This window comes from Agromyces sp. CCNWLW213, assembly GCF_037199545.1.
In the GTDB taxonomy this organism is placed as follows: domain Bacteria; phylum Actinomycetota; class Actinomycetes; order Actinomycetales; family Microbacteriaceae; genus Agromyces.
On sequence record NZ_JBBBDX010000010.1, the window covers coordinates 1 to 110,263 of the forward strand.

At 72.9% G+C, this 110,263-nt stretch carries 115 protein-coding genes, 3 tRNA genes and 1 riboswitch (1 of these 119 cut by a window edge); of the genes, 67 read left to right on the forward strand and 51 right to left on the reverse strand.

The annotated features are described in order from the left end of the window. The first annotated feature begins 163 nt into the window (after positions 1–163). From WBQ80_RS15390 to WBQ80_RS15410, 5 genes are read left to right on the forward strand one after another with little or no spacing between them, the layout of a single operon-like run. On the forward strand, positions 164–1,159 hold the full coding sequence (locus WBQ80_RS15390) for a carbohydrate ABC transporter permease (RefSeq protein ID WP_336572218.1): 996 nt from the start codon (positions 164–166) through the stop codon (positions 1,157–1,159). Next, positions 1,156–2,076, forward strand: a complete 921-nt coding sequence (locus tag WBQ80_RS15395; RefSeq protein WP_442892702.1) for a carbohydrate ABC transporter permease — start codon at positions 1,156–1,158, stop codon at positions 2,074–2,076. The genes WBQ80_RS15390 and WBQ80_RS15395 overlap by 4 nt, the downstream gene beginning before the upstream one ends. Beyond that, positions 2,073–3,602: a glycoside hydrolase family 3 protein gene (locus WBQ80_RS15400; protein WP_336572217.1), complete on the forward strand. Its 1,530-nt coding sequence runs from the start codon at positions 2,073–2,075 to the stop codon at positions 3,600–3,602. The genes WBQ80_RS15395 and WBQ80_RS15400 overlap by 4 nt, the downstream gene beginning before the upstream one ends. Beyond that, complete coding sequence (locus tag WBQ80_RS15405) at positions 3,599–4,609, forward strand: ROK family protein (RefSeq protein ID WP_336572216.1); 1,011 nt, start codon at positions 3,599–3,601, stop codon at positions 4,607–4,609. Before WBQ80_RS15400 ends, WBQ80_RS15405 begins: the two co-directional genes overlap by 4 nt. Continuing rightward, on the forward strand, positions 4,594–5,379 hold the full coding sequence (locus WBQ80_RS15410; RefSeq protein WP_336572215.1) for a glucosamine-6-phosphate deaminase: 786 nt from the start codon (positions 4,594–4,596) through the stop codon (positions 5,377–5,379). The genes WBQ80_RS15405 and WBQ80_RS15410 overlap by 16 nt, the downstream gene beginning before the upstream one ends. Positions 5,380–5,461: 82 nt before the next feature. Here WBQ80_RS15410 and WBQ80_RS15415 read toward each other — a convergent pair whose 3' ends face one another. After that, a complete protein-coding gene (locus WBQ80_RS15415) occupies positions 5,462–6,055 on the reverse strand; it encodes a TetR/AcrR family transcriptional regulator (protein ID WP_336572214.1) in 594 nt (197 codons plus the stop codon). Between the two features lie 83 nt (positions 6,056–6,138). Here WBQ80_RS15415 and WBQ80_RS15420 point away from each other — a divergent pair, with 83 nt between their 5' ends. Then, positions 6,139–7,350: a hypothetical protein gene (locus WBQ80_RS15420; protein ID WP_336572213.1), complete on the forward strand. Its 1,212-nt coding sequence runs from the start codon at positions 6,139–6,141 to the stop codon at positions 7,348–7,350. Positions 7,351–7,455: 105 nt separating this feature from the next. Next, positions 7,456–7,818, forward strand: a complete 363-nt coding sequence (locus tag WBQ80_RS15425; RefSeq protein WP_336572212.1) for a YrdB family protein — start codon at positions 7,456–7,458, stop codon at positions 7,816–7,818. Positions 7,819–7,826: 8 nt separating this feature from the next. On the opposite strand, the gene purU is transcribed toward WBQ80_RS15425, so the two are convergent. Further along, entirely contained in the window at positions 7,827–8,717 is an 891-nt protein-coding gene (purU, locus tag WBQ80_RS15430; protein ID WP_336572211.1) for a formyltetrahydrofolate deformylase, read from the reverse strand. Positions 8,718–8,894: 177 nt separating this feature from the next. On the opposite strand from purU, the gene WBQ80_RS15435 reads away from it, so the two are divergent. Beyond that, complete coding sequence (locus WBQ80_RS15435) at positions 8,895–10,157, forward strand: MFS transporter (RefSeq protein WP_336572210.1); 1,263 nt, start codon at positions 8,895–8,897, stop codon at positions 10,155–10,157. A gap of 250 nt (positions 10,158–10,407) precedes the next feature. Here WBQ80_RS15435 and nagA read toward each other — a convergent pair whose 3' ends face one another. After that, entirely contained in the window at positions 10,408–11,586 is a 1,179-nt protein-coding gene (gene nagA / locus WBQ80_RS15440) for an N-acetylglucosamine-6-phosphate deacetylase (RefSeq protein WP_336572209.1), read from the reverse strand. A 340-nt stretch (positions 11,587–11,926) separates the two neighbouring features. After that, positions 11,927–12,009, forward strand: a riboswitch (ZMP/ZTP riboswitch). 73 nt (positions 12,010–12,082) lie between these two features. Between nagA and glyA the strand changes: the two genes are divergently transcribed. Beyond that, on the forward strand, positions 12,083–13,399 hold the full coding sequence (gene glyA, locus WBQ80_RS15445; RefSeq protein WP_336572208.1) for a serine hydroxymethyltransferase: 1,317 nt from the start codon (positions 12,083–12,085) through the stop codon (positions 13,397–13,399). Positions 13,400–13,574: 175 nt separating this feature from the next. Further along, on the forward strand, positions 13,575–14,462 hold the full coding sequence (locus WBQ80_RS15450; protein WP_336572207.1) for a bifunctional methylenetetrahydrofolate dehydrogenase/methenyltetrahydrofolate cyclohydrolase: 888 nt from the start codon (positions 13,575–13,577) through the stop codon (positions 14,460–14,462). A 117-nt stretch (positions 14,463–14,579) separates the two neighbouring features. On the opposite strand, the gene WBQ80_RS15455 is transcribed toward WBQ80_RS15450, so the two are convergent. The 4 genes from WBQ80_RS15455 to WBQ80_RS15470 all read right to left on the reverse strand — a co-directional run bounded on the left by WBQ80_RS15455 (position 14,580) and on the right by WBQ80_RS15470 (position 17,474). After that, positions 14,580–15,284 (reverse strand): hypothetical protein, encoded by a 705-nt coding sequence (locus WBQ80_RS15455; protein ID WP_336572206.1) that lies wholly within the window; start codon positions 15,282–15,284, stop codon positions 14,580–14,582. Positions 15,285–15,397: 113 nt separating this feature from the next. After that, positions 15,398–16,018 (reverse strand): hypothetical protein, encoded by a 621-nt coding sequence (locus tag WBQ80_RS15460; RefSeq protein ID WP_337282601.1) that lies wholly within the window; start codon positions 16,016–16,018, stop codon positions 15,398–15,400. A gap of 53 nt (positions 16,019–16,071) precedes the next feature. Continuing rightward, positions 16,072–17,277: a type II toxin-antitoxin system HipA family toxin gene (locus tag WBQ80_RS15465; protein ID WP_337282602.1), complete on the reverse strand. Its 1,206-nt coding sequence runs from the start codon at positions 17,275–17,277 to the stop codon at positions 16,072–16,074. Next, positions 17,274–17,474, reverse strand: coding sequence for a helix-turn-helix transcriptional regulator (locus WBQ80_RS15470; protein ID WP_336572526.1), 201 nt, complete (start codon positions 17,472–17,474; stop codon positions 17,274–17,276). The genes WBQ80_RS15465 and WBQ80_RS15470 overlap by 4 nt, the downstream gene beginning before the upstream one ends. Before the next feature lie 272 nt (positions 17,475–17,746). On the opposite strand from WBQ80_RS15470, the gene WBQ80_RS15475 reads away from it, so the two are divergent. The 3 genes from WBQ80_RS15475 to WBQ80_RS15485 are packed head-to-tail and all read left to right on the forward strand — an operon-like array spanning position 17,747 to position 21,536. Then, positions 17,747–19,252 carry an acylneuraminate cytidylyltransferase gene (locus WBQ80_RS15475; protein ID WP_336572525.1) on the forward strand — a complete coding sequence of 502 codons (1,506 nt, stop codon included), beginning with the start codon at positions 17,747–17,749 and terminating at the stop codon, positions 19,250–19,252. A 17-nt stretch (positions 19,253–19,269) separates the two neighbouring features. Beyond that, positions 19,270–20,142, forward strand: coding sequence for an N-acetylneuraminate synthase family protein (locus WBQ80_RS15480; protein WP_336572524.1), 873 nt, complete (start codon positions 19,270–19,272; stop codon positions 20,140–20,142). Further along, positions 20,139–21,536 (forward strand): DUF6716 putative glycosyltransferase, encoded by a 1,398-nt coding sequence (locus WBQ80_RS15485; RefSeq protein WP_336572523.1) that lies wholly within the window; start codon positions 20,139–20,141, stop codon positions 21,534–21,536. The genes WBQ80_RS15480 and WBQ80_RS15485 overlap by 4 nt, the downstream gene beginning before the upstream one ends. On the opposite strand, the gene WBQ80_RS15490 is transcribed toward WBQ80_RS15485, so the two are convergent. Both WBQ80_RS15490 and WBQ80_RS15495 read right to left on the reverse strand, forming a co-directional pair. Next, positions 21,537–22,073, reverse strand: coding sequence for a gamma carbonic anhydrase family protein (locus WBQ80_RS15490; RefSeq protein ID WP_336572522.1), 537 nt, complete (start codon positions 22,071–22,073; stop codon positions 21,537–21,539). 62 nt (positions 22,074–22,135) lie between these two features. Continuing rightward, complete coding sequence (locus tag WBQ80_RS15495) at positions 22,136–23,479, reverse strand: APC family permease (protein ID WP_336572521.1); 1,344 nt, start codon at positions 23,477–23,479, stop codon at positions 22,136–22,138. An 80-nt stretch (positions 23,480–23,559) separates the two neighbouring features. Here WBQ80_RS15495 and WBQ80_RS15500 point away from each other — a divergent pair, with 80 nt between their 5' ends. Next, on the forward strand, positions 23,560–24,081 hold the full coding sequence (locus WBQ80_RS15500) for a YbaK/EbsC family protein (RefSeq protein WP_336572520.1): 522 nt from the start codon (positions 23,560–23,562) through the stop codon (positions 24,079–24,081). Next, entirely contained in the window at positions 24,078–24,650 is a 573-nt protein-coding gene (locus WBQ80_RS15505) for a GNAT family N-acetyltransferase (RefSeq protein ID WP_336572519.1), read from the forward strand. Before WBQ80_RS15500 ends, WBQ80_RS15505 begins: the two co-directional genes overlap by 4 nt. Before the next feature lie 24 nt (positions 24,651–24,674). Here the strand turns inward: WBQ80_RS15505 and galK are convergent, their stop codons facing one another. Both galK and galT read right to left on the reverse strand, forming a co-directional pair. Next, on the reverse strand, positions 24,675–25,835 hold the full coding sequence (gene galK / locus WBQ80_RS15510; protein WP_336572518.1) for a galactokinase: 1,161 nt from the start codon (positions 25,833–25,835) through the stop codon (positions 24,675–24,677). Beyond that, complete coding sequence (gene galT, locus WBQ80_RS15515) at positions 25,832–26,983, reverse strand: galactose-1-phosphate uridylyltransferase (RefSeq protein ID WP_336572517.1); 1,152 nt, start codon at positions 26,981–26,983, stop codon at positions 25,832–25,834. The genes galK and galT overlap by 4 nt, the downstream gene beginning before the upstream one ends. 83 nt (positions 26,984–27,066) lie before the next feature. On the opposite strand from galT, the gene WBQ80_RS15520 reads away from it, so the two are divergent. Together WBQ80_RS15520 and WBQ80_RS15525 are read left to right on the forward strand one after the other, a co-directional pair. Beyond that, positions 27,067–27,897, forward strand: coding sequence for a DeoR/GlpR family DNA-binding transcription regulator (locus tag WBQ80_RS15520; protein ID WP_336572516.1), 831 nt, complete (start codon positions 27,067–27,069; stop codon positions 27,895–27,897). A 10-nt stretch (positions 27,898–27,907) separates the two neighbouring features. Further along, the gene (locus WBQ80_RS15525) at positions 27,908–28,834 is read left to right on the forward strand and encodes an aldose 1-epimerase family protein (RefSeq protein WP_336572515.1); all 927 of its coding nucleotides are present in this window, start codon (positions 27,908–27,910) and stop codon (positions 28,832–28,834) included. A gap of 12 nt (positions 28,835–28,846) precedes the next feature. Here WBQ80_RS15525 and WBQ80_RS15530 read toward each other — a convergent pair whose 3' ends face one another. After that, positions 28,847–30,025: a MarP family serine protease gene (locus tag WBQ80_RS15530; protein ID WP_336572514.1), complete on the reverse strand. Its 1,179-nt coding sequence runs from the start codon at positions 30,023–30,025 to the stop codon at positions 28,847–28,849. A gap of 128 nt (positions 30,026–30,153) precedes the next feature. Continuing rightward, positions 30,154–30,822 (reverse strand): fasciclin domain-containing protein, encoded by a 669-nt coding sequence (locus tag WBQ80_RS15535; RefSeq protein ID WP_336572513.1) that lies wholly within the window; start codon positions 30,820–30,822, stop codon positions 30,154–30,156. Between the two features lie 170 nt (positions 30,823–30,992). Between WBQ80_RS15535 and WBQ80_RS15540 the strand changes: the two genes are divergently transcribed. From WBQ80_RS15540 to WBQ80_RS15580, 9 genes are all read left to right on the forward strand, one after another. After that, on the forward strand, positions 30,993–31,679 hold the full coding sequence (locus tag WBQ80_RS15540) for a DedA family protein (RefSeq protein ID WP_336572512.1): 687 nt from the start codon (positions 30,993–30,995) through the stop codon (positions 31,677–31,679). 116 nt (positions 31,680–31,795) lie between these two features. Further along, on the forward strand, positions 31,796–33,145 hold the full coding sequence (locus WBQ80_RS15545) for an adenylate/guanylate cyclase domain-containing protein (RefSeq protein ID WP_336572511.1): 1,350 nt from the start codon (positions 31,796–31,798) through the stop codon (positions 33,143–33,145). A 143-nt stretch (positions 33,146–33,288) separates the two neighbouring features. Then, the gene (sigK, locus tag WBQ80_RS15550) at positions 33,289–33,879 is read left to right on the forward strand and encodes an ECF RNA polymerase sigma factor SigK (RefSeq protein ID WP_336572529.1); all 591 of its coding nucleotides are present in this window, start codon (positions 33,289–33,291) and stop codon (positions 33,877–33,879) included. Continuing rightward, a complete protein-coding gene (locus WBQ80_RS15555; RefSeq protein WP_336572510.1) occupies positions 33,876–34,832 on the forward strand; it encodes an anti-sigma factor domain-containing protein in 957 nt (318 codons plus the stop codon). The genes sigK and WBQ80_RS15555 overlap by 4 nt, the downstream gene beginning before the upstream one ends. A gap of 132 nt (positions 34,833–34,964) precedes the next feature. Then, entirely contained in the window at positions 34,965–36,014 is a 1,050-nt protein-coding gene (locus tag WBQ80_RS15560; protein ID WP_336572509.1) for an LLM class F420-dependent oxidoreductase, read from the forward strand. Between the two features lie 331 nt (positions 36,015–36,345). Further along, a complete protein-coding gene (locus WBQ80_RS15565; RefSeq protein WP_336572508.1) occupies positions 36,346–36,789 on the forward strand; it encodes an SRPBCC family protein in 444 nt (147 codons plus the stop codon). Next, complete coding sequence (locus WBQ80_RS15570) at positions 36,786–38,237, forward strand: phytoene desaturase family protein (RefSeq protein ID WP_336572507.1); 1,452 nt, start codon at positions 36,786–36,788, stop codon at positions 38,235–38,237. The genes WBQ80_RS15565 and WBQ80_RS15570 overlap by 4 nt, the downstream gene beginning before the upstream one ends. A 570-nt stretch (positions 38,238–38,807) precedes the next feature. Continuing rightward, positions 38,808–39,446: a DNA-directed RNA polymerase subunit beta gene (locus WBQ80_RS15575; RefSeq protein ID WP_336572506.1), complete on the forward strand. Its 639-nt coding sequence runs from the start codon at positions 38,808–38,810 to the stop codon at positions 39,444–39,446. A 248-nt stretch (positions 39,447–39,694) separates the two neighbouring features. Beyond that, complete coding sequence (locus WBQ80_RS15580) at positions 39,695–40,582, forward strand: aminodeoxychorismate lyase (protein WP_336572505.1); 888 nt, start codon at positions 39,695–39,697, stop codon at positions 40,580–40,582. Positions 40,583–40,667: 85 nt separating this feature from the next. On the opposite strand, the gene pstB is transcribed toward WBQ80_RS15580, so the two are convergent. From pstB to WBQ80_RS15620, 8 genes are all read right to left on the reverse strand, one after another. Further along, the gene (gene pstB / locus WBQ80_RS15585) at positions 40,668–41,447 is read right to left on the reverse strand and encodes a phosphate ABC transporter ATP-binding protein PstB (RefSeq protein ID WP_336572504.1); all 780 of its coding nucleotides are present in this window, start codon (positions 41,445–41,447) and stop codon (positions 40,668–40,670) included. Between the two features lie 25 nt (positions 41,448–41,472). After that, on the reverse strand, positions 41,473–42,567 hold the full coding sequence (gene pstA / locus WBQ80_RS15590; protein ID WP_336572503.1) for a phosphate ABC transporter permease PstA: 1,095 nt from the start codon (positions 42,565–42,567) through the stop codon (positions 41,473–41,475). Next, complete coding sequence (pstC, locus tag WBQ80_RS15595) at positions 42,567–43,505, reverse strand: phosphate ABC transporter permease subunit PstC (RefSeq protein ID WP_336572502.1); 939 nt, start codon at positions 43,503–43,505, stop codon at positions 42,567–42,569. Before pstC ends, pstA begins: the two co-directional genes overlap by 1 nt. Before the next feature lie 89 nt (positions 43,506–43,594). Then, positions 43,595–44,692: a phosphate ABC transporter substrate-binding protein PstS gene (locus WBQ80_RS15600; protein WP_336572501.1), complete on the reverse strand. Its 1,098-nt coding sequence runs from the start codon at positions 44,690–44,692 to the stop codon at positions 43,595–43,597. 196 nt (positions 44,693–44,888) lie between these two features. After that, positions 44,889–45,974 carry a phosphate ABC transporter substrate-binding protein PstS gene (locus WBQ80_RS15605; RefSeq protein ID WP_336572500.1) on the reverse strand — a complete coding sequence of 362 codons (1,086 nt, stop codon included), beginning with the start codon at positions 45,972–45,974 and terminating at the stop codon, positions 44,889–44,891. 168 nt (positions 45,975–46,142) lie between these two features. Then, positions 46,143–47,087 carry an NUDIX hydrolase gene (locus tag WBQ80_RS15610; protein WP_336572499.1) on the reverse strand — a complete coding sequence of 315 codons (945 nt, stop codon included), beginning with the start codon at positions 47,085–47,087 and terminating at the stop codon, positions 46,143–46,145. Beyond that, positions 47,084–49,282 carry an RNA degradosome polyphosphate kinase gene (locus WBQ80_RS15615; RefSeq protein ID WP_336572498.1) on the reverse strand — a complete coding sequence of 733 codons (2,199 nt, stop codon included), beginning with the start codon at positions 49,280–49,282 and terminating at the stop codon, positions 47,084–47,086. The genes WBQ80_RS15610 and WBQ80_RS15615 overlap by 4 nt, the downstream gene beginning before the upstream one ends. Positions 49,283–49,327: 45 nt before the next feature. Continuing rightward, positions 49,328–50,017 (reverse strand): response regulator transcription factor, encoded by a 690-nt coding sequence (locus tag WBQ80_RS15620; RefSeq protein WP_336572528.1) that lies wholly within the window; start codon positions 50,015–50,017, stop codon positions 49,328–49,330. 73 nt (positions 50,018–50,090) lie between these two features. Here WBQ80_RS15620 and WBQ80_RS15625 point away from each other — a divergent pair, with 73 nt between their 5' ends. The 3 genes from WBQ80_RS15625 (at position 50,091) to ygfZ (ending at position 52,332) form a co-directional block, all read left to right on the forward strand. Beyond that, the gene (locus WBQ80_RS15625) at positions 50,091–50,438 is read left to right on the forward strand and encodes a hypothetical protein (protein ID WP_336572496.1); all 348 of its coding nucleotides are present in this window, start codon (positions 50,091–50,093) and stop codon (positions 50,436–50,438) included. A 140-nt stretch (positions 50,439–50,578) separates the two neighbouring features. Next, entirely contained in the window at positions 50,579–51,187 is a 609-nt protein-coding gene (locus WBQ80_RS15630) for an FABP family protein (RefSeq protein WP_336572494.1), read from the forward strand. Further along, positions 51,187–52,332, forward strand: a complete 1,146-nt coding sequence (gene ygfZ, locus WBQ80_RS15635; RefSeq protein ID WP_336572493.1) for a CAF17-like 4Fe-4S cluster assembly/insertion protein YgfZ — start codon at positions 51,187–51,189, stop codon at positions 52,330–52,332. The genes WBQ80_RS15630 and ygfZ overlap by 1 nt, the downstream gene beginning before the upstream one ends. A gap of 13 nt (positions 52,333–52,345) precedes the next feature. On the opposite strand, the gene WBQ80_RS15640 is transcribed toward ygfZ, so the two are convergent. Next, entirely contained in the window at positions 52,346–53,173 is an 828-nt protein-coding gene (locus WBQ80_RS15640; protein ID WP_337282603.1) for a class I SAM-dependent methyltransferase, read from the reverse strand. Positions 53,174–53,271: 98 nt separating this feature from the next. On the opposite strand from WBQ80_RS15640, the gene WBQ80_RS15645 reads away from it, so the two are divergent. Continuing rightward, positions 53,272–54,018: a phosphoglyceromutase gene (locus tag WBQ80_RS15645; protein WP_336572490.1), complete on the forward strand. Its 747-nt coding sequence runs from the start codon at positions 53,272–53,274 to the stop codon at positions 54,016–54,018. An 82-nt stretch (positions 54,019–54,100) separates the two neighbouring features. Here WBQ80_RS15645 and phoU read toward each other — a convergent pair whose 3' ends face one another. Further along, positions 54,101–54,754, reverse strand: coding sequence for a phosphate signaling complex protein PhoU (phoU, locus tag WBQ80_RS15650; protein ID WP_336572488.1), 654 nt, complete (start codon positions 54,752–54,754; stop codon positions 54,101–54,103). A 189-nt stretch (positions 54,755–54,943) separates the two neighbouring features. On the opposite strand from phoU, the gene WBQ80_RS15655 reads away from it, so the two are divergent. Beyond that, on the forward strand, positions 54,944–56,242 hold the full coding sequence (locus tag WBQ80_RS15655; protein WP_336572487.1) for a sensor histidine kinase: 1,299 nt from the start codon (positions 54,944–54,946) through the stop codon (positions 56,240–56,242). After that, entirely contained in the window at positions 56,239–56,919 is a 681-nt protein-coding gene (locus tag WBQ80_RS15660; protein WP_336572485.1) for a response regulator transcription factor, read from the forward strand. The genes WBQ80_RS15655 and WBQ80_RS15660 overlap by 4 nt, the downstream gene beginning before the upstream one ends. A gap of 65 nt (positions 56,920–56,984) precedes the next feature. Here the strand turns inward: WBQ80_RS15660 and WBQ80_RS15665 are convergent, their stop codons facing one another. After that, positions 56,985–57,440, reverse strand: a complete 456-nt coding sequence (locus tag WBQ80_RS15665) for a DNA modification methylase (RefSeq protein WP_336572484.1) — start codon at positions 57,438–57,440, stop codon at positions 56,985–56,987. A gap of 161 nt (positions 57,441–57,601) precedes the next feature. Between WBQ80_RS15665 and WBQ80_RS15670 the strand changes: the two genes are divergently transcribed. From WBQ80_RS15670 to rlmB, 4 genes are all read left to right on the forward strand, one after another. Further along, positions 57,602–58,084, forward strand: a complete 483-nt coding sequence (locus tag WBQ80_RS15670) for a CarD family transcriptional regulator (protein WP_067948714.1) — start codon at positions 57,602–57,604, stop codon at positions 58,082–58,084. An 84-nt stretch (positions 58,085–58,168) separates the two neighbouring features. Further along, the gene (gene ispD, locus WBQ80_RS15675; RefSeq protein WP_336572482.1) at positions 58,169–59,401 is read left to right on the forward strand and encodes a 2-C-methyl-D-erythritol 4-phosphate cytidylyltransferase; all 1,233 of its coding nucleotides are present in this window, start codon (positions 58,169–58,171) and stop codon (positions 59,399–59,401) included. Between the two features lie 55 nt (positions 59,402–59,456). Next, complete coding sequence (gene cysS / locus WBQ80_RS15680; protein ID WP_337282604.1) at positions 59,457–60,881, forward strand: cysteine--tRNA ligase; 1,425 nt, start codon at positions 59,457–59,459, stop codon at positions 60,879–60,881. After that, entirely contained in the window at positions 60,878–61,894 is a 1,017-nt protein-coding gene (gene rlmB / locus WBQ80_RS15685; protein ID WP_336572478.1) for a 23S rRNA (guanosine(2251)-2'-O)-methyltransferase RlmB, read from the forward strand. Before cysS ends, rlmB begins: the two co-directional genes overlap by 4 nt. 110 nt (positions 61,895–62,004) lie before the next feature. On the opposite strand, the gene WBQ80_RS15690 is transcribed toward rlmB, so the two are convergent. Next, positions 62,005–63,324, reverse strand: coding sequence for a DUF4032 domain-containing protein (locus WBQ80_RS15690; protein WP_336572477.1), 1,320 nt, complete (start codon positions 63,322–63,324; stop codon positions 62,005–62,007). A gap of 79 nt (positions 63,325–63,403) precedes the next feature. Then, complete coding sequence (locus tag WBQ80_RS15695) at positions 63,404–64,504, reverse strand: ABC transporter ATP-binding protein (RefSeq protein WP_336572476.1); 1,101 nt, start codon at positions 64,502–64,504, stop codon at positions 63,404–63,406. A gap of 262 nt (positions 64,505–64,766) precedes the next feature. Here WBQ80_RS15695 and WBQ80_RS15700 point away from each other — a divergent pair, with 262 nt between their 5' ends. From WBQ80_RS15700 to WBQ80_RS15710, 3 genes are all read left to right on the forward strand, one after another. Further along, the gene (locus tag WBQ80_RS15700) at positions 64,767–65,693 is read left to right on the forward strand and encodes a DsbA family protein (RefSeq protein ID WP_336572475.1); all 927 of its coding nucleotides are present in this window, start codon (positions 64,767–64,769) and stop codon (positions 65,691–65,693) included. Positions 65,694–65,787: 94 nt separating this feature from the next. Further along, a tRNA-Thr gene (locus WBQ80_RS15705) sits at positions 65,788–65,863 on the forward strand. Then, complete coding sequence (locus WBQ80_RS15710; protein ID WP_336572473.1) at positions 65,863–66,954, forward strand: DMT family transporter; 1,092 nt, start codon at positions 65,863–65,865, stop codon at positions 66,952–66,954. Before WBQ80_RS15705 ends, WBQ80_RS15710 begins: the two co-directional genes overlap by 1 nt. Here WBQ80_RS15710 and WBQ80_RS15715 read toward each other — a convergent pair. Then, a complete protein-coding gene (locus tag WBQ80_RS15715; protein ID WP_336572472.1) occupies positions 66,938–67,489 on the reverse strand; it encodes a nitroreductase family protein in 552 nt (183 codons plus the stop codon). The genes WBQ80_RS15710 and WBQ80_RS15715 overlap by 17 nt on opposite strands. Before the next feature lie 2 nt (positions 67,490–67,491). Continuing rightward, entirely contained in the window at positions 67,492–67,893 is a 402-nt protein-coding gene (gene msrB / locus WBQ80_RS15720) for a peptide-methionine (R)-S-oxide reductase MsrB (RefSeq protein ID WP_336572471.1), read from the reverse strand. Between the two features lie 186 nt (positions 67,894–68,079). Between msrB and WBQ80_RS15725 the strand changes: the two genes are divergently transcribed. From WBQ80_RS15725 to groL, 4 genes are all read left to right on the forward strand, one after another. Next, positions 68,080–68,424, forward strand: coding sequence for a DUF3263 domain-containing protein (locus tag WBQ80_RS15725; protein WP_336572470.1), 345 nt, complete (start codon positions 68,080–68,082; stop codon positions 68,422–68,424). Further along, positions 68,421–68,963 carry a LytR C-terminal domain-containing protein gene (locus WBQ80_RS15730; protein WP_336572468.1) on the forward strand — a complete coding sequence of 181 codons (543 nt, stop codon included), beginning with the start codon at positions 68,421–68,423 and terminating at the stop codon, positions 68,961–68,963. The genes WBQ80_RS15725 and WBQ80_RS15730 overlap by 4 nt, the downstream gene beginning before the upstream one ends. 207 nt (positions 68,964–69,170) lie before the next feature. Beyond that, positions 69,171–69,374 carry a cold-shock protein gene (locus WBQ80_RS15735; RefSeq protein WP_067948690.1) on the forward strand — a complete coding sequence of 68 codons (204 nt, stop codon included), beginning with the start codon at positions 69,171–69,173 and terminating at the stop codon, positions 69,372–69,374. A gap of 183 nt (positions 69,375–69,557) precedes the next feature. Next, the gene (gene groL, locus WBQ80_RS15740) at positions 69,558–71,177 is read left to right on the forward strand and encodes a chaperonin GroEL (RefSeq protein WP_336572401.1); all 1,620 of its coding nucleotides are present in this window, start codon (positions 69,558–69,560) and stop codon (positions 71,175–71,177) included. A gap of 80 nt (positions 71,178–71,257) precedes the next feature. Here groL and WBQ80_RS15745 read toward each other — a convergent pair whose 3' ends face one another. From WBQ80_RS15745 to WBQ80_RS15755, 3 genes are all read right to left on the reverse strand, one after another. Beyond that, the gene (locus WBQ80_RS15745; RefSeq protein ID WP_336572403.1) at positions 71,258–71,548 is read right to left on the reverse strand and encodes a WXG100 family type VII secretion target; all 291 of its coding nucleotides are present in this window, start codon (positions 71,546–71,548) and stop codon (positions 71,258–71,260) included. Between the two features lie 161 nt (positions 71,549–71,709). Next, entirely contained in the window at positions 71,710–73,476 is a 1,767-nt protein-coding gene (locus tag WBQ80_RS15750; protein ID WP_336572404.1) for a sensor histidine kinase, read from the reverse strand. Between the two features lie 42 nt (positions 73,477–73,518). Next, positions 73,519–74,211 carry a response regulator transcription factor gene (locus WBQ80_RS15755; protein ID WP_067948682.1) on the reverse strand — a complete coding sequence of 231 codons (693 nt, stop codon included), beginning with the start codon at positions 74,209–74,211 and terminating at the stop codon, positions 73,519–73,521. A gap of 236 nt (positions 74,212–74,447) precedes the next feature. On the opposite strand from WBQ80_RS15755, the gene WBQ80_RS15760 reads away from it, so the two are divergent. The 3 genes from WBQ80_RS15760 to WBQ80_RS15770 are packed head-to-tail and all read left to right on the forward strand — an operon-like array spanning position 74,448 to position 77,316. Continuing rightward, positions 74,448–75,695 carry an NAD(P)/FAD-dependent oxidoreductase gene (locus tag WBQ80_RS15760; RefSeq protein WP_336572406.1) on the forward strand — a complete coding sequence of 416 codons (1,248 nt, stop codon included), beginning with the start codon at positions 74,448–74,450 and terminating at the stop codon, positions 75,693–75,695. Next, entirely contained in the window at positions 75,692–76,588 is an 897-nt protein-coding gene (folP, locus tag WBQ80_RS15765; RefSeq protein ID WP_336572407.1) for a dihydropteroate synthase, read from the forward strand. The genes WBQ80_RS15760 and folP overlap by 4 nt, the downstream gene beginning before the upstream one ends. Next, entirely contained in the window at positions 76,588–77,316 is a 729-nt protein-coding gene (locus tag WBQ80_RS15770) for a pyrimidine reductase family protein (protein WP_336572408.1), read from the forward strand. The genes folP and WBQ80_RS15770 overlap by 1 nt, the downstream gene beginning before the upstream one ends. Here WBQ80_RS15770 and WBQ80_RS15775 read toward each other — a convergent pair. Continuing rightward, entirely contained in the window at positions 77,301–77,474 is a 174-nt protein-coding gene (locus tag WBQ80_RS15775; protein WP_336572410.1) for a hypothetical protein, read from the reverse strand. The genes WBQ80_RS15770 and WBQ80_RS15775 overlap by 16 nt on opposite strands. Positions 77,475–77,648: 174 nt before the next feature. Here WBQ80_RS15775 and WBQ80_RS15780 point away from each other — a divergent pair, with 174 nt between their 5' ends. After that, on the forward strand, positions 77,649–78,374 hold the full coding sequence (locus WBQ80_RS15780; protein WP_336572411.1) for a Pr6Pr family membrane protein: 726 nt from the start codon (positions 77,649–77,651) through the stop codon (positions 78,372–78,374). 31 nt (positions 78,375–78,405) lie between these two features. On the opposite strand, the gene WBQ80_RS15785 is transcribed toward WBQ80_RS15780, so the two are convergent. The 3 genes from WBQ80_RS15785 to WBQ80_RS15795 form a co-directional block, all read right to left on the reverse strand. Continuing rightward, complete coding sequence (locus WBQ80_RS15785; RefSeq protein ID WP_336572412.1) at positions 78,406–80,049, reverse strand: DNA repair helicase XPB; 1,644 nt, start codon at positions 80,047–80,049, stop codon at positions 78,406–78,408. A gap of 70 nt (positions 80,050–80,119) precedes the next feature. After that, positions 80,120–81,985: a helicase-associated domain-containing protein gene (locus tag WBQ80_RS15790; protein WP_337282605.1), complete on the reverse strand. Its 1,866-nt coding sequence runs from the start codon at positions 81,983–81,985 to the stop codon at positions 80,120–80,122. A 3-nt stretch (positions 81,986–81,988) separates the two neighbouring features. After that, positions 81,989–82,264 carry a hypothetical protein gene (locus WBQ80_RS15795; protein WP_336572414.1) on the reverse strand — a complete coding sequence of 92 codons (276 nt, stop codon included), beginning with the start codon at positions 82,262–82,264 and terminating at the stop codon, positions 81,989–81,991. A gap of 105 nt (positions 82,265–82,369) precedes the next feature. Between WBQ80_RS15795 and WBQ80_RS15800 the strand changes: the two genes are divergently transcribed. Together WBQ80_RS15800 and WBQ80_RS15805 are read left to right on the forward strand one after the other, a co-directional pair. Further along, positions 82,370–82,750: a cold-shock protein gene (locus tag WBQ80_RS15800; protein ID WP_336572415.1), complete on the forward strand. Its 381-nt coding sequence runs from the start codon at positions 82,370–82,372 to the stop codon at positions 82,748–82,750. Continuing rightward, on the forward strand, positions 82,743–83,489 hold the full coding sequence (locus tag WBQ80_RS15805; RefSeq protein WP_336572416.1) for a DUF3027 domain-containing protein: 747 nt from the start codon (positions 82,743–82,745) through the stop codon (positions 83,487–83,489). Before WBQ80_RS15800 ends, WBQ80_RS15805 begins: the two co-directional genes overlap by 8 nt. Here the strand turns inward: WBQ80_RS15805 and WBQ80_RS15810 are convergent. Together WBQ80_RS15810 and serC are read right to left on the reverse strand one after the other, a co-directional pair. Further along, positions 83,478–83,729 (reverse strand): DUF2530 domain-containing protein, encoded by a 252-nt coding sequence (locus WBQ80_RS15810; protein WP_336572417.1) that lies wholly within the window; start codon positions 83,727–83,729, stop codon positions 83,478–83,480. The two genes, WBQ80_RS15805 and WBQ80_RS15810, sit on opposite strands and share 12 nt — an antisense overlap. Before the next feature lie 9 nt (positions 83,730–83,738). Further along, positions 83,739–84,854, reverse strand: a complete 1,116-nt coding sequence (gene serC, locus WBQ80_RS15815) for a phosphoserine transaminase (RefSeq protein ID WP_336572418.1) — start codon at positions 84,852–84,854, stop codon at positions 83,739–83,741. Between the two features lie 157 nt (positions 84,855–85,011). On the opposite strand from serC, the gene WBQ80_RS15820 reads away from it, so the two are divergent. From WBQ80_RS15820 to WBQ80_RS15840, 5 genes are all read left to right on the forward strand, one after another. After that, the gene (locus WBQ80_RS15820; RefSeq protein WP_336572419.1) at positions 85,012–85,800 is read left to right on the forward strand and encodes a metal-dependent transcriptional regulator; all 789 of its coding nucleotides are present in this window, start codon (positions 85,012–85,014) and stop codon (positions 85,798–85,800) included. A gap of 404 nt (positions 85,801–86,204) precedes the next feature. Beyond that, positions 86,205–86,888, forward strand: a complete 684-nt coding sequence (locus WBQ80_RS15825) for a C40 family peptidase (RefSeq protein WP_337282606.1) — start codon at positions 86,205–86,207, stop codon at positions 86,886–86,888. 338 nt (positions 86,889–87,226) lie between these two features. Further along, positions 87,227–87,724 (forward strand): HNH endonuclease, encoded by a 498-nt coding sequence (locus WBQ80_RS15830; protein WP_336572420.1) that lies wholly within the window; start codon positions 87,227–87,229, stop codon positions 87,722–87,724. A gap of 261 nt (positions 87,725–87,985) precedes the next feature. Next, entirely contained in the window at positions 87,986–88,756 is a 771-nt protein-coding gene (locus WBQ80_RS15835) for a CHAP domain-containing protein (RefSeq protein ID WP_336572421.1), read from the forward strand. Positions 88,757–89,070: 314 nt separating this feature from the next. Further along, a tRNA-Arg gene (locus WBQ80_RS15840) sits at positions 89,071–89,142 on the forward strand. A gap of 54 nt (positions 89,143–89,196) precedes the next feature. Here the strand turns inward: WBQ80_RS15840 and WBQ80_RS15845 are convergent. Further along, the gene (locus WBQ80_RS15845) at positions 89,197–89,448 is read right to left on the reverse strand and encodes a hypothetical protein (RefSeq protein WP_336572422.1); all 252 of its coding nucleotides are present in this window, start codon (positions 89,446–89,448) and stop codon (positions 89,197–89,199) included. Positions 89,449–89,640: 192 nt separating this feature from the next. On the opposite strand from WBQ80_RS15845, the gene WBQ80_RS15850 reads away from it, so the two are divergent. After that, the gene (locus WBQ80_RS15850; protein WP_336572423.1) at positions 89,641–89,985 is read left to right on the forward strand and encodes a DUF7882 family protein; all 345 of its coding nucleotides are present in this window, start codon (positions 89,641–89,643) and stop codon (positions 89,983–89,985) included. After that, a complete protein-coding gene (locus WBQ80_RS15855) occupies positions 89,982–90,260 on the forward strand; it encodes a hypothetical protein (RefSeq protein WP_336572424.1) in 279 nt (92 codons plus the stop codon). Before WBQ80_RS15850 ends, WBQ80_RS15855 begins: the two co-directional genes overlap by 4 nt. Positions 90,261–90,278: 18 nt before the next feature. Here the strand turns inward: WBQ80_RS15855 and WBQ80_RS15860 are convergent, their stop codons facing one another. The 3 genes from WBQ80_RS15860 to WBQ80_RS15870 form a co-directional block, all read right to left on the reverse strand. Next, on the reverse strand, positions 90,279–90,638 hold the full coding sequence (locus WBQ80_RS15860; RefSeq protein WP_336572425.1) for a hypothetical protein: 360 nt from the start codon (positions 90,636–90,638) through the stop codon (positions 90,279–90,281). Between the two features lie 77 nt (positions 90,639–90,715). After that, positions 90,716–90,982, reverse strand: a complete 267-nt coding sequence (locus tag WBQ80_RS15865) for a hypothetical protein (protein WP_336572426.1) — start codon at positions 90,980–90,982, stop codon at positions 90,716–90,718. Continuing rightward, positions 90,979–91,140, reverse strand: a complete 162-nt coding sequence (locus WBQ80_RS15870) for a hypothetical protein (protein WP_336572427.1) — start codon at positions 91,138–91,140, stop codon at positions 90,979–90,981. Before WBQ80_RS15870 ends, WBQ80_RS15865 begins: the two co-directional genes overlap by 4 nt. 175 nt (positions 91,141–91,315) lie before the next feature. Here WBQ80_RS15870 and WBQ80_RS15875 point away from each other — a divergent pair, with 175 nt between their 5' ends. After that, positions 91,316–92,383 carry an ATP-dependent DNA ligase gene (locus tag WBQ80_RS15875; RefSeq protein ID WP_336572429.1) on the forward strand — a complete coding sequence of 356 codons (1,068 nt, stop codon included), beginning with the start codon at positions 91,316–91,318 and terminating at the stop codon, positions 92,381–92,383. A gap of 27 nt (positions 92,384–92,410) precedes the next feature. Here WBQ80_RS15875 and WBQ80_RS15880 read toward each other — a convergent pair whose 3' ends face one another. Next, positions 92,411–92,914, reverse strand: coding sequence for an Lrp/AsnC family transcriptional regulator (locus tag WBQ80_RS15880; protein WP_336572430.1), 504 nt, complete (start codon positions 92,912–92,914; stop codon positions 92,411–92,413). 129 nt (positions 92,915–93,043) lie between these two features. Here WBQ80_RS15880 and ald point away from each other — a divergent pair, with 129 nt between their 5' ends. After that, positions 93,044–94,144: an alanine dehydrogenase gene (ald, locus tag WBQ80_RS15885; RefSeq protein ID WP_336572431.1), complete on the forward strand. Its 1,101-nt coding sequence runs from the start codon at positions 93,044–93,046 to the stop codon at positions 94,142–94,144. 103 nt (positions 94,145–94,247) lie between these two features. On the opposite strand, the gene WBQ80_RS15890 is transcribed toward ald, so the two are convergent. Continuing rightward, the gene (locus WBQ80_RS15890) at positions 94,248–94,553 is read right to left on the reverse strand and encodes a metal-sensitive transcriptional regulator (protein ID WP_336572432.1); all 306 of its coding nucleotides are present in this window, start codon (positions 94,551–94,553) and stop codon (positions 94,248–94,250) included. Then, entirely contained in the window at positions 94,550–94,864 is a 315-nt protein-coding gene (locus WBQ80_RS15895; protein ID WP_336572433.1) for a rhodanese-like domain-containing protein, read from the reverse strand. Before WBQ80_RS15895 ends, WBQ80_RS15890 begins: the two co-directional genes overlap by 4 nt. A gap of 94 nt (positions 94,865–94,958) precedes the next feature. Between WBQ80_RS15895 and WBQ80_RS15900 the strand changes: the two genes are divergently transcribed. After that, positions 94,959–98,720, forward strand: coding sequence for an AAA family ATPase (locus WBQ80_RS15900; RefSeq protein WP_442892711.1), 3,762 nt, complete (start codon positions 94,959–94,961; stop codon positions 98,718–98,720). Further along, the gene (locus WBQ80_RS15905; RefSeq protein WP_336572434.1) at positions 98,717–98,968 is read left to right on the forward strand and encodes a hypothetical protein; all 252 of its coding nucleotides are present in this window, start codon (positions 98,717–98,719) and stop codon (positions 98,966–98,968) included. The genes WBQ80_RS15900 and WBQ80_RS15905 overlap by 4 nt, the downstream gene beginning before the upstream one ends. Before the next feature lie 23 nt (positions 98,969–98,991). On the opposite strand, the gene mscL is transcribed toward WBQ80_RS15905, so the two are convergent. Genes mscL through WBQ80_RS15920 form a run of 3 tightly spaced genes read right to left on the reverse strand, consistent with a single transcriptional unit; the run spans position 98,992 to position 100,444 of the window. Further along, positions 98,992–99,471, reverse strand: coding sequence for a large conductance mechanosensitive channel protein MscL (mscL, locus tag WBQ80_RS15910; protein ID WP_336572435.1), 480 nt, complete (start codon positions 99,469–99,471; stop codon positions 98,992–98,994). A 24-nt stretch (positions 99,472–99,495) separates the two neighbouring features. Further along, positions 99,496–99,816: an FmdB family zinc ribbon protein gene (locus tag WBQ80_RS15915; RefSeq protein ID WP_336572436.1), complete on the reverse strand. Its 321-nt coding sequence runs from the start codon at positions 99,814–99,816 to the stop codon at positions 99,496–99,498. Between the two features lie 49 nt (positions 99,817–99,865). Continuing rightward, positions 99,866–100,444, reverse strand: a complete 579-nt coding sequence (locus WBQ80_RS15920) for a 5-formyltetrahydrofolate cyclo-ligase (RefSeq protein ID WP_336572437.1) — start codon at positions 100,442–100,444, stop codon at positions 99,866–99,868. 64 nt (positions 100,445–100,508) lie between these two features. Between WBQ80_RS15920 and galU the strand changes: the two genes are divergently transcribed. From galU to WBQ80_RS15950, 6 genes are all read left to right on the forward strand, one after another. After that, positions 100,509–101,408 (forward strand): UTP--glucose-1-phosphate uridylyltransferase GalU, encoded by a 900-nt coding sequence (gene galU / locus WBQ80_RS15925; RefSeq protein WP_336572439.1) that lies wholly within the window; start codon positions 100,509–100,511, stop codon positions 101,406–101,408. A 46-nt stretch (positions 101,409–101,454) separates the two neighbouring features. Continuing rightward, the gene (locus WBQ80_RS15930) at positions 101,455–102,072 is read left to right on the forward strand and encodes a GNAT family N-acetyltransferase (protein ID WP_336572466.1); all 618 of its coding nucleotides are present in this window, start codon (positions 101,455–101,457) and stop codon (positions 102,070–102,072) included. Positions 102,073–102,123: 51 nt separating this feature from the next. Next, entirely contained in the window at positions 102,124–103,170 is a 1,047-nt protein-coding gene (locus WBQ80_RS15935; RefSeq protein ID WP_336572440.1) for a hypothetical protein, read from the forward strand. Between the two features lie 48 nt (positions 103,171–103,218). After that, positions 103,219–103,291 (forward strand) — tRNA-Ala (locus WBQ80_RS15940). Positions 103,292–103,464: 173 nt separating this feature from the next. Beyond that, entirely contained in the window at positions 103,465–104,157 is a 693-nt protein-coding gene (pdxH, locus tag WBQ80_RS15945; RefSeq protein ID WP_336572441.1) for a pyridoxamine 5'-phosphate oxidase, read from the forward strand. A gap of 64 nt (positions 104,158–104,221) precedes the next feature. Continuing rightward, a complete protein-coding gene (locus WBQ80_RS15950) occupies positions 104,222–105,739 on the forward strand; it encodes an MFS transporter (RefSeq protein ID WP_336572442.1) in 1,518 nt (505 codons plus the stop codon). Here the strand turns inward: WBQ80_RS15950 and WBQ80_RS15955 are convergent. After that, positions 105,708–106,364, reverse strand: coding sequence for an NADPH-dependent F420 reductase (locus WBQ80_RS15955; protein ID WP_336572443.1), 657 nt, complete (start codon positions 106,362–106,364; stop codon positions 105,708–105,710). The genes WBQ80_RS15950 and WBQ80_RS15955 overlap by 32 nt on opposite strands. A gap of 176 nt (positions 106,365–106,540) precedes the next feature. Between WBQ80_RS15955 and WBQ80_RS15960 the strand changes: the two genes are divergently transcribed. Continuing rightward, a complete protein-coding gene (locus WBQ80_RS15960; protein WP_336572444.1) occupies positions 106,541–107,647 on the forward strand; it encodes an LLM class flavin-dependent oxidoreductase in 1,107 nt (368 codons plus the stop codon). Between the two features lie 9 nt (positions 107,648–107,656). Here WBQ80_RS15960 and WBQ80_RS15965 read toward each other — a convergent pair whose 3' ends face one another. The 3 genes from WBQ80_RS15965 to WBQ80_RS15975 form a co-directional block, all read right to left on the reverse strand. Continuing rightward, positions 107,657–108,853: a cation:proton antiporter gene (locus WBQ80_RS15965; RefSeq protein WP_336572445.1), complete on the reverse strand. Its 1,197-nt coding sequence runs from the start codon at positions 108,851–108,853 to the stop codon at positions 107,657–107,659. 13 nt (positions 108,854–108,866) lie between these two features. Next, on the reverse strand, positions 108,867–109,361 hold the full coding sequence (locus WBQ80_RS15970; RefSeq protein ID WP_336572446.1) for a cation:proton antiporter regulatory subunit: 495 nt from the start codon (positions 109,359–109,361) through the stop codon (positions 108,867–108,869). A gap of 63 nt (positions 109,362–109,424) precedes the next feature. Continuing rightward, positions 109,425–110,263, reverse strand: the 3' portion of a protein-coding gene (locus WBQ80_RS15975) for a metal-dependent hydrolase (RefSeq protein WP_336572447.1). Its footprint extends 43 nt past the window's final position; 839 of the gene's 882 nt are visible here — the last part of the coding sequence; its start codon lies beyond the right edge, outside the window; it ends in the stop codon at positions 109,425–109,427.

The window sequence follows — 110,263 nt, forward strand, 5'->3', positions numbered from 1 at the left end:
CCCCCCCCCCCCCCCCCCCCCCCCCCCCCCCCCCCCCCCCCCCCCCCCCCCCCCCCCCCCCCCCCCCCTCCCCCCCCTCTCCCCCCCCCCCCCCCCCCCCCCCCCCCCCCCGGAACCATGAGCGGGCATCGTCCCGCGGCATCCGTCGAACGCAGGAGAGACCATGACCACCACCGACAGCGGCCCCGCCCCGGCCGTGAGCTCGGTCGACGGCGAGCGCCTCGTCGCGCCCCAGCCGGAGCCCTCCCGGTCCGCCCGACGTCGTCGGCGCGCCGGAGGACTCACCCCGTACGCCTTACTCGTCCCGGCGTCGATCGTGCTCGCCGCGATCGTGGGCTGGCCGCTCGTCCAGCTGCTCGTCATGTCGATGCAGGAGTTCGGCCGGGCCCAGGTGTTCGGCGCCCCGCCCGAGTGGGTGTGGTTCGACAACTACGTCTCCGTGCTCACCGATCCGACCTTCTACGCGGTCCTCGGCCGCAGCCTGGTCTTCGCCGCCGCGTGCGTCGTCATCACCATGGCGCTCGGGACCCTCGTGGCACTGCTCCTGCAGCGGCTTCCGAAGGCGTTCCGCCTGCTGCTCTCGCTCGGACTGCTCCTCGCCTGGGCGATGCCGCCGCTGTCGGCGACCATCGTGTGGGGCTGGATGTTCGACACCGACTACGGGGTCGTCAACTCGGTGCTCGTCAACACGTTCGGGCTCGAGCAGTACACCCAGCACTCGTGGCTGATCGAGCCGCTGAGCTTCTTCCTCGTCGCGGGCGTGATCATCGTCTGGGGCGCGGTGCCGTTCGTCGCCTTCGCGCTCTACGCGGGCCTGACCCAAGTTCCCGACGAGGTGCTCGAGGCCGCGCAGCTCGACGGCGCGGGCGGCTTCAGCCGGTTCCGGCTCATCGTCTTCCCGTACCTCAAGCCGATCTTCCTGATCACGACGATCCTCCAGATCATCTGGGACCTGAAGGTGTTCACCCAGATCTTCGCGCTGCAGGACATCGGCGGCATCCGGGAGCAGACCAACACGCTCGGCGTGTACATCTACCAGGTGTCGATCGCCGGCGGCGACTTCGGCACGGGCGGCGCGATCGCCGTCATCACCGCGATCATCCTCATGTCCATCTCGCTCTACTACGTGCGCCAGACCGTCAAGGAGGAGGAGCTGTGAGCGCCCTCATCGCGCCCGGCACGCAGCCCGGCGCATCCGGCCGACCCGCCGTCCGCGCCTCCGCCGCGCCCCGCCGCCACCGCGTCCGCCCCGCCACCGTGGGCTGGAGCGCGTTGTCGGTCGTGCTCTTCGCCCTGTTCGCCTTCCCGGTCTACTGGATGGTGAACACGTCGTTCCAGCCGAACAACGAGATCCGCGGATCCGAGCTGCACTTCTGGCCCGACAACTTCACGCTGCGCAACTACGCCACCGTGCTCTTCGACCCGGGTCGCACGCCGTTCGGCCCGGCCGCGGTCAACTCGCTCGTGGTGACGCTCACGACGGTCGCGGTCGCGCTCGTCTTCGCCTTCCTCGCGGCGCTCGCCGTCACCCGATTCCGCTTCGCGTCCCGCCGCACCTTCATCATCGTGATCCTGGTCGTCCAGATGATCCCGGGCGAGGCCATGATCGTGTCGATCTTCCGCGTCATCGACGGCTGGCAGCTGCTCAACACCCTCATCGGCCTCACGATCGTGTACGTCGCGACCGTGCTGCCGTTCACGATCTGGACCCTGCGCGGGTTCGTGAACGGAGTGCCGGCCGAACTCGAGGAGGCGGCGATGATCGACGGGTGCTCGCGCTCCGGGGCGTTCTGGCGGGTCACGTTCCCGCTGCTCGCGCCGGGTCTCGTCGCGACCGGCGTGTTCGGCTTCATCCAGGCCTGGAACGAGTTCGTGATCGCGCTCGTGCTCAACGCGCGTCCCGAGATGATGACCCTCCCGGTGTGGCTGCGCACGTTCCTCGTCGCGAACGGCACCACGAACTGGGCCGCGATCATGGCCGGGTCGACGCTCATGGCGATCCCGGTGATCGTGTTCTTCCTCTTCGTCCAGGGGCGCATGACCAGCGGCCTGGTCAGCGGGGCGGTCAAGGGATGAGCGCAGCGAACGCCGACGGCGCGGCCGAGGGCCTGCGTCGGAACATCCTGACCACCCTGCTTCCGGGCTTCACCGGGCCCGCCGCGCCCGAGTGGCTGCTCGGACTGCTGCGCGAGGGGCTCGGCGGCGTGTGCCTGTTCGGCACGAACGTGCACACGACGGTCCAGCTCGCCGAGCTCACCGCGACGCTTCGCGGCGCGAATCCCCTCGCGGTCGTCGCGATCGACGAGGAGGGCGGCGACGTCACGCGCCTGTTCGCCGACCGGGGCGCGCCCTACCCCGGCAACGCCGTGCTCGGCCGGATCGACGACGAGTCGCTGACGAACGCCGTCGCCCGCGCCGTCGGCGAGGCGCTCGCCGAGGTGGGCTGCACGTTGACCTTCGCGCCCGACGCCGACATCAACTCGAACCCGCTCAACCCGGTGATCGGCGTGCGGAGCTTCGGCGCGGCACCCGATCTCGTCTCGCGACACACGGCCGCGTGGATCCGCGGCGTCCAGTCCACGGGCATCGCCGCGAGCGCGAAGCACTTCCCCGGTCACGGAGACACGGAGACCGACTCGCACCTCGCGCTGCCCGTGGTCGACCTGCCCGTCGAACGGCTCCGCGAGCGCGAGCTCGCGCCGTTCCGTGCCGCGATCGCCGCCGGGACGCGCACGATCATGACCTCGCACATCCTGCTGCCGCGGCTCGACGCCGACCGCCCGGCCACGCTGTCGCCCCGCATCCTGCAGGGACTGCTCCGCGAGGAGCTCGGCTTCGAGGGCGCCGTCGTCTCCGATGCGCTCGACATGGCGGGGGCGAGCGGCGAGCTCGGCATCCCCGAGGCGGCGGTTCGCGCGCTCATCGCCGGCTGCGACCTGCTGTGCATCGGCACGGACAACACGGCGGCCCAGCTCGACGACATCGTCGCGGCGATCGAGGACGCGATCGACTCCGGTCGACTCCCGGCGGACCGGGTCGCGGAGGCTGCCGGGCGCGTGCGCGCGCTGGCGATTCCGGCCCCCGCGATGCCCGCGGCCCGCGGGGCGCTCCCCTCCGACCTGCGCGAACGGATCGCCGCGTCGTTCCACGTCGCCCCCGGCGCGCTCGAGCGCCTCGCCGGCACGGGCCGCATCGGCACGGTCGTGCGCGTCGACACCGCGGCGAACATCGCCGTGGGCGGCGTCCCGTGGGGGCCGTTCGCGCTCCTCGCCGCCCCTGATCCGGCGCGTCCGGCACCGGGCTGGCTCTCGGATGCCGCGATCGTCGCGCTCGACGCGGCGAGCCCGGTCGACGACCCGGCCGGGCTCGCCGGGCCCGTGCTCGTCGTCGGCAAGGACCTGCACCGGCACCCCTTCGCCGTCGCGGCGATCGAACGGCTCCGCGCCGTGCGCCGGGACGTGGTCACCGCGGACCTCGGCTGGCCCGGCGACGATCGAGCGTTCGCCGACATCGCGACCTTCGGTGCGTCGCGTGCCGTGGCCGAGGCGTTCGCCGGACTGGTCGACAGCGCGCTGCGCGCCGCCCCCGCGGGGGTGTCGTGAGGCTCGGCATCGACATCGGCGGCACCAAGACCGCGGCCGTCGCGATCGGCGACGACGGCGCCCTCAGCGACCAGGTGCGCATGCCCACGGGCTTCGGCGCCGATGCGGTCGTCGACACGGCGCTCCGCACGGTCGAGCGGATGTCGCAGCTCGCCGGCGTCGACGCGCGCGCGTTCCGCTCCATCGGCATCGGCATCCCCGGCTCGGTGGACTCCGCCACCGGACGCGTCGCGCACGCCGTCAACCTCGGCCTCGAGGGACTCGACCTCGGGCCGCAGCTCGCCGATCGGCTCGGGGTCGACGTGCGCATCGAGAACGACGTGAACGCCGCTGCGCTCGGCGCCCACCACCTGCTCGGCCTCGCCGACGGCACCCGCGCCCACTCGATGGCCTACCTCAACCTCGGCACCGGGCTCGCGGCGGGCATCGTGCTCGACGGGCACCTGCTCAGGGGGCGCCGGGGCGTCGCGGGCGAGATCGGGCACATCCCGGTCGACCCGGCCGGCGCGGCCTGCCCGTGCGGACAGCGCGGCTGCCTCGAGACCGTCGCCTCGGGGTCGGCGCTCGCCGCGCTGTGGCCCGGCACGGACCGGCACCCGAGCCTCGAGCTCTTCGACCGCGCCGACGCCGGCGATCCGGCCGCCCTCGCCGTCCGCGAGCGGTTCCTCACGGGGGTCGCCTCCGCGGTGCGGCTGCTCGCCCTCACGACCGACGTCGACGACATCGTCATCGGCGGCGGGCTCGCCGCCCTCGGCGAGCGGCTCCTCGCCGGAACGCGGCGCGTGCTGTCCGGCTGGGCCGCCGACTCCGCGTTCCTCGCCTCGCTCGACCTCGCCCCACGCGTGCAGGTCATCCCGCGGGGGTTCCCGGCCGCGGCCGTCGGCGCGGCGCTCGTCGGCGACGAGCCGGGGCGACCCGCCCCCCGGGCGGCCGAGGAGTCCGTCGCGGGGACGCGCGCCGGACGGCTCGCCGACGCAGAGGAGGTGCCCGCATGGCCGAGGTCGTGATCGTCGGATCCGAGGAGGAGGCCGGCGAGCTCGCGGCATCCGCTCTCGTCGACCTCGTTCGCGCGCGGCCCGACGCCGTGCTGGGGCTCGCGACCGGCTCGACGCCCCTGTCGACCTACCGGGCCCTCGCCCGGCGGCTCGGCGACGAGGCGCTCGACGTCTCGCGCCTCCGCGGCTTCGCGCTCGACGAGTACGTCGGGCTGCCCGCGGGCCACCCCGAGTCGTATCGCGCGGTGATCGCCCGGGAGGTGGTCGAGCCGCTCGGGCTCACGCCGTCGCTCGTGCACGTGCCGAACGGCGACCCCGCCACCATCCGCACCGCCGCCGACGACTACGAGCGGGCGATCGAGGCGGCCGGGGGCGTCGACCTGCAGATCCTCGGCATCGGCCGTACGGGGCACATCGGCTTCAACGAGCCGGGGTCCTCGCTCGCGTCGCCGACCCGGGTGAAGACCCTGACCGAGCAGACGCGCGCCGACAACGCGCGCTTCTTCGACGCGCCCGACGACGTGCCGGTGCACTGCATCACGCAGGGGATCGGCACGATCCTGCGCGCACGGCACCTCGTGCTGCTCGCGTTCGGGGCGGCGAAGGCTCGCGCGGTCGCCGACGCGGTCGAGGGTCCCGTGACGGCGAGCCGCCCCGGTTCGGCGATCCAGCTCCATCCGCACGCGACCGTGATCGTCGACGAGGCGGCGGCCGCCGCACTCGAGCACGCCGAGTACTACCGGCACGCGTGGGCGAACAAGCCCGACTGGCAGGGCATCTGACGCTCGACGCGACCGGACGTTCCCGGGACCGCCGTGCACGCGGTCGGCCGGGTTCGCCCATGCGACACGTTCGGGCGTGACGTCAGCGGGGGATGAGCGCACGCACCGTCTCGAGGTAGGCGTCCTCGTCGAAGTCGGGGAGGATCGCGCGCTGCACCATGAAGCCGGGCGCGAGCCCCATGAGGACCGGCACGACACGACGCGCGTACGCCTCGGGATCGTCGCCCGCGTGCTCGGGATGCGATGCCGCCCACTCGGCCACCAGGGTGACCAGCATCCGGCGGACGGGCACGAGGAACCGTGACACCATCTCGCGCACCGAGGGGTCGATCGCCGCCTCCGCCCAGACCTGGAGGAACAGGTTCGGCGTGATGTCCTCGTGTCGCATGCCGTCGATGAGCGTCGCGACGACCTCGCCCGGCGGCAGCGGGCCGTGGTCGGCGCGAACCTCCTCGAGCTCGAGCGACCGTGCCGACAGCACGTGCTGCGCGGCGGCGAGGAAGAGCTCCTCCTTGCTCGCGAAGTGCCCGTAGATCGCCCCCGCCGACAGGCCGGACGCCGCGATGATGTCGCTCATCGACGTGCCGCGGAAGCCCTTCGCGGCGAAGCACCGGAGCGCGGCCTGCGCGATCTCCGAACGCCTCGCCTCGCGATAGGCCTCGGTCACCTTCGGCATCGCTCGCCTCCTCCCGGCTCTTGACGATCCTAGGCTGCGGGTCCATCATAAAGAACGAACATTCGTTTTTGATAGGAGTCGTCATGGAGACCGACACCCGTCGCCGGCCCGCCCTCACGTCGTTCGGCCGCGCCGCCGGCATCGGTGCGGCGCTGTCCGTCCTCGTCGGCCTCATCGTCCTCGCGTTCGCCTGGCCCTCCGTCACGGCCGAGCCGAAGGGGGTCCGGGTCGCCGTCGCCGGTCCCGAGGCCGGCGTCGAGCAGATCGAGGAGCGCGTCGGCGAACAGGCCGGCGGCGCCGTCGAGCTCGACCGCGTCGACGACCGCGACGCGGCGGTGGCGGCGATCGAGCGACGCGAGGCCTACGGCGCCATCGTCCTCGGCGACGCGCCGACCGACGCCCCCGAGGTCCTCGTGGCCTCCGCCGCGAGCCCCGTCGTCGCGCAGACGCTGCGCGCGACGGCGGCGGAACTGCAGCAGGGCATCGACGCGCGGCTGCGCGACGAGCTGCCCTCGCAGCTGCAGGCGGTCCTCCAGGAGGCGATCGGCTCGGCGGTGCAGGCCGCGCTGGCCCAGGCGTCCGGCCAGGCGCCGTCGTCGCCGCCCGCCGCACCCAGCGTCCCCGAACTCCCGACCGTGACGGTCGCCGTCACCGACGTGGTCCCGCTCGCCGACACCGACCCGCGCGGCTCCGGACTCACGGCGGCCATGTTCCCGATCGTGATCGGCGGCATGCTCGGCGGCATCGCCATCTCGCTCGGCGTGATCGGCGCGGTGCGCCGCGTGGTCGCGGTGCTGGTCTACTCCGTCGCGGCCGGCCTGCTGCTCGGGGCCATCCTGCAGGGATGGTTCGGCGCACTGCAGGGGGACTACTGGCTGAACAGCGCCGCACTCGCGCTCGCCCTCGCCGCGATCGCCGCGCCGATCACCGGGTTCGTCGCGCTCATGGGACGCGCGGGAATCGGCCTCGGCGTGGTGACGTTCCTGCTGGTCGCGAACCCCATCTCCGCGGCCGCGGTGCCCGTCGAGTTCCTGCCGGAGCCGTGGGGCGCGATCGGCCAGTGGTTCCCGCCCGGTGCTGCGGCGACGCTCCTGCGCGACCTGTCCTACTTCCCTGCGGCGGATGCCACGTTCCCGTGGCTCGTGCTCGCCTCGTGGGCCGCGGGCGGCATCCTGCTGTCGCTGATCGGGCACGTCCGCGCCGCCGGCGGCGCCCGATCCGACGACGAGGCGGCGCAGGCGGATGGTCCCGCCGAACCCGCGGCGGCCGGGCGCGAGGCGGCGCCGGTCACCTGAGCCGCCACGGCGGCACCCGGCGATCGAGCGATGCCGGCCACGCCGTTCCGGTCGCGCACTCGACGGATGCCGCATCATCCGTCGTCGCGGTTAGGCTTGAACCTCGTGAACGACGCCACGCCCGACACGCCCCAGGTGGGGTTCAACGACCTGCTGCGCCTCCTGCTCGAGATCTTCGCGATCGTGTCGCTCGGCATCTTCGGGTTCGTCGCGTTCGAGCTGCCGTGGCCGGGCGTCCTGCTCGGCCTCGGCCTGCCGGTCGTCGCGGCCCTGCTCTGGGCGCTGTTCCGCTCGCCGAAGGCCGTGTTCCACGTCGACCCGTTCGTGAAGGCGCTCGTCGAGATCGCCGTGTTCTCGAGTGCCGCGATCGCCTGGTGGGTCATGGGACAGCCGGTGATCGCGGTCGTGTTCGGCGTGGTCGCGGCCGTCAGCGGCGTCATCAACGGCCGCCGCGAGTTCGGCGGCTGACGCGCGCCTCAGCGGAAGATGACGGTGCGCTGCCCGTCGAGCAGCACGCGCCGCTCGGCGAACCACTTGACCGCCTGCGAGAGCGTGCGGCTCTCCTCGTCCTGGCCGATCGCGACGAGCTCGGCGACCGAGCGCGAGTGCTCGACGCGCACCACGTTCTGCTCGATGATCGGGCCCTCGTCGAGGTCGCTCGTGACGAAGTGCGCCGTCGCCCCGATGAGCTTGACGCCGCGCGCGTGCGCCTGCCGGTACGGGTTCGCGCCCTTGAACCCGGGCAGGAACGAGTGGTGGATGTTGATGCAGCGCCCGGCCAGGGCGTCGCACAGCTCGGGCGACAGGATCTGCATGTACCGGGCGAGCACCACGAGCTCGAGGTCGTGCTCCTCGACGGCCTCGAGGATCCGCCGCTCGAACGCCGCCTTCGTCTCGGGGGAGACCACGGCCTCGGACTCGAACGGCACGCCGTAGAAGTCGACGAGGTCGCGCAGCGTGCCGTGGTTCGAGAGCACGAGCGGGATCTCGACGGGCAGCTGCCCCGCGCGCTGCCGGAACAGCAGGTCGTTGACGCAGTGGCCCGCCGTCGATGCGAGCACGAGCGTGCGCAACGGTCGGCCGACCTCGTCGAGGTGCAATTCCATCTGCCAGCGCTCGCGCACCGGGGCGAGGGCGGCCTCGAACTCGGCCCGGTCGGCGGGCGACTCGACCTGCACGCGCATGAAGAAGCGGCCGGTGTCGTGGCTGGCGAACTGCTGGCTCTCCGTGATGTTGCCGCGTGCGGCGACGATGGCGCCGCTCACGGCATGGACGATCCCGGGGCCGTCGGTGCAGCTCAGCGTGACGACCCAGTGGTACAGGTGCGTGCCGGCGGCATCCGCGGCGTCGGTGGCATCCGTGGTCATCCGGACAGCGTACCCGGCGGTCGCGCGTCGCTCCGGGCGTTCAGGCGACGCTCGGATGCCGCGCGGTAGACTGTTCCCGGTCGTGCGGTCACCGCCGGCCCCGGGCGCGCACGTGAGCGCGTAGTCGACCCGCCCGCAGGCATCGCCGCGAGCGGGGAACGCCGTCGGATGAAGTCCATGCCGATCACCTCCTCGTCGCGCGCCGTCGCGACCTCCTCCTCAGCCATGCCGTGGAAGCCGCTCATCGCGCTCGCCACGGCCGTCTTCCTGTCCATCACCATCGAGATGATCCCGATGGGCCTGCTCCCCGAGATGAGCGCCGACCTCGGCGTCGGGGAGCCGCTCGTGGGCCTGCTCGTCTCGGTGTTCGCGTTCGCGGTCGTCGTGACCTCCGCGCCGCTGACGGCCCTCACCCGACGGGTGCCGCGGCGCACCCTGCTCACGGCCGTGCTCGTGGTGCTCGCCCTCACGAGCCTCGCGAGCGCCGTCGTGCCCGAGTACTGGATGCTCGTCGCGGTGCGCGTGCTCGGCGGCGTCGCGCACGGCGTGTTCTGGGCGCTCGTGGGCGCCTACCCCGCTCGCCTCGTCGCACACGGCCGGCTGGGCCGTGCCGTGTCGATCGTGCTCGGCGGCGGCACCATCGCGCTCATCGCGGGCGTGCCGATCTCGACCGCGCTCGGTCAGGCCCTCGGCTGGCGGCCGGTGTTCGCGCTGGTCGGCCTCCTGACGCTCGTGGGCGCGCTCGCCGTCCGGGCCGTGCTGCCGACGGATGCCGCGGCGCCCGCCGCCCCGCGTGCGGTGACCGGCTCCACCGCCGCCCTCCGCGTCGCCGAGGGCGGCGGCATGCGAGCGGTGCTCGTCGTGTGCCTCGTGACGGCGGTCGTCATGATCGGGCAGTACGCGGCGCTGACGTACGTGGCGCCCATCCTCACCGACGTGGTCGGCGCGGCGCCCGAGGCGGTCGCGCCGCTGCTCTTCGCGTCCGGGCTCGCCGGAGCGGCCGGCCTCATCGTCGCCGGCAGCCGCGTGGCGCGGAACAGCGTGCGCGCCCTGGTGGTCGCGATGACGGCGATCGCCGTCGCGCTCGTGATCATGGCGGCCGAGCCCGGCCTCTGGCCCGCGATCATCGCCTACACCGCGTGGGGCTTCGCGTTCGGCGCGGTGCCGCCGCTGCTGCAGACGCGGCTCCTCCAGGCCGCGCCGCCAGAGCGGCGGGACGCCGCGAGCGCGCTCTACACCACGGCGTTCAACGTCGGGATCGGCGGCGGCGCACTGATCGGCGGCGTGCTCTTCGGCGCGTTCGGCATCGGCGCCGTCCCGATCGCGTACGCGGGCATGCTGGTCGTGGCCGCCGTCATCGTCGTCGTGACGTCGACGCGGGCCTCGGCCGTGCGCGCCGCCGTGGCGACCGCGACGGGCACCGTGGCGACCCACTCGTAGCGGAGTCCCCTACACCCGGTTCCCGCGACTCGGCCAGATCACGGCACCCTCCCAGCGAGCTCACGGGTTCGCCCCGGCAGGATGAACTCGCGGCCGGGGTTCGGGCGGGCCGCACGTCGGCACGACCCGCAACCGGGGGGATGAGGTTCGGGCTCGACACCGGGCCGGGTACGCGGAGGCGGAAGGGGAACAGGCCTCCGCCCCGGCCCGAAGCCGGCGTGCCCGGGTCGGCGTGCCCGGGTCGGCCCCGTCATGTCAGGCGCTCGCCCGCGCCCCAGACGGCGGTGACCTCGAGGTCGTCGGCGAGCAGCACCGCGTCGGCCGCGAATCCCACCTCGAGGCGGCCCAGGTCGTGGGCGCGGCCGACCGCGGCCGCCGGGGTCTCGGTCAGGGCGGTGATCGCATCGGCGAGGGGGATGCCGGCGTCCACCACGGCACGGCGAAGCGCCGCGTCCTGCGTCAGCGTCGAGCCCGCGATGGCGCCGCCGTCCGTGAGGCGCGCGATGCCGTCCGTCACGTCGACCTCGAGGGATCCCAGCAGGTAGCGCCCGTCCGCGGAGCCCGTCGCCGCCATGGCATCCGTGACCAACGCGACGCGTCCGGGCGCGCCGGCGAACGCCAGCCGCACCACGTCGGGGTGCACGTGCACGCCGTCGTTGATGACCTCGAGCGTCACGTGGTCGGCGCGCATCGCCGCGACGACCGGCCCGGGCGCGCGGTGGTGGATGCCGCGCATGCCGTTGAACGCGTGCGTGAGGATGCTCGCACCCGCCTCGAACGCCGCCAGGGCGGTCGCGAAGTCGGCGCCGGTGTGCCCGACGGCCACCGCGACGCCCTCGTCGACGAATCGCGCCGTCGCCTCGGCGGCGCCCTCGTGCTCGGGCGCGACGGTGATCTGCCGCAGGGTGCCGCCGGCGGCGTCGAGCAGTCGGTCGACGGATGCCGCGTCGGCCCGCCGGAGGCGCGCCGGATCGTGCGCGCCGCGGAACTCGTGGTCGAGGAACGGCCCCTCGAGGTGCGATCCGAGCAGCAGGGGGTCGGATGCCGCGGCGTGCGCGATCGCCGCGAGGCGCGGCTCGAGCTCCTCGACGCCGGCCGTGACGAGCGACAGGACGGTGCGCGTCGTCCCGTGCGCGCGATGCGTCGCGAGGATCGCGCCGAGCGCGTCCGCGCCCTCGTCGGCGGACGCGCCGCCGCCGCCATGGCAGTGCAGGTCGATGAAGCCGGGCGCGAGCCAGCGGCCCGCGGCATCCGTCACGGTGGTCTCGGTGCGGACCGCACCGTCGCCCCGGAGGTCGTCGCGCCATCCGTCGCCGACGCCGCGCGCCGCGACCCGGTCGCCCTCGAAGCGCACCCATGCCTCGGGCACGACGTCGCCCCCGGAGACCAGGCGGGCGGAGTGGATCACGGTCGCGTGCGGGGAACTCACCCGCTCACGTTATCGCCCGCCGCCCCGCCGGAGGAGATCGCACGGAGGGGAGGACGGGATCACGGCCATCGTCCTTCCGACCATGCGATCTCCTCCCCTCGTGGTCGGGCCGCGAGGTGTGCACCGCGCGCCATCGCGGTCCGTATCTCGAGCTCGACGGCGGTCCACCCGAACATGATGTCGTCGTAGTCGTGCCGGACGTCGCGAGACTGGAGGAGTTCGCACGCGGCGGAGGATCCACCACCGCAATCGGTCCTCCGCTCCGGTCGGAATCCTTCCCTCGGGCCGAGCGGCGGGCGGATGACGCGCGGCGTGCGCGCGCGGCATCCGTTGGTATGCTTGCGAGCGTCGCGACTGGCGTTGAGATGGGTGACCATCGGGGAGCGACTGGCAACGGACCGACCGCACGCCTGGGCCGGTACGCGAAGCCTCCGGGCGCGAGTCGCGCGCGAGGCGATTTCCGCAGGTCCGCATGTCATCTTCGAAGGAGCCAGTCTTGGCCGAATCACTCACCACCGATGCGCCCGGCACCGCCGCCGGCGCCGACTCCGTCTTCAACAAGCCGCTCGCCGAGGTCGACCCCGAGATCGCCGAGGTGCTCGAGCAGGAGCTCGACCGCCAGCGCTCGACGCTCGAGATGATCGCGAGCGAGAACTTCGTGCCGGTGTCGGTCCTGCAGTCGCAGGGCTCGGTGCTCACCAACAAGTACGCCGAGGGCTACCCGGGCCGTCGGTACTACGGCGGCTGCGAGTTCGTGGATGTCGCGGAGTCGCTCGCCATCGAGCGTGCGAAGTCGCTCTTCGGCGCCGAGTACGCCAACGTGCAGCCCCACTCGGGCGCGACCGCCAACGCCGCCGTGCTGTCGGCGATCGCGACGCCCGGCGACACCATCCTGGGCCTCGAGCTCGCGCACGGCGGCCACCTCACGCACGGCATGAAGCTCAACTTCTCGGGCAAGCTCTACAACGCGGTGTCGTACGGCGTCGACCCCGAGACGTTCCTCGTCGACATGGACGCGCTGCGCGACAAGGCCAAGGAGACGAAGCCGCAGGTCATCATCGCCGGATGGTCGGCGTACCCGCGTCACCTCGACTTCGCCGCGTTCCGCGAGATCGCCGACGAGGTCGGCGCGAAGCTCTGGGTCGACATGGCCCACTTCGCGGGGCTCGTCGCCGCGGGCCTGCACCCGTCGCCCGTTCCGCACGCCGACGTCGTGTCGACCACCGTGCACAAGACGATCGGCGGCCCCCGCTCGGGCCTCATCGTGTCGCGCGACACCGAGCTCGCGAAGAAGCTCAACTCGAACGTGTTCCCCGGCCAGCAGGGCGGCCCGCTCATGCACGTGATCGCCGCGAAGGCGACCGCGTTCAAGATCGCGGCGTCAGAGGAGTTCAAGGACCGCCAGGCGCGCACGATCTCGGGTGCGAAGCTGCTCGCGTCGCGCCTCACGGCCGACGACTCGCGCGCCGCGGGTGTCGACGTGCTGACCGGCGGCACCGACGTGCACCTCGTGCTCGCCGACCTCCGCACGTCGGAGCTCGACGGCCAGCAGGCCGAGGACCGCCTCCACGAGGTGGGCATCACCGTGAACCGCAATGCGGTGCCGTTCGACCCGCGCCCGCCCATGGTCACCTCGGGCCTGCGCATCGGCACGCCCGCGCTCGCGACGCGCGGCTTCGGCGACGCCGAGTTCACCGAGGTCGCCGACATCATCGCGCTGGCGCTTCAGGCGAACCCGGATGTCGCGGCGCTCCGTTCGCGCGTCGAGACGCTGACCGAGGCGTTCCCGCTCTACCCCGGGCTGCAGCAGTAGCCCTGGGAGGTCCGGGGTCGGATCGGATGCCGCCGAGCCGACCCCGGACCACCCGGCATCCGTCGCACCGAAGGAGTTGCGGCCGACACGCCGCCCCGCGGCATCCGGCCCGCGGCGTGTCGGCGCGAATCTCCTTCATTTCGCCTTCGCAGACCAGCTCGGAAGAGGTACCCACATGACCGCGATCACCCTCGACGGCGTCGCCACGGCCTCCGCGGTGAAGTCCGAGCTGGCCTCGCGCATCGCCGAGTTGCGCGCGCACGGCGTGGTCCCCGGCCTGGGCACGCTGCTCGTGGGCGACGACCCCGCGTCGCGCTCCTACGTGGCGGGCAAGCACCGGGACTGCGCCGAAGTGGGGATCGAGTCGATCCGCGTGGACCTGCCCCGTTCGGCGAGCACCGCCGACGTGCGCGCGGCGATCCGCGACCTGAACTCGGCGCGCGAGGTGACGGGCTACATCATGCAGCTGCCGCTTCCCACGGGGCATGACGAGAACGCGATGCTCGAGCTCATCGACCCCGACAAGGACGCCGACGGCCTGCACCCGACGAACCTCGGCCGGCTCGTGCTCGGCATCGAGGGCGAGCTGCACTCCCCGCTGCCGTGCACGCCCGCCGGCATCGTCGAGATGCTGCAGCGGTACCAGGTGCCGATCCGTGGGCAGCACGTCGCCGTCATCGGGCGCGGCGTCACCGTCGGGCGGCCGCTCGGCCTGCTGTTCACCCGCAAGGGGCTCGATGCCACGGTGACGCTGACCCACTCGCGCACCGTCGATCTCGCTGACGAGGTGCGTCGCGCCGACATCGTGGTCGCCGCGGTGGGAGTGCCGCACATGGTGAAGCCGGACTGGATCAAGCCCGGCGCGGCCGTGCTCGACGTGGGCATCACCCGTGTCGCCGACGAGGAGACCGGCAAGGGGAAGCTGACCGGTGACGTCGACCCCGAGGTCGGATCGGTCGCCGGCCACCTGTCGCCGAACCCGGGCGGCGTGGGGCCGATGACGCGCGCCATGCTGCTGGCCAATGTGGTCAAGGCGGCGGAGATCACGCTGCGCGGTCGCTGAGTTCGCGCCTCGGGGACGAGGACGGCGCGGGTCGTGCTCGCAGCGAGGTGCTGGCGCTGTCGCGGCTCGACGGCCTCACGGCGGCGGAGCTGCGACCCTGCAGCCGCTGAGCGCCGGCTAGCCGCACCCCGGGCTGTCGGGGTGCGTGGTGCACGGCCCCGTCACGAGCACGGTGTCGAACTCGCCGACGAGCACGCGGTGCGGGGTGCCCTCGATGCGGAGCGTCCCGTCGATCCACCGCCAGAAGGACCCGTCGAAGCGGTACTCGGCCACGTAGGTCACGTCGAGCCGCGCGGTGTGCTCGCCCTTGCTGCGGTAGACGTGGCTCGTGGGCGTCTCGCTGAACTCCCGCTGGCCGAGTTCGGCCCACGTCGCGCCCGGAGCGGCGCTGCTCACGGTCCCGCCGTCGGAGTACACCCAGGTGAAGCTCACCGGATGGAAGCGCACCTCGACCGGACGGTCGAACAGCGTTCCCGATCGGGTGACGGTCGAGGCCTCGGCGACCGCGTTCGCGGGCAGGTCGAGGACCGCCCACCCGGACGGCTCGGCGGTGTGGGCATGCGCCGACGGATGGAACGTGGCGATGTCCCGGAGGGTCACCGGTGGCTCGCCCGCGGGTGGAGGGGTGGGCTCGGCTCCGGTGAAGAAGCAGTCGGCGGGGTTCTCGGGACTGCAGATGTCTCGCGGGGGAGCGGCGGGTCGGGTAGGTGCGGACGGGGCGGTGCCGATGCTGTCGGCGACCTGCCCGGGGTCGGGGGCGTGGCCGTCCGCTGGATTGGTGTCGGTGCCTGGGCGCACGTAATCCACGATGACGTTTGCCACACCTTCGCTCGTACCTGAGCCGAAGGCTGCGCCGATTTCCGACCATCCTCCTGGATCGCCGGCTGTAGCAGCGACTTCAGCAGTGGCGCCCAGGCCACTCATCAGGCCAACGGCTACTGCGACTTGCAGAAGGAATTGTCTTGCCACGATTGCGCTCGCTTAAGGATGAGTTGAGGTGAACCTTCGGCGACGGATTCGAACTCGCCCAATACCGCTGTAATGTCGCTCTCGCGGGGCTTAGTGACGTCTGCTCCCGACGCGTCGAGGATCCGCACCTTCGACACGTCACGGCAGAAGTATGCGGACACTTGAGCGACCGAGCCTGAGTGATCCGCCTTCATGAGGCGCGCACCATAAACCTTGGTGACGCCAGATGTACGTAGGTTCGCTTCCGACATCGCCTCGAACTCTGCAATCAACTCGGGCGCGGCGTCCGCTCCGACAACCTCGGCGATGCGTTCAGGGCGGGCGCCTCCTTCCGACGCGATGCGCGTCGACATCTCGCTGTACGCCTCATACGCCTCCACCGCCGCCGCGAGCGCCTCCTCGTCCGACGCGAAGATCGGCTTCTCACCCGCTGCGGCACTCGGCGTGCCCGCGGAGGCGCGGGGCGCGTCGCCCTCCGGCGACGCGCAGGCGGCGGTGCCGAGCAGCAGTGCGCACGACAGCACGGCGAGCGCGGCGCGTGGGCGCGGCATCCGTCTCGATGACCTGGCGGGGGAGGCGTCGGGCATGCGCTCCACCGTAGCGACGGAGCGTCGTCCGCGGCGGAGGTTATCCCCAGCGACTACGCCGAAAGCTCGTCGCGTCGGAGCTTCAGCTCCCGCACGGCGCGGTTGAGCGGCGACCCCGCGAACGGCAGCGATGCGAGGTCGACGCGAGCGGCGGCGCGCAGCGCCACCTGCTCGGCCGAGGCGGCGGCGCGCTCGGGCAGGCCGATGGCGTCGGCGAACCCGCGCCAGTGGCGGCGGCGCAGCTTGCGGGTTCGGCCCGCGACGGGCAGGGCGAGCGAGTCGTCGCCGTAGAGCAGCGTGCACGGGATGTCGTAGACGGGCGCGATCGCCCAGCCGCGCGCCGCGGCATCCGCTCGCAGCACGGCGACGTTCTTGCCGTGCAGGTCGCCGTTGCCGGTGAGCCAGGCGAAGAGGAACTGCAGGTACAGGTTCCGGATGGCGACGGCCGGCGCCGTGCACACCTCCGCCAGTGCGGTGGCGACGCGTTCGGCCTCCACCCCGTACTTGGCGGCGGGCGGCAGTCCGAGCACCTGCGTGGCGTCCTCGAGCGGGAGCCGGCGCCAGCCTCCGTCATCGCGTGCGACGCGGTCGAAGCGCTCGACGAGCAGCCCGGGGGTGCCGTCGCGGTCGCGCACGATCGCGCCGCGCGAGACCGGCACCTTCAGGGCGCGGGCGCCGGCGAGGTGGGCGGCCTCGTTCTCGACGAGGTGCGGGTACTCGGCCGGGCTGAGCTTCAGGATGTAGCGGCCCGAGCGGGTCGCGAGCGGCGTGCTGATCATCGACGCGCTCGCCTTCCGCTGCACGCCAGGGATGGCGTGCCGGTCGAGCTCGTCGACGAGCGACTCGAAGTCGAGCCGGTCGGGGGCGTCGGCGCCGATCACGGGCTTCGGGTCGGCGGGGGCGTCCCCCTCGGGGACCACCTGCACGTCGCCGGGGGCGTCCTCGCCGACGGCGAGCAGGAGCGTGAGCTCGTCGTCGGGGCTCGTCTTCGCGGCCCGCCGCAGCACCGAGAGGCGATGCCCCTCGGGCAGGAGGCCGGCGAAGAACGGCGGGAGCGCGCCGCTCGCCGTGCGCACCGGCGCGCTGCCGAGGGGCAGCGTGAACGCCACCGGCTCGGCGTCGACGCGCTGCACGTACTCGTCGAGGTAGTCGAACTCGGTCCCGCCCTCGGCGGTGCGGGTCAGGCGCGCGGCGAGCCGGCCCGCCTTCCAGACGTCGGCCGACCGGACGTGCCGGAGCGCTTCCAGCTCGGCCGTCACCGCACGACGCCGATCGTGACGCCCACCGCGGCCGCCACCGCCACCACGGTGTCGAGGCTGCTCGCGCCGGTGCCCTGCTCGATGGCGCGCACGGTCCGCTCGGTCGTGTGCGCGAGCTCCGCGAGCTGCTCCTGGGTGAGTCCGTGGGCGCGACGAGCCGAGCGGATGGCGCGGCCGATCTCGGCGGGGATGTCCATGCGGGCGACCTCCGGTTCCGGCAGGATTCTTCCGAATCGACGGATGTTGCCGCCATCGTAGCGTGTCCGACATCTGAATCGGCAGTTTTCTTCCGGAAGCTGTGTCCAGAACCCGAGTGAACGGTCGATGAGCATCGCTTCGGAACAATTCTTCCGGCCAACCGATGATCGGGCGGACGGGCCCGGTCGCGGCATCCGCTCGCTGCCTGGACGACGCCGCCCGTTCACCCCGCGTGCACCGGCCGGACGAACGGCGCGCATAGCTTCGCGGCATGAGCACCGACCTCCCCGAGGCGACCGCAGCCGGCGCGAGTGCGATCGGGCACGCTCAGGAGGGCGTCGGCGCGTCGGGGGACCGCGCCGGCGCCGTCCTGAGCGGTGCCGCCGCGAGCGGCGAGGGAGCTCCGGCGGGCGGCGCGACGGCGACCGCGGTCGCGATCATCCCGGCACGCGGCGGGTCGCAGGGCCTGCCCGGGAAGAACGTCGCACGTGTGGGCGGGGTGCCCCTCATCGCCCGGGCCGTGCACGCGGCGCTCGCCGCACGGCGGATCGCGGGCGTCGTCGTCACGACCGATGACGACGAGATCGCGGAGGTCGCGCGCGCCGCGGGCGCCGAGGTGGTCGCACGGCCGGCGGACCTCGCGGGGGCGACGGCGTCGAGCGAGGCGGCGGTCCTGCACGCGCTGGAGGAGCTGGGCCTCGCGACGCGGCCGTCGACGGTGGCGCACGTCACCGTGTTCATCCAGGCGACGTCGCCCTTCATCGACCCGACCGACCTCGACGCGGCCGTGGAACGCGTCGAGCGGGGCGAACGCGACGTCGTGTTCGCGGCCACGCCGACGCACGTCTTCCTGTGGCGCGAGCGCGCCGACGATGCGGACGGCCGCAGCGCGGTCGGCGTGAACCACGACCCGAGCCGCCGGCCGCGGCGGCAGGATCGCGACCCGGAGTACCTCGAGACGGGGGCTTTCTACGCGTTCCGCACCGACGGGTTCCTCACCGCGCGACACCGGTTCTTCGGACGCATCGGAATCCAGCCGGTGCACCCCGACCTCGCGGTCGAGATCGACGAGTCGGCCGACCTCGCGCGGGCGCGGACGCTCGCACCGCGCATCGACCGGCGTCTGGCCGGCGCCCTCGCCGCGGCGCAGGCCGCGCGCGCGACGGCCGGACGCGGAACGCGTGACGCCGCGTGGCCGGCCGACCCCCGTCATCCGTTCATCGACGTCGACGCGGTCGTGACCGACTTCGACGGCGTGCACACCGACGACACCGCCGGCCTCGACGAACTCGGGCGCGAATCGGTGCGCGTCTCGCGTGCCGACGGCGCCGGGGTGGCGAGCCTGCGGGCGGCCGGGGTCCCCGTCCTCATCCTCTCCGCCGAGGCGAACCCCGTCGTGAGCCGCCGGGCCGAGAAGCTCGGCGTGGACTGCGTGCAGGGGGTCGCCGACAAGGGCCGCGCGGTGCGCGAGTGGGCGGCCGCCCGCGGCATCCGCCTCGATCGCATCGCATACCTCGGCAACGACCGGGGCGACATCCCCGCACTCGACCTCGTGGGGTGGCCGGTGGCGGTTCCGGATGCCGCGCCCGAGGCGCTCCGGCGCGCGCGGCACGTACTGCAGCGGCACGGCGGCCATGGCGCGGTGCGCGAGCTCGCCGAGCTCGTGCTCGCCGCCCGCGAGGCGCGCGAGCTCGAACCCGCCCACACGACGCGGCTGCAGCGCGAGGCGATCGCCGCCGCGTCGGCGACGGCCTCGACACCATCCCCCGCACCCTGAACGAGAGCGAGTCCTGCATGTCCGTGCGCATCGGCCACGCCGCCATCGGCGAATACGAGCCCGTCTACGTCATCGCCGAGATCGGCCTGAACCACAACGGCGACGTGGAGGTCGCCAAGCGGCTCATCGAGGTCGCGGCGGACGCCGGCGCGCAGGCGGTGAAGTTCCAGAAGCGCACCCCCGACCTCTCCACTCCCGAGCACATGAAGCTCACGCCCCGCGACACGCCCTGGGGCACCATGACCTATCTCGAGTACCGTCAGCGCGTCGAGTTCGGGCGCGACGAGTACGCCGCGATCGCCGACCATGCGTCGCTGCTCGGGCTCGACTGGTTCGCCTCGCCGTGGGACGCGCCCGCGGTCGCCGACCTCGAGTCGTACGGGGTCGTCGCGCACAAGATCGCGTCGGCGTCGGTCACCGACGTCGAGCTGCTCGAGGCCGTGCGCGACACCGGGAAGCCCGTCGTCCTCTCGACCGGCATGTCGACGCTCGAGGAGATCGACCGCGCGGTGAGCGTGCTCGGCACCGAGAACCTCGTGATCCTGCACGCGACGTCGAGCTACCCGATGCCGCCCGAGGAGGCGAACCTGCTCATGATCCCGGCGCTGAAGCGGCGGTATCCGGGCGTGCCGATCGGCTACTCGGGCCACGAGCGCGGCCTGCAGATCTCCCTCGCGGCCGTCGCGCTCGGCGCCGTCGCGGTCGAACGGCACATCACGCTCGACCGAACGATGTGGGGGTCCGACCACTCGGCGTCGCTCGAACCGCAGGGCCTCGAGCACCTCGTGCGCGACATCCGCATCATCGGCGACGCCCTGGGCGACGGCGTCAAGCGGGTCCATCCGGGCGAGGAGGCGCCGAAGGCCAAGCTCCGCCGGGTGCTCGCGTGACGACGGGCGGTCCGGCGGATGCCGCTGGCCGCCGCCTGCTCGTCGTCGCCGACTCCGACTCGTACGTGAAGTGGGGGGCGGCGCTCGCCTCGACGCTTCCGGCCGGATGGCGCACCCGCCTCGTCGTGATCGCGTCGCCCGTGCAGCCGAGCCCCCGGCAGCTCGCCGACGCCCTCGCGGGCACGGCGTTCACGTCGGATGCCGCGCACGTGCGCCACCTCGACGAGCTCGATGCCGAACTCGACGCGTTCGACCCGCAGGCCGTGCTGCTCTCGCTCCGCGGGCCCTTCGTGCGCGTCGTGGCCCCGCGGCTCGCCGCGCGCCCGGACCGTCCGGTGCTCGTCAGCGGCTTCCCGGGACTGACGATCCCGGCCGTGCCGAAGGCGGTGGTCTACCGCGAGCAGACCGACCTCGTCGTGCTGCACAGCCGCCGCGAGGTCCGCGAGTTCGAGGCCAACGCGCGGGAGCTCGGCATCGACCCCGACTTCGGGCTCGCGACCCTCCCGTTCCTCAGGGCCGCCGAGCCGCGCGGGCGCGTGGCCGACCGGACCGACCTGGTCTTCGCCGCGCAGGCGAAGGTGCCGGCCGAGCGCGACGACCGCCTGACGGTGCTGGCCGCGCTCGCCGAGCTCGCCCGCCGGCGCCCCGAGCACCGCGTCGTCGTGAAGGTGCGCGCCCGCCGGGGCGAGGCACAGACGCACGCCGAGGAGCACGAGTACGCCGACCTGCTCGCCGACCTCGGCCGCGTGCCGGTCAACCTCGTCGTCGAGGACGGACCCATGGCCGCGCACCTCGGGCGCGCTGCGGCGCTCGTCACGGTCAGCTCGACCGCGGCGCTCGAGGCCATCGCGCTCGACCTCCCGGTCCTGCTGATCGACGACTTCGGCGTCTCGCCGGCGATGATCAACACCGTGTTCGCGGGCGCCGGCGTCTTCGGATCGACCGCCGACCTCGTCGCCGGCCGTTTCCGGCACGCGCATGCCGGGTGGCTCGCGGACAACTACTTCCACGAGCCGCACGAGTCGGACTGGGTCCGCCGCCTCACGGCGTTCGTCGAAGCGCGCGAGATCGTGGCGCTCCCGCCACTCGAGCGTCGGCACGACCTGTGGGGCGGGGCACTGCGCGCCGCGTTCGAGCGCCGCCGCGTGCTCGGCGGGCACGACCGGTCGGCCGCGGGCGCGCTGGCCTGGGGCGTCGGGGTTCCGGTGCGCGCGGTCGTGCGGCGCGTCCGCCGCGTGCGTCGGCTGCTCGCGCGATGGCTCGGGGCCGCGGATGCCACGGCGCCGGCCGAGCCTGTCGCGTTCGCGCCGCGCGCCGGCACCGCGGCATCCGCCGCTCGGACCTCTCGCACGCCGGGACTCGACGAGCGGGTCGGCGCCGACTCGCGCGCCTGATCAATCGACGGGCGCCGTGTGCCGGTCGACGTGGGCCAGGTACGCCTCGGCGTTGCGACGGATGCCCGCCTGCTCCTCGGGCGTGAGCTCGCGCCGCACCTTCGCGGGCACCCCCGCGACGAGCGACCCCGGCGGCACGACCGTGCCCTCCAGCACGACCGCGCCGGCCGCCACGAGCGAGCCCGCGCCGATGACCGCGCCGTTCAGGATCGTCGCGCTCATGCCGATGAGGCAGTCGTCCTCGACCGTGCAGCCGTGCAGCACGGCGCGGTGACCGACCGAGACGCCGGCGCCGATCGTCACGGGGAAGCCGGAGTCGACGTGGCAGACCACGCCGTCCTGCAGGTTCGACCGCTCGCCGAGCGCGATCGGCTCGGCCTCGGCGCGGAGCACGGCCGTGTACCAGACGCTCGACCGAGCGGCGAGGCGCACCTGGCCCACGATCACGGCGCCGGGTGCGACGAACGCGGTCTCGTCGACGTGCGGCGCGGGCACGTCGGCGATGGTCAGGATGCGGGCGGACGGGTCGGCGATCATGCCGCCCAGCCTATTCCGCAGCCTCAGGGGCGTCGCGGGCGCGGTTCAGGGAGTCCGGAGGATCACGACCGCGTGCCCCGACCGGCGAGGCGGAGGCGGATGGCGCGCACCGTCGCCCCGACGGCGAACACGGCGAGGCCGGCCGCGATCGACACGAGCGGGAGCGTCGCGACGAGCACGACGCATCCGATCGCGCCCGCCCACGACACCCACCGCGGCACCAGGCGCTCCGCGGCGGGCTGGGTGAGGGCCGACCAGTTCGCGACCAGGTAGTAGACGAGCACCCCGAACGACGAGAACCCGATCGCGCCGCGCAGGTCGGCGACGAGGACCAGCACGATCACCGCGGCGCCGACGGCCAGCTCGGCGACGTGCGGCACGCCGAATCGGGCGTGCACGCGCGTGAGCGGATGCGGCAGCTCGCCGTCGCGGGCCATCGCGAGGCTCGTGCGGCCGATGCCGGCGATGAGCGCGAGCAGCGATCCGAGCGCGGCGACGCCCGCGGCGGCGCGGACGACGGGGTCGGCCCAGCGCCATCCGGCGGCGTCGACGACGTCCACGAGGGGCGCGGTCGACTCGGCGAGCGACGCAGGTCCGAGGGCGCCCAGCGCCGCCGCGCCCACCGCGGCGTAGACGACCACGACGATGGCGAACGCGATGCCGATCGCGCGCGGGATGGTGCGCCGCGGCTCGCGCACCTCCTCGCCGAGGGTCGCGATCCGCGCGTAGCCGGCGAACGCGAAGAAGATCAGCGCGGCCGCCTGCAGCACCCCGTACGGCGTGACGCCCGCGGCGGGACCGGTCGGCCCCGCGGCCCCGTCGCCGGACGGGGCGCCCGCGCCCCAGCCCGCCCCGGTCACGCTCGCGGCCCCCGCAACGACCACGAGCACCAGCACGGCGATGACCGCCACCGCGATCACGGTCGCCACGCGCGCCGTGCGCGTGACGCCGAGCACGTTGACGCCCACGAGCACCGCGACCGCCACGGCCGCGACCGGCTTCTGCCACGGATCGGGCACGAGGTAGGCGGCCGCGGTGAGGGCCATCGCGGCGCAGCTCGCGGTCTTGCCGACGACGAACCCCCAGCCGGCGAGGAAGCCCGGCCACGCGCCGAGCCGCTCCCGGCCGTACCGGTAGGCGCCGCCCGCCTCGGGGGAGCGCACCGCGAGCTGGGCGGTCGAGCCCGCGTTCGCGAACGCCACGAACGCGGCGATCGCGAGTCCCGCGAGCAGCCAGCCGCCCGCCGCCTGCGCGGCCGGACCCCACACCGCGAACACCCCGGCGCCGATCATCGCGGCGAGCCCGATCGCGACCGCGTCGCGGAGCCCGAGACGGCGGGCGAGGCGGGCGTGCGTCGCTCGGCCGGGCGGCGGCTCGGGCCTCGGGTCGGGCGCGGCGTCGGTCACGATCGCACCCTACGCCAGCCGGGGCCCGGCGGGCAGCGCCCAGTGGCGGATGCCGCGGCATCCCCTCGTAGGATCGACCCATGTCCGCCGAGCAGACTGCGCCCTCGCACGCCGCCGTCGACCGTGTGGTCGCCGCCCTCGAGGCCTGCGGCGTCGAGCCACGCGTGGTGTGGTTCGGCGACGCCGTGACGACGGCGCAGCTCGCCGCCGACGCACTCGGCGTCGAGGTGGGCCAGATCGCGAACTCCCTCGTGTTCACGCTCGACGACGAGCCGATCCTCGTGCTGACCTCCGGGGCGCACCGCGTCGACACCGAGTGGCTGGGCGAGCGTCTCGGCGGCCGCATCGGCCGCGCGTCGAAGGACGTCGTGAAGGCGGCGACCGGGCAGGTGATCGGCGGCGTCGCGCCCGTCGGGCACCCGTCGCCCGTTCCCACGTTCGTCGACGTCGACCTCGCGGCCTACGACGAGGTGTGGGCGGCCGCCGGGCACGCCAGGACGGTGTTCCCGACCACGTACGACGAGCTCGTCCGCATCACGGGCGGCACGCCGACGCCGGTCGAGCCCGGATCCGCCGCGGCCGATGACCGGGCGGAGGCGTGACCGCGCCCGAGGTGACCTGGCCGCGCCCGGCCGGTCCGCTCATGCTGCGTCGGCCGACGAACGAGGCGATCGACGACATCCTGACCTGGCGGAACCGCCCCGAGGTCACCCGCTGGCTGCTCCGCACGACGGTCGATCCCGAGGCCTTCCGCGCCGCGTGGCTCGGCGTCGCCGACGATCCGCGCGACCACTCCGCGGTGGCCGACCTCGACGGGATGGTCGTCGGCACCGGGTCGCTCGAGGTGCACGACGGACTCGGCCAGTTCGACGGCGACGCCTGGCGCGGGGCGGAGGGGGTCCTCGGCTACCTCGTCGACCCGGCCCACGCCGGGAAGGGCTACGCGACGGCCATCGCGGGCGCGATGCTCGACCTCGCGTTCGGCGAGCTGGGCCTGCACCGCGTGACGGCCGGATGCTACGCCGACAACGCGGCATCCTGGCGGGTCATGGAGAAGCTCGGCATGCGTCGCGAGCAGTACGGGGTCCGCGACTCGTGGCACGCCGAGCTCGGCTGGATCGACGGCTGCACGTACGGGATCCTCGCCGAGGAGTGGCACGCGCGGGGCTGAGCCCGACGCATCGCGCCGGGTGGTCTACGCGTCGCGGCGGGCGCCCTGCGCGGCATGGACCGTGAAGACCGCGGGCTCGCGGAACCGGCGCTCCGCGAACGCCTCCTGCACCTTGCGCGTGATCACGGGCACGAGGTCGTCGATCACGAGGGCGATCGCCGCGCCGCCGAACCCGCCGCCGGTCATGCGGGCGCCGACGGCGCCGTTCGCCTGCGCGGTCTCGACGGCGAGGTCGAGTTCGGGCACCGAGATCTCGAAGTCGTCGCGCATCGACGCGTGCGAGGCGTCGAGCAGCGGCCCGATCGCCCCGGGACCCTGCTCGCGGAGGGTGCGCACCGTGTCGAGCACGCGCTGGTTCTCGGTCACGACGTGCCGGACCCGCCGGAAGGTCTCGTCGTCCAGCAGCTCGTGCGCGCGGGACAGGTCGTCGACCCGCACATCGCGCAGCGACTCGGCGCCGAGCGCCCGGGCGCCGGCCTCGCACGAGGCGCGCCGCGCGGCGTAGCCGCCGGTCGCATGCGAGTGGCTCACGCGCGTGTCGACGACGAGCAGCGACAGGCCGGCTTCGGCGAAGCCGAGCGGGATCACGTCGGAGTCGAGGCTCCGGCAGTCGAGGAAGACGCCCGCGTCGGTCGAGCCGAGGAGCGACGCGGACTGGTCCATGATGCCGGTCGGAGCGCCGACGACGCGGTTCTCGGCGAGCCGGCCGACCTTCGCGAGCGTCGGCCGGTCGAAGCCGAGCGCCCAGTGCTCGTTCAGGGCGACGGCGACGGCGCACTCGATCGCCGCCGAGGAGGACAGGCCGGCGCCCACGGGCACGTCGGAGTCGATGTGGAGGTCGACGCCGCGCACGTGGGCGAGGTCGGCGCCGAACTCGCCGAACGCCCACACGACGCCGAGCGGGTACGCGGCCCACCCGGACACCGCGTCGGGAGACAGCTCGTCGAGGTGCACCTCGACCGTCTCGGGCGAGAACGACGACGCGACGCGCACGAGCCGGTCGTCGCGGTCGCCGAGGGCGACGGTCGTGCGGCGGTCGATGGCGAAGGGGAAGACGAACCCGTCGTTGTAGTCGGTGTGCTCGCCGATGAGGTTGACGCGACCGGGGGCCGACCAGACCCCGACGGGGCGGCGGCCGTACTGCTCGGCGAAGAGGTCCTGGGCGGATGCCACGGCGTCGGTCACAGTTCGACTCCTTCGATCGCGTCGCGCAGGGCCCGCGCCTGCGTCTCCGGCGGGACGTCGCCGATCCAGGCGCCCATCGCCGCCTCGGACCCGGCGAGGTACTTCAGGCGGTCTGCGGCGCGGCGCGGGCTCGTGAGCTGCATGGTGAGGCGGACCTCGTCGCGCCGCTCGTGCACGGGTGCCTGGTGCCACGCGGCGATGTAGGGCGTCGGGGTGTCGTAGAGCCGGTCGACTCCGCGCAGCAGGCGCAGGTAGAGGGTCGCGAGCTCGGCGCGCTCGGCCTCGTCGGTCGCGGCGAGGTCGGGAACGTGCCGGTGCGGCATGAGGTGCACCTCGACGGGCCACCGCGCGGCGAAGGGCACGAACGCCGTCCAGTGCTCGCCGGCGATGAGCACGCGGTCGCCGCCCCGCTCGCGGTCGAGGATGTCGGCCTGCAGCGTCGGACCGTACGCGTCGATCGAGGCGAGCAGCCGCTCGGTGCGCGGGGTCACGTAGGGGTAGGCGTAGATCTGACCGTGGGGGTGGGGGAGGGTGACCCCGATGTCACGACCTCGGTTCTCGAACGGGAAGACCTGCTGCACGCCGGGCAGCGTCGAGAGCGCAGCGGTGCGGTGCGCCCACGCCTCGATGACGGTGCGGGCGCGGGAGGGCGTCTGCGTGCCGAACGACCCCTCGTGCTCGGGGCTGAAGCACACGACCTCGCACCGGCCGTGCGAGGGGCGGGTGCGGTCGAGTCCGACGGCGCGGAGATCGGCGAGCGCGGCCGCCGCGGCATCCGTCGACGCGCCCCACTCGGGCAGCGCGGGCCCGAACGACGGCGACCGGTTCTCGAACACGGCGACGTCGTACGTGCTCGGGATCTCGGAGGGATTCGTCTCGGTCTGCGGCGCGAGCGGGTCGGCCTCGGCCGGGGGCAGGAAGGCCCGGTTCTGACGTGATGCAGCAACCGAGATCCAATCGCCGGTGAGCGGATCCTGCCGCATCTCGGCGGTCGCGGGCCGCGGATCGAGCGCTCGTGCGTCGACGGCGCGCTCGGCGCCGAGCACGGTGTCGGCGTCGTCGAAGTAGATGAGCTCGCGCCCGTCGGCGAGCGTCGAGCGTCGCACGGCGATGCGCGGGTCGAGGATGCCGGGTTCGGTCTGCTGCACGCCGACACAGTACGCGATCTTCGTTTGGGAAACAAGGTGGTTTCGTATTGCAAAGTCGGATGACGCCCGCGAGGATGGACGGCATGGAGCCCGAACGCCCGCAGCGCGACGCCGCACACCGGCGCACGCTCGCCGCCGACCTCGTCCTCGAGCGCGGTTTCGTGCGCGTCGTCGAGCTCAGCGAGTCGTTCGGGGTCACGCCCGTCACGGCGCGCGCCGACCTCGACGTCCTCGAGCGCGAGGGTCGCGTGCGCCGCGTGCACGGCGGCGCCGTGCCCGTCGGCGCGGGACCCGACCACCCTCGTCCCGATCGCGAGCCGACCTTCGAAGAGGCGCTCGAGGCGTCGGTCGTGCCGAAGCGCCTCATCGGCAGGCGAGCCGCGGCGCTCGTGCGCAGCGGGCAGAGCGTGATCCTCGACGTCGGCACGACGACGCTGCAGGTCGCCCGGGCCCTGCGCGCCCGCAACGACCTCGACGACCTCACGATCTTCACGAACGGCCTCTCGATCGCGCTCGAGCTCGAGCCCGAGATCCCGCGGTTCACCGTCGTCGTGACGGGTGGCACGCTGCGGCCGCGCCAGCACTCGCTCGTGCACCCGCTCGCCGCGTCCGTGCTCGACGAGGTGCACGTCGACCTCGCATTCATCGGCTGCAACGGCGTCGACGCGCGCCACGGCGTCACCAATGCGAACCTCCCCGAGGCGTCGGTCAAGGCGCTCATGCTGCACCGCGCGCAGCGCGCGGTCGTCGTCGCCGACGCGTCGAAGCTCGGCGAGGTGCACCTCGGCCGCGTCGCCGCGGTCGACGCCTTCGACACCCTCGTCACGGATGCCGCGGCGCCCGCCGTGCTCCTCGGCGAGCTGCGCGACGCGGGCCTCGACGTGCTCGTCGCCCGCGAGCCCGACCGGTCATAAGGTGGAGGGCATGACCCACCCGACGGGCGAGCAGTTCGAACTCGAGACCACCACGTCCACCGGCGACGTCCGAGCGACCGTCACGGCCGTCGCCGCGGGCCTGCGCACGCTGACGATCAACGGCATCGACCTCGTGCCGTCGTACGGCGAGGACGAGACGCCGCCGTCGGGCTCCGGGATCGTGCTCGTGCCGTGGCCGAACCGCATCCGCGACGGCGCGTGGACCCACGAGGGCACCACCTACCAGCTCGCGATCACCGAGCCGGCGCGCAGCAACGCCATCCACGGGCTCCTGCGGTACACCGAGTACATGCCGGTCGAGCAGGACCGCGACTCCGTGACGCTCGCAGCCACCATCCATCCGCAGATGGGCTACCCCTTCACGGTGCGCACCGCGGTCCGGTACGAGCTCGTGTCCGACGGCCTGAAGGTCACGCACTTCCTCGAGAACCTGGGCGGCGAGTCGGCGCCCGTGGCGGTGGGCACCCACCCGTTCCTCAAGATCGGCGGCGTCCCGACGGAGGACCTCGTCCTCCGCCTCGACGCGGCCAGCCACATCGAGGTCGACGACCGGCTGCTGCCGACCGGCGAGATCTCCGTCGACGGCACGCAGTGGGACTTCCGCGAGGGGCGCCGCGTCGGCGACGTGCAGCTCGACGACGCGTTCGGCGAGCTGTCGTCGGTCGACGGCACGGTCGAGCACACGCTCACGGCGCCCGACGGGCGGTCCGTCTCGGTCTGGGCCGACGACGAGTTCGCGTACGTCCAGGTGTTCACGACCGACGCCTACCCGGGCGAGTCGAAGGCCATCGCCGTCGAGCCGATGACCGCTCCCGCCGAGGCGTTCAACTCGGGCAAGGGCGTGCGGTGGCTCGACCCGGGCGAGCAGTGGGAGATCAGCTGGGGCATCCGCTTCGCCGGCTTCACCGCCGAGTAGCGGTGGCCTGCGTCATCCGACGCAGCTGCCGGAGTCGACCCGAGCGCTGAGGGACGGAGCCTGCTCGGCGAGCGGCGTCAGCGTGCCCACCGTCACGGCGAAGCCGACATTGTCGACGGTCTGCGACTTCGCGAACACGACCCCGCCGACGAGCCCGTCGCCCGTCAGCACCGGACCGCCGGAGTTGCCCTGGTCGACGTCGGCCGCGAGCGTCACGACCTCGCGCGACGCGGTCGTGCCGTCGACCGAGATGGTGAGCGGGCCGGTCGCCATGACGCGCGCCGGGCGCAGCTCGAGCGGTCCGCCGAACGGGTAGCCGGCCACCGCGACGTCCTCCTCGGCGGCCGGCGACTCCGCGAGTCCGAGCGGCGTCACGCCCAGCCCGTCCGCGGCGATCAGGGCGAGGTCGTTCTCGGGGTCGAACGCCACGACGCGGCCCGCCACGGGATTCCGCCCGGGCGCGTGCACGATGGGGTCGTCCACGCCGGCCACGACGTGCGCGTTGGTGACGACGCGGTCCTCGGCGACGACGAAGCCCGACCCCGTGAGGTTGCCGCCGCACTCGAACGCGAGTCCGGTGATGCGCACGACGGATGCCGCGGCCGCCGACAGCTCGGGATCGTCGACCCCGCCCGTGGGCAGCTCGGGCGCGACCGACGGACCGTCGAGCACCCCGACCAGCCACGGGATCGCCTCGCCCACGGCCGCGCCCCGGAGCTCGGCCATGAGCGAGCGGGCCGGCTGCGGCGTGATCTGGTCGATCCCGCGCACCACCCACGAGTTCGCGACCGCGGGCGACACGACCGGCACGCCCATCGACGAGACCCCGGCGCCGACGAGCGCGATCACGAAGGCCGTGACCATGGTGTTCCCGATCGCGCCGAGCACGCGGTCGAGCGGGCCGAGCCTGACGGAATCGGCACCGTGCCGAAGCGCGCGACCGAGCGCCGCGCCGAGCGAGGCGCCCGCGACGAGGAGCAGGACGGCGACGGCGATCGCGACGGGCGCACGCCATTCCGGTGCCGGGATGAAGGAGACGATCCACGGCATCGCGAAGTACGCCGCGATGCCGCCCGCGACGAGCCCGAGCAGGCCGGCCGCGGTGTGCAGCAGTCCGGCGCGCCATCCGTGCACGAGCGCCCCGACGAGGACGAGTGCGAGCACGACGTCGAGGATGATGCTCCAGCCCACTCCGCCTCCGTTCGTCCCGGGGAACCTCAAGGGTCCCGCACCCGCCTCGGAACGCGCTGAAGGCGCCCGGGCGGTGCCCGGGCGCCTTCGGATCGTGCAGCGTGCGCGATCGTCCGCGACGATGCCGACTACTGGGGGAGCAGCACCGAGTCGACGAGGTAGACGGTCGCGTTGGCCGTCATGACCCCGCCGCAGATGACGCTCGCGTCGTTGACCATGAGCTCGTCGCCCGAGCCGGTCACCTCGACGGTGCCGCCCTGGACGGTCGTCTGCGTGCCGACGACCTCCTCGGGGGCGAGCTGGCCGGGCACCACGTGGTACGTGAGGATCGAGGTGAGCAGCTCGCTGTCGGTCTTCAGCGTCTCGATGGTCGCCGCGTCGATCTTCGCGAACGCGTCGTCGACCGGGGCGAACACGGTGAACTCGTCGCCGTTGAGCGTGTCGACGAGGTTCACGTCGGGGTTGAGCTCACCCGACACCGCGGAGACGAGGGTCGTCAGCAGCGGGTTGTTCGAGGCGGCGACGGCCACCGGGTCCTGGGCCATGCCCTCGACGGAGCCCGCGCCGTCCGGGACCTGCTCGGCATAGCCCGCGCAGCCGGGGCCGACGAGGTTCGCAGCGGGATCCGCCATGGTCTCCTCCTCGGTCTCCATGGGCTCCTCGGACATGGTCGTCTCGTCGTCGGCGGCCGGTTCGTCGGTCGAGCCGGCGCTGCATCCGGCCAGGCCGAGCGCGGCGACGGCCACGATCGAGAATGCGGCGAGCGTGGTGCGCTGCGAGCGGAACGTGGTTCGCATCGGTCTTCTCCTTCGGTGTGCGGCCCGCCCCTCGGGGCCGTCATGGGGGATTCGTCGCGGCCGGCGCCGCGGTTTGGTCGCGGTTCCCCCGGGCGTGTCGGCGAGCGGACGCCGTGCCCCCGGCGGCCGCGGTCAGGGAGCACCCACGCGCATCCCATACGCTCGAACCCATGACGACGACCCCCATCGCCGCCGCAGAACCCGAGCTCACCGGCCTCGCCGCGTGGGCCGTCGACCTCATGGAGACCCTCGGCGCCCCCGGCGCCGGACTCGCGATCGCGATCGAGAACCTGTTCCCGCCGCTGCCGAGCGAGGTGATCCTCCCGCTCGCCGGCTTCACCGCGAGCCAGGGCTCGTTCACGCTCGTCGAGGTGCTGTTCTGGACCACGCTGGGGTCGGTGCTCGGCGCGTCGGCGCTGTACGCGATCGGGCGCGTCCTGGGCCGGGAGCGCACGAGAGCGATCATCAAGGCGATGCCGCTCGTCGACGTCGCCGACGTCGACCGGACCGAGCAGTGGTTCCTCGATCACGGGAAGAAGGCGGTCTTCTTCGGCCGCATGATCCCGCTGTTCCGCAGCCTCATCTCGGTGCCCGCGGGCGTGACGCGCATGAACGTGGCGCTGTTCCTCGTGCTCACGACCACGGGCAGCCTCATCTGGAACACCGTGTTCGTCATGGCGGGCTACTTCCTCGGCGAGAACTGGGACGTCGTCGAACCGTGGGCCGACGCGTTCCAGGTGCTCGTGATCGTCGGGGTGGTCGCGGCCGTGGCCGCGTTCATCGTGAAGCGCGTCCGGCGGAACCTCGAGCACCGGCGCCGGCTCGCGACCGGCGAGGACACCCCGGGCGGCATCTGACCGGTCGCGGCGCGGCGCCGTGGCCGAGCGGATGCCGCGGCATCCGTCGCCCGTCGCCTCGCCCGGGTCTACAGTGATCCCGTGGCCAGCAGGCGCTCCGACGGCGGAGCCCGACGGTGATCCCGCCCACGCGGTACGCCGTGCGGGACGGCGTCGACCTCGCCTACAAGGTGTTCGGCGAGGGCGACCGCGACATCGTGCTCGTCTTCGCGTTCATCTCGAACGTCGACGTGTTCTGCGAGCTGCCCGAGCACCTCGAGTTCATCGAGCGGCTGCAGGCGCTCGACGCGAGGGTGATCCTGTTCGACAAGCGGGGAACCGGGCTCTCCGACCGCGGAGGCCTCGACGCGTCCGTGGAGGACCACGCGGACGACCTCGTCGCGATCCTCGACGCGGCCGGCAGCCGGCGAGCCTCGTTGATCGGATGGTTCGACGGCGGTGCGACCGCGCTCGTGGCCGCGGCGCGGCATCCGGACCGCATCGAGGCCGTGATCACCTACGAGGCGCTCGCCGTGGGCCACGCCGACGCCGACTTCCCCTGGTCCCTCGACGAGGGGTGGATCGGGAGCCTCATGGACGGGCTCGAGCCGTCCGAGTGGGGACGCGGCCGCGTCGTCCGGCAGTTCTGGCGATCCGAGGGCGCCGAGCGGCTCGTCGCGTGGTGGGAGCGCTACGAGGGCATGTCGGCGACGCCCACTTCGGCGCGGCGGCTGGCCGAGTCGATGGCGCGGGTCGACATCCGGCCCTATCTGGCCGACGTTCGAGCGCCGGTCCTCGTCCTGCACGACACCGCGCTCGAGGCGTTCGACGAGGCGGCGATGCGCTGGCTCGCCGACACCCTCCCGAGCGGGCGGCTGCAGCTGGTCAGCCGGTCGTCGGTCCTGCCGGCGATCCTGCCGGACGGTGCGCTCGTCGACGAGATGGAGGAGTTCCTCACGGGCTCCCGCAGCGGCGGGCGTCGCGACGTGCTCACCACCGTCTTCACCGACATCGTGGACTCGACCGCCGAGCTCGCCCGCACCGGAGACGAGGCGTGGCGCAGCATCCTCGCCTCGCACGACGAGGCGCTGCGACGCTCGATCGCGCGCTTCTCCGGCACCGAGGCGAACACGACCGGCGACGGGATCGTCGCGACCTTCCCGCTGCCCTCCTCGGCGCTGCACTTCGCCGCGCAGGCCATCGACTCGGCCGCGGCCCTCGGGCTCGACCTGCGCGTCGGCGTCCACGCCGGCGAGCTGATCATCCGCGGCGACGACCTCGTCGGACTGGCGGTGCACGCCGCAGCGCGGATCTGTGCGCGCGCCCAGCCCGGCCGGATCCTCGTGAGCGACACCGTCCGCACGCTGCTCGTCGGCTTCCCCTTCGTCTTCGAGGCCGCGGGAGAGCACGAGCTCAAGGGCGTGCCCGGGCGCTGGCCGCTCTGGAACTGCGTCACCGGACCGGACGCCGCGGACGCGGGCGGCTGAACCCGCGCCGCGGGCAATCCCGTCGGGCGCCGGCGACGAATCACCTGCGAGACCCCCGAACGCAGGAGCATCCGATGACCGTCGCACTGGCCCCGGCGCTCGTCGCACCGCTCCCGGTGCGACGGCGTGCCGCCCGGTCTGCCATGCTGGAACGCGTGGTGGACGCGCAGCCCGAGGTCGCGGCATCCGACCCGACCGTCGACGACCTGCTCGTCGCGACCGGCGCCGGTGACCGTGCTGCGTTCGGTGCGCTCTACGACCGCACCTCGGCGAGGGTGTTCGGGCTCGTCCGGCGGCTCGTCGTCGATCCCGCCCAGGCCGAGGAGGTGACGCAGGACGTGTACCTCGAGATCTGGCAGACCGCGCCCCGGTTCGATCGCGACCGCGGTTCGGCGATCTCGTGGATGTTCACGCTCGCGCATCGGCGCGCCGTGGATCGCGTGCGGTCGGCGCAGTCCGCGCGCGACCGCGACCTCCGCGTGGGCGCTCGCGACCTCGACGTACCCGTCGACACCGTCGCGGAGTCGGCCGAGGTGCGCATCGAGCACGAACGGGCCCGGGAGGCGCTCGCGGCGCTCAGCGACCTGCAGCGCGAGTGCGTCGCACTCGCGTACTACGGCGGGCTGACCCAGTCCGAGATCGCCGAGCGGCTGGGCGTCCCGCTCGGAACCGTGAAGACCCGATTGCGCGACGGCATGATCCGTCTGCGCCGACTGCTGGGGGTGACCGCATGACCGAGCCCGAGCTCCCCGGCCGTCGAGACCCCGTGGGCCCCGACGAGCTCCTCGCCGCGTACGCGCTCGACGCCGTCTCCGATGAGGAGCGCGAGGTCGTCGAACGCCACCTGGCCGCCTCGCCCGAGGCGCGGGCCGAGGTCGACGCCTATCGCGAGGCCGCCGCCGGGCTCGCCGACGAGGCGGCGCCGGTCGCGCCGCCGACATCGCTCAAGGCGTCGATCCTCGCCCGCCTCGACGATGCGCCCCAGGTCGCTGGGCCGCGTGTCGGTGGCCCGCAGGTCGGTGCCGCGGGTGCCGATCGTGACGACGTCGCGTCCGCGGATGCCGCGCCGGCCGAGTCCGCGCCGGCGGCGTCGGCGCCGGTCGAATCCCTGCTGCCCCAGCCGGCCACGTCCCTCGCGCCCGTCGCGCCCGCTCCGGCGGCGACGCCCGCCGAGGCCATGGCGCCCGTCGGTGCCGGGCCCGCCGAACGGGCCGCGCGCCGGCGCTGGTTCCAGCGCCCCGGCGCGATCCTGGCCTCCGCGGCGGCGGCCGTGCTGCTCATCGCCGGCGCCGTGGTCGGGCTGAACTGGACCGGCCCGGCCGGCTGGGGCGCGCAACGCCAGGTCGAGACGATCGCCGCGGCCGACGACGCGCAGACCACGACCGTCGAGGCCGCCGGCGGCGGCGAGGTCACGCTCGTGTGGTCCGAGCAACTGGGGCGTTCCGCCATCCGTGCCGAGCGCCTGCCCGAGGTCGGCGACGACCGCACCTACGAGCTCTGGTACATCGACGCGTCGGGCGAGGAGCTCGACGCGACGCCCGCCGGCCTCTTCGACCCCGACGGCGGTGCCGCGTACGTCGTGCTCGAGGGCGAGTTCGAGCCGGGCCTGCTCGTCGGCATCACGGTCGAGCCGGCCGGCGGGTCCGAGGCGCCCACGAGCGATCCGATCGTCGCGTTCGAGACCTGAGACCCGGATGCCGCGGCGGCCCTCGGGGGATCGGGGGCGCCGCGGCATCCGTCCGCCGTCGGCTAGGGTCGTGATGGCCGCGCCCCCACCCGCGGCACGACCCGACCACCCCACGACGACGAGGAGTGACGCATGCGCGTCGGCATGTTCCTGAACTACGCCGGAGGCTTCCGCGAGGTCGCGGACGAGGTCGCCGAACTCGAGGCCGCCGGCGTCGACCTCGTCGCCGTGCCCGAGGCGTACTCGTTCGACGCGGTCAGCCAGCTCGGGTTCCTCGCGGCGCGCACGTCGCGCATGACCCTCATGAGCGGCATCCTGCAGCTCTACACGCGGACGCCGACCCTCACGGCGATGACGGCGGCCGGACTCGACTTCGTGTCCGACGGCCGGTTCGAGCTCGGCATCGGCGCCTCGGGGCCGCAGGTGATCGAGGGCTTCCACGGCGTGAAGTACGACGCGCCGCTCGGGCGCACGCGCGAGATCATCGACGTGTGCCGCATGACCTGGCGGCGCGAGCCCGTCGTGCACGCCGGCCGCCACTACCGCATCCCGCTGCCCGAGGGCGAGGGCACGGGCCTCGGCAAGCCGCTGAAGCTCATCAACCACCCGGTCCGCGAGCGCATCCCGATCACGGTCGCCTCGCTCGGCGCGAAGTCGGTCGAGCAGACGGCCGAGATCGCCGACGGCTGGCTGCCCATGTTCTTCCACCCCGAGCGCGCCGGCGAGGTCTGGGGCGACGCGCTCCAGGCGGGCCGGGCCAAGCGCGCTCCCGAGCTCGCGGAGCTCGACGTGTTCGCGAGCCCGGCCCTCGCGATCACCGACCGAGCGGATGCCGCGGCCGCCGCCATCGCGGCCGTGAAGCCGAACCTCGCGCTCTACGTCGGCGGCATGGGCGCGCGCGGCAAGAACTTCTACAACGACCTCGTCGCGAGCTACGGGTACGCGGACGAGGCCGCGACCATCCAGGACCTCTACCTCGCCGGGCGCAGGGACGAGGCGGTCGCCGCGGTGCCGGACGAGCTGGTCCGCGCGATCTCGCTCATCGGCTCGCCCGCCGAGGTCGCCGAGCGCGTCGCGGCGTTCGCCGCGGCGGGCGTCACGACGCTCACCGTCACGCCGCTCGCGCGGGACTCGGCCGAGCGGGTCGCGCTCATGGGCGCGTTCCGCCGTATCGTCGGCTGAGCGCCCGCGGGAGCGCGGGCCCGGCGCGACCGCTCGGGCTCCCCGACGCAGGGCGGATTGTTGCACGATCCGGACGCCAGTCCACCCCCAGTTCGAGGGTGTGTCACGTTCGCGGGTCCGGCGCGTACGCTCAGTGCACCGCGATCCAGGTTGCGGCAGGGGAAACCATGGGGGTGGGGCTGCCGTGGCGGGGCGATGAGGCCGATGCGGCCACCGCCCCGCCAGGCGGTACCCGGTTCGCGGCATCCGTCGAGGGGTTGCCCTCCACCGGTGAGCGCGCCATAGCATCGGAGCAGGCCGGGCGCCCGTGCGCCGCGGCCGGGGAGGACCGATGTCCCGCAACGTCCGACGGCTCGCGTGCCCGCCCGAGGCCGTCTTCGACGTGCTGGCCGAGGGCTGGCTCTATCCGGTGTGGGTCGTGGGGGCGATGCGCATGCGCGACGTCGACCGGCGGTGGCCCGAGCCGGGCAGTCGCCTCCACCACTCCGCGGGCATCTGGCCGGTGTACCTCGACGACGTCACGGAGTGCCGCGAGTGGGATCCGCCGCGGCGGGCGGTGTTCCGCGCGAAGGGCCGGCCGATCGGCGAGGCCGCCGTCGCGATCGAGGCGAAGCCGGTGCCCGGCGGTTGCCTCGTGCGCATCTTCGAGGAGCCGGCGGGGGGTCCCGCGAGGCTCCTCCCGTCGTTCATCAGGCAGCCGATCCTGCACGCCCGGAACACCGAGACGCTGCGCCGGCTCGCGTACCTCGCCGAGGGCCGCTGGGAGGGCCGATGAGCGACGCCGTCGACGCGGTCGTCGTCGGGGCCGGGCCGAACGGCCTCGCCGCGGCGGTCACGCTCGCGCGCGCCGGGCTGTCCGTGCGCGTGTACGAGGCCGCGCCGACTCCCGGTGGAGGGGCCCGGACCGAGGAGCTCACGCTGCCCGGGTTCCGCCACGACGTGTGCTCGGCGGTGCACCCCATGGCGCTCGCCTCGCCGTTCTTCCGCGAGTTCGGACTCGAGCACCGCGTCGAGCTCCGCCTTCCGCCCGTCTCCTACGGCCATCCGCTCGACGGGGGCCGAGCCGGCCTCGCCTGGCGCGACCTCGACCGCACCGCCGACGGGCTGGGGCGCGACGGACGCGCCTACGCGAGGCTCCTGCGCGGCCTCGCGGAACACGCCGACGCGCTCATGGAGTTCGTGGGCTCGTCGCTCATGCGCGTGCCGCGGCATCCCCTCGTCGCGCTGCGCTTCGGGCTCGCCGTGCTCGAGCAGGGCTCGCACGCGTGGAACGCGCGGTTCCGCGAGGAGGTCGCGCCCGCGATGCTGACCGGCGTCGCCGCCCACGCGATCCGGCCGATGCCCTCCCTCGCGACCGCCGGGGCCGGGCTCGTGCTGACTGCGCTCGCCCACGCACGCGGCTGGCCCATCCCCGTGGGCGGCAGCGGCGCGATCGTCGACGCCATGGTCGCCGACCTCCGGGCGCACGGCGGCGAGGTGGTGACGGATGCCGCGATCGACGACCTCGCGGCCCTTCCCGCCGCGCGCGCCGTGCTGCTCGACGTGACGCCGCGCTCGCTCGATCGCATCGCCGGGGATCGTCTCCCCGACCGGTACCGCAGGGCGCTCCGGCGGTTCCGGTACGGCAATGCGGCCGCGAAGGTCGACTTCGCCCTCTCGGGGCCGGTGCCGTGGGCCGACCCGGCGCTCGCCGAGGCCGGCACGGTGCACGTCGGCGGCACGCGCGCCGAGATCGCGGCGGGGGAGCGCGAGGTGGCCCGCGGGCGGCATCCGGGATCGCCCTACGTGCTCGTGTCGCAGCCGTCGATCGTCGACCCGACGCGGGGCCCGGACGGCCGCCACACGCTGTGGACGTACACGCACGTGCCCGCCGGGTCCACCGTGGATCCCACCGAGGCGGTCACCCGGCAGATCGAGCGCTTCGCGCCCGGGTTCCGCGACGTGGTGCTCGCCTCGTCGGCGCGCTCGGCGATGGAGCTCGAGGCCGACAACGCGAACTACGTCCGCGGCGACATCGCGGCCGGCGCCCCCTCGCTGCTGCAGCTCGTGCGTCGTCCGGTGATCTCGCCCGAACCGTGGCGCACGCCGCTCTCGGGGGTGTACCTCGCGTCGTCGTCGACCCCGCCCGGACCGGGCGTGCACGGCCTGGCCGGATGGCACGCGGCGGGCAGCGCCCTGCGGCACGAGTTCGGCGTGACCGAGCCGCCGTTGCTCGCGCCGTGAGCAGGGCGATCCACCGCGATGGTGCCCCCAGAGAGGCTCGAACTCTCGACCCACGGATTAACCTGCTGCACTGGGTCTCCCCAGCCACCGCCTGCGCGGCTTGCAGTCTGGACTATCTCACCACCTTCGGCCGAGCCGGTCAGGTGCGCCGCGTATAGTCTCTGAGGTTCCCTCTCGGTTACCTGCTGATTGCCCAATCCCTCGGATTGTCACTGCCGTTCGGCGAGTACCTCGGGCTCTCAGGGTGTTCCAGCATATAGCGGCGTTCATTCGGCGCATTTCGGCGCCGACGCTCCTGTTTTCTGTTGAAGTCCGTTGCTCTAACCAACTGAGCTATGGGGGCGGATCCACACTAACAGTCGACCCGGTCCCCGGCCGCGCCACATCTCGACCGGCCCACCCGAACGCGCCCTGAGATCACCTGCCGACGCACGGGGAGGACCGGCGTTCGGTCATCCGGACGCCGGGTGGAAGCCGAGGTGACGTTCCTCGAATCCGGAGGACGAGCGCCGATTCCGCGGACGGCGGAATCCGGCCCACTCGCAGTCCGCGGCGGTATCGTGGCCCGCGATGACCGCAGATTTCCACCGCCCCACCCGCTTCCCGCCGCGCAACTTCGAGGGCTTCCTCGGCGCGGAGGACCCGGCGCAGGTGAGCCGCGTCGCGCATGACACCGCGGCGGCGGTGCTGTCCCGCGTGCGCGCGGACCCCGACCCCGAGGTGGTCTCCCGGTTGGTGTCGTACACCGACGAGCACGGCATCGACGCGATCGCCGAGCTGTGGTCGCAGGCGTCGCCGAAGAGCCTCCCGGGCGCGCTGTGGCGCATCTACCTGCTCCGCACGATGATCCGGCAGGACGCCGCGGGCGTGAGCCTCGCGTTCCAGCGCGGCACCGAGGTGTCCCGCACGATCGACCAGGTGGTCGCGGGCGCCCCGACGCCCGCGGGGCCTGCCGAGATGCGCGAACTGGCCGACGTGATCCTCCGCGGCGTGTTCTCCGGCGACTTCGCCGCGGCGCTCGACCGGGCCGCCGCGTTCGGACGCGTCGCCTCGACCGGGTTCACGAGCCTCGCCGACGATGCGGATGCCGCGGACGCCGTGCACCCTGAGCGGCCGGGGATCCTCACGCGGCGCGCGCTCCGGCTGTCGTCGCTCGCCGAGGAGCTCACGGCCTGCGCACGCCTGTGGCGGCACGACAGCCTCGACTGAATCGTGCGCGCGGCCGAGCCCGCGCGGGCGCGCGGCCGACACGCCCGGCCCGCACCGGGATCCGGCCCGGCGGAATAGTCCCCGGGGCGGCCTCGTTTACACTTGTCGTGGCCGGTCGCAGTAACCCCGGGCTCCAAATCTCGCCGCTTCGAGCGGCCTCGCGCCGAGAGGCGTTCTGCGGCCGGCCACTTTCGCTGCCCACTGGGATCGCCCGGCGGGTGCGGCGCCGTGCGGCGTAGCATCGGAGGATGGCCGACACCGTCACGTTCCTCGTCGATCCACTGCCGACCGATGCGTCCCCGGAGTTCTTCGAGGCGTCCTTCCGCGAGATCGAGGCGGGCGCCGGCGCGCTGGCGGTGAACGACCTGGCTCCCCACCGGGGCGACGGCGTGTTCGAGACCCTGGCGATCGTCGACGGCCACACCCAGGAGGTCGAGCCGCACCTGGCGCGGCTCGCGAACTCCGCCCGGCTGAGCGAACTGCCCGAGCCGAACCTCGAGCAGTGGCGGCTCGTCATCGCGCGCGCCGCCGGGCGGGTCCCCGCCCGGGGCGAGTACGCCCTCAAGCTCGCGGTCAGCCGCGGGGTGGAGCCCGGCCCCAAGCCCACCGCCTGGGTGCACGTCACGCCCGGCGCCGACTTCGCTGCGGCGCGCCAGCGCGGCATCCGCGTCGTCACGCTCGACCGCGGCGTGGCGCACGGCGTCGGCGAACGCGCTCCCTGGCTGCTGCTCGGCGCCAAGACGCTGAGCTACGCGGGCAACATGGCCGCGCTCCGCGAGGCGAAGCGCCGGGGGGCGGATGACGCGATCTACGTGTCGTCCGACGGCTACGTGCTCGAAGGGCCGACCTCGAGCGTGATCGCGCGCCTCGGCGACACGTACGTCACGCCGCCGCCCGCGGCCGGCATCCTGCACGGCACCACCCAGCGCAGCGTCTTCGCGCACCTCGAGGCCACCGGGCGGACCGCCGAGTACCGCGACCTCACCGTCGACCGGCTGCGGGCAGCGGATGCCGCGTGGCTCGTCTCGAGCGTGCGCATGGCCGCGCCGATCGTGGAACTGGACTTCGCGCCCATGGCGCTCGACGCCGACGCGACCGCGGAGCTGAACGCCTACCTGCTCTCGCCGCGCGACTGACGACGCCCCGGACGACGACGTCCCGCCCGGAACGACGACGGCCCGCCCCGGCGGGGACGGGCCGTCGCGAGTGCGGACGGGCGGATCAGCCGAATCGACCCGACACGTAGTCCTCGGTCGCCTTCTGCGCGGGGTTCGAGAAGATCGTCGTGGTGTCGTCGTACTCGATGAGCTTGCCGGGCTTGCCCGTCCCGGCGATGTTGAAGAACGCGGTCCGGTCGGACACGCGCGACGCCTGCTGCATGTTGTGGGTCACGATCACGATCGTGTACTCCTGCTTGAGCTCCTCGATGAGGTCCTCGATGGCGAGCGTCGAGATCGGGTCGAGCGCCGAGCACGGCTCGTCCATGAGGATCACCTCGGGCGAGACCGCGATGGCACGGGCGATGCACAGTCGCTGCTGCTGGCCGCCCGAGAGGCCCGATCCGGGGCGATCGAGGCGGTCCTTGACCTCGTTCCACAGGTTCGCGCCGCGCAGGGACTTCTCGACGAGGTCGTCGGCGTCCGACCTGGAGATGCGCTTGTTGTTGAGCTTGACGCCCGCGAGCACGTTCTCCTTGATCGACATCGTCGGGAACGGGTTCGGACGCTGGAAGACCATGCCGACCTGCCGGCGGACCAGCACGGGGTCGACGTCCGCGTCGTAGAGGTTGTTGCCGTCGATCAGCACCTCGCCCTCGACGCGGGCGCCCGGGATGACCTCGTGCATGCGGTTGAGCGTGCGGAGGAACGTGGACTTGCCGCAGCCCGACGGGCCGATGAAGGCCGTCACGCTGCGCGGCTCGATCTCGAGGGTGACGCCCTCGACGGCGAGGAACTTCGAGTAGTAGACGTTGAGGTCGCGGACCTCGATGCGCTTGGACACGGGTTTCCTTACTGGGGTTCTGGGGTCAGCGCCCGAACTTCGGGGCGAAGAAGCGTGCGACGAGTCGGGCGACGAGGTTCAGCGCCATGACGATGAGGATGAGCGTGAGCGCGGCGGCCCAGGCGCGGTCGAGGTAGGCGGACGCCGGCGTGCCCTGGTTCGCGTACTGGGTGTACACGAACACGGGAAGCGACTGCATTCGACCCTCGGTGAGGTCGTAGTTCATGCTGTTGGTGAAGCCGGCGGCGATGAGCAGCGGCGCCGTCTCGCCGATGACGCGGGCGATCGAGAGCATGATGCCCGTCGTGATGCCGGCGATCGACGTCGGCAGCACGACCTTCACGATGGTGAGCCACTTGGGCACGCCGAGCGCGTAGGCCGCCTCGCGGAGCTCGTTCGGCACGAGCCGGAGCATCTCCTCGCTCGACCGCACGACGACCGGGATCATGAGCACCGCGAGCGCGACCGCGCCCGCGATGCCCGTCCGGGTGCCCGGGCCCCAGAAGATCGCGAAGAGCGCGTAGGCGAACAGGCCCGCGACGATCGACGGGATGCCCGTCATGACGTCGACGAGGAACGTGATGCCGCGCGCGAGCCGGCCGCGCCCGTACTCGACCAGGTAGATCGAGGTCATGAGCCCGATCGGGATCGAGATGAGCGCCGCGGTGCCGGTCATGAGCAGCGTGCCCACGATCGCGTGCAGCGCCCCGCCGCCCTCGCCCGTGACGCTGCGCATCGAGTAGGTGAAGAACTCGGCGTCGAATCGCGCGAGCCCGAACGTCACGACCGTGATGGTGAGCGAGATCAGCGGGATCATCGCCAGCAGGAAGGCGCCCGTCACCATGGACGTCACGAACCGGTCGGTCGCGCGGCGGGAGCCCTCGACGACGCGCGAGAGGACCGTGATGGTGACGACGTAGACGAGGGCGGCGACGATGAGCGCGCCGACCCAGTTGAACTCCGCCCCGCCCAGCGCGATCAGGGCGAACAGGCCGCCACCCACCACGAGCGAGGCGGCGAGGATCATCCAGGGTGCGCCGTTGGGCAGCCTGCCGGCGGTGAGCGAGTTGCTCACCGGGGTCGCGACCCGGGGTTCCGGCGGGGTGATGGTCGTGGTCATCAGTTCGCTCCCGAGAACTCGCTGCGTCGCGCCACGATCCAGCGGGCGAGCGCATTCACCGCGAAGGTGACGATGAAGAGGATGAGGCCCGTGGCGATGAGCACGTTGACGTTGATGCCGTACGCCTCGGGGAAGCTCAGGGCGATGTTCGCCGCGATGGTGGACGGGTTCACCGACGTCAGGAGCTGGAACGTGACGGCGCCGGTCGCCGAGAGCACCATGGCGACCGCCATCGTCTCGCCGAGCGCGCGGCCGAGGCCGAGGACGGCCGCCGAGATGATGCCGGGGCGGCCGAAGGGCAGCACCGCGGTGCGGATCATCTCCCAGCGGGTGGCGCCGAGCGCGAGCGCCGCCTCTTCGTGGAGCACGGGCGTCTGCAGGAAGACCTCGCGCGAGATGGCCGTGATGATCGGGATGATCATGACCGCGAGCACGACGGCGGCGGTGAGGATGGTGCGCCCCGTGCCCGAGACGGGGCCGGAGAACAGCGGGATCCAGCCGAGGTTGTCGACCAGCCACGAGTAGAGCGGCTGCACCGCGGGGGCGAGCACCCCGATGCCCCACAGGCCGAAGACCACCGAGGGAACGGCCGCCAGCAGGTCGACGATGTAGCCGAGCACCGAGGCGAGTCGCCGGGGCGCGTAGTGCGAGATGAACAGCGCGATGCCGATGGAGACGGGCAGCGCCATGAGCAGCGCGAGCGCCGCCGCCCACACTGTGCCGAACACGAGGGGCCCGACGTACGCCCAGAAGTCGGAGTCGAGGATGGAGGCGTCCTCGCCGCTCGCGAAGAGCGCGGGAACGCTCTGCACGATGAGGAAGGTCGCCACGGCCGCGAGCGTGACGAGGATCATCGATCCTGCGAAGACCGCCGAGCGCGAGAAGACGCGATCACCCGGTCGCTGTTTCGCCCGGATGGGGGCGGGTGCGGTGCTCATCTGGCGAGGTTCCTCTGATTCTGGTTCGGAAACAGGGCTGAGCCCGGCCCCGGCTTCGCGTGGAAGCGGCGGGGCCGGGCACGACCTTCTTACTGGATGGAGTCGATCGCCGCGACCGCCTGCTCGCGCACGGCGTCGGAGATCGGCGCCGAGCCGGCGTTCTCGGCGGCCACGTCCTGGCCCTCCGCGCTGGCGATGTACGAGAAGTACGCCTTGACGAGCTCGGCGGTCGCCGAGTCCTCGTACTGCTGGCAGGCGATCGAGTACGCGACGAGCACGATCGGGTAGGCGGCCTCGTCGGGCGTGCGGTCGAGCTCGAGCGAGAGGTCGCCGTCGGGGCGGCCCTCGACGAACGGCGACACGTCGACGATCGCGGCCGCGGCCTCGGGCGAGTACTCGAGGAACTCGTCGCCGACCTGCACCGCCACGGTGCCGAGGTCGCCGGCGCGCGACGCGTCGGCGTAGCCGATCGTGCCGGTGCCGTTGGTCACCGCGTCCACCACGCCCGAGGTGCCCTGCGCGGCCTCGCCGCCCTCGAATGGCCAGACGCCGTCGGCCTCGTAGGTCCACACGTCGGGCGCGGACTGGGCGAGGTAGTCGGTGAAGTTCTCGGTGGTGCCCGAGTCGTCCGAGCGGTGGACGGGCGTGATCGCGAGGTCGGGCAGCTCGACGCCGTCGTTCGTCGCGGCGATGGCCGGGTCGTTCCAGTTGGTGATCTGGCCCGCGAAGATGCCCGCGATGGTGGCCGGGTCGAGGTTCAGCGAGTCGACGCCCTCGAGGTTGAAGACGACCGCGATCGGCGAGATGTAGAGCGGCAGCTGGATGATCGTCGAGTCGGGCGCGCACGCGGCGAAGCCGCCGGCGGCGATCTCCTCGTCGTTGAACGCCCGGTCGGAACCGGCGTAGCCGCTCGCGCCCTCGAGGAACGTGTCGCGGCCCGCGCCCGAGCCGGACGGGTCGTAGTCGATCGTGACGTCGGGGTTGGCGTTCTGGAACTCCGCGATCCAGGCCTGCTGGGCGGCGTCCATGGCGGACGAGCCCGCGCCGACCAGGTTGCCGGAGAGCGTGGACTCCGAGCCGGCCTCGTCGTTGCCGGTGGCGGCGCTCTCGTTCGCAGCGCAGGAGCTGAGGGCGAGTGCCGCGGTCACTGCGATGACGGCGGGCGCGCCGAGACGCTTGAGGTTCACGTGATTCCCTTCCGGGGGTTCGAATGCAGGGGGTGGGCCGGTGCCGACCTGCCTGCGACGCTAACCAGCGTGCGTGACGAGCGTCCCCCACGAGGGTGAACGGGAGGTGAACCGGGACTGACCGGACGGGATGCCGTTGCTGGGAGTCCGCCGGGCGGACGGCACCGGACGTCCGCTCGGCGAGCCCGGGCGGCGCTCAGCGGATCGACTCGATCGCCTGCATGGCCTGATCGCGCACCGCGTCGGAGATCGGCGCCGAACCCGCGTCGGCGGCGGCGGCCTGCTGGCCCTCCTCGCTCGCGACGTAGGCGAGGTACTCCCGCACGACCTCGACGTTCTCGGGCGAGACGTACTCCTGGCACGCGATGAGGTAGCTGACGAGCACGATGGGATAGACGCCCGCCTGCTGGGTGGTGCGATCGATCTCGATGGCGAGGTCGCCCTCCTCGCGGCCCTCCTCGAGCGGCGACGCGTCGACGATGGCGGCGGCGGCCTCGGTCGAGAACGGCACGAACTCGTCGCCGACCTGCACGGCCACGGTGCCCAGGCCGCCCGCGCGCGAGGCGTCGGCGTACCCGATGGTGCCCACGCCGTTGCCGACCGTGTCGACCACGCCCGAGTTGCCCTGCGCGGCCTCGCCGCCGGCGAACGGCCAGACGCCGTCGGCCTCCCACTCCCACGCGTCCGGGGCGGCGGCGTGCAGGTACTCCGTGAAGTTCTCGGTCGTACCGGAGTCGTCGGAGCGGTGGACGGCCGTGATCGGCAGGTCGGGCAGCTCGACGCCGGGGTTGGTCGCGGCGATCGCGGGGTCGTTCCACTCGACGACGTCGCCGGCGAAGATCCCGGCGATCGTCGCGGCGTCGAGGTTCAGGGTCTCGATCCCGTCGAGCCGGAAGACCACGGCGATCGGCGAGATGTACAGCGGCAGCTGGAGGACCGTCGAGTCCGGGGCGCAGCGGCCGAAGCGGCCCTTCTCCAGCTCGTCGAGCGTGTACGCGCGGTCCGACCCGGCGAAGTCGCTCGCGCCCTCCATGAACGTGTCGCGGCCGGCGCCCGATCCCGACGGGTCGTAATCGACCGTCACGCGCGGGTGGGCGGTCTGGAAGCCCGCCACCCAGGCCTGCTGCGCGGCGCCCTGCGCCGAGGAGCCGGCGCCGATGACGTACCCGTTGAGCGTCGACCCGGTGTCCTCCAGTCCCATCTCGTTGACGGCGCACGAGGAGAGCAGGAGGGCGGTCGTCGCCGCGAGCGCGGCGGACGTGAGCAGGCGCGTGCGATTCACTGGGATCCTTCGGGTGGGGGACACGGAAGCGGGGGATCGGCCGGCGCGGCCGGTTCCGACTCGCGATCGCGTGAACAGCGAAACCCACTCGGGTGAACGGCAGGTGAACACCCACTGGCCGGAGGGGTGGGGAACCTGCGCATCCGCTGCATGGTCGGGTTCGAGGGATCAGGACTTCGGAGCGTGCGTCTCGATGGCGATGATGCCCGACGAGGGGTTGGAGGCCGAGAGGTGCACGACGCTGAACTCGCCCACCTCGAGGCCCGCGGCGTCCGTCACGTAGGAGCCGAGCGGCGTGCCCGTCGCGAGCGCGATCTCGCGCATGATCTCGGGCAGTACGGGGCCGTGGCTGCAGATCACCGCCGTCTTGCCGACGCGCACGCGCTTGCCGATCACGCGGCGGACCTCGTCGCGACCCGCCTCCCACGCGTCCTGGCTGATCCCGTCGTCGCGCTTGACGGTGATGCCGGATGCCGCGGAGAGCGGCGTCACGGTCGTGACGCAGCGCACGGCCGGACTGGACACGATCTTCCGCGGGGCCCAGGCCCTCAACGTGTCGGCGAGCGCCACGGCCTGGCGCACGCCGCGCTCGACGAGGGGTCGCGTCGTGTCGGTCCCGTCCCAGGAGCCGCGCGCCTGCGCCTTGCCGTGCCGCAGCACGATGAGGCCGAACGTCGAGGTCACGCCCTGGTCGACGAGCGTGGCGAAGTTGTCGAGGATCTCGCGATCCGGCTCGTACGTCAGGTAGCTGCGGGCGCGCTTGATCGTGACCCACTCGAGCGCGGCGATCTCGGCGTTGGGGCGGAAGGTCGATCGCTGCACCGCCTTCTCGCTCACACGGGCCGCCCAGTAGTGCACGATCTTCTCGCGCCCGCTGGGCAGGGCGTAGCGCGAGATGCCGAGCGGCACCCCGAGTGCGACGCGCAGGCCCGTCTCCTCGGCGATCTCGCGCACGGCGGTGCGCGGAAGCGTCTCGCCGGGGTCGACCTTGCCCTTCGGGATCGTGACGTCGCCGTACACGGTCCGGTGCACCACGAGCACGTGGACGCGTCCGTCGATGACGCGCCAGCAGATCGCGCCGGCTGCGTAGACGGCGGTCGCGACCTGGCTCATCGGCGCTTCGCCGATCGTGCGCTCCGGACGACCCGGGACGTGCGCTGCGCGACCCGCTCGATGCGGAGGTGCTGCAGGTCGGCGAGGGGCGAGCCGGCGTCATCCGTCGAGTGCCGGGTCCAGGTGCCGTCGCCGGCGAGCCACCAGGAGCTCGTGCCGTCGTCCATCGCCTGGTCGAACAGCTCGCCGATGTCGGCGACGTGGTCGGGATCGGTGAGCCGCACGAGCGCCTCGACGCGACGGTCGAGGTTGCGGTGCATCATGTCGGCCGAGCCGATGTACACGACGGGCTCGCCGCCGTTGTGGAACGTGAAGATGCGCGAGTGCTCGAGGTAGCGGCCGAGGATGGAGCGCACGGTGATGTTCTCGCTGAGGCCGGCGATGCCCGGTCGCAGGCTGCAGATGCCGCGCACCCAGATCTCGACCGGGACGCCCGCGTTCGAGGCGCGGTAGAGCCCGTCGATGATGGCCTCGTCGACCATCGAGTTCACCTTGATCCGGATGCCGCCGGGCAGGCCGTCCTCGGCGTTGCGGATCTCCTGCGCGATGAGCTTCAGCAGACCCTTGCGCAGGTGGAGCGGGGCGACGAGCAGGCGCTTGAACTTCTTCTCGATCGCGTAGCCCGAGAGTTCGTTGAAGAGCCTGGTCAGGTCCTTGCCGACCTGGTCGTCGGCGGTGAGCAGGCCCAGGTCTTCGTAGATGCGGCTGGTCTTGGGGTTGTAGTTGCCGGTGCCGATGTGGCTGTAGTGCACCAGCCGGCCCTTCTCCTGCCGGATGACGAGCGCGAGCTTGCAGTGCGTCTTCAGCCCGACGAGGCCGTACACCACGTGCACGCCCGCCTTCTCGAGCTTGCGTGCCCACGAGATGTTCGCCTGCTCGTCGAAGCGGGCCTTGATCTCGACGAGCGCGAGCACCTGCTTGCCCGACTCGGCCGCGTCGATGAGCGCCTCGACGATGGGGCTGTCGCCCGACGTGCGGTACAGCGTCTGCTTGATGGCGAGCACGTCGGGGTCGGCGGCGGCCTGCTCGAGGAAGGCCTGCACGCTCGTCGCGAACGACTCGTACGGGTGGTGGAGCAGCACGTCCTTGCGGGCCACGGCGCCGAAGACGTCGGCCGGCAGGTTGGGCTCGGACCGCATGAGCTGCGCGTTCGTCGCCGGCACGTGCGTGGGGTAGTGCAGCTCGGGGCGGTCGATCCGGGCGAGGTCGAACAGCCCGCCGAGGTCGAGCGGGGCGGGGAGGCGGTAGACCTCCTGCTCGGTGACGTCGAGCTCGCGCACGAGCAGGCCGAGCGTCACGTCGTCCATGTCGTTCGAGATCTCGAGGCGGATCGGCGGTCCGAACCGGCGCCGCAGGAGCTCCTTCTCGAGGGCCTTGATGAGGTTCTCGGTCTCGTCCTCCTCGATCTCGACGTCCTCGTTGCGGGTCACTCGGAACACGTGGTGCTCGAGGATCTCCATGCCGGGGAACAGGTCGCCGAGGTGGTTCGAGATGAGGTCCTCGAGGGCGATGTAGCGGGCGTCCTCGACGGGTTCGGCCGGGTCGACGCGCACGAACCGGTGCAGCATCTGCGGCACCTTGACGCGCGCGAACTCGAGCCGCCCCGTCCGGCTGTTGCGCACCCGGACGGACAGGTTGAGCGAGAGCCCGGAGATGTACGGGAACGGGTGCGCCGGGTCGACCGCGAGCGGCATGAGGACGGGGAAGATCTGGGCGCTGAAGAACTCGTGCAGGTGGGCGTGCTCGGCCTCGTCGAGGTCGTCCCACGAGACGATCCGGATGCCGGCATCGGCCAGGGCGGGCTTGACGAGGTCCTGGTACGCGGCGGCGTGCCGCAGCTGCAGCTCGTGCGCCTTCCGCGAGATGTCGGTGAGCACCTCGTGCGGCGTGCGGCCCACGTTCGTCGGCACGGCCAGCCCGGTGTTGATGCGGCGCTTCAGGCCCGCGACCCGGACCATGAAGAACTCGTCGAGGTTCGACGCGAAGATCGCGAGGAAGTTCGCCCGCTCGAGCACCGGAAGGCGCGGGTCCTCGGCGAGCTCGAGGACGCGCTGGTTGAAGGCGAGCCAGCTGAGTTCGCGGTCGAGGTACCGCTCCGCGACGAGCTCGGGCGCGCCATCCGTGTCGAGCGGCTCGAAGTCGTCGTCGAAATCGCTCGCGGTGCGGTCCTCGTCGAGGGTGGTCTCGGCCGTCATCCCCACATCATGCCACCGGGGTGCGACCGGGTGGTGAAGCGGATGTCACCGGACGGTGACGTCGGCGTCGCGCTCGTCCTCCTCGTGGACGTTGAACCGGTAGCCCACGTTGCGCACGGTGCCGATGAGGCTGTCGAGGTCGCCGAGCTTGGCCCGGAGCCGCCGCACGTGCACGTCGACCGTTCGCGTGCCGCCGAAGTAGTCGTAGCCCCACACCTCGCTGAGCAGCTGCTCGCGCGTGAAGACCCGCGACGGGTGCGCGGCGAGGAACCGCAGCAGCTCGAACTCCTTGTAGGTGAGGTCGAGCGTGCGCCCGTGGACCTTGGCGGAGTAGCTGGCCTCGTCGATGACGACGCCCGAGGTCTGGATGCGCTCCGCGGGCTGCGAGGCCTGCGCGCGCCCGACGGCGAGCCGGATGCGGGCGTCGATCTCGGCCGGGCCGGCCTGCTCGAGGATGACGTCGTCGACGCCCCAATCGGGCGTGACCGCCGTCAGGCCGCCCTCGGTGACGACCAGCACGAGCGGGACCGAGAGACCGGTCGTGCGGAGGATCTGGGCGAGCGCCTTGGCGCCCGCGAGGTTGGTCCGCGCATCGAGGAAGACGAGGTCGGACTCCGGGGCCCGCACCAGCTGGTCGGGCGACGCGGGGATCACGCGCACCCGGTGGGTGAGGAGTGACAGGGCCGGGAGAACGTCGTCGTTGGCTGCCGGCGTCAGGATCAGCAGCTGCGCCACGAGCACCCTCCAGTAGTAAGGTGCGGTCAATACTACGGGACGTCCGAGGGGGCGCCGCGGAACGGGGGACGCCATGGGCGACGCACACGGTCACACGGTCCCGCCCGCCGCGTCGCCCGCGCCGGCCAACGCCTGGGGCCGCTGGGCCATCCCCGTCGTGTGGGCCGTCGCGGCGGTGGGCTCGGTCCTCGTCGTGGCGGCCGCCTCCGCGGGGCGGCGCGAGTGGTTCGGCGACGACTCGGCGACGGCGGCGTACGCGCCGCTCGGCATGGTGCTCGCGGCATCCGTCATCGCGTCGATGGCGCTGCAGCTCGCCTCGCGCGAGCCGCACGGGTTCGTCGGACGCATCAGCGCGTCGATCGCGGGAGCGGTCGTGGTCGTCGCGCTCGCGGCGCTCGCGCTGCTGCCGATCGTCCTCTGAGCAGCGGGTAGACTCGCTGCATGGATTCGCTGCTCGCCCTCGAACTCTTCTTCATCGGCCTGCTCGGGCTCGCGAGCCTCGCCATCGCCTGGGTGAGCGGCGTGGTCGTCTTCCGGCTCTTCAAGGGGCAGCGCTAGGCCGTGATCGAACTCCCGGTCGACCTCCCCCCGGAGCTCGTTCCGCTCTCCTGGCTCATCGGGGTGTGGGAGGGCTCGGGCGTCATCGACTACAAGGTCGGCGACGACTCGGTCACCCACGAGTTCGGGCAGCGCGTGAGCTTCAGCCACGACGGGCTGCCCTACCTCAACTACACGTCGTCCACGTGGCTGTTCCCCGGGGCCGAAGGCGGCGAGCCGACGCCCATCGCCGCCGAGACCGGCTACTGGCGGCTCGCACGACCGCTCGGCGAGGGCGACCCCGGCCCGGCGCTCCTGCCGGCAACCGGTCCCACGCGCTTCCCCGACGCCGAGGCCGTCGAGACGCTGCGCAACGCCGCCGGCGGCTTCGACCTCGAGGTCTCGGTCGTGCACCCGGGCGGCGTCAGCGAGCTGTACCTCGGGCAGGTGAAGGGACCGCGCATCGATCTCGCGACCGATGCCGTGATGCGCGCCGCAGGCGCGAAGGAGTACGCGGCCGCCACGCGGCTGTACGGCCTCGTCGAGAACCACCTGCTCTGGGCGTGGGACATCGCCGCGCTCGGCCAGGACCTCCGCACCCACGCCAGCGCGCGTCTCGCGAAGGTCGACTGATGACCGCGTCGCCGTTCCTCGCCCTGCCCGGCGCCGTTCCCGCGGAGGGCGTCGACGAGGGCGTCCCCGCGCACTACGGCAACCCGATGGTCGAGCAGCGCCGACTCGAGCGGGGCCGCGCCGTCGTCGACCTGTCGCACCGCGGCGTGGTGACCGTGACGGGACCGGACCGGCTGTCGTGGCTCAACTCGATGGCCAGCCAGCGGCTCGACCACCTTCGACCGGGCGAGTCGGCCGAGGCGCTCTTCCTCGACGCGTCGGGCCACGTCGAGCACGCGGTGCACGTCGTCGACGACGGCGAGCGCACGTGGCTCGTCGCGGAGCGCGACGACGCGCCCGCGCTGGCGTCGTGGCTGGATCGCATGCGGTTCATGCTGCGCGTCGAGGTCGCCGACGTCTCGAGCGAGGTCGCGGTCGTCGCCGCGATGCCCGACGGCGACGCGTTCCCGCTCCACCTGCCCGACGGCGCGCTCCGGTGGACCGATCCCTGGCGGCTCGAGCTCCCCGGCGGGCACCGCTACGCCGTGGATCCGGCGCACCCGGGGGCGTTCTGGCGCTACGTCGAGGTGATCGTGCCGCGGGAGGCGCTCGTCGGCCTCGCCGCCGCCGTCCGATCCGGCGCGACCGAGCCCGCCGGCGTGCTCGCCCTCGAGGCGCTCCGCATCGCCGCGTGGCGGCCGCGCTTCGCGACCGAGGTCGACGAGAAGACGCTGCCGCACGAGCTCGACTGGCTCCGCAGCGCCGTCGACCTGCACAAGGGCTGCTACCGCGGCCAGGAGACGGTGGCGAAGGTCGTGAACCTCGGCCGGCCGCCCCGGCGCCTGGTGATGCTGCACCTCGACGGCAGCGACACGGTGCTGCCGAAGCCGGGCGACGAGGTCGTGGGCGTCAAGGTCCGCCCCGAGCCCGCCCCGGGCGAGGAGCCCGAGCGGCGCGTCGTCGGCCACGTCACGTCGGCCGGCCTGCACCACGAGCTCGGCCCGATCGCGCTCGCCGTCGTCAAGCGCGCGGTGCCGCCCGAGCTCGAGCTCATCGTCGAGAGCCACGGCATCGACGTCGCCGCCGCCCAGGTCGAGATCGTGCCGGCCGGTGCCGGCGCCGCGGTCGAGGTGCCGCGCCTGCCGCGACTCGGCATCCGCCACTGACCGGGTCGCGACGTCAGCGAGCGGATGCCGCCGCGCCCGGCGCGACCGCGTCCCACACGACCGTCAGCTCGCCGAGCCGCCAGCGGCGGGTCCCGCCGTGCATCGGCCATCCCTCGTCGCGGAGGGTGCGCGCCACGGCGATCCAGCGTTGCGACGGTCCGTACACCGACAGCGGCGCGTGCACGCGCCAGGCCCGGTCGAGCGCCGTGAGCAGGTCGTGCACGCGCTCGCCGGGGACGTTGCGGTGGATGAGCGCCTTCGGCAGCCGCTCCGCCACGACCGAGGGCGCCTCGAGTCCGCGCAGGCGGAGGCTGATCGTCAGGGTCCGAGGTCCGGCATCCGTCACGCCGACCCACGCGGCCACGCGGCCGAGCTCGTCGCACGTGCCCTCGACGAGCAGGCCGCCCGGCGCGAGCCGCTCGACCATGCGCGCCCAGGCCCCGGCGACGTCGGCCTCGTCGTACTGCCGCAGCACGTTGAACGCCCGGATCACCGCGGGCGCGCCGCCGCCCGGCACGGGCACCTCGAACCCGCCCAGCCCGAACGACACCGGGAGGTCGGCGGGGAACGGGGTGCGTCCTCCGCGCACCTCGACGAGCTGCGCGTCGGCCGTGCGCACGCGCGCCGGGTCGATCTCGAGGCCGAGCACGCGCACGTCCGGACGCGTGCGGCGCAGCCGGGCGGCGAGCTCGAACGCCGTCACGCCGCTCGCCCCGTAGCCGAGGTCGACCACGAGCGGGTCGGCCGCGCGCCGCAACGCGGGCTGCTCGGCGATCCAGCGGTCGACGCGGCGCAGGCGGTTCGTGTTCGTCGTGCCCCGCGTGATGGATCCGACCGGCATGCCACCAGTCTCGCAGTCGCGAGCGCCCGCGACGCGGCATCCGTCACCGCGCGACCCGCGCCGTGAGGGCGGGATGGCGCGCCGGTAGGCTGGTGCGCATGGTCTACACCCTCGTGCTGCTGCGCCACGGCCAGAGCGACTGGAACCAGAAGAACCTGTTCACCGGCTGGGTCGACGTGCGACTCAGCGACCTCGGGCGCGCCGAGGCGAAGCGGGCGGGCGAGCTGCTCGTCGAGAAGGGCGTGCTGCCCGACGTGCTGCACACGTCGGTGCTCACGCGCGCCATCCAGACCGCCGACCTCGCGCTCGAGGAGGCAGACCGACTCTGGATCGACGTGCGACGCTCGTGGCGGCTCAACGAACGCCACTACGGCGCGCTGCAGGGACTCGACAAGGCCGAGACCCTCGAGAAGTACGGCCAGGAGCAGTTCATGCTGTGGCGCCGCTCGTTCGACACCCCGCCGCCGCCCATCGACGACGACAGCGAGTGGTCGCAGGTCGGCGACCCGCGCTACGCGAACCTGTCGGAGGACGAGATGCCGCGCACCGAGTGCCTGAAGGACGTCATCGCGCGCATGCTCCCGTACTGGGAGACCGACATCATCCCCGACCTGCGCACGGGCAGGACGGTGCTCGTCACCGCCCACGGCAACTCGCTGCGCGCGCTCGTGAAGCACCTCGACGGCATCTCCGACGAGGACATCGCCGAGTTGAACATCCCCACGGGCATCCCGCTCGTCTACGAGCTCGGCGACGACTTCATGCCGACCAAGCCGGCCGAGTACCTCGATCCCGAGGCGGCGGCGGCGGGCGCGGCCGCGGTGGCGGCGCAGGGCAAGAAGTAGCCGCCCCGGGCATGCGAAGGGCCGAGCGGATGTCGCATCCGCTCGGCCCTTCGTCGTCGGCGCGCCTCGCGGCGCCGGGGGATCAGACGGGTTCCGGGACCCAGTCGCCCGTGGCCAGGTACTGGACCTTCTTCGCGATCGAGACCGCGTGGTCGGCGAAGCGCTCGTGGTACCGGCTCGCGAGGGTCGCGTCGACCGTGTCGACGGCCTCGCCCTTCCAGGTCTCGCCGAGGACCTTGTCGAAGACCGAGAGGTGGAGCGCGTCGACCTTGTCGTCCTCGTTGCGGATCTCCTCGGCCAGGCGGACGTCCTCGTTGCGGAGCAGCTCGACGAGCCGGCGCGCGATCTCGACGTCGAGCGTGCCCATCTCGGAGAACGTCGGGCGCAGGCTCTTCGGCACCACCTTGTCGGGGAAGCGGTAGCGGGCGAGCTGCGAGATGTGCGTGGCCATGTCGCCCATGCGCTCGAGCGACGCCGAGATGCGCAGCGCGCTCACGACGATGCGCAGGTCACGGGCCACGGGCTGCTGGCGGGCGAGGATCGTGATGGCGAGCTCGTCGAGCGCCTGCGCGCGCTGGTCGATCAGGTGGTCGTCGGCGATCACCTCTTCGGCGAGGCTCACGTTGGACTCGTTGAAGGCGCGCGTCGCCTTCTCGATGGCCTCGGCGACGAGCGTCGCGATCTCGACGAGCCCGTCCTGGACCTCTCGCAGTTCCTGCTGGAACACCTCACGCATGAATTCCGACCCCTTCGGTCTCGGCTCCGCGCGTCGGGCACGCGGGAGCAGCCGGCAGCCGGCCGACTCGCGACATCCTCCCCGGCGCAGGTGAACGGCAGGTGCCGTGCTCCTGAACACTCCCTAACCTACCCTCGTCCGGCGGGATCCCGGACGTGACGGCCTCGCCCGGTGGTTATCGTTGGACGCATGGACTCCACCTGGTCCGTGCTCGCCGCGCTCGCGTTCGGCGTGCTCATCGGGGCCGGCTTCACCGTGGTGCTGCACATCGCCGAACGGCGCGGGCAGAGCGCTGCGCGCGTGGTCGCGCCCACCATTCCCGACGGGGTCGACCAGGTGCTCGACGTCCTCGAGTCCGCGGGCGTCGTGCTCGATCCGTCGAACAACGTGCTGCGGGCCTCGCCCGGCGCGCTGGCGATGGGGCTCGTGCGCAACCAGATGCTGGCGCACCAGGAGCTCATCGACCTGGTGTCCGCGGTCCGGCGCACGGGCGAGCCCGTGGGGACCGAGCTCGTACTCGCGCGCGGGCCGTTCAGCGACGCCACCATGCAGGTCGACGTGCGCGTCGCCCGGCTGGGCACGCGCTTCGTGCTGCTGCTCGCCGACGACCGCACCGAGGCGCGCCGGCTCGACGAGGTGCGACGCGACTTCATCGCGAACATCAGCCACGAGCTGAAGACGCCGATCGCGTCGGTGAGCCTGCTCGCCGAGGCGCTCGACCATGCCGCCGACGAGCCGGAGCGCGTGCGCCGGTTCGCCGACCGCCTCGCGGTCGAGTCGACGCGGCTCGGCCACATCACGAGCGAGGTCATCGAGCTGTCCCGACTGCAGGCGCGCGACGCGCTGCGCCGCGACGAGCTGCTCGACGTCGACCGCATCGTCGCGGCCGCGGTGGACCAGAACCGTGTGGTCGCCGCCGCGAAGGGCATCGAGGTGCGCCTGCGCGCCAAGTCGAAGGCGAAGGTCTACGGCGACCAGGCGCTCATGGTCGTCGCCGTGCACAACCTCGTCGCGAACGCCATCGCCTACTCGAGCGAGGGCGGCCGGGTGGGCGTCGGCGTCACCGTCGACGGCGACGCGGTCGAGATCGCGGTCGCCGACCAGGGCATCGGCATCGCCCCGGAGGACCAGGACCGCGTGTTCGAGCGGTTCTACCGAGTCGACCAGGCGCGCTCGCGGAACACGGGCGGCTCCGGCCTCGGGCTCAGCATCGTGAAGCACACGGTGCAGAACCACGGCGGGGACGTGCGGGTCTGGTCCCAGCCGGGCCGCGGCTCCACCTTCACCATCCGGCTGCCGCTCGCCGAGCCGCCGGTCGCGGCGCCCGAGCCGGAGTCCGAGGGCGGCGAGGCCGAGGCCGAGACCGTGGTCGCGGGCCCGGCCGATCGCGGCGCGGCGCCGGCCACGGCGGCGGCCGAGGCCGCTGAGACCCCCGATCGCATCGCCGCGGCGCTCCCCGCCGCCCCGTCCCGAGGAGACCCCACGTGACCCGCATCCTGCTCGTCGAGGACGAGATCGCGCTGAGCGAGCCGCTGAGCTTCCTGCTCGAGCGCGAGGGCTACGAGGTGGAGGTCGCCGCCGACGGGCCCTCCGCCGTGTCCGCGTTCGACCGCAACGGCGCCGACCTCGTGCTCCTCGACCTCATGCTCCCGGGCCTGCCCGGCACCGAGGTGTGCCGGGAGATCCGGCAGCGTTCGCAGGTGCCGATCATCATGCTCACCGCCAAGGACTCCGAGGTGGACATCGTCGTCGGGCTCGAGCTCGGCGCGGACGACTACGTGACGAAGCCCTACTCGACGCGCGAGCTGCTCGCCCGCATCCGCGCCGTCCTGCGCCGGCGGGTCGAGCACGACGACGTCGACGAGGCGATCATCACCGGCGGTCGCGTGCGCATGGACGTGGACCGCCACACGGTCGAGGTCGACGGCGAGGCGGTGGCGATGCCGCTCAAGGAGTTCGAGCTGCTGAAGCTGCTCATGCGCAACGCCGGCCGCGTGCTCACGCGCGGCCAGCTCATCGACCGCGTGTGGGGCAGCGACTACTTCGGCGACACCAAGACGCTCGACGTGCACATCAAGCGCATCCGCTCGAAGATCGAGGTCGCGCCCTCGGAGCCCGTGCAGCTCGTGACGGTGCGCGGCCTGGGGTACCGGTTCGAGGCCTGAGACGACGAAGCGGATGCCGCGCGCTCGCGCCGCGGCATCCGCTCGGATCGTTCGTTCGAACCTGCCTACCGCAGGAGGTCTTCGTACTCGGGGAGGCGGCCGTCGAGCACGGGTACCTCGATCTCGCGGCCCTCGGCGCCCGACGTGGTGGCGTAGACCTGGACGAGCCCGCCCACCTCGGCGTCGAGCCGCTCGACGGTCAGGGGGTCCTCGTCGCCGGCGCCGGGCGCCACCGTCTGGCCGGCCTCGACCTCGACCTCGAGGGTCTCGCCGCCGATCTCGAGTTCGAGCGTGGCGTCCTCCGAACCGGAGTTGGTGACCGACAGGATCATGCTGCCCTCGTCGCCGTCCTCGCTGATGACGAGGATGTTGCGGATGGCGAGGTCGCCGACGTCGGCCGAGACGCCGTCGCTCGGGTCGTACTTCTCGGTGGTCGCCTGGTAGGTGATCATGGCGCAGCCGCTTCCGCCGATGGCGATGCCGAGAGCCAGTGCAGCGGATGCCGCGAGACGCGCCTTCACAGAACCTCCAACGAGACATGCGTGCGCGCGGGTGCATGCAGCCGCGCGCAGGGAACTCCGACGAGTCTAGCCTACGGCCCAGCGCGGCTCCGGGCGTGGAGGCGGAACCCTAGCACTACCTCGGTGTGATATCCTGAAAGTTGCCGAAAGGACGTCTATTCATGCTGTTTGAGGTTGGCGAGACCGTTGTCTACCCCCACCACGGAGCCGCGACGATCGTCGAAGTCAAGAAACGCATCATCAAGGGCGAAGAGAAGCTCTACCTCAAGCTGAACGTCACGCAGGGCGACCTCGTCATCGAGGTTCCGGCCGAGAACGTCGACCTCGTCGGCGTGCGTGACGTCATCGGCAAGGAAGGCCTCGACAAGGTCTTCGAGGTGCTCCGCGCCCCCTTCACCGAAGAGCCGACCAACTGGTCGCGCCGCTACAAGGCGAACCTCGAGAAGCTCGCCTCGGGCGACGTGATCAAGGTCTCCGAAGTCGTGCGCGACCTGTGGCGCCGCGACCAGGACCGCGGGCTTTCCGCGGGCGAGAAGCGCATGCTGGCCAAGGCTCGGCAGATCCTGATCTCCGAGCTCGCGCTGGCCGAGAAGACCGACGAGGAGCAGGCGTCGACCGTCCTCGACGAGGTCCTCGCCTCGTAGCCCGAGTCCGGGTTCCGACGATCGCCGCCGGCGCAGCACGCGCCGAGCGGCGATCGTCGTCCCGGGCGGCGATACGCTCGTCGCGTGAACGATTCGACCGTCGCCGTCATCGTCGTCGCCGCCGGCAGCGGCACGCGTCTGGGCCATGCCGAGCCGAAGGCGTTCGTGCCGCTCGGTGACGACACGATCCTCGGCGTGGCGCTCGATGCCGTGTTCGGCATGCGCGACGCCCCGCACGTCGTGGTGGTCGCCCCGGGCGATCGCCTCGACGAGGCGCGGGCCATCGCCGAGGCGCGCCCCGGCGCGGCATCCGCTGTCGTCGACGTCGTGCCCGGGGGCGACACCCGGCAGGAGTCCGTCGCGCGCGGCCTCGCGGCGCTGCCCGTCGGCATCTCGACCGTGCTCGTGCACGACGCGGCGCGACCGCTCACGCCGTCGCTCCTCTTCGACGAGGTCGCCGCCGTCGTGCGGGCCCGCGGGCACGGGGTCGTCCCCGGCCTTCCCGTGATCGACACCATCAAGCGGGTGGATGCCGCGGGCCGCATCGTCGCGACGGTCGATCGGTCCGAACTCGCGGCGATGCAGACGCCGCAGGGCTTCCCGCGATCGGCGCTCGAGTACGCCTACTCACGCGCGCACGGAGAGCACACCGACGACGCCGCGCTCCTCGAGTCCACCGGCATGCAGGTGGACGTGGTGCCCGGCGATGCGCGGGCGTTCAAGGTCACGGTCCCGGCCGACCTCCGCCGGGTCGAGCAGGCCGTCGGGCAGCTGCGCCGGGCCGAAGCGGAGGCCACGCCGAAGCCCGCATCGGCGACGGTCGATGCCGACGCACCGCTCGCCCTGCCCCGCGTCGGAACGGGCCTCGACGTGCACGCGTTCGCCGACGACGCCGCCACGCCCCTGTGGCTCGCCGGTCTCGAGTGGCCGGGCGAGCGCGGACTCTCCGGGCACTCCGACGGCGACGCCGTCGCGCACGCGATCTGCGACGCGCTCCTCGGGGCGGCCGGGCTCGGCGACATCGGCGGCATGTTCGGCACGGCCGACCCGCGCTTCGCCGGTGCGCACGGCGACGTCTTCCTGGCCGAGACCGTGCGACGGCTCGCCGCGGCGGGATTCCACGTGGGCAACGTGTCGGTCCAGGTGCTCGGCAACCGCCCCAGGCTCGCGCCGCGCCGCGCGGAGGCCGAGACGCTGCTCTCGCGCGTCGTGGGCGCTCCCGTGAGCGTCGCCGCGACGACCACCGACGGATTGGGCTTCACCGGTCGCGGCGAGGGCGTCGCCGCCATCGCCACCGCGCTCGTCGTGCCGGCCTGAGCCGCGGCATCCGTCATCACCGGTCCTGCGGCGGGCCCGCCGGTAGGCTTGCGGGGTGACCGTGCGACTCTACGACTCGAAGGCCCAGGCCCTGCGTGACTTCGTGCCCCTCGAGGAGGGGCACGTCGGCATGTACGTCTGCGGACCGACCGTGCAGTCGAGCCCGCACATCGGGCACCTGCGGAGCGCGCTCGTCTACGACCTCATGCGCCGGTGGTTCCTGGCGCGGGGCGATCGGGTCACGTTCATCCGCAACGTCACCGACATCGACGACAAGATCCTCAACGCGGCCGCCGACGAGGGCATCGCCGACCAGTGGTGGTCGCTCGCGTACCGGGTCGAGCTCGAGTTCACCGCCGCGTACCAGTCGCTCGGCATCCTCCCGCCGACCTACGAGCCGCGCGCGACGGCGAGCGTGCAGCAGATGCAGGAGCTCATCGCGCGGCTCATCGCGGCGGGCCGCGCCTACGTCGCCCCCGACGGGTCCGGCGACGTCTACTTCGACACCACGACCTGGCCCGCCTACGGCGAGCTCACCAGGCAGGCGCGCGAGAACATGGAGGCCGCGGCCGACTCCGACCCCCGCGGCAAGCGCGACCCGCGCGACTTCGCGCTCTGGAAGGGGCGCAAGGAGACCGAGCCCGAATCCGCAGGGTGGGATGCGCCCTGGGGTCACGGGCGGCCCGGATGGCACATCGAGTGCTCCGCGATGGCGGCGCGCTACCTCGGCCCCGAGTTCGACCTCCACGGCGGCGGGCTCGACCTCCGGTTCCCGCACCACGAGAACGAGCTCGCGCAGTCCAACGCCGACGGCCAGCCGTTCGCCCGCTACTGGGTGCACAACGGGCTCGTGAACGTCGGCGGCCAGAAGATGTCGAAGTCGCTCGGCAACTCGGTCTACGCCGGCGAGCTGCTCGAGCTCGCCTCGCCGCTCGCCGTGCGGTACTACCTCGGCCAGGCGCACTACCGCTCGACGCTCGACTACTCGCCCGAGGCGCTCGCCGAGGCCGAGGCCGCCGTCGACCGCATCCGCACCTTCCTCGCGCGCGTCGACCGACGCCTCACCGGCACGCACCACGCCGGCACCGGCACGGATGCCACGTGGCCCGCCGCGTTCGCCGAGGCCATGGACGACGACCTCGGCGTGCCGCAGGCGCTCGCCGTGCTGCACGAGACCGTCCGCGCCGGCAACCAGGCCCTCGACGACGAGGACCTCCCGGCCGCCGCGGAGCGCCGCGGGCAGGTCGTCGCGATGGTGCGCGTGCTCGGAATCGACCCGGCCGACGCGGCATGGTCGACGGATGACGGGCCTGCCGCCTCCGCCCTCGACACCCTCGTCGCCCGCCTCGTCGACGACCGCCGCGCTGCGCGCGACGCGAAGGACTGGGCCACCGCCGATCGCATCCGCGCCGAGCTCGCGGACGCCGGCATCACCATCGAAGACAGCCAGACCGGAACGCATTGGAGCCTCACGTCATGAAGGGCAGCAGCGGAAAGCCTCGCGCGGGAGCCGTGCGCAAGAAGGGCAAGGGCCAGAAGGTCGGGACCGGCGGGCACAGCCGCAAGGCCCTCGAGGGCAAGGGGCCGACGCCCAAGGCCGAGGACCGGCCGTACCACAAGGCGCACAAGCGCAAGGCGGCGGCCGAACGGGCCGCGGCGAAGTCGGGCGGCCGCGCACCCCAGCGCGCCGGCGCCCCGCGCGGTGCGTCGGGCGCGGCCCGCCGCTCGAAGTCGGGCGACGAGTCCGAGATCGTGACCGGGCGCAACGCCGTCGTGGAGGCGCTGCGCACGCGCATCCCCGCGACGACGCTCTACATCGCGGCCCGCATCGAGATGGACGACCGCGTGAAGGAGGCCGTGAAGGTCGCGACCAACCGCGGCATCCCGATCCTCGAGGTCATGCGGCCCGAGCTCGACCGGCTCGCCGGCGAGGGCGGCGTGCACCAGGGCCTGGCGCTGAAGGTGCCGCCCTACGAGTACGCGCACCCCATCGACCTGCTCGACGAGGTGCTCGCCGACGACGAGACGCCGCTGCTCGTCGCGCTCGACGGGATCACCGACCCGCGGAACCTCGGCGCGATCATCCGCTCCACGGCCGCGTTCGGCGGGCAGGGCGTGATCGTGCCGCAGCGCCGCTCGGTCGGCGTGACCGCGGCGGCGTGGAAGACGTCGGCCGGGGCGGCCGCGCGCGTGCCGGTCGCGATGGCGCCGAACCTGACGCAGACGCTCAAGGCGCTCAAGGAGCGCGGGGTGTTCGTGCTCGGACTGGACGGCGACGGCGACGTCTCGCTGCCCGGCCTCGATTTCGCCGACCGGCCCATCGTGGTCGTCGTCGGCTCCGAGGGCAAGGGCCTCTCGCGGTTGGTCACCGAGACGTGCGACGCGATCGTGTCGATCCCCATCTCGGCGGCGACCGAGTCGCTGAACGCGGGCATCGCGGCCTCCGTCACGCTCTACGAGATCGCGAAGCTGCGCGCCCGGTCGGCGGAATAGGACGCGCGGCGCGCCAGGCCGGTGGGGGTGCCGAGGCCACGCGGCACCGGCGTCCGGTCGAGTCGATCCACCTCGCGTCCTCCTCGACCACCGGACGCAGCGAGAGCCGATCAGACCTTCAGGCGCCAGTCGTCCTCGTCGTCGGCGTCGTGCACCGGGAGCTCGGCCGTGTCGGGACCGACCACGGGCAGCGCCGTCGTGATCGCCTCGGTCGGCGGGCCGATCACCGTGGCCTCGTCGCGGCGATGCCGCAGCACGTCGTTGATGTAGGCGGTGAGCGCCTCGGCCAGCGGGATGTCGTGGCCCTGCTGCTGCGCCATGTACCAGCGGTGCTCGAGCAGCTCGTGGAAGACCTCGGCGGGCTCGAGCTTGCCCCGCAGCTCCTGCGGGACCGCGCGGACGACGGGCTCGAACACGCGCATCTGCCACTCGTGCGCGACCATCTCCTCGTCCTGGTCCTGCTTGTTGTACGCCGCCCGGTACGAGTCCAGGTCGTTGAGCAGCCGGCGCGCCTGGTTCTCGCCGGCGTCGAGCCCGGTGAGGCGCAGGAGGCGTCGCTGGTGGTGGCCGGCGTCGACGACCTTCGGCTGGATGCGCAGCGTCGTGCCCGTCTCGTCGGTGCGGATCGCGAGCTCCTCGATGTCGAATCCGAGCTCGTTCAGGCGGTTCACACGTTCGTTGATGCGCCACCGCTCGGCGAGCCCGAAGGACTCGGAGCCCGTGAGCTCGGTCCACAGGCTGCGGTAGGCGTCGACGATGCCGTTCGAGATGTTGACCGGGTCGAGCTCGTCGGCGACGCGCCCGCCCGCCTCGAGGTCGAGCAGCTCGCCGGCGATGTTCACGCGGGCGATCTCGAGGTCGTTCTCGCGCTGCCCGTTCGAGAGGCCCCCCTCGTAGAGCTTGCCGGTCTCGGCATCGACGAGGTAGGCGGCGAATGCGCCCGCGTCGCGGCGGAAGAGCGTGTTCGACAACGACACGTCGCCCCAGAAGAAGCCGACGATGTGCAGCCGGACGAGCAGCACCGCGAGCGCATCCACGAGGCGCGTCGCGGTGTCGGGTCGGAGCGTCTGGGAGAACAGCGCGCGATAGGGGAGGGAGAATCGCAGGTGCCGCGTGACGAGCACCGGCGCGAGCTCGTCGCCGTCGGCATCCGTGCGGCCGGTGATCACCGCGACGGGATCGACGCAGGGGATCTCGAGGCGCTGCAGGGTTCGCAGCATCTCGTATTCGCCCTTCGCCATCTCGGCCGTGGTCTCCTTGATCGCGACGACGTGGCCGCTGAGGTGCGCGAAGCGCACGAGGTGACGCGAGATCCCCTTGGGCAGCGCCGCGATGTTCTCGCTCGGCCACGCCTCGAGCGGGAGGTCCCACGGGAGGTCGAGGAGCGCGGGGTCGGTCATCGCCGACGTGATCGAGAGTGTGCCGCTCATCAGGGCCAAGCGTACCCGGGAACGACGATGCCGGCCGGGCCGAGGCCCGACCGGCATCGCGGTCGCGTGGTGCGGTGCGTCAGCTGGCGACCGGCGCCTGGAGCAGGCGGGCGCCCGACTCGGCGTCGAACACGTGCACGTGCTTCGGCGTGGGCATCAGGTAGACGGTGTCGCCCGCGTACGGGTGCACGCGGCCGTCGACGCGCGCCACGATGTCGGTCCGCTTGCCCTCGATGGTCGAGTGGCCGTAGAGGTACCCGTCGGCGCCGAGCTCCTCGACGAGGTCGACGACGACCTCGAGGCCTTCGCCCTGGACGTTCGAGACGACGATGTCCTCGGGGCGGACGCCGATCGTCACGACCGGGCCCGAGGCCGACGCGAGCGCGTCGCGCTCGACGTCGACGGTCGCGGTGCCGAACTTCACGCCGCCGTCGACCACGTCGGCGTGGAACAGGTTCATCGCCGGCGAGCCGATGAAGCCCGCGACGAAGACGTTGTTCGGCCGCTCGTACAGCTCGCGCGGGGTGCCCACCTGCTGGAGGACGCCGTCCTTCAGCACCGCGATGCGGTCGCCCATGGTGAGCGCCTCGGTCTGGTCGTGCGTCACGTAGACCGTGGTGACGCCGAGGCGACGCTGCAGCGACGCGATCTGCGTGCGCGTCTGCACGCGGAGCTTGGCGTCGAGGTTCGACAGCGGCTCGTCCATGAGGAACACCTGCGGCTGGCGCACGATGGCGCGGCCCATGGCGACGCGCTGGCGCTGGCCGCCGGAGAGAGCCTTGGGCTTGCGGCTGAGGTACGGCTCGAGGTCGAGCAGCTTCGCGGCCTCGAGCACGCGAGCGGCGCGCTCCTCCTTGCCGATGCCCGCGATCTTGAGCGCGAAGCCCATGTTCTCGGCGACGGTCATGTGGGGGTACAGCGCGTAGTTCTGGAAGACCATGGCGATGTCGCGGTCCTTGGGCGGCACGTCGGTGACATTGCGGTCGCCGATGAAGATGTTGCCCTCGTTGACCTCTTCGAGGCCAGCGAGCATGCGCAGCGAGGTGGACTTGCCGCAGCCCGAGGGACCGACCAGGACGAGGAATTCCCCGTCGGCGATCTCGAGGTCGAGCTGGTCGACGGCGGGACGGGTGCCACCGGGATACAGGCGGGTGGCCTTGTCGAACGTGACTGACGCCATGGTTCTGTGCTCCTTCACCGGCAGGTACGTGCCGGACGATCCGTAGTGAATGGAAACGCCGACCTCGGTGTCGACGCTCCCTCAGTATGGCATGCGGGCCTGCGATCGCCGCATCCGCGACGATCCGTCCACCGCGCGCGGATGCCGGCGCCGGCCCGCGCACGGGCGCCGTTTGGGCGATTCACAGTGTGCGCTCCTACACTCTTCGATGCGTGCGCCTGCATACGCGCGCGCCCACACAGCGACCCGGAGTTGACCATCGATGAGCACTGGCGGATCCATCCAGCCGCGCCCCAGCCGCAACGAGCGACGCGAGGCGGCCCGTGAGAAGGCGCGCCTGCTGCGCGAGGAGCAGCGCAAGAAGGAGCGCCAGAAGAAGTTCCTGATCCAGGGCGGCGTCATCGTGGTGGTGCTCGCCATCGCCGCACTCATCGGCACCATGATCTTCAACAGCGTGCGCCCCGACGGCCCCGGCCCGCAGAACATGGCCAGCGACGGCATCCTCCTGGTCGGCGGCGAGGACGGGATCGAGCCGGTCACCACCGCGGCGATCCCCGCGAACGGCGAGCCCACCCCCACCGAGCCCGACGACAGCGGCACGGTCGCGAACATCGTCGTCTACGTCGACTACCTGTGCCCGTACTGCGGCCAGTTCGAGCAGACGAACTCCGAGTCGATGCGCACGATGGTCGAGGAGGGCGCGGCGACGCTCGAGGTGCACCCCATCGCGATCCTCACGAACAAGTCCGCGGGCACGCAGTACTCGCTGCGTGCGGCGAACGCCGCCGCGTGCGTGGCCGAGGAGTCGCCCGAGGCGTTCTTCGACTTCAACGCGCTGATGTTCGAGAACCAGCCCGAGGAGCTGACCGCCGGCCTGTCGAACGGCGAGATCAAGGAGCTCGCCGCCGAGGCGGGCGCCTCGTCGTCGGTCGACGAGTGCATCGACGAGACCCGCTTCAAGAGCTGGGTCGAGGATGCCACGAACCGGGCGCTGACCCAGCCCATCCCCAACTCCGAGCTCGAGTCGGTGAAGGGCACGCCGACCGTGCTCGTCAACGGCAAGCAGTACGTCGGCTCGCTCGAGGACCCGGCCGAGTTCCGTGCGTTCGTGCTGCAGGCGGCGGGCGAGAGCTACTCCGAGTCCAACGGCACCCCGACGCCGACCCCCACCCCGACGCCCGCCGGCTGACGCCGTCCGAGCTCCGGACGACGGCCCGGTCCCCGCGCGGACCGGGCCGTCGTCGTCCACGGGCGACCGCATCGGTAGGATGTGGGGGAGTCTCGCCGGCTTGGCGCAATTGGTAGCGCACCGCTCTTGTAAAGCGGTGGTTACGGGTTCGAGTCCCGTAGCCGGCTCCATGTCGATCACACCCGACCCGTCGTCGCCGCCCGCCGCGGCCGACGCCGCGGCACCCCGGCCGCATCACTCGCCGCCGCATGCGCACGCCGCCGACTCGCGCGTGCCGATGTGGGTGGCGATCGGGCTCACCGTGGTCGCGGGCGGACTGGTCGCCCTGCAGTCCCGCGTGAACGGCCAGCTCGCGCGAGCACTCGACGACTACTCCGTCGCCGCCGTCATCTCGTTCGGCTCGGGCCTCGCGCTCCTGCTCGTGCTCGCGGCGGCCTGGCCGGTCGGTCGCCGGGGCCTCGGTCGGATGGTCGCGGCCATCCGCGGGGGCGCGATCCCGTGGTGGATGCTGCTCGGCGGCGTCGCCGGCGCGTGGTTCGTGGCCACCCAGGGCATCGCGGTCGGCGTGCTGGGCGTCGCCCTCTTCACGATCGGCATCGTCGCCGGTCAGACGCTCGGCGGCGTGGTCTTCGACGTGATCGGCATCGGACCGGGCGGGCGGCGGCCGCTCTCGATCGCGCGCGTCGCCGGCGCGGTCATCGCGCTCGCCGCGGTGGGCTGGGCCGTCTCGGCGCAGGTCTCGGCCTCGGTTCCGCTGTGGATCATGCTGCTGCCGTTCTCGGCCGGCATCGGCGCGTCGTGGCAGCAGGCCATGAACGGCCGCGTGCGCACGGCGTCCGCGAGCGCCCTCGCGGCGACCGTCGCGAACTTCGCCGTGGGGTCGGCGGTGCTCGTCGTCGTCATGCTCGTGCACGCGGCATCCGTCGGCTGGCCCGATCGAATGCCCGACGACTGGTGGCTGTACACGGGCGGCGCGATCGGGTGCGTCTTCATCGCCGCGCAGGCGGTGCTCGTGCGGCGCGTCGGCGTCCTGCTGCTCGCGCTCGGGCTCGTCGCCGGCCAGCTCAGCGCCGCCCTGGCGCTCGACCTGCTGCTTCCCGCGACGGGACGCGAGGTGGGTCTCGCGACGGTCGGCGGCACCGTGCTCGCGCTGGTCGCGGTGACTCTGGCGAGCATCCGGTGGGGGCGGGCCAAGCACGTCGCGCCCGCGGAGTCCGGTCCGGCGACCGGCTCCGCCCCGGCGGTCAGCCCATCGAGCTGAGCCGCCCGGCCGGGTCGGGGCCGTCGCGGCGCTCGGGTCGCGCCCGGTCGGGGCGGCCGCCGACGTAGAGCCAGCCCAGCAGGTGCTCGCCCAGTGCGAGCCCGTGAGCCTCGGCGACGAGCGGATGCCGCGTGAGCGGGCCCGTCCGCCACATCACGCCCCACCCCGCCTCATCGAGGAGCAGCGACAGCAGGTGGCCCACGCCCGCCGCCGCCGCGTCCTGCTCCCACTCGGGCACCTTCGGATGCGGCCGCGTCGACGCGACGAGCGCGAGGAGCAGCGGCGCCCTCAGCGGCTTCGCCGCGAGCTTCGCCGCCGCAGCGCCCTCGGCGCCGGCGGCGGCGGCCAGGGCGCGGCCCACGCGCTCGCGTGCCTCGCCGCGCACGGCGATCACGCGCCACGGGACGAGCGAGGCGTGGTCGGCGACCCGCCCGGCGGCCGCGAGCAGCTCGAGCAGCTCGGCGTCGCCGGGTGCGGCATCCGTCACCTCGGGCCACGAGCGGCGGGCGAGCGCCGCCTCGCGAACGGAGGCCACGCTCAGGACTCGGGCGTGAAGTCGAGCGCGATCGAGTTCATGCAGTAGCGGTCGCCGGTGGGGGTCCCGAAGCCGTCGGGGAAGACGTGCCCGAGGTGCGAGCCGCATCGCGCGCAGCGGACCTCGGTGCGGACCATCCCGAGCGAGGAGTCCTCGAGCAGTTCGACGGCCTCCGGCCGCACGGACTCGTAGAAGCTCGGCCAGCCGCATCCGGAGTCGAACTTCGTGCCGCTCTTGAACAGCTCGGCCCCGCACGCGCCGCACGCGTAGACCCCCGCGCGCTCCTCGTCGAGCAGCTCACCGGTCCACGCGCGCTCGGTCGCGGCCCCGCGGAGCACCGCGTAGCGCTCGGCGCCGAGTTCCTCGCGCCACTCCTCCTCGGACTTCTCCACCTGGTACGGCATTCGCTCTCCTCGTCGTGTGCGGTCGTCCCATCGTCGCAGTTCCCGCGACATGCGGTGCAACGCATGACGCCGGGGACGTGTTCCGTCGCGTCGTTCCGGGTGGCGTGCGGCGGACGCGCGCCATCCGCTCTCTAGGATGTCGTCAGACGAGCGGACGACCGCCGGAGGGACCGAGGAGGAGGTGCGATGGACGCCGAAGGCACCGCCGATCCGGATCCGTCCGCCCCGCGCCGCTCCGCGGAGGGGCTCGACGAGCGACGACGGCGCATCCTGGCGTTCGAAGCGCGCGCGTGGCGCGACGCCGCCCGCAAGGCCGACGCGATCCGCGACGAGCTCGACCTGTCGCCGGCCCGCTACTACCGGCTGCTCGCCGAGCTCGTCGACGACCCGGCGGCACTGCGGCACGACCCGATGCTCGTGAAGCGGCTGCAGCGGCAGCGCGAAGCGCGGGCCGCGGCGCGCGCCGAGCGTGCCATCCCCACCGGCGCCGCGCTCGAGACGGGCCGCACACGATCCCGGCAGGACCCATGACGCAGAAGTTCCCCCGAGACCGGTTCGACTCGATCCCGCACGGCATCGAACGCGTGGGCGCGCACCGTGCGCCGGCGCGCCGGGGCGCGCGATGGGTCGCGTTCGGCTGGGCCGCCCTCGCGACGGTCGTGCTCGCCGGCATCGGCATCGCCGCGGTGAGCATCTACAACGACCGCCTCGACTTCGGCGGAGGGGAGCCGGTGCCCACGCAGACGCCGGTGGCGACGGCGCCGCCCACCCTCGCGCCCGACATCCCGGTCGCAGTGCTGAACGGCACGGGCACGTCGGGCCTCGCGGCGAGCGTCGGCGAGACGCTCACCGCGGGTGGCGTGACGGTCGGCATCACCTCGAACGCCGACACCTCCGACATCGAGACCACGACGGTCTACTACGCGACGCCCGAGCTCGAGGGCGCCGCACGCGGCATCCTGCAGCTGCTCCCGGTCGGCGACGTCCGGCTCTCGGAGGAGTTCGCCGCAACGGGCATGCAGCTCGTCGTGGTGCTCGGCGAGGACTACGTCGCCCAGTCCGGCGGCTGACGGTGATCGAATCGTTGCCAATCTGCGATCATTCGCGGCTGCGGAACCCTTGTGCCGGGCGCGCGCCCTGTGACTATCTGGATTCGGCCGCTCGATCTCGTGTGGAGCACCCGGCGCCGGGCCTCCGGCGTCATGTCGGCACGTCGACGGCCCGGTACAGGCGAAGGCACGTGCTGACTCGGAATCTCGGCAACATGGGAGCAACGCATGGCGAACGGAACCGTGAAGTGGTTCAACGCTGAAAAGGGTTACGGATTCATCACCGTCGACGGGGGCGGCCAGGACGTCTTCGTCCATTACTCCGCGATCGACATGGCGGGGTACAAGGTGCTCGAGGAGGGGCAGCAGGTGACCTTCGAGGTCGGCAGCGGCTCCAAGGGCCCGCAGGCCGAGGCCGTCCGCCCCGCCTGAATCCGCACCCGTCGAAGCGCCGCCGGCCCGCCCGGCGGCGCTTCCGCGTTTCCCGGGCGGAAGCGGCATCCGCAGCTCGCTTGCACTCGGGGCGGGTGAGTGCCAGAATCGCTTTAGCACTCACTCCTTTTGAGTGCTAACCCCTTGGAATCTTTGAACGTCCGGAAGGGACGAGAGACACACATGGCAAAGATCATTGCTTTCGATGAGGAGGCCCGCCGCGGCCTCGAGCGCGGGCTCAACCAGCTCGCCGACGCGGTCAAGGTGACCCTCGGCCCGCGCGGCCGCAACGTCGTCCTCGAGAAGAAGTGGGGCGCTCCCACCATCACCAACGACGGCGTGTCGATCGCCAAGGAGATCGAGCTCGACGACCCGTACGAGAAGATCGGCGCCGAGCTGGTCAAGGAGGTCGCGAAGAAGACCGACGACGTCGCCGGTGACGGCACCACCACGTCGGTCGTGCTCGCCCAGGCGCTCGTGCGCGAGGGCCTCCGCAACGTCGCCGCCGGCGCCGACCCCATCTCGCTGAAGCGCGGCATCGAGAAGGCCGTCGCGGCCGTCTCCGAGGAGCTCCTCGCGACCGCCAAGGAGATCGAGACCAAGGACGAGATCGCCGCGACCGCGTCCATCTCGGCCGCCGACCCGCAGATCGGCGAGATCATCGCCGAGGCCATCGACAAGGTCGGCAAGGAGGGCGTCGTCACCGTCGAGGAGTCGAACACCTTCGGCACCGAGCTCGAGCTCACCGAGGGCATGCGCTTCGACAAGGGCTACCTGTCGGCGTACTTCGTGACCGACCCGGAGCGCCAGGAGGCGGTGTTCGAGGACCCGTACATCCTCATCGCCAACCAGAAGATCTCGAACATCAAGGACCTGCTCCCGATCGTCGACAAGGTGATCCAGTCGGGCAAGCAGCTCCTGATCATCGCCGAGGACGTCGACGGCGAGGCCCTGGCCACGCTCGTCGTGAACAAGATCCGCGGCATCTTCAAGTCGGTCGCCGTCAAGGCGCCGGGCTTCGGCGACCGCCGCAAGGCCCAGCTCCAGGACATCGCGATCCTCACGGGCGGCCAGGTCATCTCCGAGGAGGTCGGCCTCAAGCTCGAGAACGCCACCCTCGACCTGCTCGGCCAGGCCCGCAAGGTCGTCATCACCAAGGACGAGACCACCATCGTCGAGGGCGCGGGCGACCCCGACCAGATCGCGGGCCGCGTCGCCCAGATCCGCTCGGAGATCGACAACACCGACTCGGACTACGACCGCGAGAAGCTCCAGGAGCGCCTCGCCAAGCTCGCCGGCGGCGTCGCCGTCATCAAGGCGGGTGCGGCCACCGAGGTCGAGCTCAAGGAGCGCAAGCACCGCATCGAGGACGCCGTCCGCAACGCGAAGGCCGCCGTCGAGGAGGGCATCGTCGCCGGTGGTGGCGTCGCGCTCATCCAGGCGGGCGCGAAGGCGTTCGAGAAGCTCTCGCTCGAGGGCGACGAGGCGACGGGCGCGAACATCGTGCGCGTGGCCATCGAGGCGCCGCTCAAGCAGATCGCGCTCAACGCGGGCCTCGAGCCGGGCGTCGTCGCGAACAAGGTCTCCGAGCTCCCCGCGGGCCACGGCCTCAACGCCGCGACCGGCGAGTACGGCGACCTCATCGCGCAGGGCATCATCGACCCGGCGAAGGTCACCCGCTCGGCGCTGCAGAACGCGGCGTCGATCGCCGGCCTGTTCCTCACGACCGAGGCCGTCGTCGCCGACAAGCCCGAGAAGGCTGCTGCGGCTCCCGCCGACCCCACGGGCGGCATGGACTTCTAGTCCGCACGGCATCACGCGCGAAGGGCGCCTCCTCCGGGAGGCGCCCTTCGTCGTCGTCGGACGGCCCGGGCCGTCGGCGCTCAGCGCAGGAAGAGCCGCGCGTTGGCGGACTCGGCGTCGGCGTAGTGGGCGGCGGCGGCGCCGAGGGCCTGGCTCAGTCCCGCGAGGCTCTGCTCGACCTGCTGCTGGGTCGCCCTCCAGTCGGTCACCGCGGCCTGGAACGCCGAGGCGGCCTGGCCGGACCAGGAGGCCTGGAGGCCGGTCAGCTGGGCGACCAGCGACGCGACCTCGGACTGGATGCGGCCGATCGTGCCGTGCGCGCTCGCGGTGGCCGCAGCGACCTGCTCGCTGTCGACGTGGTACCGGGTCATGGATCGTCCTCTCGTCGGTGCGCCCGGGCACGTCCCGGGCGCGCTGAGACGCTACGCGCGCGGGCGCGGCGGATCGGCTCGGGCTGCGGCATCCGATGCGGCGAGCGCGGCGCGGGCGGCTGGGGAGGACGGGTGCCGCCGCGCGGGCCCGCCCCCGCGCGTCAGGAGGACGCGACGGGCTGCGGCGCTGCGGCGGAACCGGCGAGCGGGAGCGCGACGCGGAAGGTGGCGCCGCCGCCCGGGGTCTCGACGACGTCGACGTGGCCGTTGTGCGCGTTCACGATGGATGACACGATCGCGAGTCCGAGCCCCGAGCCGCCCGTCTCGCGCGTCCGCGACGTGTCGGCTCGCCAGAAGCGCTGGAAGATCTTCTCGCGGATCTGCGGCGGGATGCCCTCGCCGTGGTCGATGATCTCGAGCACCGCGCGCTCGGCCTCGTCGTCGACCGAGACGCGGATCTCGATCGGGCTGTCCTCGGGCGTGAAGCGCATGGCGTTGCCCATGAGGTTCGTGATGACCTGGCGGACCTTGTTCTCCTCGGCCAGCACCGCGGCGCGACGCACGGGCACGACCAGCTCGCCCGTGGGGGTCGGGGCGGGGAGGGCGAGCTCGCCCGTGCGCGAGGCCGCGGGGGCGGTGCTGCGAGAGCCGCGCGTGCCGCGGCGGGCGCGGCCGTTCTCGGCCGGCGCGGCGGTGCGGCGGCCGCGCAGCCGCGCGAGGGTCGCACCGGCGAGCGCCATGGCCCCGCCCGGTCGCGCGGTCGCCGCGTCGAGGTCGACCTCGACGTCGGCGGGCACGGCGTCGGAGGCCCCCGTGCGGACGTCCTCGGGGGCGATCACCGTGACCACCCGTCCCGGGTTCGCGGCCATGGCGTCGAGCGCGGCGTCGCGCGCGAGGGGCACGAGGTCGACCTCGGCGAGGTCGAGCGGCTTCGCCTCGTCGAGCCGGGCGAGCGCGAGGAGATCCTCGACGAGGCCGCCCATGCGGATGGCCTCCTTCTCGATCCGGTCCATCGCCTGGGCGACGTCGTCGGGCGTCTGGAGGGCGCCCATCCGGTACAGCTCCGCGTAGCCGCGGACCGACACGAGGGGCGTGCGCAGCTCGTGCGACGCGTCGCCGACGAAGCGACGCATCTGGTCGATGGTGCGCGCGCGGTCGCGGAAGGCCCGGTCGATCCGGTTGAGCATGGTGTTGAGCGAGCGGTTCAGGCGCCCGACCTCGGTGTTGGGCGTCGCGCCGCCGAGGCGCTGGCCGAAGTCGCCGTCGGCGATCGCGGCGGCCGTGCGCTCGACCTCGCGGAGCGGAGCGAACGTCGACGTCACGAGCATGCGCGTGAGCAGCGCGCCCACGAGGACCACGCCGAGGCCGAACCCGAGGAAGATCGTGAGGTACGCAGCCAGGATGCGCTCGGTGTCGCGGGAGGAGATCGCGACGATGATCGGCGCGAGCCCGCCCTGCTGGTCGGCGGTGACGACCGCGTAGACCCCTCGGAAGGTGGGCTCGCCCCCCGCGTCGTACAGCGAGAACACCCGGTACCCGCCATCCGAGTTCCAACCGTAGACCTCGCCCTGGGTGAGCCGCTCCGGCAGCATCGGGTAGGTCGACCGGTCCCGGTCCTTCCAGTTGTGGTCGCGGAACTCGCCGGTGCGCGCATCGTACAGCGCGATGAACACGTCGTCGGCCGCGTCGCTGAAGTCGAGGTCGCCGGTGTCCCGATCGGCGGGCCCGCCGTCGAAGTACTTGTCGAGGTCGCCCGACGCGATGGCGCTGAGCTTGGACTCCAGCTGCGCCTCGACGTAGCTGCGCAGCATCGCCGCGGTGCCGATGCCGGACACGAGGAGCCCGAGCGTCAGCATGAGGACGGTGACGCCCGTGATCTTCGTGCGGAGCGAGACGCGGCTCCAGCGGTCGGCGAGGGTCTGATGCATGGCGTCGGCGAGTCTACGCAGGCACCCTGTACCGGCGCTGGACTACGGCTTCGAGGACTTCAGCATGTAGCCGAAGCCGCGCTTGGTCTGGATGAGCGGCTCGGACGAGTGCTGGTCGAGCTTGCGGCGCAGGTAGGAGATGTAGCTCTCGACGATGCCCGCATCGCCGTTGAAGTCGTACTCCCAGACGTGGTCGAGGATCTGCGCCTTCGAGAGCACCCGGTTCGGGTTCAGCATGAGGTAACGCAGCAGCTTGAACTCGGTGGGGGAGAGCTCGACCGGCGTGTCGCCGACGAGCACCTCGTGCGTGTCCTGGTCCATCGTGAGCTCGCCGGTGCGGATCACCGCATCCTCCTCGGCGTGCATCGTGCGGCGCAGGATGGCGCGGATGCGCGCGACGATCTCGTCGAGGCTGAAGGGCTTCGTCACGTAGTCGTCGCCGCCCACGGTGAGGCCGGTGATCTTGTCCTCGGTGTCGTCCTTCGCGGTGAGGAAGAGGATGGGCGCCGTGTAGCCCGCGGACCGGAGGCGCTTGGTCACGCCGAACCCGTTCATGTCGGGCAGCATGACGTCGAGGATGATGAGGTCGGGCTCCTCCTCGAGCACCGCGGAGATGGTCTGCGCGCCGTTGGCGACCGCGCGCACCGCGAACCCGGCGAAGCGGAGGCTGGTCGTGAGGAGGTCGCGGATGTTGGGCTCGTCATCGACGATGAGGATTCGAGGTCCGTCGCTCATGCCCCCGATTCTGCTGCGTGCGGGCTGGAACTTGGCTGGGAATTCGTTGGATCAGTCGGATCGGACAGGTCTTTCTAAAACTGATGATGCTTGACAAAAGAATGTCCCGCGCCTAGCGTCGCAGACGAGGGAAGGGCGGACGGGATGACCTCGATCGGCCACGTCGCCCGGCGCCGAGCGGCCCCGCATCCGTGCGGATGCGGCGTGAGCCGCGCGAACGAGGAGGGGTGGGTGCGATGAGCGGATCGGAGCGGCCGCTGGTGATCGTCGGGGGAGGGCTCGCCGGCGCGCGAGCCGCCGAGGGCGCACGCGAGACGGGATACGACGGCCCGCTCGTGCTCGTCGGGGCCGAGTCGGTGGCCCCGTACCTCCGTCCGCCGCTGTCGAAGGGGTTCCTCGCGGGCACGGGTGAGCGCCGGGCCGTGAACGTGCACCCGCGCGCCTGGTACGACGAGCACCGCGTGGAGCTGCGCCTGGGCCGCCGGGTGGTGCGACTCGATCCGCGAGCGCACGCGATCGCCCTGGACGAAGGCACCGAGCTCCGCTACGACCGGGCGCTGCTCGCGACCGGTGCGTCGCCGAGGCGGTTCACCGGGCCCGGCGGCGACCTGGCGGGCGTGCACCTGCTCCGCACGATCGACGACTCGATCGCCCTGCGTGGCGCGCTCGGGCCGGGCGGCCGGCGCGTGGCGATCATCGGCGCCGGATGGATCGGGCTCGAGGTCGCCGCCGCCGCGCGCGGGTACGGCGACGACGTCACCGTGATCGGGCTCGAGGCGGTGCCGCTGAACGCCGCGATCGGCGACGACGCGGGCGAGGTGTTCGCCGGCCTCCACCGGGAGCACGGCGTCGACCTCCGCATGTCCACGAGCGTCGCGCGCATCGTGGGCGACGGCCGCCGCGCGACGGGGGTCGAACTCGAGGGCGGCGACCTGGTTCCCGCCGACGTGGTCGTGGTGGGCATCGGCGCCGTCCCGCGCACCGAGCTCGCCGAAGCCGCCGGACTCGAGGTCGACGGGGGCGTCGTGACGGACGCGGGGTTCCGCACGACCGACGCCGACGTCCTCGCGGTGGGCGACGTCGCGAGCGCGTTCCTGCCGTTCCTCGGCGGGCACCTGCGCACCGAGCACTGGGCGAATGCCGAACACGCCGGCCGGGCGGCCGGTCGCGCCCTCGCCGGCGAGCCGGTCGAGTACGACGAGATCCCGTACTTCTACACCGACCAGTACGATCTCGGCATGGAGTACTCCGGCTACGGGCCGCTCGCGGCAGGCGTCGCGCCGATCTTCCGCGGTGACCGGGAGGGCCGCGAGTTCGTGGCGTTCTGGCTCCGCGACGAGCGCGTGGTCGCCGGCATGAACGTGAACGTCTGGGACGTCAACGACACGGTCCAGCAGCTGATCCGCTCGCGCGCCGTCGTGGATCCGGCGGGCCTGGCCGACCCTGCGGTGCCGCTCGAGGCGCTCGCGGGCGTCGCCGGATGAGCTCCGCCCCGCTCCACGCGCCGCGCCGCATCGGGCCGCGCACGTTCGACTTCTCGCGGCAGGTCGCCGTGATGGCCATCGTCAACCGCACGCCCGACTCGTTCTACGACCGCGGCGAGACCTTCGCGCTCGACGCGGCGGTCGCCGCCGCGCTCGCGGCGATCGAGGCGGGCGCGGACTGGGTCGACATCGGTGGCGCCAAGTTCGCGCCGGGCCCCCCGATCCCCGTCGAGGAGGAGGCCGCACGGGTCCTGCCCGTGGTCGAGGCCCTCGCGGACGCCGGCGCGGTCCTCTCGGTCGACACCTTCCACCCCGAGGTCGCGCGGCTCGCGATCGCGGCCGGCGCCCACGTGATCAACGACACCACCGGCATCCACGACCCGCGCATGGCCGACGTGGTGGCGGCGAGCGACGCCACCCTCGTGGTGACGCACAGCCTCGCGGCCCCGCGCACCCCCCTCCCCGAACCCGAGTACCGCGACGTGGTCGCCGAGGTCGGCGGGTTCCTGCGGGCGCGGCTCGACCTCGCGCGCTCGCGCGGCGTGCCCGACGAGCGCGTCCTCATCGATCCCGGGCACGACCTCAACAAGAACACCCTGCACTCCCTCGAGCTCACGCGCCGGCTCGACGAGATCGCCGCGATCGGCCCGCCCCTGCTCGTCGCGCTGTCGAACAAGGACTTCATCGGCGAGAGCCTCGGTCGCCGCGACCGGCGCGACCGCGTCGTCGGCTCGCTCGCCGCGGCCGTCTACTGCATCAGCAAGGGCGCCCGCATCCTGCGCGTGCACAACGTGCGCGAGACCGTCGATGCCGTGCGCATGGTCGAGGCGATCGAGGGATGGCGCGAACCGGTGTTCCTCGAGCACAACATGCCGCGAGGCGGCGACGCCTGATGGAACGGTTCGACGCCGACCGCCTGCACGCGGCGTACGCCGTCGACGTGGTCGACGCGGGCGCGAGGGCGGATGCCGCGTTCTGCCGCGTCAACATGGTGTCGAGCATCGACGGCGCGGCGACCCTGCAGGGCCGCAGCGGCACGCTGGGCGACGCCCAGGACCAGCGGCTCATGTCGGTGCTGCGGTCGCACGCCGACGTCGTGCTCGTCGGGTCGCGCACGGTCGCCGTCGAGGGGTACGGCGGTGCGGCCGTGCACGAGGCGGACGCCGCCTGGCGCGCCTCGCGCGGGCGCGACCCGCAGCCGCGGTTCGCCGTGGTGTCGTCGGCGCTCGACCTCGAGGCGCGACATCCGTTCTTCGCCGATGCCGTCCGAAGGCCGATCGTCGTCACGAGCGCGGGGGCGCCGCGCGAACGTCGCGAGGCGCTCGCCGCGGTCGCCGACGTGGTCGTGGCCGGCGATGCTCGCGTCGACCTCGGCGCCGCGCTCGCCGAGCTCGCGGCGCGCGGGATGCCGTCGGTGCTCTCGGAGGGCGGCCCGGGGCTGTTCGGGGCGCTCGTCGCGGCCGACCTCGTCGACGAGGCGTGCGTGACGCTGAGCCCCGTGCTCGTCGCGGGCGCCGCGTCCCGCATCACGGACGCGCCGCGCGAGGTGGAGCGCCGGCTCCGGCTGGTGCACGCCGTCGCGGGCGAGCGGATGCTGTTCCTCCGCTACGCGAGAGCCTGATCGTCGTCGTGCCGCGCCGGACGGTACGTCAGGTGGGTGACCAGCGACGTGCCGCGCGACGAGACCTGTTCGAACGCCATCGGCGCCACGCCCTCGAAGAGCCGCTCGCCCATGCCGACGACCGTGGGCGCGACGTGCAGGCGGAGCTCGTCGATCATTCCGGCGGCGAGGCGGCCTGCCCGCGGCCGTCGCATCGGCCGCGGACGGGCGAGCGCCGGGCGTCCAGACGGGCCGCCGACATCGGGCCGGTCGCCCGGTTGACACGCTCCGGCCCGGTGCCTAGATTCGGCCTGCGGCGCGCGCGGCGTCCGCTCGACGAGGAGGGTGACCGGGTGGCGATCGACGCGTCCGAGCAGGCGACCGGCGAGACGGCGATCGGCGGGCCGCGCACCGTGAACGTGTGGGCGACCCCGCAGCTCTGGTGGCGCGTCGCCATCGTCGTGGTCGTGCTGTGGGGCCTCATCGCCGCCGAACGCCGGCTCGCGTACTTCACGACGCAGAGCAACGTCATCGTCTTCGCGTACTTCGCCGGCGCCCTCTACTGGATGGTGCGGCGCCGCACCCCGGTCGCCCCGGCGCCGCGGCTGCGGGGCGGGGTCACGCTCTGGATCGTGACGACGCTCGTGATCTCGCACGTGCTCCTCAACCACTTCGAGAACCCCGTCCCCGGTCTGTTCGCGGAGGACCCGCGCGACCTGCTCGCGAACCGCGCCCTGTTCGCGGTGCACTACGTCGTGCCGCTGATGGTGCTGGTCGACTGGGTCGCGTTCGGCCCGCACGGCGTGGTCCGCTGGCGCGACATCGGATGGTGGATCCTCTACCCGTTCGCGTACGGCATGACCTTCCTCTGGCGCGCGCTGGCGCTGCCCGAGGTGCCCGACCGCTTCCCGTACCCGTTCCTGCACACCGACGACCTCGGTGCGCTCGGGTCGTTCGTGGCGATGCTCGAGGTGCTCGCGTACATCTCGGTGCTCGCGGTGCTGATCATCGGCCTCGACCGGCTCGCCGGCTGGGCGGGTCGACGACTGCGCCCGTCGCCCTCGAACGAGGGCGGGTAGGCGTTCGTCCGGACCGTCCGGGCGCGACCGCTCAGGCGGCCTCGAGCGCGTGGGCGTCGAGGATCGTGTACGAGTAGCCCTGCTCGGCGAGGAACCGCTGGCGGTTCTGCGCGAAGTCCTGGTCGACCGTGTCGCGGGCGACGAGCGTGTAGAAGTTCGCCGAGAGGCCCGACTCCTTGGGTCGCAGCAGGCGGCCGAGGCGCTGCGCCTCCTCCTGGCGGGACCCGAACGAGCCCGAGACCTGGATGGCGACGGTGGCCTCGGGCAGGTCGACCGAGAAGTTCGCCACCTTGGACACCACCAGCACCGGTGTCGTGCCCTCGCGGAATTCCTGGAAGAGCCGCTCGCGCTCGTCGACGGGCGTCGCGCCGGTCAGCTGCGGCGCGCCCAGGGCGTCGGCGAGCTCCTCGATCTGGTCGAGGTACTGGCCGATCACGAGGATCCGCTCGCCGGCGTGCCTGGCGACGAGCTCCTTCACGACGCCGAGCTTGGCCGGGGCGGTCGCCGCCAGCCGGTAGCGCTCGTCGTCGGCGGATGCCGCGTATGCGAGCCGCTCGGACTGCGGCAGGTCGATCCGCACCTCGTAGCACGCCGCGGGCGAGATGAAGCCCTGCGCCTCGATCTCCTTCCACGGGGCGTCGAACCGCTTGGGCCCGATGAGCGAGAACACGTCGCCCTCGCGGCCGTCCTCGCGCACGAGCGTGGCGGTGAGGCCGAGGCGCCGTCGGGCCTGAAGCTCGGCGGTCAGCTTGAACACGGGGGCGGGCAGAAGGTGCACCTCGTCGTAGACCACGAGCCCCCAGTCGAGCGCGTCGAGCAGCGCCAGATGGGCGTACTCGCCCTTCCGCTTGGCGGTGAGGATCTGGTAGGTCGCGATGGTGACGGGCTTGATCTCCTTGACCTGGCCCGAGTACTCGCCGATCTCCTCGGCCGTGAGCGACGTGCGCTTCAGCAGCTCGTCGCGCCACTGGCGGGCCGACACGGTGTTCGTCACGAGGATCAGCGTCGTGGTCTTCGCGGTGGCCATGGCGCCCGCGCCGACGAGCGTCTTGCCGGCGCCGCACGGCAGCACGACGACGCCGGAGCCGCCGTCGAAGAAGTTGTCGACGGCCTTCTGCTGGTAGTCGCGCAGGTGCCAGCCGTCCTGGTCGAGGTCGATCGGATGCGGCGTGCCGGGCGTGTAGCCGGCGAGGTCCTCCGCCGGCCAGCCCAGGCGCACGAGCTCCTGCTTGAGCTGGCCGCGGGCCCAGGCCTCCACGAGGAAGCTCGACTCGTCGATGCGGTCGGTGAGCAGCGGCGCGATGCGCTTGGCGCCCGCGACCTCGGTGAGCACGGCCATGTCGTCGCTCCGGAGCCGCAGGTCGCCGTCATCCGTGCGGTCGACCACGAGCCGGCCGTAGCGCGCGACCGTCTCGCGCATGTCGACGGCGACGGTCTGCGGCACCGGGAACTTGGCGTAGCGCTCGAGCGTGCCGAGCATGTCCTCGGCCGTGTGGCCGGCTGCGCGTGCGTTCCACAGGCCGAGTCGCGTGATGCGGTACGTGTGGATGTGCTCGGGTGCGCGTTCGAGCTCGGCGAAGATCGCGAGGTCGTGCCTCGCGTCCTCGGCGAGCGGGTGCGCCACCTCGAGGAGCACGGTGCGGTCGCTCTGGACGATCAGGGGGCCGTCTGACATAGCGGACCAGTCTAGGCCCGCTTCCTCCGAGGTGACCCCGAGCGGCCGCAGCCGCCGGCGCCGGCGACGGTCAGCTCCCCGCGGGCGCCGGGGCGACGGCCGCGATCGCGGAGATCGGCAGCGTCCGCTCGATGTCGGCCTTGCGGTCGCGGGCGCGGAGGCGGCCGTTGGCGACGCTCGCGGGTGCGAGCAGGTAGTCGGCCGTGTCGCCGCCCGGCATGCGCACCGTCACGGTGAGCGTCTCCTTCGCCCTCGCCGCGGCCTCGAGCTGGCGGGCGAGCCACGCCTGCTCGGTCCCGCCGCCGGCGTCGGCCTCGGCGATGCGGTCGAGCAGGTCCTCGATCGGGTCCGGGCGCGGCGCGACGGCGGGTGCGTGGCCGACGTGGTGTCGTCGCAGCCGGATGATGCGACCCTGCGCGTCCTCCGCGGCCACCGGGTACCGGGCGTCGCTGAGACCCCAGAACACCACGTCCGGCGGGAACCGCGACATGAGGCGGTGCGGACCGGCCTGACGGAGCCCGAGCGCGGACAGCGACTGGTCGACCGCGAGCGTGCCGATCAGCTGCGCGTCGTCCGAGCGCACCGACGCGCGCGCCGGGGCGTCGGAGGCATCCGCCGCGCTCACGCGGACGCTGCCGAAGCGCGCCGCCGACTCGCCCACGAGGTACTCGAGCGGCTGCGGGATGCCGGTCAGCGAGATCGACTCGAGGAACGAGCGGATCGACTCCGCGGTCTCACCCGCGGCGAGCCCGCGGTTGACGGATGCCGCGGTCACCCGGTAGCTCGACGCGAGGTCGCGCCCCTCGACGTCGGCGAACCCGCGCAGTCGCGCGTCGAGCGAGGGCTCGAGGGGACCGGGGGAGACGATCGTGAGGTCGTGCTGCACGTACACGCGGTCGACCTGGTGCGGGAAGTGACGAGCGAGGCGCTCCGCCGCGCTCGGGACGTCGCCCGCGAGGACGAGCCGGGCCGTGTCGACGGGCTCGCCGGCGACGGCGAGCCCAAGGGCCTCGGCGTCCTCGAGCAGCCGGTCGAGCCCGTCGGCGAGCCAGCGGCCGCCGCCGGGGTAGTACCAGGCCGCGTCGTCGCGCACCGAGCTCGCGCTGAGCCCCTCGCTGCGGCGGACGACGAGGTCGCGCAGTGCGGCGGGGATCCGCTCGCGCCAGGACTCCGCGAGCGTGATCCAGCGCGCCCCCGTGCCGCGCATGGCCCACTCGGCACCGCGTTCGGACTCGAGCCACACGGGCCCGTCGCGCATGACGAGGCCGGCCTCGATGGCGCGCCGGACGAGTCGCGGCAGCTCGGCCAGGTCGACGCCGGTGGCCTCGGCGAGCCGCTTCGCGTCGGGCAGCGCCAGGCCGCCCTTCGCGAGCTCGCGTGCGGGCTGGGCCGCGAGGCCCGCGAGCAGCTCGGCCGTCGCCGCGACGGTGACGTACGCGGTCTCTGCGGCGCGTCGTTCGAGCAGGCCGTGATCGGGCCGATCCGCGCGCACCGCGACGGGCGGCGCGGGGGACGCGAGGGCCTCGGCGTCGGGGAGGTCGTCGCCGAGGCGGGCGCCAAGCCGCGAGCGGACCTCGCCCGGCACGTGCATGCGGTCGCCGTCGCGCAGTGCGAGCAGCGCGCCGTCCAGCCGGTCGAGGGCGGATGGCGCGTCGCGGACGATCGGCTCGGGTGCGCCGAGCCGCGACAGCTCGGCGTCGACCTTCGCCACGGTGGTCCACCCGACGTCGTCGGCGGTCGCCGCGGCGGCCGCGAGGACCGCGAGCGTGGGGCGCTCGAGGCGGTCGAGAGCGTGGTCGACGGAATCGTGGGACGTGATCGCCTCGGCCAGGTCGAAGAGGTCGTGCACGCCGGAGGGGTCGAACTCGCGTGCCCGGAGCGCGTCCGCGAGTCTCTCGCGCTTCAGCGCGCGGAGCCGTGCGGCGAGCACCAGCATGTCTCAGTCGGTACCCTGCCGGGACTCCCTCGAGCGGCGGACGCCGTTGACGATGAGGAGTGCGATGAGGAGGAGGAACCCGATCGGCAGGCCGATCAGCGGCAGGATCAGGACGGCGGGCCAGATGCCCTGGCTGAACCCGTCGTCGGCGCCGACGCCCGCGAGCGTGCCGATCATGACCGCGAGGAACGAGATGATCGACAGGCCCACCGTCGCCGCGACCATGTATGCGAGGACGCGCTCGACGCGCTGGTCGGCGATGGGGCCCTGGCTGCTCACCCGTCCAGAATAGGCCCAGCCGACCCGCTCGCGTGCGGCACCTAGACTGGAATCCGACGTCGCCGGGGTTCCGGCGCGCCCGACGACAGAGCGAGGTTCATCCGTATGCCCACCGGCAAGGTCAAGTTCTACGACGAGGAGAAGGGGTTCGGCTTCATCCAGGGGGATGACGGCCAGGAGGTCTTCCTCCACGCCTCGGCGCTTCCCGCCGGAGCGACCGTCCGCTCGGGCGCCCGCCTCGAGTACGGCGTCGCCGAGGGCAAGCGCGGCGCGCAGGCGCTCTCGGTGCGCGTGCTCGACGCGCCGCCGAGCCTCGCGCGCCTGAACCGGAAGCCCGCCGACGACATGGCCGTCATCGTCGAGGACCTCGTGAAGGTGCTCGACGGCATCGGCGCCAACCTCAAGCGCGGTCGCTACCCCGACAACGCCCACAGCCGGAAGATCGCGGCGCTGCTGCGGCGCGTCGCGGACGAGCTGGATGTCTGACGCGCCCGTCGCCGACGACGTCGCCGGGTCGCGCGACGACGCCACCGGGGTGCCCGAGGTCGCGGGGGACGCCCCCGACGACGTCGTGGAGACGGCCGATGCCGGCGCTCGCCCGGCCCCCGAGCCGGACGAGGTGCTGCTCGGCTCCGTGGCGCTCGCGCAGCGCGCACTTCTCGAGGTCACGCCGCCGGAGACCGTCGGCTCGGTGATCGGGCACGTGACCGACGGCGAGCACGTGCTCTCGCTCCACTTCGCGGCCGACCTGACCGGGTACCCCGGATGGCACTGGAGCGTCACGCTGGCGCGCGTCGAGGACGGCGCGCCGACCGTGCTCGAGACCGAGCTGCTGCCCGGCGAGCGGGCCCTGCTCGCGCCCGAGTGGGTGCCATGGTCCGAGCGCCTGGCCGACTACCGCGCCGCACAGGCGGCGGCCGCCGCCGAGGCCGCGGCGCGCGGCGAGCTCGAGGGCGACGTCGCGGACGACGCCGACGGGCCCGACGCGGAGGACGAGGGCCTCGTCGACGACGCGGAGGAGGCCGACGACGACGCGTACGCCGATGATTCGGACGACGCGGAGTACGAGGAGGACGCGGAGGACGTGGAGTTCGCCGACGAGGCCGATGACACCGACGACGTCTTCGACGGCATCGACATCGACGCGCTGGACGACACGCCCGACGACGACGACGGCGCCGACCGCGACCGGGCGGACGACGGCCCGCGCGGATCAGTCGGCTGAACCCCGGCGCCCGCGCCGGAGCTGGACCACGACCAGCCCGGCTGCGCCGAGCACGACGCCGATCGCGGCGGCGGCGACGAACCAGCCCGTGCCGATCGACTCGAGCCAGTCGCGCGCGAGGATCGCGACGACCAGGGCGACGATCCACGCGACCGTGCCGGCGAAGAGCGCCTTGCGGGCATCGGTCCGGATGGGCGCCGGGTCCGGGCGCCGCTCGGACTCGGTGAGCCACAGCCGCATGGCGAAACCCTATCGGGCCTGGTCGAGCACCCAGTCGAGCGACGCGGTGAGCGCGCGGACGTCGTCGGGCTCGATCGCGGTGAACGTCGCGACGCGCAGCTGGTTGCGGCCGAGCTTGCGGTACGGCTCGGTGTCGACGATGCCATTGGCCCGCAGCGTCGTCGCGAGCGCCGCGGCATCCGTCGACTCGTCGAAGTCGATCGTCACGACCACCTGCGACCGGTGCGCGGGATCGGCGACGAACGGCGTCGCGGCCTCGCGCGCCTCGGCCCAGTCGTAGAGCACGCCCGACGACTCGCGCGTGCGCGCGTCGGCCCACGCGAGTCCGCCCGAGGCGTTCATCCAGTCGAGCTGGCTCTCGAGCAGGAGCAGCGTCGCGAGCGCGGGGGTGTTGAGCGTCTGGTCGAGACGTGAGTTGTCGACCGCGTTCTTCAGGGAGAGGAACTCGGGGATGTACCGGTCGGAGGCGGCGACGCGCTCGACGCGCTCGATCGCGGCGGGCGACATGATCGCGAACCACAGGCCGCCGTCGGAGGCGAAGTTCTTCTGCGGCGCGAAGTAGAGCACGTCGAACTCGGCCGGGTCGGCGAGGATGCCGCCCGCCGCGCTCGTCGCGTCGATCACCGTGAGCGCGCCGGCGTCGCCCGGCACCCGCCGGACGGGCGCCTGCACGCCCGTGGACGTCTCGTTCTGGGGCCAGCCGTAGACGTCGACCCCTTCCACGGGCTCGGCCTCGGCGCGCGAGCCCGGTTCGGCCGTCCGCACGTCGGGCGCCTCGAGCCACGGCGCTGCGGCGGCCTTGGCGAACTTGGCGCCGAACTCGCCGAACGAGGCGAGCTGCGCGCGGCGCTCGATGAGGCCGAAGGCCGCGGCATCCCAGAACGCCGTCGATCCGCCGTTGCCGAGCACGACCTCGTAGCCGTCGGGCAGCGAGTAGAGGTCGGCGATGCCGCGGCGGACGCGACCGACCAGCTGCCTCACCGGGGACTGGCGGTGCGACGTGCCGAGGAGCCTCGGGCCGACCTCGGCCAGGTGCGCGAGCTGCTCCGGCCGCACCTTCGAGGGACCGCAGCCGAAGCGGCCGTCGGCGGGCAGGAGCGACGAGGGGATGACGAGCTCAGGCATGGTCCGATCCTACGGCGGGGTCCGTTCGCCGTGGCGGCGGATGACGCGGGCGCGGGGCGTCGTCGCGTCCACCGCCGCGCCGCCCTGCCGGGAGCGCCGTCGGGCGGGGACAGTAGGCTTGTCCGTTGGACGCGCCCGACGGCCGAGGAGGAGTGAGTTGACGGATCTCATCGACACGACCGAGATGTACCTGCGCACCATCCTCGACCTCGAGGAGGAGCACATCGTGCCGCTCCGTGCGCGCATCTCGGAGCGCCTCGGGCATTCCGGTCCGACCGTGTCGCAGACCGTCGCGCGCATGGAGCGCGACGGGCTCGTCGTCGTCTCGGGCGACCGCCACCTCGAGCTCACGCCCGCCGGGCGCAGCAAGGCGGTCCACGTCATGCGCAAGCACCGCCTCGCCGAGCGGCTGCTCGCCGACGTCATCGGCCTCGACTGGGAGTACGTCCACGACGAGGCGTGCCGCTGGGAGCACGTGATGAGCGAGCAGGTCGAGCGACGCCTCGTCGAGATCCTCGGGCACCCCACGCACTCGCCGTACGGCAACCCGATCCCCGGGCTCGAGGAACTCGGGGTCGAGCCCGCCGCGCCGTTCATGTCGGGCGTCCGCAACGTCCTCACGGCCCTCGACGAGGGTTCGGGCCGCGCCGCCGGGGTCATCCGCCGCCTCGCGGAGCCGGCCCAGTTCGACCCCGAGCTGCTCGCCCGCTTCAAGGGCGCCGGCATCGTGCCGGGCGCCTCCGTCGCCTTCCGGCGCGAGGGCGATCTCGTGGTCGCCGAGGCCCCGGGGTTCGAGGCGCTGCCGATGCCCGTCGGCATGGCCGGCCACCTCTTCATCGGCGACGCCGGCGGCGCCGCCGAGGCTCCCGGGGCGGGCGATGCTCGCGCCGACCTTCCCGGAGCCGCGCCGCGGGTCGTGTCGGGCACCGCGCTCGAGCACGGGTAGCCGGGTTCCGCCCCCGGATTCCGCGGCGGTGCGGGCCGTCGGCGAAGCGATTCCGCCGCTCCGTGATCGAAATGTGACAATCTGCCGAGCGTCGCGTATCCTCGATCGAGTCCGCCGGCGCCAAGCCAGTCGGCGGGACTGGGTCGAGACGCCTCCGGTGCCCACCGCTCGCCCCCGATACCCGTGACGCGCTCCGGCGCACAAGGTGGGACGACGTTCCGGCGTCGTGGGGCGGAGGACACGTTTTGGCTCGATTCCCCCGGCGCTCCGGCGCGACCACTGCCCCCAAGCCCCCAACCCGAACCGCCCTCGTCCGTCGTGAGACGTCGTCGGCGCCCGCGAGCACCGAGGCTCCGAGCGCCGCGGCGCCGGCGCGGCGCGAGCACCGATCGCTGGGCCGCCGCATGCGCTCCGGCGGCACCAAGAACGTCGTCGTGATGACCGTCGCCGCCGGCCTCGTGGGCACTTTCGCCATCCCGGCGTACGCCTTCGCCCCCGGCACCGACGGGCTCCAGTTCGGCGCGACCGCCCAGACGCAGCTCACCAAGGCGCAGCCCCAGGCCGTCGACGTCGCCGACGACGTGATCGCGGCCCCGCTCTCCGAGGACGGCTACGACGCCGTCACCGGCGAGGAGATCCGCGCCGCCGAGGAGGCCCGCGCCGCCGAGGAGGCCCGCCAGGCCGCCGCCGCCGCGATGACCTCCTACGCCGCCGAGGCCAGCCAGTACAGCGCGCCCACGCAGGTGAGCGGCGCCGCGAGCCCGTCCGCCGTGTTCTCCGTGGCCCAGCAGTACCTCGGCGTCCCGTACGTCTACGGCGGTGCGACGCCCGCCGGGTTCGACTGCTCCGGCCTCGTCAAGTACGTGTACGCGCAGTTCGGCATCGACCTTCCGCACTCCTCGAACGCGCAGGGCGCCGCCGGCACGCAGATCCCGCTCTCCGAGGCGGTTCCCGGCGACCTCGTCGTCATGTCGGGCCACATCGGGTTCTACGCCGGCAACGGCCAGATCCTCCACGCGCCCTACGAGGGCACTGTGGTCCGGATCCAGCCGATCTGGACGAGCGACTACTGGATCGTGCGCATCTGACGCGCGAACAGCGCATGAAGCGCGACACGAATGGCGTGCCGGGAGGACCCGGCACGCCATTCGTGTCGTAGCCTTGGTTCCTGACGATCCGAATACCGGGTAGGGGAAGTCGATGGTCGGTCCGCGCAGCAGCACCCATTCCGCGGGTGCGCGCGCGCTCTACGACCAGCGACGCAGCAGTCAGCCGAGTCGCGACTGCGCCGGGATGCCGACGGGCACTGTCTTCACGACGGTGCCCGTTTCGCGTTTCCGGGGGCATGTCGCCCGCCCCGCGGCATCCGGGTCGTCGATCCCTTCACGCGGCTGGAAGCCATCCAGCACCGATCGAGAGGCACTCCATGCGCACCCTCGTGCTGAACGCCGGGTATGAACCCCTCGCCGTCGTCTCGTTCAAGCGAGCGCTCCTCCTCGTGATGAACGAGAAGGCCACCGTCATCGTCCACGACGAGGGCAATCCCGTGCACGGCACGAACGGCGACTGGGTGCGGCCCAGCGTCATCCTGCTCACCCGGTACGTGCGGACGCCCCGCGTCCACCAGGTCCCCGTGAGCCGCCGGGGCGTGCTGCGCCGCGACGAGCACCGGTGCGCGTACTGCGGCAAGTCCGCGGCCACCATCGACCACGTGCTGCCCCGCTCCCGCGGCGGGCGGGACACGTGGGAGAACCTCGTCGCGTGCTGCCTCCGGTGCAACAACGCCAAGGGCGACCACACCCCGGCCGAGATGGGCTGGGACCTCCGCGTGACCCCCCGGATGCCCCACGGCCGCGGGTGGGTGGTCCGCGGTTTCGAGCGGCCGCTGCCGCAGTGGAGCGACTTCCTCGGTCGGGCCGCCTGACCGGCCGCGACGCGCCGACGCGGAGGCCGTGACACCGCTCGACGGCGTGCCCTATGGTGGTACGAGTCCGGAGCGACCCCCAGCTCCACGACCTGTACGCCTCCCGCCCCGGAGCCTCTCCGTGGTGCGGGCCCCGGAGGTTCACGACCCTTGAACGGTGACGACGCGATCGGCCATCCCCCCATCCGGCCGAGACGGCGGAACGATCGGCGCCCCGGCGTCCGACGCGGCCCGGCTCCCGAAGCCCCGGCATCAGACCGCGTGACCCGCGCGACGCGCGCGACGCGCGCCGGCCGCTCGCGCCGCAACGGCCCCGCCCGCGTCGCCGCCACGGTGCTGATCGTGCCCGCGCTCGTCGGCACGCTCGCGCTGCCCGCCTACGCATTCCTCCCCGGCGGCCGGCTGCCCGGCGCCCCGACGCAGTTCAGCCTCTCGGTGGCCGACGCGCAGGCCGTCGAGGTCTCCGTGAACGCCGGCGGGGCGACCCTGTCCACCGACGGCTACGCGGTGACGACGAAGGCCGAGATCGACGCGGCGGCGGCCGCCGAGGCGGAGGCGGAGGCCGAGGCCCGAGCCGCGGAACTCGCCTCGCGCGGCAACGGCGAGTACGCCCGGGTCGCGCAGCAGGCCGAGGGAGACGACTACCCGTGGTGGTTCGAGACGCCCGACGACTACGGCGGTGGTCTCTCCCCGCTCCGCTACTACTACCGGGAATGCGTCGACTTCGTCGCGTGGCGGCTCAATCGCGACGCGGGGGTGTTCGGCGCCCCGTGGAAGTGGGACTGGTCGAACCTCGCCTCGGGAAGTGCCTGGACCTGGGCCGACGCGTGGCGGTCGAAGGGCTGGCCAACCAGCAGCGAACCCGTCGTGGGCGCGGTGGCCTGGTTCCCGTACAACCACGTGGCCTACGTGCAGTCGGTGAACGGTGACGGCACGGTCACCATCGAGGAGTACAACTGGAACTCCGATCACTCGTACCACCGGCGCACGATCCCGGTCGGCGACGCCCTCTACCTGTACCCGCCGGTCTGATCGGCTGATGGGCTGGCCCGCACCAGTGCGACATCGTGGCGAATCGACCGGCGGATGTTGGACGTTCCGGCCAATGATCCGGCGGGGGGCCGGCGGATAGCCTGACGTCACCCCCACGGAAGAAGCAGGTGACCGCGATGACGCAGCCCTCCGACGACAACCGCACCGACGAGATCGCCTTCGTCGACGAGCTCGCCCCGGCGACGTCCGCGATCGTCGTCCTCGGCTACAACTGAGTCCCGGACTCGACCGTCCGGGCTTCGCCGCCGACCGGGCGGACCGGCGCCCCGCCTCCCGGTAGACTCGTGCGGTCAGCCTCTGTAGCTCAATGGAAGAGCAGTTCCGTCCTAAGGAAAGGGTTGGGGGTTCGAGTCCCTCCAGGGGCACGTCGGCGTCGCGACGGGCGATGCCGTCGGTCCGGCGGCGGTCCGTGGGCGGGCTCACCGCCCGAGCAGCCGCAATCGCGTCGCGGTCGCGTCGACGGCGTCCGCGAAGGAGTCGTACCGGTAGGTGACGCCGGGCCTCGGCCTCATCCAGAGCATCTCGAAGCCGTCCTGGGCCGTCGTGATGTACCCGACGATGCGGCTGGACTCGCCGTCCTCGGCACGCGAGTCGCACACCCGCCAGGTCGTGGGCGTCAGGGGGATCACCTCGACGACCGGTCGGGTCTCCGTGCCGTGGTGCATCGTCATCGTCATCACCTTCCTCGACTGGCCGGATCCGGGTGGCATCTTCTCCATCCGTCCTACGCGCCCGGTCGGCCGCCGACCAGAGGCTTGACACCGCTCGTGGGGTGAGGCAAGCCCCTGTCCTGTGCATCCACCGGCGGCTATCCTTTCCTGACGGGACCCCGAACGGGTCCGCTCTGGAGCGCGGAGGTACTCGTGGGAAAGCTCACGTACGACTCGACGCTCGGCGTCGACTTCGACGATCGGGTGCTCGCGCACCTGCAGCTCGTCATCGGCGCGAAGCTGCGTCGCGGCGAGTCCTTCTACTTCAGCTGGCGTGACGATCCCGCCATCGGCGACGGCCGCAGCACCCTGTGGCTCCATCCGCGCATCTCGCTCGTGTTCAAGTACGCCGGGGGCCGGCAGCCCTCGATCAACCGCGCCTGGGTCGATGCGCTCATGTCGACGGCGAACTCGCCCGGCGGCCTGGTCCTGGTGCCGGAGCCCGAGGCGCGGACGGAGCACGAGCAGGTCAACCAGGGCGGGGGAGCCGAGTCGTGAAGCGCGTCAACATCATGTACGACGGCCTCCAGTACTCCGTCGGCCAGGCCGACGTCGAGGCGATCAAGCAGGCCATCGAGGAGGCCTTCACGACGGGCACGGCTCGCTGGATCACCGTGAACTTCGGCGAGGGGCGGCCGCAGCCGGCCGACCTCCTCGTCGGTCCCGGCATCGCCGTGAGCATCATCCCGATCCCGTCCGACGACGAGGACGGCGAGCCCGCCGAGCGCGACGAGGTCGCCGCGCGCAGCCTGACGCCCGGCGAGGTCGAGTGAGCCCGAGGCGTCCCGGCCTCAGCTGATCGGCGGCCAGTCCAGGTCGTCGGTGTCGGCGTCGTCGAGTACGTCCTCGACGCCCGCGCGACCGACGAGCGGTCGCGTGTTCGCGAGCGCGGTCGTCGCGCTCCGCAGGCTCGAGACGAGCTCCTCGTCGACGAGTTCGTCGAGCTCGGACTCCATCGGCTCGGTCACGAGCTGGCTGGACGGCCCGATGAGCATGTGCGCCCGAGTGGTGCGCCCGTCGGGGGTCCGCACGGGGATGTCCACCGACGCCGCGGTGCGTCGCGCCGCGAGCGCGGCCGCGTAGTCGACGATCGCGTCGGCGATGTCGCTCCCGGTCAACAGCACGCCCCCGGCGTAGTGGATCCGTTCCATGTCGACAGGTCTATCCGGCCGGGATCGGACGGATCAAGATCTTGCGCGAGGTCGGCCGACGTGTTCTCATGCGGCGATCACGTCCAGTCGACGGCGTGGACCCAGCCGGCGATGTAGGCGCGCTCGTTCGGACCGAGCCGCACGCCGGACCGCGGCACGGGCCGGTCGTCGAGTTCGCACAGGTCGAGGATCCGGCGCACGACGCTCAGGCGCAGGGGCGCAGTCGGGTGCTCGAGGATCTCGCGTTGGAGCGGCCCTTCGAGCATCGGCCACCAGATGCCGATCGAGGGGAGCGGCCCCTCGGAGGTCGGCGCCTCGTGCTCGGGTTCGAGGAGCGACGTCATTGCGCCGGCTCCTCGGTGATGTCGCCGGAGTCGTCCTGCACGGCGACGCGTTCGTTCGGGTCCGCGACCTCTTCGGCGCGGGCATGGCGTTCGGCCTCGGCGACGGCGGCGTCGAGTTGACGCTCCGTCTCCGGATCGCCGCTCTGCGGGTCGGACATCGTCATCCTCTTCTCGGCGGCAGGTCGGCACCCCCCGTGCACGACCGCATGCTCCGAAGGTACGCGGAGCGGCGAGCGGGTGGCAGTCCCTTGACCGCTCGACCACCGGATGCTACCCGGCCGACGTTCCGCGCCGACGGCTGCGGGTGTCGGTCCGAGGGCGCATGATGGTCGGATGGACCTGCCGGTGATGCCGCCCGTGAAGCCGATGCTCGCCAAGTCGGTGAAGGAGATCCCGGACGTCGGGCACGTCGAGCCGAAGTGGGACGGGTTCCGCACGATCGTCTTCCGCGACGGCGACGAGGTCGAACTCGGCAGTCGGAACGAGCGGCCCATGACGAGGTACTTCCCCGAGGTGGTCGACGCGCTCCGCGCGAACCTCCCCGATCGGTGCGTGGTCGACGGCGAGATCATCCTGGTGCGCGACGGCCGCCTCGACTTCGACGCGCTGCAGCAGCGCATCCACCCGGCCGCGAGCCGGGTACGGCTGCTCGCCGAGCAGACGCCGGCCTCGTTCGTCGGGTTCGACCTGCTCGCGCTCGGCGACGACGACCTGACGTCCCGGCCGTTCGCGGAGCGGCGCGCCCTCCTCGAGTCGGCGCTCGCCGCGGCATCCGACCCCGTCTTCGTCACGCCGGCGACCGGCGACCCGACCGAGGCCCGGGACTGGTTCGAGCGCTTCGAGGGCGCAGGGCTCGACGGCGTGGTGGCGAAGCCGCTCGACGGCCGCTACGAACCCGACAAGCGCACGATGTTCAAGATCAAGCACGAGCGCACCGCCGACTGCGTCGTCGCCGGCTACCGGTGGCACAAGTCCGGGGGCGTCATCGGGTCGCTCCTGCTCGGCCTGTACGGCGCCGACGGGAGGCTGCAGCACGTGGGCGTCGCCGCGTCGTTCCCGATGGCGCGGCGTCGCGAGCTCGTCGACGAGCTCGCACCCTACGTCGAGGCCGACCTCTCGCGGCATCCGTGGGGCGAGTGGGCCGACGAGGAGGCGCACCGCACGGGCCGGATGCCCGGTGCGGTGAGCCGGTGGAGCGCGGGGAAGGACCTCTCGTTCGTGCCGCTGCGGCCCGAGCTCGTGATCGAGGTCGCCTACGACCACATGGAGGGCGAGCGGTTCCGCCATACCGCGCAGTTCCGGCGCTGGAGGCCGGACCGCGCCCCCGAGAGCTGCACCTACGACCAGCTCGAGGCACCCGAGGGCCTCGACCTCGGCGAGATTCTGCCCGTGCGCGGCTGAGTGCGCGTCGGGCGGCGTCGACGCGAGTCAGAGCACCGTGCGGAGTCCCGCCGAATTCGCGGTGTGGTGCTCGAACACGAGGTTGGTCTCGGTGAGGGCCACCGCGGGGTTCGCCGACAGGTTCTTCAGCACGAACTGGCGCACGTGCTCGCTGTCGCGCACGCGCACGTGGATGAGGAAGTCCTCGCTGCCGCCGAGGAAGAAGAGCTGGGCGACCTCGGGCTCGCCGCGCAGCTCGTCGGAGATCTGCTCCATGAGATGCCTGGCGCCGGGCCGGATGCGCACCGAGATGAGCGCTTGGAGGGTGTATCCGAGGGCAGCGGGGTTGATCTCGGCGGTGTAGCGCGTGATGACGCCGCGCTCGCGCAGCGAGCGCACGCGCGCGAGGCACGTGGACGGCGACACGCCGACCTCGCGGGCGAGCTCGACGTTCGGGATGCGGGCGTTCGCGTGGAGTCGCGCGATGATCTGCCGGTCGATGTCGTCGAGGACGACGCGGGCGGGTTCGCTGAACTGCGGCAGATCGGTCACGGCCGAGGTCTCCTTCGAACATTCGAGACGTAGGACGTCAGTGTATCGAACGATGTGCGGTAGGACTTCCGGAGTGACGAACGACAGGCGAACATGGAAGCACCAGTCCACACAGCATTCGGAGAAACCATGCACATCGGCGTGCCCGCTGAGGTCAAGAACAACGAATTCCGCGTCGCGATGACGCCCGCCGGGGTGCACGCCCTCGCGCAGCGCGGCCACCGCGTCGACATCCAGGCCGGCGCCGGCGCCGGCGCCGGGTACCACGACGACGAGTACCGCTCGGCCGGCGCGCACATCGTCGCGACCGCCGAGGAGGCGTGGGCGGCCGAACTGGTGCTCAAGGTCAAGGAGCCGGTCGCCTCGGAGTACGGCTTCCTGCGCGACGACCTCACGCTCTTCACCTACCTCCACCTCGCCGCCGACCTGCCCCTCACCCGCGCCCTGCTCGACTCGGGCGCCACGGCGATCGCCTACGAGACGGTGCAGCTCGCCGACCGGTCGCTGCCCCTGCTCACCCCGATGAGCGAGGTCGCCGGCCGTCTCGCCCCGCAGGTCGGCGCGGCCGAGCTGCACGCGTCGAAGGGCGGTCGCGGCGTGGTGCTCGCGGGCGTTCCCGGCACTGCGCCCGCGAAGGTGCTCGTCATCGGCGGCGGCGTGGCGGGCGAGCAGGCCGCGGCCACCGCGCTCGGCCTCGGCGCCGACGTGACGGTCATGGACATCTCGCTCCCCAAGCTGCGCGAGCTCGACGCCCGCTACGACCACCGCATCAAGACCCTCGCTTCGTCGCCGTACGAGGTCGCGCGCCAGGTGCGCGAGGCCGACCTCGTGATCGGCGCGGTCCTCGTGCCGGGCGCGGCCGCCCCGAAGGTCGTCACCGACGAGATGGTGTCGACGATGAAGCAGGGCGCGGTGCTCGTCGACATCGCGATCGACCAGGGCGGATGCTTCGAGGGCTCGCGCGCGACGACCCACGCCGAGCCGACGTTCCGGGTGCACGACGCGATCTACTACTGCGTCGCGAACATGCCGGGCGCGGTGCCGGCGACCTCCACGCCCGCGCTCACGAACGCGACCCTGCCCTACGTGCTGAAGATCGCCGATCTCGGCTGGGAGCCGGCGCTCGCGGCCGACGCCGCCCTCGCCAAGGGCCTCAACGTCACGGCCGGCAAGCTGACCAACGAGGGCGTCGCCAAGGCGCACGGACTGGAGCTGTCCTCCCTCGTCTGACCGACGCCCACCCGGGCACCCTCGGGCACGCCGCGGCCGCCGACCGGAGCTCATCCGTCGGCGGCCGTCGTCGTCCCGGCCGGGTCCTGCGGGAGCGGGTGGGTCAGGACAGCGACAGGAAGAGCTTCTCGAGCTCGTCGAAGTCCAGCCGGTCGGCGTCCCCCGACCCGTCCGGGTCCGCGGCGCAGTCGCGCATCGCGGTCGAGATGACCGCGAAGCCCGCCCGGTCCAGTGCGCTCGACACCGCGGCGAGCTGGTTGACCACCGTGCGGCAGTCGGCTCCCGACTCGACGGCCTCGATGACGGCGTTGAGCTGTCCGCGTGCGCGCTTCAGCCGGTTGGCGATCCGGCGCTGGGCGTCGGCCCTGGCGGGCGTGGCCGGAGCGGCGGGGGATTCGGCGGTGCTCACGAGGTTCCTCCGATCGTGACGGGCAGGCCCGCGCGGTGCCATTCCGCGATGCCGCCCTCGATGTTGACGGCGTCGATGCCCTGGGCGTCGAGGAACTGCGCCGCGCGGGCGCTGCGTCCTCCGGCGTGGCACATGACGTGGACGGTGCGGTCGCGCGGCACCTCGTCGAGCCGGTCGACGAGCGAGCCGAGCGGGATGTGGTGCGCGCCCTCCACGCGGGCCTGCGCGACCTCGTCGGGCTCGCGGACGTCGAGGAGGTAGAGGTCGTCGGCGACGTGCGCCTCGGCGGGGGTCGTCGATCTCATGGCCATGCCCTGATGGTATTCCATACCCCATGGGTATCCAAATACCGGCGTGCGCGGCGATGCGCCGAGCGATCCGGGAGCTGCGCCGTATGGTGTCGGTGTGCAACGGCTCGATCGGAACGACAGCGGGGACGACTTCCCCGAGGACGAGGCCGAGGACGCCGCCCCCGTCGATCCGGGGCCCTCGGCCTTCCATCGCGACCCCGCGACGCCCCACGCGGTGACCGTGGGGGAGCCCGGCGTCACGCCGTCGAACATCGCCGAGCCCAGCTGGCGCCGGTGGCATGCCGAGCTGCGCGAGCTCGGCGGCCGGTCGCCGCTGATCCACTTCGACGACTCCGCGCGGACGCGGATCGAGCTCTCCACGACGCATCCGGGCGGCCTGCCGCAGTTCATCACGGGCAATTCGACGCTGCTGTCGAGCCTCATCCGCGACGAGCTGGCGCTGCGCAACGCGCGCCTCGCCGCTGCGGAGATCACGCAGAAGGGCATCGAGCTCCGCTCGGTCCGCGGCATCGAGTCGGTCCACCTCGCCATCGGCCTCGCCTCGTGGCACGACGCGGGCGACGACTTCCTCGCGCCCGTGCTGCTCCGACCCCTCGCCATCCGTCGCTACGGCCGCGACTTCGAGTTGAAGCTCAAGGGCCAGCCCTTCCTCAACCCCGCACTGGCGCGCGAGCTGCACGACCGCTTCCAGATCACGCTCGACGCCGACGCGTTCGTCGCGCTCGCGATCACGAACGGCGTCTTCAAGCCGCAGCCCGTCATCGACCGGCTCCGCGGCCTCACCTCGCACCTGCCGCACTTCCACGTGGCGCCGCGCCTCGTGGTCTCGTCGTTCGCCGAGGTCGGACCGGCCATGGGGGCGGATGCCGCGCGGCTCGAGCACCCCGTCATCGATGCGATCGCGGGCAACCCCTCGGCCCGCGCCGAGGTCGCGCGTCCCCTCGATCCGCCGCGGATCGTCCCGCAGGACGAGCGCCCGCCGTCCACCGACCGACTCCTGCTCGACGCCGACGCCGAGCAGGAGCAGGTGATCGCGCGCATCGAGCAGGGTGCCTCGCTCGTCGTGAAGACGCTGCCCGGCACCGGGGGCACGCAGACCATCGTGAACGCGATCGGCGCGCTGGTGTCGAACGACCGGCGCGTGCTCGTCGTCGGCGCACGCCGCGCGAGTCTCGACGGCATCGCGCACCGCCTCGGCCAGGTCGGGCTCGGCGGACTCGCGGTCACGACCGCCGGGCTGCGCCGCGACCTCATCCAGTCCATCTCGCGCAACGAGAAGGCCGAGCAGCCGCGCATCGCCGACGTCGACGACGCGCTCGTGCGACTGCGCCGGGTGCTGCTCGACTACCGCCACGCACTCACGCGCGCCGACCCCGACCTCGGCGTCTCGGTGCTCGACGCGCTCACCGCGCTGGCCGGGCTGGCCGCGCTGCCCACGCCTCCGGACACCACGTCGCGCCTCGACCGCGGGTCGCTCATCGCGCTCGCGAAGGGCCGGGATGCCGCGGCGGCCGACCTCGTGCGCGCCGCGACGCTGGGCGAGTTCCGCTACGGCCCGGGGGACTCGCCCTGGTACGGCGCGTCCTTCGAGACATCCGAGGAGGCCTCGGCCGCGCACGAGCTCGCGAAGCGGCTGAGCTCCACCGACCTGCCCCGCCTGCTCGAGCGCGCGCGGGGGCTCATCGGACAGACGCGGCTCCGCCAGTTCGAGTCGGTGGCCGAGCTCGGCGTCTTCCTGCGCCTGCTCCACGACGTGCGCGACACGCTCGACAAGTTCCTCCCCGCCGTCTACGACCGTCCGCTCGGCGAGCTCATCGCGGCGACGGCGCCGCGCCGCGAGACGGGGATGTCGGGCGCCAACCGCCGGCGCCTGAAGCGGCTCGCCCTGGAGTACGTGCGGCCCGGGGTGCACGTCGGCGACCTCAACGCGGCCCTCCGCGGCATCCAGCAGCAGCGCACGCTGTGGCATCGCTACTCGGAGGCCGGGGCCGTGCCGAGCGTCCCGGTCGGTCTCGACGACGTGCACGTCGCGTTCCACACCGTGGGGTCCGACCTGCAGGCCCTCGACGTGCCGCTCGGGCTCGACGGCACGCCGCGGCGGCTCGCCGCGCGCCCCCTGCGCGACCTCGAGGCGACCCTGGTCGGACTCGCCGCCGAGTCCGAGGTGCTCCACAACCTGCAGGAGCGCACGGCGCTCCTGCAGCGCCTTCGCGACCTCGGCCTCGATCCGCTGCTCGTCGACCTGGCCCGGCGGCACGTGCCCGAGCACCTCGTCGCATCGGAGCTCGACCTCGCGTGGTGGCAGTCGGTGCTCGAGACGATGCTCGGCGCCGACCGCGCGCTGCTCGGCGCGAACACGACGGTGCTCGACCGGCTCGAGGCGGACTTCCGCCTCGTCGACGAGGCCCATGCGTCGGCGGCGGGGGCCCTGCTCGCCTGGCGTCTCGCCGAGGCCTGGCGGGTCGCGCTGGTGGACCACCCCGACGAGGCCGAGCGCCTGCGAAGGATGCTGCGCGGCGACCGGGTCCGGCCCGACCGCCTGCACCGCGAGGCCCCGCACCTCTTCCGGGCGCTCGCGCCCGTGTGGCTGTCGTCGCCCTACGAGGTTCCGTCGATCGACGACGCGATCCCGTTCGACGCGGTGATCCTCGTCGATGCCGGCGCGACCACCATCGCCGAGAACCTCGGCGCGATCCGCCGCGCGAAGCAGGTCATCGCGTTCGGCGACCCCGTGACGCAGACGCCGACGCGGTTCGAGACCGCCATCCGCAGCGAGCCGGACGGCGCGGCGCCCGCCGACGACGTGGACGCCCTGCACGCGGACTCCGCGCTCGCGAGGCTCGCCGACCTGCTGCCCACGCTGACGCTCACGCGCAGCTACCGGGCCGGCGGCGAGGACCTGGCCGAGCTCGTCAACCGACGCTTCTACGGCGGCCGCATCGTGTCGATGCCCTGGGCGGGAAGCTTCCTCGGCCACGGCAGCCTCGGGCTGCACTACGTGCGCGGCAACGGCCTGCCCGATCCGGTCACGGGCACGGTCGAGAGCCTCGACGCCGAGGTCGGCAAGGTCGTCGAGCTCGTGATGGAGCACGCCGTCAAGCGCCCGCGCGAATCGCTCATGGTCATCACGGCGAGCGCCCGGCATGCGGCGCGCGTGCACCAGTCGGTGCTCGCCGCCTTCGCCAAGCGGACCGACCTGTCGGACTTCATCCTTCGCGACCGGGCCGAGCCGTTCACGGTGCTCACCCTCGAGCAGGCGGTCGCGCAGAGCCGGGATCGCGTGATCTTCTCGATCGGGTACGGGCGAACGCCGCACGGCCGGCTGCTCTCCAACTTCGGCTCGCTCGGCGAGCCGGGCGGAGAGCGCCTGCTCGCTGTCGCCATGACCCGGGCCCGCCGGTCGATGGACATCGTGTCGGCCTTCAAGCCCGACGACATCGACGACGGCCGGCAGCGGCACGGGGTGGTCGCGCTCGCGAGCATCCTCTCGCACACCGAGGAGCAGAAGGACGGCCTGCGCGACCGCGGTCGTGGCGACCCGATGCTCGTCGACCTCGCGTCGCGGCTCGAGCGTCGCGGCATCCGGGTGAGCGTCGGGCACCGGGGCACCCTGTCCCTCGCGGCGGCCCACGCGGGCAAGGCCGTCGTCGTCGAGACGGATCCGGCCCTCGCGGGCCAGAGCCTCCGCGAATCGCTCCGCCTCCGGCCCGACGTCCTGCGGCGGCTCGGATGGCACTACCTGCGGGTGCACAGCTTCGAGCTGTTCGGCGATCCCGAGTCGGTGGCCGAGCGCGTCGCCGCCGTGCTCGGCCGGGCCGAGCCGCGTCCCGAGCCGGCGGAGGCCGCGGCGGGGTGACCGGCGGCGAGGACGCGGGACGCGACGACGAGATGGGCTCGACGGACGGCGCCGCGAAGGCCGGGCCCCCGCGCCAGCGCGTCGAACGCGCCCGCGGGGCTCGCCGCGCCCGGCTGACGCCCGCCCCCGGCAGCGACCCCGCGCCGGAGTCGGCGACTCCGGGCGCGCACGAGGAGGTCGAGCGCGCCGCACGGCCGGCGACGCCGGACGACGAGCGCATCACGCGCGAACGCCCGCCGCACTGGTGACGGCGGGCGCAGCGACGGCGCGGCTACTCGGCGCGCTGCGCGCCCGGCCCCTGGCCCGGAGCGGCGGCGCGCTCCGCGGCGAGGAGGTCGCGGATCTGCGCGAGGACGGTGAGCTCGGTCTCCGGGTCCTCCGGCTTCTCAGCACCGGCTTGGCGCCGGGCGTCGGCGCGCTGCTTGAGGAGGTTCATCGGCATGACGAACACGAAGTAGACGACCGCCGCGACGATGAGGAAGGTGAGGATCGCACCCAGCACGGCGCCGAACCTGATCTTCGCGTCCTCACCCGGCAGCGGGATCGTCAGCACGAGCGCGCTGTCCAGGCTGTCGGCCCGGAAGATCGCCCCGATCAGCGGATTGAACACGTTCTCGACGATCGAATTGACGACGGCGGTGAACGCGGCGCCGATGACCACCGCGACGGCGAGGTCGATGACGTTCCCCCGGAGGATGAACTCCTTGAATCCCTTGAGCACTCGGGCGGTCCCCTTTCCTGCGTGGTGCATTCGGTCGATCAGCGGGGCTTCCGCCTATGCGGCCGGCGAGGTCGACGAGGACGAGCCCGAGCCGGACGAGGGCGAGGCGCCGGACCCCGAGCCCGACGAGCCGGACTCCGAGCCGGAGGCGCCCGAACCGGCACCCGCGGACCCCGACGAGCCGCCGCCGCCGCTGCCGGCGCGCGAGTCGGTGCGGTAGAAGCCCGAGCCGTTGAACGTCACGCCGACGGCGCTGAACAGCTTGCGCAGGCGGCCGCCGCACGCGGGGCACTCGGTGAGGCTGTCGTCGGTGAAGGACTGCTGGATGTCGAACGCGTTGCCGCACTCCGTGCAGCGGTACGAGTAGGTGGGCATGTTCGGTCTCCGGGATCCGTCGGCGGGTGTCGGGCGTACGTCGTCGCCGTCAGAATGCGACGATGCGCGTGGGGGTCACGACGCCGTCCACCGGCTGGTCGTGCACCTCCCGCGGCACCTCCTCGACGAACTCGCCGTCGAAGACGATGGCGTACACCGGAGGACATTTTCCCATCGATCCGAGGGTCTTGTCGAAGTAGCCCCGGCCCCAGCCGAGGCGCATGCCCGTGGCATCCACCGCGGCGGCCGGGACCAGGATGAGGTCGACGTCGTTGATGGCCATCGGCCCGAGGAGCTCGCCCTCGGGTCGGGGGACGCCGTGCAGGCCCGTCACCTCGGTCTCCTCCTCGCCGACGGTCCAGTCGAGGAGCCCGTCCTCCCGCGTGACGGGGAACAGCACGCGCAGGCCGCTCGCCTCGGCCCAGTCGACGAAGGGTCGCGTGTCGGGCTCGGTCGGCATCGAGAGGTAGCACGAGAACGACTGCGCGCCGGTGGACCCGATGAGCTCCTGGAGTCGCGCCGTCAATCTCCCGGTGGCGAGCTCGCGCTCGTGCGCGGGCATGTTCTGCCGGCGTTCGCGGAGCTCGGCGCGGAGGATCCGCTTCACCACGGTGGGATCGTCGGCCATGGGAGCCATCCTAGGGGCGGACCCGGCCGCCGACCGCCGCCGCCCTGCGGCTACGCTGAGGGCCATGACTCATCGGATCACGAAGGCCGTCATCCCCGCCGCCGGCCTGGGAACCCGCTTCCTGCCCGCAACGAAGGCCATGCCGAAGGAGATGCTGCCGGTCGTCGACAAGCCGGCGATCCAGTACGTCGTCGAGGAGGCCGTCCGATCCGGCCTCACCGACGTGCTCATGGTGACCGGGCGCAACAAGAACGCCCTCGAGAACCACTTCGACCGCGTCGCCGAGCTCGAGGCGACCCTCGAGGCGAAGGGCGACACGGCGAAGCTCGAGAAGGTCACGGAGTCCACCGACCTCGCCGACATGCACTACGTGCGCCAGGGCGATCCCCGCGGGCTCGGGCACGCGGTCCTCCGCGCCCACATGCATGTCGGGGACGCGCCCTTCGCGGTGCTCCTCGGCGACGACATCATCGACGAGCGCGACGTGCTCCTCACGCGCATGCTGGACGAGCAGGTCAAGCGCGACGCGTGCATCGTCGCGCTGCTCGAGGTCGACCCCGACAGCATCCACCTCTACGGCGCCGCCGAGGTCGAGCCCACCGACGAACCCGACGTGGTCCGCGTGACCGGGCTCGTCGAGAAGCCCGCCAAGGAGAACGCGCCCTCGAACTACGCCGTCATCGGCCGGTACGTGCTGAAGCCCGAGATCTTCGAGGTGCTCCAGCGCACCGAGCCCGGCAAGGGCGGCGAGATCCAGCTCACCGACGCGCTCATGGAGATGGCGGCCGACGTCGAGCACACCGGCGGCGTCTACGGCGTCGTCTTCCGGGGTCGCCGCTACGACACCGGCGACAAGCTCGACTACATCAAGGCCGTCATCCAGCTCGCCGCCGACCGCGACGACCTCGGGCCCGAGCTCCGGCCGTGGCTCGCGGAGTTCGCCGCCCAATTCGCGCAGGACTGACGTGCCCGCGGCATCCGTGCCGACCCTCGCGGACGGGTCGTTGACCATGCGGCCCATCCGGGCACGCGACGCACGCACGCTCGAGCGCGTGCTGCTCGAGAACCGCGGGTGGCTGCGCCGCTGGGAGGCGACCTACCCGGGCGGCGGATCGGTGATCGACACTCGCGCGAGCATCCGCAACCTCACCGCGCACGCCCGCGCCGGCACCGCGCTCCCGTTCGTGCTCGAGTGGGAGGACGAGCTCGTCGGCCAGCTGAACGTCTCGTCCATCACGCACGGCTCGCTGTCCTCGGCGTCGATCGGCTACTGGGTGGCCAAGTCGATGGCGGGCCGGGGCATCACGCCGACCGCGGTCGCGCTGGCGACCGACTACTGCTTCCGTGCGATGCGACTGCACCGCATGGAGATCTGCATCCGGCCGGAGAACGGGCCCTCGCTGCGGGTCGTCGAGAAGCTCGGCTTCCGGTACGAGGGGCTGCGGCGGCGATTCATCCACATCGACGGCGACTGGCGCGATCACTTCTCGTTCGCGCTCGTGGCGGAGGAGGTGCCCGAGGGCGTGCTCCGCCGTTGGCGCGAGGGGCGGGCGCCGTCCGCCGCCGCGGTCGTGCCGGCCGCCGATCGCGACGCCGCGGCCACCCCCCTTCGGGTGGGGGATCGCTGACACGCCCGCGCCGATGGGGTTCGTGACCCCGTCGTGACCTAGCGTTGACCCATGGATGCGATCGGCGGCGGCGTTCTCGTGGCGGTGGCCGCGACGCTGTGGATCGCATACCTGCTCCCGAGCTGGCTCCGCCGTCGCCAGTACCTCGCGACCGAGCGCAACGCGGTCCGGCTGCAGCAGACGCTGCGCATCCTCGCCGAGACCGCCGAGACGCCGGGCGAGGTGCGCGTCGGCATGACCGCGCGGGACGTGGCCGCCCAGGAGCGGATCCTCCACGAGCACGAGCTCGCCGCGCGCCTCGAGGCGCAGGCCGCCGAGAACCTCGCGATCGCCGAGCGCATCGCGGCCGAGGAGGCCGCGTCCGCGGCCGAACGCGAGCTCGCGGAGCGCGCCGCCCATGCGCGCGCCGAGGCGGCCCGCGCGGCGGAGGCCGCGTCCGGCATCCGCTCGGCGACCGGCGGCGGCCTCACGCGTCGCGGCCTGCGACGGCGACGGGCGAGCTGCTCGCTGCTCCTGCTCGCCTCCCTGCTCGCGATCGTCGTCGGGCTCGTCGCGCTGCCGTTCGGCGGCAGTCCGCTCATCGCGCTCGTCGGCGCCGGCGGCGTCGCCACCGCGATGACCGGACTCGTGGTGCTCGCGCGCCGGCGCCCGGCCCCCGTCGCGACGGTCGCTCCGGTCTTCGTGCGGCCCGAGGCGCAGCCGTTCGAGCCGATCGAGACCGGCGAGCCCGAAGCCGAACCGGCTCCGGGCGAGAGCTGGACGCCGCAGCCGCTCCCCAAGCCGCTGCACCTGTCCCGCGGCACCATCGCCGCCACCGCGATGGCCTCCATCGCCGAGGCGGAGCAGCTCAAGCGCGCCGCGGCCGACGCCGAGCTCGCGGAGCGGGCCGAGCGCCTCGAGCCGCAGGTGCCCGTGCTGCGCCCCGCCGCGGCATCCGTCGCCTCGCTCCGCGTCGCCGAGCACGCACCGGCGTCGGAGCGTGCGACGGCCGCCGCGGAGGCGTCGAGCCCGTACGCGCGGATGGGGATCGTGGACGCCGCGGAACCCGGGATCTCCGACCTCGACTCGGTGCTCCGTCGTCGTCGCACGGCCGTCTGAGCGTGGTCATCACCACCTCATGGGGGATGGTAGAGTCGTTCACGGCTCGGGCCCATGGCGCAGTTGGTAGCGCGTCTCGTTCGCAATGAGAAGGTCGGGGGTTCGAATCCCCCTGGGTCCACAGCGTAGAAAGCCCCGGTCATCCGCCGGGGCTTTCGTCGTCTCCCGGCGACGGGTCCGCGTCGGCCCGATCGGGCATCGGCGCCGACCGTCATGCGTCCCGAACCCGGTCGCCGCCGCGCCGGGCCCGGTGGTTCCCGGGCGGTTCGCGGCATCCGCTCGTACGCTTGGCGCATGAGCGACGCGATCGACCCCGACCGCCTCGACCGCGCCGTCGAGCACGCGCTGCACCGGCACACCGACTACGGTGCCGAGCAGCTCGACGAGTCGAACGCGGCCTCCGACCCGATCGTGCAGTTCGATCGGTGGCTCGCCGAGGCCGACGCGCGCGGCGTGTACGAGCCGAACGCCATGGTCCTCGGCACCATCGACCCCGACGGCACCCCGTCGAGCCGGACCGTGCTGCTGCGCGGCGTCGACGACCAGGGCTTCGTCTTCTTCACCGACCGCGAATCGCGCAAGGGCCGTGCGCTCGAGGCGCATCCCACGGCGACGCTGCTCTTCCCCTGGTACCCGGTGCACCGGCAGGTGATCGTGACGGGGGCGGTCGCCCGTGCCGGCGACGACGAGTCGGACGCGTACTGGGCGGGGCGGCCGTACGGGTCCCGCATCGCCGCGACGGCGAGCCGGCAGTCGCAGCCCATCGCGTCACGCGCCGACCTCGAGGCCGAGGTGGCGGCGCTCGAGGAGGAGTACGCGGGCGTGGACGACGTCCGGCGTCCGGAGCGCTGGGGCGGCTTCCGGCTGCGGCCGTGGCGCATCGAGTTCTGGCAGGGCCGCACGTCGCGGCTGCACGACCGACTCGTCTTCCGTCGCGATCCCGCGGCGGATGCCGCGGAGTGGCGGCTCGAACGCCTCCAACCCTGAACGTCGGCCCCACGACGCGGCCCGCGCGACGGGCGCGCCGGGGTTCGGGCGTAGGCTGGAGCGGATGTCGCAGCCTGCCAGCAGCCCGCCCGTGTCAGGGGAGGACAAGCGGTGGCGCGCCTACTGGGTGTGCGTCGCCGTGGCCGCGATCACGATCATGGACCTCACGAAGGTCAACGTGGCGCTCCCCTCGATCGAGACGGCGCTCGACGCATCCTCGACCGAGCTGCAGCTGCTCGTGTCGGGCTTCGTGCTCACCTTCGGACTGACCCTCGTGCCGGCGGGCCGCCTCGGCGACCAGGGCTCCCGCAAGGCGATGTTCCTCATCGGGCTCTCGCTGTTCGCCCTCACGAGCCTGCTCTGCGCGCTCGCCCCGACGTCCGGGGTGCTGCTCGTGGGGCGCCTGCTCCAGGGCGTGGCGGCGGGCATCCAGATGCCGCAGGTCCTCGGCCTCATCCAGCAGCTCTTCCAGGGGGCCGAGCGCGGGGCCGCCTTCGGCCTCTTCGGCGCCACGATCGGGATCTCGACGGCGTTCGGCCCCACGCTCGGCGGCCTCGCGATCGCGATCGGCGGCCCGGTCGACGGATGGCGCGGCATCTTCTGGATGAACGTGCCCCTGGCGCTCGGAGCCATCGCGTTCGCCGCCCGGCTGCTGCCGGGTCGCCCCGCGGGCGAGCGGCAGCGCATCTCGCTCGATCCCGTCGGAGTGCTCCTGTTCGGCATCGCGGTGATCTCGCTGATGTGGCCGTTCCTCTTCACGACGGGGTCGCCCGACGACGATCCCGCCCGGTGGTGGACGCTCGTGGCGTTCGTGGCCGCGCTCGCGACGTTCCTCTGGTGGGAGCGCCGGTACGCGGCGGCCGGACGCGCGCCCCTCGTCCCGCTCGGCCTGTTCTCGCTCCGGTCGTACCGCAACGGCACCCTGCTCGCGGCCGCGTACTTCGCGGCGATGCCGTCGGCCTTCCTCCTCACGAACCTATTCCTCCAGCAGGGCCTCGGTCTCGAGCCGGTGTTCGCCGGCATGGTCACCATCGGCTTCGCGCTGTCGAGCGCCGTCACGTCGTGGCTCGGAGGTCGGCTGGTCAACCGCATCGGACGGCCGCTCGTCGTGGGCGGACTCGTGCTGCTGCTCCTCGGCTTCGCCATCCTGGTGCTCGTGGCGATCGCCACGCCGCCCGAACTGACCCCGTGGATCATGGCCGCCGTCATGCTCATCGGCGGCGCCGGCGGCGGCTTCGTCATCGCGCCGAACCAGGTGCTGGCGCTCGCCGAGGTGCCCGTCGTGCAGGGCGGCCTCGCGGGGTCGGTGGGGCAACTGGGCCAGCGGATCGGTACGGCGATCGGCACGGCGGTCGCGCTGTCGCTCTTCTACGCCACGGTCTTCCGCGCACCGGCCGCCGAGGCCCGCATCGACGTCTTCCACGAGGCCTATGCGCTCGGGATGGGCGCGGTCGTCGCCCTGCTGCTCGTCGCGCTCGTGGTCGGGCTCGTCGACCTGCGCCAGCGCCGCGACGACGGGGTGGCGCAGGCGGATGCCGCGGGCGCCGCGCCTACGCGACGAGCACGCGCTCGTCGGCCATGAGGGCGGCGAGCTCGCTCGCCGAGAGCTCCCGCCCGAACGCGGGGTGACCGGGCTCGAGGGCGCAGCCGTTGACCAGGGGGCCGCCGTCGACGGCGTCGAAGCCGAGGTCGTCGATGAGCCGGGCGACCACGGCACGCGCGCCGGCGTCGTCGCCGACGACGGCGAGCGCGCGCCGGAGCGGCGAGCCGGCCGGCATCGCGTCGTCCTCCATCTCGTGGTAGCCGAGGTGGTTGAGGGACTTCACGACCCGGGCGCGCGGGTTGAGCGCGGCGTGGATCTCGCTCGTCGTGCGGGGATCGTCGTCGACCGCCGGGATGGTCCCGTCGATCGGCGGCCAGTAGTTCGTGGCGTCGACGACGATCCTGCCGTCGAACGAGGCCCAGGGCACGGTGCCGGTCTTGCCGAACGGGACGGCGACGATGATGACGTCGGCCGCCTCGACGAGGCGCTCGGGCGAGGCGACCTCCGCTCCCGGGGCGACGACCGAGACGAGCAGGTCGAGCGCGGTCTGCCGCGGCGATCCGGTGAGCAGGACCTCGTAGCCGGCCGAGAGGAGCAGCCGGGCGAGGGCGGTCCCCACCTTGCCCGCTCCGAAGATGCCGATCACGGGTCGCTGGTCCGTCACGTCCGCTCGCTCCTCACCTGGTCGGTCCCGCACGGCCGTACTGCAGCCGTCGCTGTCTGAGAACGCCCGTGCGGCGTCCGGCATTCCCCGCCTCGGCGCAGGCGGAATAGTCTCGACGCGTACGGGGTTCCACAGCGCTGTATGCACATGCATCGATCTCGACGAGGGAGCAGCGGATGACGCGCCAACACCAGTTCGGACTCGACACCTTCGGCGACGTCACCGTCGGCGCGGATGGCGAGTTGCTCAGCCAGGCGCAGGTGCTGCGCAACGTCGTGGAGGAAGCGGTCCTGGCCGACCGGCTCGGGCTCGACTTCTTCGGCGTCGGGGAGCACCACCGCCACGAGTTCGCCATCTCCGCTCCCGAGGTCGTGCTCGCCGCGATCGCGAGCAGGACCGAGCGCATCCGCCTCGGCTCGGCGGTCACCGTGCTGAGCTCCGACGACCCGGTCCGGGTGTACCAGCGCTTCGCGACGCTCGACGGACTCTCGAACGGTCGTGCGGAAGTCATCCTCGGCCGTGGGTCCTTCATCGAGTCCTTCCCCCTCTTCGGGTACGAGCTGAGCCAGTACCAGGACCTGTTCGAGGAGAAGCTCAACCTCTTCGCCGCCCTGCTGCCGCAGGAGCCGGTCACGTGGGAGGGCAAGCTCCGCTCGTCCCTCACCGACCAGCTCGTCTTCCCCCGTGTCGAGCACGGCGACCTGCAGACGTGGGTGGGCGTGGGCGGCAGCCCCGAATCGGTGGTCCGGGCGGCGCACTACGGGCTCCCGCTCGTCCTCGCGATCATCGGCGGCAGCCCGGTGCGATTCGCCCCGCTCGCCGAGCTCTACCGCAAGGCGCTCACGCAGTTCGGGCACTCGCCCCAGCCCATCGCGGTGCACTCGCCCGGGATCATCGCCGAGACCGACCAGGAGGCGCTCGACACGCTCTGGCCGCACTACGAGGTCATCATGAACCGGATCGGCCGTGAGCGCGGATGGGGTGCCGTCACGCGCGACCACTTCGAGGGGGAGGCGAGCCAGCACGGCGCGCTCTACGCCGGGTCGCCGGAGACCGTGGCCCAGAAGATCGCCGCGGCGTTGCGCGTACTGGGCGCCGACCGCTTCGACCTCAAGTACTCCAACGGCACGCTGCCGCACGAGGCCATGATGCGCAGCATCGAGCTGTACGCGACGCGCGTGGTGCCGCGCGTCCGCGAGCTGCTCGCCGAATCCGACGCCGACGCGGCGCCCGCGGCGACGGATGCCGCCGCGCCCGGGTCCCGCGAGGCGAGCGCGGGCTGACGCCCGCCGTCAGGGCCCCGGGGCGACGGCGCGGGCCGTCGAGGGTCGGCGCCGCACCGCGGCGCGGAACCACGTGGCATCCGGAAGGCGCGCGAGGAACGTGCCCGCCACGATCGTGATGAGGACGTAGGCGGTCGCGAGCGGCGCGAGGGCCGGTTCGATGCCCGCACCCACCGCGAGCCCGGCGATCACGATCGAGAACTCGCCGCGCGGCGCCAGCACGAGTCCGGCGCGCCACTGGCCGAGCGTCCCGACGCCGGCCCGGCGCGCCGCGTACGCCCCCGAGACGAGCTTGGTGAGGATCGTCACGAGGGCGAGCGCCGCCGCCGCGGGCATCATCGAGAGGATCGCCGACGAATCGGTCGTCAGGCCGAAGAAGACGAAGAACATCGCCGCGAACAGGTCGCGGAGCGGCGTGAGGACCGCGCTGGCGTTGGCTGCGACCCGGCCCGAGAGGGCGATGCCGACGAGGAAGGCGCCGACGGCGGCCGACACGTTGACCTCCTGTGCGACGCCGGCGACGAGCATCACGAGCCCGAGCACGCCGAGCAGCAGCGGCTCGGCGTGCTCCGCGGGGAACAGCCGCGACACGACGTGTCCGTGCCGCAGCGCCACGAAGAGGATCACGAGCACCACCGCCACGGCGATCGCGACGGCGATCGCACCCTGCAGGAGGCTCACGCCGATCACCAGGGCGGACAGCACCGGCAGGTAGAAGGCCATCGCGAGGTCTTCGAGCACGAGGATCGCGAGCACCGACGGCGTCTCGCGGTTCGACAGGCGGCCGAGGTCGCGCATGAGCTTCGCGATGACGCCCGACGACGAGATCCACGTGACGCCCGCGAGCGCGACCGCGGCGATCGGCCCCCACCCGAGCAGCAGCGCCATGGCCGCGCCCGGCAGGGCGTTCAGCACGGCATCGACGATCCCGGCCGTGCGGGAGGACTTGAGCCCGGTCATGAGCTCCTGGGCGGTGTACTCGAGCCCGAGCAGGGCGAGCAGCAGGATGACGCCGATCTCGGCGCCCGTGGCGAAGAACTCCTCGCTCGCCTCGAGCGCGAGCAGGCCGCCGTTGCCGAACGCGAGCCCGAGGACCAGGTAGAACGGGATGGGCGAGATGCCGAGGCGGAGCGAGAGGCGCCCGAGGAGGCTCATGCCGAGGAGCAGCGCGCCGACTTCGATGAGGAGCAGCGTGGTCTCGTGCATCCCGAGCCCCGCGTCAGTCGGGGCCGTGTGCGAGGAGGCGGGCGACCGCGTCGAGTCCCTGGCGCGTGCCGACCGCGACGATCACGTCGCCCGCGCGCAGCACCTCGGAGGGGGTCGGCGAGGGGATCACCTGTCCGTCGCGGACGATCGCGACGATCGACGAATGGGTCCGGGTGCGCGCCTTGGTGTGGCCGAGGGGGTGGTTCAGGTAGGGCGAATCGGTGGGCAGGGCGATCTGCTCGGTGAACAGTCCCGCGGTCTCATCGGACAGGCTGGTCAGGCGCGACATCATGACCGACGTGCCGAGCACGTCGGCGAGCGCGGCCGCCTCGTCGTCGTTGAGGGGGATGGAGTCGCGGCACGCGTCCGGGTCGTCCTCGTCGAAGACGCCGAGGTCTCGTTCGCCGTCGCGATGCGACACGACGCTGATACGCCGCCCGCCCTCGGTCACGAGGTCGTGGCGGAAGCCGATCCCGGGGAGGTCGACCTTCTCGATGCGAATACCCACGCCCCACATGCTAACCCCGCCGTGGGACGCCGGGGCTGGGGAACGCCCAGCCCGGTTCGGGGGTCAGGAACCGCCGGACGCGGCGTCGACGCGCGTGGTCATGGTGAGCACGGGCGTGCCGCCGTCGTCGCCGAGGTCGAATGACACTCGGATCCGCCCGAGCTCGCCGAGCGAGTCGGCGTGCGTGCCGCCGCACGGGATGCGGGCCGATGCGCCGGGCAGCTCGCAGATCCAACTCCGTCGGTCGGTGAGGTGCTCGCCGACACGCTCGATGCGCACGCGGGCGTCGGCGGCGACCCACTCCGCCAGGGTCGCCTCGACGGATGCCGCGAGCTCGTCGAGTCCGTCGGCGAGCCCGTTCGCATCGAAGCCCGCGCGCCGCAGCGACTTGTTGAGCCGATACCGGTCGACGGACCCGTCGGGCTCGATCCGCGACGTCGCGATCGCGATGCCGTCGAAGTCGGGGGAGCCGAGCGCGTCCTCCCGCGCAGCCTTCGACCAGCGGGAGGCGAGCGCGCGGTTGAGCGCGAGGGCGGCGGCGTGGCACGCGGTGTGGCCGCGCGAGAGGGCGCGGCGGAGCGCGACATCCGCCTCGAACTCGACCTCGTCGCCTTCGCGCACCTCGGCATCGGGGTCGAGGAGGTGCGCGACGAGGAACGACCAGCCGTCGGTGCCCGGACGGACGGGGACGTCGCCGATGTGCAGCGACTCGCCGTCGGTCGCGGCGACGACCGCGTCACGGAGCGCCAGCTCACGGCCGCCGACGCGCAGGACGCCCGCGTCGGCGGGCTGGTCGGGCCACGCGTGGTCGACGGGGTGGATGCTCGTGCGATCGGCGAACACGGCGAGCGCGCCGGCGTGCGGCGCGACGTGCAGCACGGTCGCGGTGGCGGTGAGGTCCC

Coding starts and splice junctions, on each gene's coding strand:
- galU (WP_336572439.1), top strand. CDS start 100,509: ATGACTCATCGGATCACGAAGGCCGTCATCCCCGCCGCCGGCCTGGGA.
- WBQ80_RS15730 (WP_336572468.1), top strand. CDS start 68,421: ATGACGCAGAAGTTCCCCCGAGACCGGTTCGACTCGATCCCGCACGGC.
- rlmB (WP_336572478.1), top strand. CDS start 60,878: ATGAAGGGCAGCAGCGGAAAGCCTCGCGCGGGAGCCGTGCGCAAGAAG.
- WBQ80_RS15710 (WP_336572473.1), top strand. CDS start 65,863: ATGTCGATCACACCCGACCCGTCGTCGCCGCCCGCCGCGGCCGACGCC.
- WBQ80_RS15845 (WP_336572422.1), bottom strand. CDS start 89,448: ATGACGATGCACCACGGCACGGAGACCCGACCGGTCGTCGAGGTGATC.
- WBQ80_RS15520 (WP_336572516.1), top strand. CDS start 27,067: ATGGAGCCCGAACGCCCGCAGCGCGACGCCGCACACCGGCGCACGCTC.
- WBQ80_RS15610 (WP_336572499.1), bottom strand. CDS start 47,087: ATGAGCCAGGTCGCGACCGCCGTCTACGCAGCCGGCGCGATCTGCTGG.
- groL (WP_336572401.1), top strand. CDS start 69,558: ATGGCAAAGATCATTGCTTTCGATGAGGAGGCCCGCCGCGGCCTCGAG.
- WBQ80_RS15480 (WP_336572524.1), top strand. CDS start 19,270: ATGTCCGTGCGCATCGGCCACGCCGCCATCGGCGAATACGAGCCCGTC.
- WBQ80_RS15830 (WP_336572420.1), top strand. CDS start 87,227: ATGCGCACCCTCGTGCTGAACGCCGGGTATGAACCCCTCGCCGTCGTC.
- WBQ80_RS15450 (WP_336572207.1), top strand. CDS start 13,575: ATGACCGCGATCACCCTCGACGGCGTCGCCACGGCCTCCGCGGTGAAG.
- WBQ80_RS15565 (WP_336572508.1), top strand. CDS start 36,346: ATGTCCCGCAACGTCCGACGGCTCGCGTGCCCGCCCGAGGCCGTCTTC.
- WBQ80_RS15700 (WP_336572475.1), top strand. CDS start 64,767: ATGAGCACTGGCGGATCCATCCAGCCGCGCCCCAGCCGCAACGAGCGA.
- folP (WP_336572407.1), top strand. CDS start 75,692: ATGAGCTCCGCCCCGCTCCACGCGCCGCGCCGCATCGGGCCGCGCACG.
- WBQ80_RS15865 (WP_336572426.1), bottom strand. CDS start 90,982: ATGACGTCGCTCCTCGAACCCGAGCACGAGGCGCCGACCTCCGAGGGG.
- WBQ80_RS15575 (WP_336572506.1), top strand. CDS start 38,808: ATGACCGCAGATTTCCACCGCCCCACCCGCTTCCCGCCGCGCAACTTC.
- WBQ80_RS15810 (WP_336572417.1), bottom strand. CDS start 83,729: ATGCGGCTGTGGCTCACCGAGTCCGAGCGGCGCCCGGACCCGGCGCCC.
- WBQ80_RS15825 (WP_337282606.1), top strand. CDS start 86,205: ATGCGCTCCGGCGGCACCAAGAACGTCGTCGTGATGACCGTCGCCGCC.
- WBQ80_RS15915 (WP_336572436.1), bottom strand. CDS start 99,816: ATGCCCACCTACTCGTACCGCTGCACGGAGTGCGGCAACGCGTTCGAC.
- serC (WP_336572418.1), bottom strand. CDS start 84,854: ATGCCTGAGCTCGTCATCCCCTCGTCGCTCCTGCCCGCCGACGGCCGC.
- WBQ80_RS15725 (WP_336572470.1), top strand. CDS start 68,080: ATGGACGCCGAAGGCACCGCCGATCCGGATCCGTCCGCCCCGCGCCGC.
- WBQ80_RS15690 (WP_336572477.1), bottom strand. CDS start 63,324: ATGAGCGGCACACTCTCGATCACGTCGGCGATGACCGACCCCGCGCTC.
- WBQ80_RS15960 (WP_336572444.1), top strand. CDS start 106,541: ATGACGCGCCAACACCAGTTCGGACTCGACACCTTCGGCGACGTCACC.
- WBQ80_RS15735 (WP_067948690.1), top strand. CDS start 69,171: ATGGCGAACGGAACCGTGAAGTGGTTCAACGCTGAAAAGGGTTACGGA.
- WBQ80_RS15570 (WP_336572507.1), top strand. CDS start 36,786: ATGAGCGACGCCGTCGACGCGGTCGTCGTCGGGGCCGGGCCGAACGGC.
- sigK (WP_336572529.1), top strand. CDS start 33,289: ATGCTGGAACGCGTGGTGGACGCGCAGCCCGAGGTCGCGGCATCCGAC.
- WBQ80_RS15750 (WP_336572404.1), bottom strand. CDS start 73,476: ATGCATCAGACCCTCGCCGACCGCTGGAGCCGCGTCTCGCTCCGCACG.
- WBQ80_RS15640 (WP_337282603.1), bottom strand. CDS start 53,173: ATGCCGGTCGGATCCATCACGCGGGGCACGACGAACACGAACCGCCTG.
- phoU (WP_336572488.1), bottom strand. CDS start 54,754: ATGCGTGAGGTGTTCCAGCAGGAACTGCGAGAGGTCCAGGACGGGCTC.
- WBQ80_RS15535 (WP_336572513.1), bottom strand. CDS start 30,822: ATGCGAACCACGTTCCGCTCGCAGCGCACCACGCTCGCCGCATTCTCG.
- WBQ80_RS15390 (WP_336572218.1), top strand. CDS start 164: ATGACCACCACCGACAGCGGCCCCGCCCCGGCCGTGAGCTCGGTCGAC.
- WBQ80_RS15860 (WP_336572425.1), bottom strand. CDS start 90,638: ATGGAACGGATCCACTACGCCGGGGGCGTGCTGTTGACCGGGAGCGAC.
- WBQ80_RS15670 (WP_067948714.1), top strand. CDS start 57,602: ATGCTGTTTGAGGTTGGCGAGACCGTTGTCTACCCCCACCACGGAGCC.
- WBQ80_RS15525 (WP_336572515.1), top strand. CDS start 27,908: ATGACCCACCCGACGGGCGAGCAGTTCGAACTCGAGACCACCACGTCC.
- WBQ80_RS15470 (WP_336572526.1), bottom strand. CDS start 17,474: ATGGACATCCCCGCCGAGATCGGCCGCGCCATCCGCTCGGCTCGTCGC.
- pstA (WP_336572503.1), bottom strand. CDS start 42,567: ATGACCACGACCATCACCCCGCCGGAACCCCGGGTCGCGACCCCGGTG.
- msrB (WP_336572471.1), bottom strand. CDS start 67,893: ATGCCGTACCAGGTGGAGAAGTCCGAGGAGGAGTGGCGCGAGGAACTC.
- WBQ80_RS15790 (WP_337282605.1), bottom strand. CDS start 81,985: ATGCTGGTGCTCGCCGCACGGCTCCGCGCGCTGAAGCGCGAGAGACTC.
- ald (WP_336572431.1), top strand. CDS start 93,044: ATGCACATCGGCGTGCCCGCTGAGGTCAAGAACAACGAATTCCGCGTC.
- WBQ80_RS15745 (WP_336572403.1), bottom strand. CDS start 71,548: ATGACCCGGTACCACGTCGACAGCGAGCAGGTCGCTGCGGCCACCGCG.
- WBQ80_RS15415 (WP_336572214.1), bottom strand. CDS start 6,055: ATGCCGAAGGTGACCGAGGCCTATCGCGAGGCGAGGCGTTCGGAGATC.
- WBQ80_RS15930 (WP_336572466.1), top strand. CDS start 101,455: ATGCGGCCCATCCGGGCACGCGACGCACGCACGCTCGAGCGCGTGCTG.
- WBQ80_RS15755 (WP_067948682.1), bottom strand. CDS start 74,211: ATGAGCGACGGACCTCGAATCCTCATCGTCGATGACGAGCCCAACATC.
- WBQ80_RS15580 (WP_336572505.1), top strand. CDS start 39,695: ATGGCCGACACCGTCACGTTCCTCGTCGATCCACTGCCGACCGATGCG.
- WBQ80_RS15965 (WP_336572445.1), bottom strand. CDS start 108,853: ATGCACGAGACCACGCTGCTCCTCATCGAAGTCGGCGCGCTGCTCCTC.
- WBQ80_RS15935 (WP_336572440.1), top strand. CDS start 102,124: ATGGATGCGATCGGCGGCGGCGTTCTCGTGGCGGTGGCCGCGACGCTG.
- WBQ80_RS15920 (WP_336572437.1), bottom strand. CDS start 100,444: ATGGCCGACGATCCCACCGTGGTGAAGCGGATCCTCCGCGCCGAGCTC.
- WBQ80_RS15420 (WP_336572213.1), top strand. CDS start 6,139: ATGGAGACCGACACCCGTCGCCGGCCCGCCCTCACGTCGTTCGGCCGC.
- WBQ80_RS15540 (WP_336572512.1), top strand. CDS start 30,993: ATGACGACGACCCCCATCGCCGCCGCAGAACCCGAGCTCACCGGCCTC.
- ygfZ (WP_336572493.1), top strand. CDS start 51,187: ATGACCGCGTCGCCGTTCCTCGCCCTGCCCGGCGCCGTTCCCGCGGAG.
- WBQ80_RS15950 (WP_336572442.1), top strand. CDS start 104,222: ATGTCGCAGCCTGCCAGCAGCCCGCCCGTGTCAGGGGAGGACAAGCGG.
- purU (WP_336572211.1), bottom strand. CDS start 8,717: ATGACCACGGATGCCACCGACGCCGCGGATGCCGCCGGCACGCACCTG.
- WBQ80_RS15760 (WP_336572406.1), top strand. CDS start 74,448: ATGAGCGGATCGGAGCGGCCGCTGGTGATCGTCGGGGGAGGGCTCGCC.
- WBQ80_RS15615 (WP_336572498.1), bottom strand. CDS start 49,282: ATGACGGCCGAGACCACCCTCGACGAGGACCGCACCGCGAGCGATTTC.
- WBQ80_RS15655 (WP_336572487.1), top strand. CDS start 54,944: ATGGACTCCACCTGGTCCGTGCTCGCCGCGCTCGCGTTCGGCGTGCTC.
- WBQ80_RS15895 (WP_336572433.1), bottom strand. CDS start 94,864: ATGGCCATGAGATCGACGACCCCCGCCGAGGCGCACGTCGCCGACGAC.
- WBQ80_RS15560 (WP_336572509.1), top strand. CDS start 34,965: ATGCGCGTCGGCATGTTCCTGAACTACGCCGGAGGCTTCCGCGAGGTC.
- WBQ80_RS15805 (WP_336572416.1), top strand. CDS start 82,743: ATGTCTGACGCGCCCGTCGCCGACGACGTCGCCGGGTCGCGCGACGAC.
- pstC (WP_336572502.1), bottom strand. CDS start 43,505: ATGAGCACCGCACCCGCCCCCATCCGGGCGAAACAGCGACCGGGTGAT.
- WBQ80_RS15475 (WP_336572525.1), top strand. CDS start 17,747: ATGAGCACCGACCTCCCCGAGGCGACCGCAGCCGGCGCGAGTGCGATC.
- WBQ80_RS15625 (WP_336572496.1), top strand. CDS start 50,091: ATGGGCGACGCACACGGTCACACGGTCCCGCCCGCCGCGTCGCCCGCG.
- WBQ80_RS15410 (WP_336572215.1), top strand. CDS start 4,594: ATGGCCGAGGTCGTGATCGTCGGATCCGAGGAGGAGGCCGGCGAGCTC.
- WBQ80_RS15400 (WP_336572217.1), top strand. CDS start 2,073: ATGAGCGCAGCGAACGCCGACGGCGCGGCCGAGGGCCTGCGTCGGAAC.
- pdxH (WP_336572441.1), top strand. CDS start 103,465: ATGAGCGACGCGATCGACCCCGACCGCCTCGACCGCGCCGTCGAGCAC.
- WBQ80_RS15875 (WP_336572429.1), top strand. CDS start 91,316: ATGGACCTGCCGGTGATGCCGCCCGTGAAGCCGATGCTCGCCAAGTCG.
- WBQ80_RS15645 (WP_336572490.1), top strand. CDS start 53,272: ATGGTCTACACCCTCGTGCTGCTGCGCCACGGCCAGAGCGACTGGAAC.
- WBQ80_RS15870 (WP_336572427.1), bottom strand. CDS start 91,140: ATGTCCGACCCGCAGAGCGGCGATCCGGAGACGGAGCGTCAACTCGAC.
- mscL (WP_336572435.1), bottom strand. CDS start 99,471: ATGCACCACGCAGGAAAGGGGACCGCCCGAGTGCTCAAGGGATTCAAG.
- WBQ80_RS15435 (WP_336572210.1), top strand. CDS start 8,895: ATGCCGATCACCTCCTCGTCGCGCGCCGTCGCGACCTCCTCCTCAGCC.
- WBQ80_RS15490 (WP_336572522.1), bottom strand. CDS start 22,073: ATGATCGCCGACCCGTCCGCCCGCATCCTGACCATCGCCGACGTGCCC.
- WBQ80_RS15555 (WP_336572510.1), top strand. CDS start 33,876: ATGACCGAGCCCGAGCTCCCCGGCCGTCGAGACCCCGTGGGCCCCGAC.
- WBQ80_RS15695 (WP_336572476.1), bottom strand. CDS start 64,504: ATGGCGTCAGTCACGTTCGACAAGGCCACCCGCCTGTATCCCGGTGGC.
- WBQ80_RS15460 (WP_337282601.1), bottom strand. CDS start 16,018: ATGCCCGACGCCTCCCCCGCCAGGTCATCGAGACGGATGCCGCGCCCA.
- WBQ80_RS15800 (WP_336572415.1), top strand. CDS start 82,370: ATGCCCACCGGCAAGGTCAAGTTCTACGACGAGGAGAAGGGGTTCGGC.
- WBQ80_RS15770 (WP_336572408.1), top strand. CDS start 76,588: ATGGAACGGTTCGACGCCGACCGCCTGCACGCGGCGTACGCCGTCGAC.
- WBQ80_RS15775 (WP_336572410.1), bottom strand. CDS start 77,474: ATGATCGACGAGCTCCGCCTGCACGTCGCGCCCACGGTCGTCGGCATG.
- WBQ80_RS15500 (WP_336572520.1), top strand. CDS start 23,560: ATGTCCGCCGAGCAGACTGCGCCCTCGCACGCCGCCGTCGACCGTGTG.
- WBQ80_RS15785 (WP_336572412.1), bottom strand. CDS start 80,049: ATGTCAGACGGCCCCCTGATCGTCCAGAGCGACCGCACCGTGCTCCTC.